70 protein-coding genes, 1 tRNA gene and 1 pseudogene (1 of these 72 only partly in view) are annotated in these 115,343 nt (G+C 66.4%); 29 read left to right on the top strand and 43 right to left on the bottom strand.

All coding sequences use genetic code 11. The annotated features are described in order from the left end of the window. Positions 1-58 precede the first annotated feature (58 nt). Positions 59-535 (top strand): DNA polymerase ligase N-terminal domain-containing protein, encoded by a 477-nt coding sequence (locus QXH22_RS00205; RefSeq protein WP_306274654.1) that lies wholly within the window; start codon positions 59-61, stop codon positions 533-535. A 20-nt stretch (positions 536-555) separates the two neighbouring features. Here the strand turns inward: QXH22_RS00205 and QXH22_RS00210 are convergent, their stop codons facing one another. The 4 genes from QXH22_RS00210 to dpgA are packed head-to-tail and all read right to left on the bottom strand — an operon-like array spanning position 556 to position 4,764. Beyond that, entirely contained in the window at positions 556-1,818 is a 1,263-nt protein-coding gene (locus QXH22_RS00210) for a PLP-dependent aminotransferase family protein (RefSeq protein ID WP_306274655.1), read from the bottom strand. Then, entirely contained in the window at positions 1,815-3,056 is a 1,242-nt protein-coding gene (locus QXH22_RS00215; RefSeq protein ID WP_306274656.1) for an enoyl-CoA hydratase/isomerase family protein, read from the bottom strand. Before QXH22_RS00215 ends, QXH22_RS00210 begins: the two co-directional genes overlap by 4 nt. Beyond that, the gene (gene dpgB / locus QXH22_RS00220; RefSeq protein ID WP_306274657.1) at positions 3,057-3,698 is read right to left on the bottom strand and encodes an enoyl-CoA-hydratase DpgB; all 642 of its coding nucleotides are present in this window, start codon (positions 3,696-3,698) and stop codon (positions 3,057-3,059) included. A 10-nt stretch (positions 3,699-3,708) separates the two neighbouring features. Continuing rightward, positions 3,709-4,764 (bottom strand): 3,5-dihydroxyphenylacetyl-CoA synthase DpgA, encoded by a 1,056-nt coding sequence (dpgA, locus tag QXH22_RS00225; protein ID WP_306274658.1) that lies wholly within the window; start codon positions 4,762-4,764, stop codon positions 3,709-3,711. A gap of 62 nt (positions 4,765-4,826) precedes the next feature. Between dpgA and dpgD the strand changes: the two genes are divergently transcribed. Together dpgD and QXH22_RS00235 are read left to right on the top strand one after the other, a co-directional pair. Next, positions 4,827-5,642 carry an enoyl-CoA-hydratase DpgD gene (gene dpgD / locus QXH22_RS00230; RefSeq protein ID WP_306274659.1) on the top strand — a complete coding sequence of 272 codons (816 nt, stop codon included), beginning with the start codon at positions 4,827-4,829 and terminating at the stop codon, positions 5,640-5,642. Between the two features lie 796 nt (positions 5,643-6,438). Next, positions 6,439-7,683, top strand: coding sequence for a cytochrome P450 (locus QXH22_RS00235; protein ID WP_306274660.1), 1,245 nt, complete (start codon positions 6,439-6,441; stop codon positions 7,681-7,683). A 215-nt stretch (positions 7,684-7,898) separates the two neighbouring features. Here the strand turns inward: QXH22_RS00235 and QXH22_RS00240 are convergent, their stop codons facing one another. After that, positions 7,899-9,668: an ABC transporter ATP-binding protein gene (locus QXH22_RS00240; protein WP_306274661.1), complete on the bottom strand. Its 1,770-nt coding sequence runs from the start codon at positions 9,666-9,668 to the stop codon at positions 7,899-7,901. A gap of 578 nt (positions 9,669-10,246) precedes the next feature. Between QXH22_RS00240 and QXH22_RS00245 the strand changes: the two genes are divergently transcribed. Next, entirely contained in the window at positions 10,247-11,212 is a 966-nt protein-coding gene (locus QXH22_RS00245) for a sulfotransferase family protein (RefSeq protein ID WP_306274662.1), read from the top strand. A 62-nt stretch (positions 11,213-11,274) separates the two neighbouring features. On the opposite strand, the gene QXH22_RS00250 is transcribed toward QXH22_RS00245, so the two are convergent. From QXH22_RS00250 to QXH22_RS00290, 9 genes are all read right to left on the bottom strand, one after another. Further along, the gene (locus tag QXH22_RS00250) at positions 11,275-37,269 is read right to left on the bottom strand and encodes a non-ribosomal peptide synthase/polyketide synthase (RefSeq protein WP_306274663.1); all 25,995 of its coding nucleotides are present in this window, start codon (positions 37,267-37,269) and stop codon (positions 11,275-11,277) included. Next, on the bottom strand, positions 37,256-49,165 hold the full coding sequence (locus tag QXH22_RS00255) for a non-ribosomal peptide synthetase/type I polyketide synthase (protein WP_306274664.1): 11,910 nt from the start codon (positions 49,163-49,165) through the stop codon (positions 37,256-37,258). The genes QXH22_RS00250 and QXH22_RS00255 overlap by 14 nt, the downstream gene beginning before the upstream one ends. A 481-nt stretch (positions 49,166-49,646) precedes the next feature. Then, the gene (locus QXH22_RS00260; RefSeq protein WP_306240773.1) at positions 49,647-49,877 is read right to left on the bottom strand and encodes an MbtH family protein; all 231 of its coding nucleotides are present in this window, start codon (positions 49,875-49,877) and stop codon (positions 49,647-49,649) included. Positions 49,878-49,998: 121 nt separating this feature from the next. Next, a complete protein-coding gene (locus tag QXH22_RS00265) occupies positions 49,999-50,988 on the bottom strand; it encodes a DUF2889 domain-containing protein (RefSeq protein WP_306240774.1) in 990 nt (329 codons plus the stop codon). A 35-nt stretch (positions 50,989-51,023) separates the two neighbouring features. After that, complete coding sequence (gene coaE / locus QXH22_RS00270) at positions 51,024-52,238, bottom strand: dephospho-CoA kinase (RefSeq protein WP_306274665.1); 1,215 nt, start codon at positions 52,236-52,238, stop codon at positions 51,024-51,026. Between the two features lie 9 nt (positions 52,239-52,247). Beyond that, entirely contained in the window at positions 52,248-53,693 is a 1,446-nt protein-coding gene (rpsA, locus tag QXH22_RS00275) for a 30S ribosomal protein S1 (RefSeq protein WP_306240776.1), read from the bottom strand. Positions 53,694-53,802: 109 nt separating this feature from the next. After that, positions 53,803-54,756 (bottom strand): lysophospholipid acyltransferase family protein, encoded by a 954-nt coding sequence (locus QXH22_RS00280; protein WP_306274666.1) that lies wholly within the window; start codon positions 54,754-54,756, stop codon positions 53,803-53,805. Between the two features lie 28 nt (positions 54,757-54,784). Further along, positions 54,785-57,451: a DNA polymerase I gene (gene polA, locus QXH22_RS00285; RefSeq protein WP_306275920.1), complete on the bottom strand. Its 2,667-nt coding sequence runs from the start codon at positions 57,449-57,451 to the stop codon at positions 54,785-54,787. 97 nt (positions 57,452-57,548) lie between these two features. Next, positions 57,549-57,836 (bottom strand): putative quinol monooxygenase, encoded by a 288-nt coding sequence (locus tag QXH22_RS00290; RefSeq protein WP_306274667.1) that lies wholly within the window; start codon positions 57,834-57,836, stop codon positions 57,549-57,551. 140 nt (positions 57,837-57,976) lie between these two features. Between QXH22_RS00290 and QXH22_RS00295 the strand changes: the two genes are divergently transcribed. Further along, positions 57,977-58,459, top strand: a complete 483-nt coding sequence (locus QXH22_RS00295; RefSeq protein WP_306274668.1) for a Zn-ribbon domain-containing OB-fold protein — start codon at positions 57,977-57,979, stop codon at positions 58,457-58,459. 10 nt (positions 58,460-58,469) lie between these two features. After that, positions 58,470-59,672: a lipid-transfer protein gene (locus tag QXH22_RS00300; RefSeq protein ID WP_306240780.1), complete on the top strand. Its 1,203-nt coding sequence runs from the start codon at positions 58,470-58,472 to the stop codon at positions 59,670-59,672. A 425-nt stretch (positions 59,673-60,097) separates the two neighbouring features. Here QXH22_RS00300 and QXH22_RS00305 read toward each other — a convergent pair whose 3' ends face one another. Beyond that, positions 60,098-60,718: an ANTAR domain-containing response regulator gene (locus tag QXH22_RS00305; RefSeq protein WP_306240781.1), complete on the bottom strand. Its 621-nt coding sequence runs from the start codon at positions 60,716-60,718 to the stop codon at positions 60,098-60,100. Positions 60,719-60,789: 71 nt separating this feature from the next. Here QXH22_RS00305 and QXH22_RS00310 point away from each other — a divergent pair. Beyond that, positions 60,790-60,866, top strand: a tRNA-Leu gene (locus QXH22_RS00310). A gap of 74 nt (positions 60,867-60,940) precedes the next feature. Here QXH22_RS00310 and QXH22_RS00315 read toward each other — a convergent pair. Next, positions 60,941-62,146 carry a site-specific integrase gene (locus QXH22_RS00315; protein ID WP_306274669.1) on the bottom strand — a complete coding sequence of 402 codons (1,206 nt, stop codon included), beginning with the start codon at positions 62,144-62,146 and terminating at the stop codon, positions 60,941-60,943. A gap of 2 nt (positions 62,147-62,148) precedes the next feature. Beyond that, positions 62,149-62,850, bottom strand: a complete 702-nt coding sequence (locus QXH22_RS00320) for a hypothetical protein (protein ID WP_306274670.1) — start codon at positions 62,848-62,850, stop codon at positions 62,149-62,151. 47 nt (positions 62,851-62,897) lie between these two features. Here QXH22_RS00320 and QXH22_RS00325 point away from each other — a divergent pair, with 47 nt between their 5' ends. The 7 genes and pseudogenes from QXH22_RS00325 (at position 62,898) to QXH22_RS00355 (ending at position 67,940) form a co-directional block, all read left to right on the top strand. Further along, positions 62,898-63,122, top strand: coding sequence for a DNA-binding protein (locus QXH22_RS00325; RefSeq protein WP_306274671.1), 225 nt, complete (start codon positions 62,898-62,900; stop codon positions 63,120-63,122). Positions 63,123-63,195: 73 nt separating this feature from the next. Then, on the top strand, positions 63,196-64,824 hold the full coding sequence (locus QXH22_RS00330; RefSeq protein WP_306274672.1) for a YfjI family protein: 1,629 nt from the start codon (positions 63,196-63,198) through the stop codon (positions 64,822-64,824). 553 nt (positions 64,825-65,377) lie between these two features. Further along, entirely contained in the window at positions 65,378-65,680 is a 303-nt protein-coding gene (locus tag QXH22_RS00335) for a hypothetical protein (protein ID WP_306274673.1), read from the top strand. Between the two features lie 60 nt (positions 65,681-65,740). Beyond that, complete coding sequence (locus QXH22_RS00340) at positions 65,741-66,508, top strand: hypothetical protein (RefSeq protein ID WP_306274674.1); 768 nt, start codon at positions 65,741-65,743, stop codon at positions 66,506-66,508. 183 nt (positions 66,509-66,691) lie between these two features. Then, a pseudogene (locus tag QXH22_RS00345) lies at positions 66,692-67,249 on the top strand (recombinase family protein); the annotation flags it as partial. A gap of 236 nt (positions 67,250-67,485) precedes the next feature. Beyond that, positions 67,486-67,632, top strand: coding sequence for a hypothetical protein (locus tag QXH22_RS00350; protein ID WP_306274675.1), 147 nt, complete (start codon positions 67,486-67,488; stop codon positions 67,630-67,632). 14 nt (positions 67,633-67,646) lie between these two features. Beyond that, positions 67,647-67,940 (top strand): hypothetical protein, encoded by a 294-nt coding sequence (locus tag QXH22_RS00355; protein WP_306274676.1) that lies wholly within the window; start codon positions 67,647-67,649, stop codon positions 67,938-67,940. Here the strand turns inward: QXH22_RS00355 and QXH22_RS00360 are convergent. Beyond that, positions 67,937-68,347, bottom strand: a complete 411-nt coding sequence (locus QXH22_RS00360) for a very short patch repair endonuclease (RefSeq protein WP_306274677.1) — start codon at positions 68,345-68,347, stop codon at positions 67,937-67,939. The genes QXH22_RS00355 and QXH22_RS00360 overlap by 4 nt on opposite strands. Before the next feature lie 124 nt (positions 68,348-68,471). Between QXH22_RS00360 and QXH22_RS00365 the strand changes: the two genes are divergently transcribed. From QXH22_RS00365 to QXH22_RS00390, 6 genes are all read left to right on the top strand, one after another. Then, positions 68,472-69,644, top strand: coding sequence for a DNA cytosine methyltransferase (locus tag QXH22_RS00365; RefSeq protein ID WP_306274678.1), 1,173 nt, complete (start codon positions 68,472-68,474; stop codon positions 69,642-69,644). Next, on the top strand, positions 69,634-70,461 hold the full coding sequence (locus QXH22_RS00370) for a GIY-YIG nuclease family protein (RefSeq protein WP_306274679.1): 828 nt from the start codon (positions 69,634-69,636) through the stop codon (positions 70,459-70,461). Before QXH22_RS00365 ends, QXH22_RS00370 begins: the two co-directional genes overlap by 11 nt. Before the next feature lie 107 nt (positions 70,462-70,568). Continuing rightward, positions 70,569-70,811 carry a hypothetical protein gene (locus tag QXH22_RS00375; RefSeq protein ID WP_306274680.1) on the top strand — a complete coding sequence of 81 codons (243 nt, stop codon included), beginning with the start codon at positions 70,569-70,571 and terminating at the stop codon, positions 70,809-70,811. Then, positions 70,808-71,476 (top strand): hypothetical protein, encoded by a 669-nt coding sequence (locus QXH22_RS00380; protein WP_306274681.1) that lies wholly within the window; start codon positions 70,808-70,810, stop codon positions 71,474-71,476. The genes QXH22_RS00375 and QXH22_RS00380 overlap by 4 nt, the downstream gene beginning before the upstream one ends. Next, positions 71,473-72,264: a hypothetical protein gene (locus QXH22_RS00385; protein ID WP_306274682.1), complete on the top strand. Its 792-nt coding sequence runs from the start codon at positions 71,473-71,475 to the stop codon at positions 72,262-72,264. Before QXH22_RS00380 ends, QXH22_RS00385 begins: the two co-directional genes overlap by 4 nt. Positions 72,265-72,586: 322 nt before the next feature. Beyond that, the gene (locus QXH22_RS00390) at positions 72,587-73,120 is read left to right on the top strand and encodes a M50 family metallopeptidase (protein ID WP_306274683.1); all 534 of its coding nucleotides are present in this window, start codon (positions 72,587-72,589) and stop codon (positions 73,118-73,120) included. A gap of 659 nt (positions 73,121-73,779) precedes the next feature. Here the strand turns inward: QXH22_RS00390 and QXH22_RS00395 are convergent. From QXH22_RS00395 to QXH22_RS00430, 8 genes are all read right to left on the bottom strand, one after another. Beyond that, entirely contained in the window at positions 73,780-74,076 is a 297-nt protein-coding gene (locus QXH22_RS00395; protein ID WP_306240782.1) for a WXG100 family type VII secretion target, read from the bottom strand. 3 nt (positions 74,077-74,079) lie between these two features. After that, a complete protein-coding gene (locus QXH22_RS00400; protein WP_306240783.1) occupies positions 74,080-74,385 on the bottom strand; it encodes a WXG100 family type VII secretion target in 306 nt (101 codons plus the stop codon). A gap of 134 nt (positions 74,386-74,519) precedes the next feature. Then, positions 74,520-74,969: a hypothetical protein gene (locus QXH22_RS00405; protein ID WP_306240784.1), complete on the bottom strand. Its 450-nt coding sequence runs from the start codon at positions 74,967-74,969 to the stop codon at positions 74,520-74,522. A gap of 91 nt (positions 74,970-75,060) precedes the next feature. Next, a complete protein-coding gene (locus QXH22_RS00410; RefSeq protein WP_306240785.1) occupies positions 75,061-75,234 on the bottom strand; it encodes a hypothetical protein in 174 nt (57 codons plus the stop codon). 1,479 nt (positions 75,235-76,713) lie between these two features. Next, on the bottom strand, positions 76,714-77,172 hold the full coding sequence (locus tag QXH22_RS00415) for a hypothetical protein (protein WP_306240786.1): 459 nt from the start codon (positions 77,170-77,172) through the stop codon (positions 76,714-76,716). A gap of 12 nt (positions 77,173-77,184) precedes the next feature. Beyond that, positions 77,185-78,852, bottom strand: coding sequence for an RHS repeat-associated core domain-containing protein (locus QXH22_RS00420; RefSeq protein ID WP_306274684.1), 1,668 nt, complete (start codon positions 78,850-78,852; stop codon positions 77,185-77,187). 710 nt (positions 78,853-79,562) lie between these two features. After that, positions 79,563-79,820 carry a hypothetical protein gene (locus QXH22_RS00425; protein WP_306240789.1) on the bottom strand — a complete coding sequence of 86 codons (258 nt, stop codon included), beginning with the start codon at positions 79,818-79,820 and terminating at the stop codon, positions 79,563-79,565. Next, positions 79,817-85,771, bottom strand: coding sequence for a DUF6531 domain-containing protein (locus tag QXH22_RS00430; protein WP_306274685.1), 5,955 nt, complete (start codon positions 85,769-85,771; stop codon positions 79,817-79,819). The genes QXH22_RS00425 and QXH22_RS00430 overlap by 4 nt, the downstream gene beginning before the upstream one ends. 165 nt (positions 85,772-85,936) lie before the next feature. Between QXH22_RS00430 and QXH22_RS00435 the strand changes: the two genes are divergently transcribed. The 6 genes from QXH22_RS00435 to cydC all read left to right on the top strand — a co-directional run bounded on the left by QXH22_RS00435 (position 85,937) and on the right by cydC (position 93,825). Continuing rightward, complete coding sequence (locus QXH22_RS00435; protein ID WP_306240791.1) at positions 85,937-87,268, top strand: adenylate/guanylate cyclase domain-containing protein; 1,332 nt, start codon at positions 85,937-85,939, stop codon at positions 87,266-87,268. A 49-nt stretch (positions 87,269-87,317) separates the two neighbouring features. Further along, positions 87,318-87,887, top strand: a complete 570-nt coding sequence (locus QXH22_RS00440) for an HdeD family acid-resistance protein (protein ID WP_306240792.1) — start codon at positions 87,318-87,320, stop codon at positions 87,885-87,887. An 83-nt stretch (positions 87,888-87,970) separates the two neighbouring features. Further along, positions 87,971-89,440: a cytochrome ubiquinol oxidase subunit I gene (locus tag QXH22_RS00445; protein ID WP_306240793.1), complete on the top strand. Its 1,470-nt coding sequence runs from the start codon at positions 87,971-87,973 to the stop codon at positions 89,438-89,440. Between the two features lie 23 nt (positions 89,441-89,463). Then, complete coding sequence (gene cydB / locus QXH22_RS00450; protein WP_306240794.1) at positions 89,464-90,504, top strand: cytochrome d ubiquinol oxidase subunit II; 1,041 nt, start codon at positions 89,464-89,466, stop codon at positions 90,502-90,504. A 56-nt stretch (positions 90,505-90,560) separates the two neighbouring features. After that, positions 90,561-92,174: a thiol reductant ABC exporter subunit CydD gene (gene cydD / locus QXH22_RS00455; protein ID WP_306244230.1), complete on the top strand. Its 1,614-nt coding sequence runs from the start codon at positions 90,561-90,563 to the stop codon at positions 92,172-92,174. Next, entirely contained in the window at positions 92,161-93,825 is a 1,665-nt protein-coding gene (gene cydC / locus QXH22_RS00460; protein ID WP_306240795.1) for a thiol reductant ABC exporter subunit CydC, read from the top strand. The genes cydD and cydC overlap by 14 nt, the downstream gene beginning before the upstream one ends. On the opposite strand, the gene QXH22_RS00465 is transcribed toward cydC, so the two are convergent. After that, positions 93,800-95,194 carry a bifunctional lysylphosphatidylglycerol flippase/synthetase MprF gene (locus QXH22_RS00465; protein WP_306240796.1) on the bottom strand — a complete coding sequence of 465 codons (1,395 nt, stop codon included), beginning with the start codon at positions 95,192-95,194 and terminating at the stop codon, positions 93,800-93,802. The two genes, cydC and QXH22_RS00465, sit on opposite strands and share 26 nt — an antisense overlap. A gap of 127 nt (positions 95,195-95,321) precedes the next feature. Here QXH22_RS00465 and QXH22_RS00470 point away from each other — a divergent pair, with 127 nt between their 5' ends. After that, entirely contained in the window at positions 95,322-95,759 is a 438-nt protein-coding gene (locus tag QXH22_RS00470; protein WP_306244231.1) for a hypothetical protein, read from the top strand. Here QXH22_RS00470 and QXH22_RS00475 read toward each other — a convergent pair. From QXH22_RS00475 to QXH22_RS00525, 11 genes are all read right to left on the bottom strand, one after another. After that, positions 95,756-98,545, bottom strand: coding sequence for a TIR domain-containing protein (locus QXH22_RS00475; RefSeq protein ID WP_306274686.1), 2,790 nt, complete (start codon positions 98,543-98,545; stop codon positions 95,756-95,758). The genes QXH22_RS00470 and QXH22_RS00475 overlap by 4 nt on opposite strands. A gap of 2 nt (positions 98,546-98,547) precedes the next feature. Further along, positions 98,548-99,414, bottom strand: coding sequence for an acyl-CoA thioesterase II (locus tag QXH22_RS00480; protein WP_306240798.1), 867 nt, complete (start codon positions 99,412-99,414; stop codon positions 98,548-98,550). A 4-nt stretch (positions 99,415-99,418) separates the two neighbouring features. Continuing rightward, positions 99,419-100,837: a pyruvate kinase gene (pyk, locus tag QXH22_RS00485; RefSeq protein WP_306240799.1), complete on the bottom strand. Its 1,419-nt coding sequence runs from the start codon at positions 100,835-100,837 to the stop codon at positions 99,419-99,421. Between the two features lie 164 nt (positions 100,838-101,001). Further along, positions 101,002-101,412, bottom strand: coding sequence for a DUF2752 domain-containing protein (locus QXH22_RS00490; RefSeq protein WP_306240800.1), 411 nt, complete (start codon positions 101,410-101,412; stop codon positions 101,002-101,004). Then, positions 101,402-101,830: an NINE protein gene (locus QXH22_RS00495; RefSeq protein ID WP_306240801.1), complete on the bottom strand. Its 429-nt coding sequence runs from the start codon at positions 101,828-101,830 to the stop codon at positions 101,402-101,404. Before QXH22_RS00495 ends, QXH22_RS00490 begins: the two co-directional genes overlap by 11 nt. Positions 101,831-101,930: 100 nt before the next feature. After that, positions 101,931-104,108, bottom strand: coding sequence for a prolipoprotein diacylglyceryl transferase (locus QXH22_RS00500; RefSeq protein ID WP_306240802.1), 2,178 nt, complete (start codon positions 104,106-104,108; stop codon positions 101,931-101,933). Then, positions 104,105-104,914: a tryptophan synthase subunit alpha gene (gene trpA / locus QXH22_RS00505; protein ID WP_306240803.1), complete on the bottom strand. Its 810-nt coding sequence runs from the start codon at positions 104,912-104,914 to the stop codon at positions 104,105-104,107. The genes QXH22_RS00500 and trpA overlap by 4 nt, the downstream gene beginning before the upstream one ends. Further along, positions 104,911-106,167: a tryptophan synthase subunit beta gene (gene trpB / locus QXH22_RS00510; protein ID WP_306240804.1), complete on the bottom strand. Its 1,257-nt coding sequence runs from the start codon at positions 106,165-106,167 to the stop codon at positions 104,911-104,913. The genes trpA and trpB overlap by 4 nt, the downstream gene beginning before the upstream one ends. Before the next feature lie 35 nt (positions 106,168-106,202). Beyond that, the gene (gene trpC / locus QXH22_RS00515; protein ID WP_306240805.1) at positions 106,203-107,021 is read right to left on the bottom strand and encodes an indole-3-glycerol phosphate synthase TrpC; all 819 of its coding nucleotides are present in this window, start codon (positions 107,019-107,021) and stop codon (positions 106,203-106,205) included. Positions 107,022-107,130: 109 nt separating this feature from the next. Beyond that, positions 107,131-107,781, bottom strand: coding sequence for a TIGR02234 family membrane protein (locus QXH22_RS00520; protein ID WP_306244233.1), 651 nt, complete (start codon positions 107,779-107,781; stop codon positions 107,131-107,133). Positions 107,782-107,803: 22 nt separating this feature from the next. Next, positions 107,804-109,351, bottom strand: a complete 1,548-nt coding sequence (locus QXH22_RS00525) for an anthranilate synthase component I (protein WP_306240806.1) — start codon at positions 109,349-109,351, stop codon at positions 107,804-107,806. A gap of 50 nt (positions 109,352-109,401) precedes the next feature. Between QXH22_RS00525 and QXH22_RS00530 the strand changes: the two genes are divergently transcribed. Beyond that, positions 109,402-109,857: a peroxiredoxin gene (locus QXH22_RS00530; protein ID WP_306240807.1), complete on the top strand. Its 456-nt coding sequence runs from the start codon at positions 109,402-109,404 to the stop codon at positions 109,855-109,857. Positions 109,858-109,938: 81 nt separating this feature from the next. Here the strand turns inward: QXH22_RS00530 and QXH22_RS00535 are convergent, their stop codons facing one another. Next, a complete protein-coding gene (locus tag QXH22_RS00535) occupies positions 109,939-111,021 on the bottom strand; it encodes a calcium:proton antiporter (protein WP_306240808.1) in 1,083 nt (360 codons plus the stop codon). A 303-nt stretch (positions 111,022-111,324) separates the two neighbouring features. Here QXH22_RS00535 and QXH22_RS00540 point away from each other — a divergent pair, with 303 nt between their 5' ends. Beyond that, positions 111,325-112,845 carry a serine/threonine-protein kinase gene (locus QXH22_RS00540; RefSeq protein WP_306240809.1) on the top strand — a complete coding sequence of 507 codons (1,521 nt, stop codon included), beginning with the start codon at positions 111,325-111,327 and terminating at the stop codon, positions 112,843-112,845. Here QXH22_RS00540 and hisI read toward each other — a convergent pair. The 4 genes in view from hisI to priA are tightly spaced (at most 4 nt apart) and all read right to left on the bottom strand, a layout consistent with a single transcriptional unit that may run on beyond the window. Next, positions 112,842-113,189 (bottom strand): phosphoribosyl-AMP cyclohydrolase, encoded by a 348-nt coding sequence (gene hisI / locus QXH22_RS00545; protein WP_306240810.1) that lies wholly within the window; start codon positions 113,187-113,189, stop codon positions 112,842-112,844. The genes QXH22_RS00540 and hisI overlap by 4 nt on opposite strands. Next, the gene (hisF, locus tag QXH22_RS00550; RefSeq protein ID WP_306240811.1) at positions 113,186-113,989 is read right to left on the bottom strand and encodes an imidazole glycerol phosphate synthase subunit HisF; all 804 of its coding nucleotides are present in this window, start codon (positions 113,987-113,989) and stop codon (positions 113,186-113,188) included. The genes hisI and hisF overlap by 4 nt, the downstream gene beginning before the upstream one ends. Before the next feature lies 1 nt (position 113,990). After that, positions 113,991-114,791 (bottom strand): inositol monophosphatase, encoded by an 801-nt coding sequence (locus tag QXH22_RS00555; protein ID WP_306240812.1) that lies wholly within the window; start codon positions 114,789-114,791, stop codon positions 113,991-113,993. A 4-nt stretch (positions 114,792-114,795) separates the two neighbouring features. Continuing rightward, positions 114,796-115,343: the 3' portion of a bifunctional 1-(5-phosphoribosyl)-5-((5-phosphoribosylamino)methylideneamino)imidazole-4-carboxamide isomerase/phosphoribosylanthranilate isomerase PriA gene (gene priA, locus QXH22_RS00560; RefSeq protein ID WP_306240813.1), read on the bottom strand. It continues 199 nt past the right edge of the window; only the last 548 of its 747 coding nucleotides appear in the window; its start codon lies beyond the right edge, outside the window; the stop codon is at positions 114,796-114,798.

The following is a 115,343-nucleotide window of genomic DNA, read 5'->3' on the forward strand; positions in this document are numbered from 1 at the left end:
GCTCGGAATGTAGTCGAATCCACAGTTTTCCCGGCTAACGGCCGGGTACCTAAATACCATGGCTGTAAGCAACTATGAGCAAGGTGGCCGGCATCGACGACAGCGCCGAACTCCGGTTGACGGACCGTGCTTCGTGGTTCAGCATCGTCTGGCACACAGCGATCACTATGACTTCCGCCTGGAAATCGACGGAGTGCTGGTGTCGTGGACGATAGCCGACGGCCCGTCGGTCAGCCCCGCCGAGCAGCGCATGGCCCGACGCGCCGAAGACCATCCGCTCGAGTATGCGACGTTTGAGGGCGTGATCCCCGAGGGCCGACACGGCCCCGCCGGAGTAGTCGTCTGGGACCATGGCACATACGCCAACGGAACTCGTCACGACATGGCCAAGGGCCTTGCCTGTGGCCATGTTTCGTTCCATCTGCGCGGCGACAGGCTGCGCGGGCGGTACGCCATGACCCGGATTCGAGAGGGTGACGAGGAAACCTGGCTGCTGGTCAAACGCCGTGACGAGAGTGCGCACAGCTTGTCATGACAGGTGCCGCACGAATTTCCTTAAGCCTCCGCATCGTGCGGGCTTTCGCGTAGGAAGCCGCCTAGCCGGCGAACCCCCTCCCTGATCTGCTCAGCCGGCACGTGGCTGCACGACAGCCTCAATGTCGTGTCCCCCTCATGGCCGGCGTAGAAGTCACGCATCGGGGTCCACAGCACGCGATGGTGCGCAGCGCAGCGTTGCAGGGTGGCGTGGTCCAAATCCCGTCGGGTCTGCATCATGACGAAAAAGCCGCCCGTGGGCCGGTTCCAGCTGAGCCCGAGTTCGCCTGCGTCGGGGAACTCGTCGTCCAATGCGGCCAACAGCAGGCTCCGCTTGTCGCGGTAGGACTGTCTCAGCACCCGCTCGCGCTCGGCCAGGGCAGCCGCATCTGACAGCACCAGGCCCGCGACCATGGCCTGGCTGATTGGAGAGGTGTTCACCGTGGTGGTGTTCTTCAGGGTGGCCAGCCAGCTGGCCAGGGTGGACCCGTCGTGCCAGGGCTGATCGGCGACCACATAGCCGACGCGGGCACCGGGGAAGCACACCTTGGAGAAGGTGCCCACCTGGATCACCATCCCGTCCTCGTCCAGAGCCTTCAGGCACGGCGGGACGTCAGGATCGGTGAAGCCGTAGGTCGTATCTTCGATCAAGAACACCTGCCGCTCCCGAGCGGTGCGCAGCAGTTCCAGCCGGGCCGGCCGAGGAATCACCGTCCCTGAGGGATTGGCGCAATCGGGTGCGACGTACAACGCTCGCAGCGGTTCTCCCAGGGCTTCGGCTTGCTCACACGCCGCCTCGAGGTCCGCCGCGGTGACGCCCTCGGGGCCCTCGAGAATGTCCATGGTCCGGGCACCCATGAAGGTCGCCGCACCTCGGATCCCGGCGAACGCGGGGGCAACGATGCCGAGAGTCCCGCGGCGATGCAGTTCCAGTGCACGAAGAATGAGGATGAACCCCTCCTGCGCGCCGACGGTGATGGTGATATCGGAGGCGCCCACCGCCAGGGCGGCGGTGGCGGAGAGCGCGCGGGCGAGGTCCGCGTTGACGATCCCCTGGCTGGGACCGTACTGAAACAGGGCGTCCCACCCCGGCGCTTCGCTGCCCAGCCGAGCGGCCACCTCGTCGACAGCCGCGATCAGGCGCTCGCGGGTGATGCCGTCCAGCAGCGGCGCTCCCGGGGCGAACGAGATTGCGCGCGGGTAGCGGCCCATCACCTCGTTGAGAAATCCGATGGCGCCCAGAATCTGGGCTTCGGCCCTGCCCGTCTCTGGCGTGCCTGTCACAGCCGGCTCGACAGCGTGTGACGCACATCGGGGGCGTGCATGCGATCCGCTTGGACGATGGCGAAGTCGGCCAGGTACGTCGCGAACTCGTCTTCGGGCTCGATGCCGTGGGCGAGCATCAGCTTGTTGGGCATCACGGCGGGCGCCGACAGCGCCGCGGCCACCGACGCCACTGTGGCATCCACATCGGCCGCCCGCACCACGGCGTCGACCAGGCCGGCCTGCATCGCCTCGGTACCGCTCAGACGCCTGCCACGCAGGATCAGCTCCCGGGCGAGCGGCACCCCAACCCGGCCGGGGAGCCGCAGGTTGGCTACGCCGGGAACGATGCCCTCGCTGGCGGCCGGCAAACTCATCCAGGCGTCATCGACGGCGATCACGTGGTCGGTCACCAGGGTGAGTTGCATGCCGCCGCCGATGGCGAAGGAATCGACCACGCAGATCCACGGCTGGGCGACGTCGCGCCCGGTCTCCGGATCGCGCACGCCGCGCGCCAACTTCGACAGCAGGCCCGCTTCGCGACCGATAAAGAAATCGAGGTACGAAATCTTGCCGGCGGCAAGGTGCTTGAGGTTGATCCCCGCGCAGAACACCCGCTTGCCGGCATACGACGCGTATTCCATTGGGGCGCCGCGGATCACGCCGACCGAGGAGGAGGGGTCCAGTGTCACCACGTCGACGGCCACCTCGAGATCGCGCATGAGCTGGTTCGTTTCCGCGTTCAGTGTCATGGTGTTGGCCAGGGTCACTTCGGTCAGCTCGGCAAAGCCGTCCGCGCGTCGTAGGGTGACGGTTTCCAGGACGACCTCACCGCTTTCCCGGAACTCGTCGGCGTGGGCCGACGACTCGGGAAGCGGCGTGCGCATGTCAACCAGTGCCGGAATGGCAGTGGCCGGGTTGCGCAACAAGGCCCGCAGAAACCGGCCTTGGTCGCGCTCCACCTGCAGCCGTTCGCTCGGGGCCAGCGCGTCGTCGTGACGTCTGGTCGCCCGGTCAGGCAGCAGATCGGGCAGCTGGTCACCGGCGGCGCGCACCAGGTCACCCAGCCTGGCTGGCCCGCGGTTATCGCCGTTAGCCGCCGTCAGCGTCCGGTAGACGTCGTCAATGTGCTCCTCAAACCAGGCCGCGGCTTCCCGAAGCTCTGCTTCTGTCGAGGGCCGGTCCCATGGCGTGGGCCGGCTGTGTCGGGCCGCGATGCCCGGGGAGGCGCCGTTCGCAGGGCGAATGCGGTCGGTCATCTAGTCTTTCCCGCGCCGCCGCAGATAGCGCTCACACGCAGCGAGGTGGGCCCCCACGGCTTCTTCGTAGCTGGTGTGGACGGCCTCGGCGATCAGCTGGCGGACGACCCGCAGGTCGTCGAGGCCGGCCACCCCGGCGCGCAGGGTCGCCACCTCGGCCTCGGGTTTGTCGGTGATGATGTCCACCAGGCCGCTGCCGAGTGCCGCGTCGGCGTGCACCGGTTCGCCGAGCAGTGCCAGCCGAATGGTCTGGGCGGGGCCGATCAGTTGGACCAGACGGAACAGCGCGGTGCCCGGCCAGACCGCGCCCTCGTTGCGCCAGATCACCTGGGAGTCGGGGGCGGCGAAGCGGAAGTCGCAGGTCAGCCCCACCTCCAGCGCGGATCCGCCGACCTGGCGCCCGAACAGTGCCACTGTGGCCGCCGGCGAACGCTCGACCAGACGCAGCGCACGCTCCCAACCGTTCACCTCGCCGATGCCGTCATCCGGCGACAGGTGCTCTGCTCCTGCGTCGCGCAGATCGATGACGGCCAAACCGCTGCCCACGGACCGGATGAAGTCGTTCAGCGCCCGCGTGCGGCAGGCAAGGTCGCCCGCCGGCAGAGTGAAGTAACCGGCATGCTCCCCGGGCGGCTCGATCATCGAGTCCTCGTCACGTCCACTGGACCAGGGCCATCTCGATGGTCGAGCCGGGGCCCATCGTCGTGATCACTCCGTAGTCCCCCGGCTGCACGACGTTCTCCCGGTTCAGTCGCTCGAGGCTGAACAGGAACGACCCGCTGGCCAGGTTGCCGTAGTCGCGCAGCACGCTGGTGGCGTGGCGGACGGCGTGGCGGCTCAGCCCCAGGTTCACCCGTAGCGCGTCGAGGACCTTCTTGCCTCCGGAGTGCACCACCCAATGGTCGATGTCGGTGATGTCCAGACCGGTGCCAGACAACAGGCGGCTCAGGGCGAACTCGGCGTTGGCCCCGATCACGTACGGAATCTGCGGGTCGAGGTAGAAACTGAACAGCCCCTGGCTGTCGTCCCAGTCATAGCGCATCGCCTCGAGCGCTTCCAGAATGATGTGGCTGCTGGTCTTGAGTACCAACGGGTGTGGCGTGGCGGCCAGCTTCGGGTCAGTGCTGACTGCCAGCGCGGCGGCGCCGTCGCCGAACAGGGAATTGACCACGGCGGTCCGCATGGTGCCATCGAAGACGTAGGCGGCCGAGCAGGTCTCGACGCAGATCATCACGGCGAGTTTGTCGGGATGCGCCTCGGCCCAGGCGGTTACCGGCGCCAACCCGTTGAGTCCGCCATTACAGCCCATGCCGACCACGTCGAGTCGCGCACAATCCGGCCGCATATCCCGATGCCTCATGAGCCACGCGGACAACCCGGGCGTCATGAATCCCGTGGAGGTCACACAGCACAGGTAGTCGACGTCGGCAGGGGTGCGGCCGATGTTCGCCAGGCACTTGCCCAGAGCTTCGGCGGCCATCTTGATGCCCCACTCGCGGTGTTTGACAAGCAGTTCGCCCTGGCTTTCGGGCCGGGGTCGGCCGTCGGCGTCGCGCGGCGGCAGGACCAGGTGCCGGGACGCGATCGCGCTGTTCTTGAACAGCGAGCGGATCTTGTCGTCCTCGATATCGAAGTGCTCGATGAGTTCGTCTTGGGTGTACCGAAACGGTGGGACGCTGGTACCGACCGCACAAAGACGCGCCTGCATCAGACGTCCCCGTCGCGCGGCGATAACGGTCGGGCCGGCACGGTCCGGCCTAATCTGGTGGCGTGCCCGCTGCGTTGGACCAGTTCGAGTTCGTCGAATACGAGAAGCGTGATCGCGTCGCCACGATCACCATGCGGCGCCCCGAGGTCCTTAACGCCATGAACGTGCGCATGCATGAGGAGCTCAGGCTGGTCTGGGAGGACTTTGAGAGCGATCCGCAGGTCTGGGTCGGCGTCCTGACGGGTTCGGGTGATCGCGCCTTCAGCGTCGGACAGGACCTCAAAGAACTCGCGGATCGCGACGCGCGCGGAGCCGCGGGGTTGTCGTCGTTCGGGAGCAAGGACAAGCCGGGTGCACCGCGGCTCACCGACCGGTTCGACATCACCAAACCCCTGGTCGCCAAGGTGCGCGGATACGCGTTGGGTGGCGGCTTCGAACTTGCGCTCGCCTGCGACCTGATCATCGCCGCCAGCGACGCGCAGTTCGGATTGCCCGAGGTCCGCTTGGGTTTGGTGGCCGGGGCCGGAGGCGTGTTCCGGCTGGGCCGTCAGCTGCCGGCGCGGGTGGCGGCCGGCTACCTGCTCACCGGCCGCCGCATGACCGCGCACGACGCGCTGCACCACGGCTTGGTCAACGAGGTGGTCGCGCCCGAGCGCCTCGACGACGCGACGCAGGCCTGGGTCGACGACCTGTTGCGCGGCGCTCCGCTGGCCGTGCGGGCGACCAAGGAGGCCCTGTGGCGCTCGCTGGACCTGCCGTTGCGAGACGCCTTCGACGAGGTCTATCCGTGTGAAGAACGGCGTAAGCGCAGCAGCGATGCCATGGAGGGTCCCCGCGCCTTCACCGAGGGCCGGCCGCCGTCGTGGACTGGGACGTGAAGGCTTGCGCAAGGTAGTCCTGGAACCCACCGGTGCGGGCGGAGTCGCACGAGAACCGGTGTAAGCCACCACCGAGCAGGTTGCAGCGGTAGTTAGCGGCCGAAACGTAGCCCCTGCCATATGATCTCGAATCCTACGTCCTACGTCGACGCGTTACAGATTATCCCCGTCCGGTCCTTCTCATCTGGCAAATCAGCGGAACAGTCGTGCCGCATCCTGTTCTTTACCTGCCGCCTGCCGATCCTTTCCCGCTCTTCGGGGCCGGCCTAGGGCCGTTTGTCCCCAATCTGCGCATCGTTGGTCCCTCCTGGATTGCTTGGTGAGCTTCCGTCGTCGCGCCGGCCACCGACGATCTCTTCTCACGGCGGCGTGAGCTGATCTTGTTGCGGTGGGTGCTATTCCGGCGTTCATCACCTGCTTGATAAACCACCAATTCGACTCAGCGCCTTCCTACCCGGTGGCCAGCGGTGACCGTGACCCTTGCCGCTTTGCCCGCCTGGCTGCACACTCACCTCGCGGCCGAGAGACCTCGACGGCCGGAACCCGCCGGCCGTATCCGATTCGCGTTGCGGAATCCAGCGCGCGCAAGGGTTTTCGGTGTCACATAGGCTACGAGCGCCCGGTAGAGGCGGTATTCATGCACGTGGGCCACGATTGTGCCCCACGCGTCAGGAATTGATGTGCGAATTCCAGTCCGATACTGACCCTGAGTCCTGGTCTGCTGGTTACGCTCTGCGATGAGTTCAATCGGTGCTCGTTGTGATCACTCGAGTCCACACGTGAAAACTGAGGGACGGTGTCCAGATACCTGAATCGCGGGCTGAACGGGCGCCAGCCCCTTTGGTCGCTTGACGGAACGGCTGCCGACCCGGCCGATCCGTCCTTCCACGCATCGCCGGACCGATTCAGCGCGTGGCAAGCGGCGCGCCGCGAGCATCCGCTTGCGTGGACTCATTCACCCACTTACGGAGAATTTTGGTCGGTCACCACCCACGACCTCGGGCGCCAAGTACTGCAGAACCCTTCTCATTTCACCTCGACCGCAGGCATGCGTCTGGGCGGCAACGCTCGCGCTGTCGCCCTGGCTTCCGGAAAAATGCTGGTCGTCACGGACGGTGGCGCTCATCGACGATTGCGGGCCGCCCATTCGGCGTGGCTCTCCAAATCGGCCGTTGATCGGATGTCTTTCGCTGTTGAACGCGATATCGAGAAGCTGCTCGCCGACCTGATCGCGCAGGGCGGCTCCTTTGACGCCGTAAGAGACTTCGGCACCGTGATCGCACGCCTGGTTCTAGGGCAGGTACTGGGGATACCGGACGCGGACTGGGCAGAACTGGGCAGACTGACCGACGCCGCTTACGCAACCAATGTTGAGCAGGAAGCCGCCCAGGCACACGGTGAATTGCTCATGTATCTCTTCGGCTTGCTCGAGCAGCGTCGAGCAGAGCCTCAGGACGACTTTGTGACGGCGCTGTCCAATACCGATGTAGACGGCCATCGCCTTACCGATGATGAGATCTTGCTCAATTGCGATGGCATGCTCAGCGGCGGGCTTGAAACGACACCGCTCGCGGTCGCCGGTGCCCTGGTGGCCTTCGCCGAAAATCCCGATGCCTGGCAACAGCTTCGTGGGTGCCCAGAGCTGTTCGACTCGGCTGTCGAAGAAATCTTGCGCTGGACTTGCCCTGCGGCACATCTGATGCGGACCGCCCTCGTCGACGTGTCGGTTGGGGAGGCCGAGATTCGATCGGGTGACCGAATCGTCGTATGGCTCCCTTCCGCTAACCGTGACGAAGCCGTGTTTCCCGATCAGGGTTTCGTCATCGGCCGTAATCCGAACCCGCACTTATCCTTTGGCTCCGGTCCGCACTCGTGTGTCGGTGCTGTCCTGGCTCGCCTGGAGTTGCGCTGCCTGTTAAAGGTCTTGGCTCGGCTCGTGTCGTCCATAGAGGTGACTGGGCGGGAAGAACGCCGGCATTCCAACTTCCTTCACGGTCACGAGGTGGCCGAAGTCACCACGCTGGCCGCGAGTGATTCTTGAACCCTTAAAGCACAAGCTAACTCGGCGGCAGCACTACCGGCCGTATTGCCAAGGATGACAGCTGCCAGGGATCACCCCTAATGCCGCCTGCGCCGACGGCGGCGCCACCAGGTCCACGTAAACAGGTCCGATATCGGCCGAGTTCTCCTGCCGCCGAACACGATCGGGTGTCGACTGCGCACTAGTGCGGTCACCACGAGCCGGCACGGTGTGCGCTAGTGGGAAGCGAGTTCGTGCTCGATGAGTTCGCGGTAGACGGGCATGCCCAACAGTTCAGCGTGCGTGCCCCTTGCATAGATCCGGCCGTGCCGAAGAACCAGGATCTGGTCGGCGTTGGTGACGGTGGAGAGTCTGTGAGCAACGACGAGGAGGCTGCGATGGCCGCGCGCTTGCAGCAGGTTGTTCATGACGTCGTATTCGTTGGCGCGGTCGAGGTGCGCAGTTGGCTCGTCCATGAGGATGAGCTGCGACCGGGACAGCAGGGCGCGGGCCAAGGCGAGTCGCTGGCGTTGGCCACCGGACAGACCGCGCCCGCGTTCAAGGACGGGGGTGTCGAGTTGTTCGGGAAGACGGGCGATTTCGTCGGCGATATTTGCCTGTTCGAGGACACGCCATAAGTCGGCGTCGCCGGCGTCCGGATCGGCAATGAGCAGGTTGTCGCGGACGGTGCCATGGAGCACGGGTGCGTCTTGTTCCAGAAGTCCGAGGCGGCCGCGGAGTTCCTTGAGTCCAATGCTGCGGAAGTCGCGGCCTTCCCAGCTCACGGTCCCGGAACTCGGGTCGTGGAAACGGCAGAGCAACGCCAGAATGGTTGACTTTCCCGCACCAGAAGGCCCGATCAGCGCGGTGGTCTGATCCCGCAGGAGCGTGAAGGAAACGTCGTCCAGGACGGGGTCGTTGCCGTAGGAGAACGACACATGGTCGAATTCGACCAGCGGAGCGCTGTTCTCGTCCTCGGCCGAGAACTCCGACGCGCTCGGCGCGTTCACACCGCCCGCGACGGCAAGCGAAGCCTGGTCGCCCTCCGGCAGTTCGTGCAGTGTGGCGATGAGATGTTGATGTGCGCCTGCTGCGATACGCACATTGGTGAATGCGACAAAGGCAGCGGTGACAGGAAAAATCGCGTACAGGGCGAAAGCAAACAGGCTGACGAATTGGCCAACGGCCAAGGTGCCGTCCGCGACGCGCTGCCCATCGATGATCATGATTGCCACAAATGAGCCGGTGACGCCCAACCGGAATACAAGAACACTCAAGGCGGTGGATGCCGCGATGCGGACGCCATACTCATAGGCGGCGTGTGCACTGCCGCCGATGGACTGCGCTTCGCGGTCTTCGGCGCCGTAGAGCTTGATGGTGCGTGCGGCGCCGAGGGCTCGCTCCAATCCGGCTGTGTAGTCGCCCAGCGCGGCCTGACAATTCAATGAAGCGCGTTGGATCCGGGAAAGAAATGGATTGCCGGCAGCGAACGCCAGCCCCATGGCCACCACCACGATACCCACGGTGAGCGCATCGATGGTCAGCATGAAGATGACGGCACCGAGCAAGGTCAACGCCCCAAAGAAGACGTCGCTGACGGCGCGTGGCATCTCACGCAACAGACTTGCGTCGCTTGTTGCGCGGGCCAGCAGGGTTCCGGTGCGAGTCCCGTCCAATAGTCCGATCGGCAGGCGGACAACGTGACTGGTGAAGACGGCTCGCACCTGCAACACGATTTTCGCGCCGATCCGGCCCAGCCGATAATGCCCTGACGCCTCCGCCAGCAGCTGCCCGACAAGCATGATCACCAGCAAGACTGCCAACGTGAAAATCGGTGTGCCGGCCGATGCCCGGTCGACGAGCCGGCCGATCAGCAGCGGCTGCAGCAGGCTGAGCGCGGTCGCAACGCCGAGTAGAAACAGGCTCACCGTCATCGAGACCCAATGGACGCGAAGCAGACTGATCATGCGAGGGTCGTCGGCTACGAAGCTTTTGGCTGGCGCCATTAACACTTATCCTTTCTGGCGCTGGTCAGCCTTTACCGAGTGTGTCCCGAGTGTCGCGGAACTTCGGTGGCCGTCCTTGGCGAATTCTAGACGATCGCCGACTCGGTGGGATAGCGTCGCGTCAGGAATCCCGAAGGCTTCTCATTTGACTCGATACCATGCAGGCCATTTTGCGGTGACCCGCTCAATATGTGGTCCAATCCCCTTTGCCGGCTTGATTTTGACGCTAAATAGGGTACCTGTTGAAATTCTTCTCGTTGGGGCGCCAAGCGACTACGATCCGATTCCCCGACGGCAAGAATTTCAGCTGCATCAATACGATGGGTGAACGCCTTCATGCGATTACACCGGTGGCAGGCCCGGTGCCCGCGACTGAGCAGATGCACGCCGCTTTCCTGACCGCCGCGGGGCCCTTGACAGCGCCCGAGCACTGGCTAGTCTGCCGCTATGCGCGAGAGGCGACGCACTACCGCGAAGCGCATCGCAACATTTCCCTCCTTCCGTCACACGGCAGCGCAGATCGATCATCTGATGGGCGCGCATGCGCGGCAGGCTCTCTCAGGCACGGAGGTGTGCTGGTGACCCCCACCTCGCAGAGTGGGGTTCCGGCCCGACCGGTTGTTCTGTTCGTCCTGGGCTCGGGCCGGTCCGGAACGTCGGCGCTGACGCGGGTTCTGTCGCTATGCGGCGGTACGCTCCCGCCCGGGATGTTGGGCGCCAATTCGGGCAATCCGCATGGCTTTTGGGAGCCTCGCAAAGCCATCGTTCTCAATGAGCGAATCCTGCGGCGCCTCGGCAGCGCGTCGGAAGACCCGACACTGCGACTGTACGAGGAAGTAGCGTTGGACGCCGAAGCCAGGACCGCTTGCATCACCAAAGTCAGGGCTTACCTCAGCACGCTGCCGGCCGCACCGCTCGTCGTCATTAAGGAACCGAAGATCACGCTGCTGTCCGGCGTGTGGTTCGAGGCGGCGCGTCTGGCCGGTTTCCACGTCGTCGCCGTGATTGCGATGCGCCACCCGCAGGAGGCCATCGCGTCGCTCAGGAAGATGGGAACCTCCTTTGAGCTCTCGAGTGCTTTGTGGCTGAAGGCCAACCTCCTGGCCGAGAGACATACGCGGGGCACGCCGCGAGTGTTTGTGGAGTACACCAACCTTCTGAATGACTGGCGCCGGGAAGTATTTCGCATTTCCGCTGGGCTCGCGATCGACCTTCACACCCGGGATGAGGGCGCGATCGAGGAGTTCCTCAATCTTGATCTCCGCCGTCAGCGCCGCCGCGGTCCGGTGACAGACCCCTTCGGCACAGACTGGATTTCTACCGTTTACGAAACGCTGCACTCAGCTTCGCAAGACGAGCCTTGGGATACGTCTGCGCTGGATCGAGTTTTCGAGGAGTATCGAGCGAGCGAACAAACATTCCGAACGGCGTTGGAGGAGTTCCGCCGGATTCGCCGGCTGAATGTGGGGATGCGGCCGTCCATGCTGACGCTGATCTACGAGGTCAGTGCGATCGCTCACCGGCGCAGCGGGACCTGGGCCTAGACTCGCCGGACTGCAGAAAATCGCACACGAATCGCTGCCTAAAAGTCACGGTGAGATAAGTTTCACTTTAGTGTCACTCTGAGCTGTTCGCCGAATGTTTTGAGCACGTCCCTTTGCAGCATTTCGTGATGATCGCAGTCCACAGGGCATTCGCTGATGTCGCCAGAAATGTATGGCCGCCAGCTTTGAACAAGCGACGAACCGTTCGGAGGCCGGCGGGCCGAGAAGATAACGACATCACCATCGAACATTTCCGGCGTATGCTCCAAAAGGAGACGCACGCCGACGTTCATGTTATTGACGATGATTTCCACGAGCTGTCTCGGTGGGAGAATAATGTCGGCCGTGGCATGTTGGCGAACCAACTCCTCGGCCTCTTGGTAAGTGAGCGTTCTGGACCCTTGTCCGTAGTCGAGGCCTTCAATCTCGATGCCGGCCGCCGTCAACATCATCTTGAGGGCATCGCTTTCCGACGCGAGATCTGGCACCTCTTGAACGTCACTCGGATCGTCGAGGTTAGCGTCGAAAATGATCAGACGCCCGACTACGCAGCCCCGTCGGCGCAGCTCAACGGCGAGCTGATGCGCGATGACGCCGCCAAGAGAGTAACCGAGAATGTTGTAGGGGCCGTCGGGGTGAACCGCCTGGAGCGTGTCGGCATATTTCTCGGCCATTTCCCGTATTGAACTCGGTCCATATCCCCCTGGTTGCGCTGCTTGTTGGATTCCAATGATCGGGCAGTCCAGATACGGACCTAGGTTTCGGTACGGCCAGGCGATACCTCCTAGAGGATGAATACAGAACAGCGGAACCCCTGCGCCATCCTTGAATATCTCGAAAGGAACAACCTCGACCGAACTATGCGGTGAGTCCAGCTCTCGGCTCAGGGCTTCAACCGTGGGAGCTTCAAACAAGGCGCGGACCGCTAGATCGGCGCCCAAGGTCTTGTTGATCGTCGCGATCACCCGTATCGCCAGCAGCGAATCCCCGCCGAGTTCGAAAAATGAATCGTCGACCCCGACGCGCTGCAAGCCCAGGACGCGGGCGTAGATGTCGGCCAGGATCTCTTCGGTGGCGGTGGCGGGGGCGCGATACTGGCCTGCGCCTTGGTATTCGGGGGTGGGCAGGGCGCGGGTGTCGAGTTTGCCGTTGGGTGTCAGTGGTAGCGCGTCGAGCACCACCACGGCCGCCGGCACCATGTATGCCGGCAGCCGCTCGGCCAGCGTGGCACGCAACGTCGTCGGGTCGGCGATCCCGGTGACGTATCCGATCAGACGCTTGTCGCCGGGGTGGTCCTCGCGGGCGATGACGACGGCCTGCTCCACCTCGTCCAGGGCGGCCAGGGCGGCGCGGACTTCGCCGAGTTCGATGCGGTAGCCGCGGATCTTGACTTGCTCATCGGCGCGCCCGTGATATTCCAGCTGTCCGTCCGGGCGCCAGCACACCAGATCCCCGGTGCGATACATGCGCGCCCCTGGCCCGCCGAACGGGCACGCCACAAACCGTGACGCCGTCAACTTGCGGCGGCGCCAATAGCCGACCCCGACTCCGGCGCCGGCGACATACAACTCCCCGACCACCCCGGCCGGCACCGGGCGCAACCACTCGTCCAGGACGAACAGCGCCGCCCCTGGTACCGGGGAACCGATCGGCGGCACCCCGGTCCCCGCGGTCAACGGGGCACTCCGGGACGCATACACGGTGGTCTCGGTCGGACCGTAGGCATTGATCATCACCCGCCCGGTCGCCCAGCGGTCTACTAGCTCCGCCGGGCAGGCCTCGGCGCCGATCAGCAACGCCGCCGACCCCAAACCCTCAGGGGAAAGCGCCGCCACCTCCGAAGGAGTCTGGGTTACGACGCTGACCTGTTCGGCGACCAGCAGGGAGTGCAAGTCCTCCGGTGAGCCGGCCAGTTCCTCGGGTATCACCACCAGCCGACCACCGTGGAGCAGTGCGGCCCAGATCTCCCACACCGAGAAGTCGAAGGCATACGAGTGCCACTGCGTCCACACCCCCGCCGCCGGCAGGTGTGCATGCTGCGACGCCAGCAGTTGGGTGAGGTTGTGGTGGGTGATGGCGACGGCTTTGGGTGTGCCCGTGGTGCCTGAGGTGTAGATCAGATATGCGATGTCGTCCGGTTCCGGCGGCGGCAAAGACGTCTCCGGATTGTCCTCGAGAGGGGCCTCGACATCAGCGATATCGAGGACGGTGAGGTCGTAGCTGTCGAGTCGGGGGGAGAGCGCGGTGGTGGTCAGCACGGCGGTTGGGGTGGTGTCGGTGAGCATGAAGTGGATCCGGGCATCGGGCAGGCTTGGATCAATAGGCAGGTAGGCCGCACCGGTTTTGAGGACCGCCAGGATCGCGATGATCGCCTCGGCCGAGCGCGACATCAGCAGCGCCACATACTGTCCCGGGCGCGCGGCCAGCAGGTGCGCCACCCGGTTCGCCGCCTCCTCGAGTTCGCGGTAGGTCATCGAGCGGCCCTGGCAGGTGACCGCGACCGAATCGGGGGTGCGTTGGGCTTGCGCGGTGAACAGCGCCGGGATCGAGGCCGGGGTGGGTGCGGGGTGGGTCAGCACGGCGCGGTGGCCGAGCTGATCGAGCCGGGTGTGCTCGTCATCATCGAGCAGATCGATCGCCGACAGCCGCGCGGTGGGGTCGGCGGTGATCGCGGTCAACACCCGCCGTAGGCGCTGGATCAGCGTGTCGATGCTGGCGGTGTCGTAGACGTCGGTGCGGAATTCGACCATGCCGCCGATCCCGGCGGGCTCCCCGGTCGGGGTCCAGCGTTCGGCCAGGGAGAACACCAAATCCATGCGGGCGGTGTGAGTCTCGACCGGCAGCGCGGTGACCGACAAATCGCCCAGAGCCAGCCCAGCCAGGTCGTCAGTGGGCCCGGCGAGGTTCTGCCAGGCCAGCATCACCTGGATCAGCGGGTGATGCGCCAGAGACCGGGTCGGGTTCAGCCGCTCCACCAGCAGTTCGAAGGGCACGTCCTGGTTGTCAAAGGCGCCCAGACTGCGCGCCCGGACCTGGCCCACCAGCTCGGCCACGGTGGGATCACCGCCCACATCGATCCGCAGCACCAGGGTGTTGACGAACAACCCGATCAGATCGTCGAGGGCCGGGTCGCGGCGCCCGGCGATCGGGAACCCCACCGCCACATCCGAACTGCCGCTCAGGGTGGCCAGCAGGACCGCCAACCCGGCCTGAATCACCATGAAACTGGTCGCATTGTGATCGCGCGCCAGCTGCGCCACCTGCTGCTGTAACTCAGCCGGCCAGTCCACCGCCACGCTGGCGCCGCGGTAATCGGCCACTGCCGGATACGGCCGATCGGTGGGCAACACCAGACGTTCCGGCAACCCGGCCAGCGCCTGCTGCCAGTAGCCCAGCTGGGTGGCGATGCGGCTGCCCGGATCGCCCAGGTCACCGAACTGGGCCCGCTGCCACAGCGTGTAATCGGCGTACTGCACCGCCAACGGCGCCCAACCCGGGGCTTGTCCCGCGCACCGGGCGCCGTACGCGGTACTCAGGTCGTAGAGCAGCGGGGCGATCGACAGGCCGTCCGCGGCGATGTGATGGGCCACCGCCACCAACACATACTCGTCCTCACCAACCCGGAGAAGCCTTGCCTGCAAGGGGATCTCGGATCCCAGATCGAACCGGTAAGCGGCCACCGCACCGATCGCTGCACCCAACCGCTCCGCCGGCCAGCCGCTGGCGTCGATCACGTCCCAGCCGACATCAGACACGTCAGGTGACACCACCTGCTGGCGCGGAATCCCCTCAGGCGCGGGAAACAGTGTGCGCAAACTTTCCTGCCGGTCCATCACATCGGCCAGCGCGGCACCGAGTGCCTCGGCATCTAGCGGGCCGCTCAGCCGCACGGCCACCGGCAGGTTGTAGACCGGCGAGGGCCCCTGCAACTGCGCCAAGAACCACAACCGCTGCTGGGCGAACGACAACGGCACCACCGCCGGGCGCTCGGTAGCCACCAGCGGCGCCAATCCAGCGCCGCCTTCGCCGATGCGGGCCGCCAACCCCGCGACCGTGGGAGTTTCAAAGACTGCACGCACCCCCAGATCGGTGTTCAAGGCCTTGTTGACCGCGACGATCAGCCGCATCGCCGACAGCGAATCCCCACCCAGGACCGTGAACGAGTCATCAACCCCAACCCGCTCCAGGCCCAGTACCCGCGCGTAGATGCCGGCCAGAATCTCCTCGGTGGGAGTGGCCGGAGCGCGGTAACGGTCGCTGTCGTGGTATTCGGGGGCGGGCAGGGCGTGGGTGTCGAGTTTGCCGCTCGCTGTCAGCGGCAGCGCCTCGAGCACCACCACCGCCGCCGGCACCATATAGGCGGGCAGCCGCTCGGCCGCCGCGGCGCGGATTGCGGACGGGTCCACGGTGCCGGTGACATAGCCGACCAGGCGCTTATCCCCCAGATGGTCCTCACGGGCGATCACCACCGCGCTCTGCACCCCATCCAGCCCGGACAGGGCGGCCCGGACTTCGCCGCACTCGATGCGGTAACCGCGGATCTTCACCTGCTCATCAGCGCGCCCCACAAACTGCAGCTGCCCGTCAGGACGCCAACACACCAGATCCCCGGTGCGATACATGCGTATGCCCGGCGCCCCGAATGGGCAGGCCACAAACCGCGACCCGGTCAACCCCGCCCGGCGCCAATACCCGACCCCCACCCCCGCACCAGCCACATACAACTCCCCCACCACCCCCGCCGGCACCGGACGCAACCACCCATCCAGCACAAACACCGCCACCCCCGAAATCGGGGCACCGATCGGCGGCGACCCCGACCCCACACTCAGCGGCGCACTGCGCGTGGCACACACCGTCGTCTCCGTCGGGCCGTAAGCATTGACCAGCACCCGCCCCGACGCCCACCGCTCCACCACCTCGGCCGGGCACGCCTCACCAGCCACCAACAACGCCGTCGACCCCAACCCCTGCGGGTCCAGCGCCGCCACCGCCGACGGAGTCTGACTCAACACCCCGACCTGCTCAGCCACCAGCAGGTCGTGCAAGTCCGCCGGGGAACGGCCCACCTCCTCAGGCACCACCACCAACCGACCCCCACCCAGCAGCGCGCCCCAAATCTCTTCCACCGACGCGTCGAAACTCAACGAATGCGACTGCGCCCACACCCGCCCCGACCCCAAACCCGCACCCTCAAGAGAGCCGATGAAACCGACCACATTGCGATGGGTGACCGCCACAGCCTTCGGCACCCCGGAACTGCCCGAGGTGTAGATCAGATACGCGACATCCTCAGCAGCCGGCCACGGCAAAGCGGTGTGCGGGTAGCCGTCGATGCGGGGATCAGCGACATCGATGACGGCTAGGTCCAACCCCGCCAGCCGCTCAGCCAACCCGGCGGTGGTGAGCGCGGCGACCGGCGCAGCATCGGCGAGCATCAACTCGACACGGGCGTCGGGCAGCGCCGGGTCGATCGGCAGGTAAGCGGCCCCGGTCTTCAGCACCGCCAACATCGCCACCACCGCCTGCGCAGAGCGCTCCACCAGCAGCGCCACCACATCCCCCGGCCCCACACCCCCGTCAAACAGCACGTGCGCCAACCGATTAGCCGCCTGCTCCAGCTCTTGATACGACATGCAGCGGTCCTCGAAGGACACCGCCACCGCGTCCGGCGTCCGCGCCACCTGCGCGGCAAACGCCGCCGGAATCGACACCAGCGCCGGCGCCGGCTGGGTCAACACCGCCCGATTGCCCCACCCATCCAGCCGGGCATGCTCGGCTTCGTCGAGGAGATCGATCGAGGACAGCCGTGCAGTGGAGTCGGCGGTGATCGCGACCAGTACCCGCTCCAAACGCTCGATCAGCCTTTCGATGCTTTCGGCGTCGAACACGTCGGTGCGAAACTCCACCGCCCCACCAATCCCAGCGGGCTCCCCAGCCTCATCCCAACGCTCAGCCAGGAAAAAATCCAGATCCGTGCGCGCAGTGTGAGCCTCCACCGCCACCGGTGTGACCTCCACCTCACCCAACCCCACCCCGGGCGTCTGAGCAGGCAGGTTCTGCCAGGACAACACCACCTGAACCAGCGGGTGATGCGCCAGAGACCGGGTCGGGTTCAGCCGCTCCACCAGCAGCTCAAAAGGCACATCCTGATGCTCAAAGGCACCCAGACTGCGCGCGCGCACCCGGCCCAACAGCTCGCCCACGCTGGGATCACCACCCAGATCGACCCGCAGTACCAAGGTGTTGATGAAAAGCCCGACCAGCTCATCGAGAGCGGGGTCACTTCGCCCGGCGATCGGGAACCCGACCGCCACATCCGCACTGCCACTGAGCGTGCCCAGCAACACCGCCAACCCGGCCTGCATCACCATGAAACTGGTCGCATTGCACTCACGGGCCAGTCGACGAACCTTCCGCTGCAGCTCCGGCGGCCAGTCGATCGGCACCCGGGCGCCCCGGTAATCGGCCACCGGCAGATAGGGCCGATCGGTGGGCAGCACCAGGCGCTCAGGCAGCCCGGCCAAAGCCTGTTCCCAGTACCCCAACTGGGCGGCGATGCGACTATCAGGATCATCCAGATCACCAAGCTGCGCGCGCTGCCACAACGTGTAATCGACGTACTGCACCGCCAACGGCGCCCAACCCGGAGCCTGCCCGGCACACCGGGCGACATAGGCGGCACTCAGATCGCGCAGCAACGGGGAGATCGACCAGCCATCAGCGGCAACATGGTGGACCACCACCACCAACACGTACTCATCCTCGGCAAGCCGGAAAAGCCGCGCCCGCAACGGGACCTCCGTCGCCAGATCGAACTGGTGACCCACCACCGAGGCAATAGCCTCACCCAGCAGTTCTCCAGACCAACCGACAGCATCGACAACCTGCCAGCCGAAATCAGCCGCTGCAGGCGCCACCACCTGCTGCTGCGGCATTCCCTCCGACGATGGGAACCGTGTGCGCAGACTCTCGTGACGGGCCACCACATCACCCAGCGCTGCGCCCAGCGCACCGTCCTCCACCCGGCCGCTCAGCCTTACCGCGACCGGGATGTTGTAGACCGGTGAAGGCCCATGCAACTGCTCCAAGAACCACAACCGGGACTGGGCGAACGACAACGGCACCACCGCGGGCCGCTTCATCGCCACCAACGGCGCGAGCCGACGACCACCCTCGCCGATCCGCGTCGCCAAACCCGCCACTGTGGGCGCCTCGAACACTGCACGCACCGATAGACCGCCATCCAGGCCGGTGTTGATCGCGGCGACCAGGCGCATCGCCGAAATGCTGTCCCCACCCAAATCGAAAAACGAATCGTCGACCCCAACCCGCTCCAGGCGCAGCACCTGGGCGTAGATGCCGGCCAGGATCTCCTCGACTGCGGTGGCCGGGGCGCGGTAACGGTAGCCGTCTTGGTAGTCGGGGGCGGGCAGGGCGTGGATGTCGAGTTTGCCGTTGGGTGTCAGCGGCAGCGCGTCAAGTGTCACCACAGCGGCGGGCACCATGTAGGCCGGCAGCCGCTCGGCCAGCGCAGCGCGGATAGCGGCCGGATCCGCGGTGCCAGTGACATAACCGACCAGGCGCTTATCCCCAGGACGGTCCTCACGGGCGATCACCACCGCGGTCGTGACCCCGGGCAGCCCGGCCAGCGCGGCCCTCACCTCACCCAACTCGATGCGGTAGCCGCGGATCTTGACCTGCTCATCGGCGCGCCCGAGATAATCCAACTGCCCGTCAGGACGCCAACACACCAGATCCCCAGTGCGATACATCCGTTGTCCCGGCGCCCCGAACGGGCACGCCACAAACCGCGACCCCGTCAACCCGGCCCGAGGCCAATACCCGACACCCACCCCCGCGCCGGCCACATACAACTCCCCGACCACGCCAACCGGCACCGGCCGCAACCAGCCGTCCAGCACGAACACCGCCGCACCCGAGATCGGCGAGCCGATGGGAGGCGGCCCCGACCCCGCCACCAGCGGTCCGCTGATCGAGGCATACACCGTGGTCTCGGTCGGGCCGTAGGCGTTGACCATCACCCGCCCTGGCGCCCACCGATCCACCACCTCGGCCGGACATTGCTCGGCGGCAATCACCAACGCCGTCGACTCCAACCCCTGCGGTGACAATGCCCCTACCGCCGACGGAGTTTGACTCAGCACGCCGATCCGCTCAGCCACCAGCAAAACGTGGAACTCTTCCGGTGCGCGGGCCACCTCCTCGGGTACCACCACGAGCCGACCGCCGTGCAGCAGCGCGGCCCAGATCTCCCACACCGAGTAGTCGAAGGCTAGGGAATGGCATTGCGTCCACACCTGTCCGGGCGCCAGCGGCAGGCCGACGTCTAGTGCGTCGAACAGCCGGGTGACGTTGTGGTGGGTGATGGCGACGCCTTTGGGTTTTCCGGTGGTTCCCGAGGTGTAGATGAGGTAGGCGACATCGTCAGGGCTCGGTACCGGTAGGGCGGCGTTGGGTTGGGTGTGCGCGGCGGGGGCGTTGATGTCGATGACCGGGCGGTCGCGCGTTTCGAGGCGGTGGGCCAGTGCGGTGGTGGTGATCGCGGCGATCGGGGTGGTGTCGGTGAGCATGAATTCGATGCGGGCGTCGGGCAGGCTCGGGTCGATGGGCAGGTAGGCGGCGCCGGTTTTGAGGACCGCGACGATCGCGACGATCGCCTCGGTCGACCGCGGCATCAGCAGCGCCACGTACCGTCCGGGGCGGGCGCCGTGGCTGGAGAGCAGGTGCGCCACCCGGTTAGCCGCCTCGTCGAGTTCGCGGTAGGTCATCGAGCGGCCTTCGCAGGTGACCGCGACCGAATCGGGGGTGCGTTGGGCTTGCGCGGTGAACAGCGCCGGGATCGAGGCCGGGGTGGGTGCGGGGTGGGTCAGCACGGCGCGGTGGCCGAGCTGATCGAGCCGGGTGTGCTCGTCATCATCGAGCAGATCGATCGCCGACAGCCGCGCGGTGGGGTCGGCGGTGATCGCGGTCAACACCCGCCGTAGGCGCTGGATCAGCGTGTCGATGCTGGTGGTGTCGTAGACGTCGGTGCGGAATTCGACCATGCCGCCGATCCCGGCGGGCTCCCCGGCTTCGCTCCATCGTTCGGCCAGGGAGAACACCAAATCCATGCGGGCGGTGTGGGTGTCGACCGGCAGCGGGGTGACCTGCAGATCCCCCAGGGGCAGCCCGGCAAGGGTATTGGTGGGCCCGGCGAGGTTCTGCCAGGCCAGCATCACCTGGATCAGCGGGTGATGAGCCAGGCTGCGGGCCGGGTTGAGCCGGTCGACGAGCAGTTCGAAGGGCACGTCCTGGTTGTCGTAGGCGGCCAGGCTGCGGGCCCGGACCCGGGCCAGCAACTCCGCCACGCGGGGGTCACCGCTGACATCCACGCGCAGTACCAGGGTGTTGACGAAAAACCCGACCAGCTCCTCGAGGGCCGGGTCGCGGCGCCCGGCGATCGGGAACCCCACCGCCACATCCGAACTGCCGCTCAGGGTGCCCAGCAGCACCGCCAACCCGGCCTGCACCACCATGAAACTGGTCGCGTTGTGTTCCCGGCCCAGGCGACGAACTTGCCGTTGCAGCTCGGACGGCCAGTTGACTTCCACACTGGCCCCGCGGTAGTCGGCCACCGGCGGATAGGGCCTATCGGTAGGCAACGCCAGGCGCTCAGGCATCCCGGCCAAAGCCTGTTCCCAGTATCCCAACTGAGCGGCGATGCGGCTACCAGGATCGTCCAGATCACCAAGCTGCGCGCGCTGCCACAACGTGTAATCGACATACTGCACCGGCAACGGCGCCCAACCCGGAGCTTGCCCGGCGCACCGGGCGGCATAGGCGGCGCTCAGATCACGGAGCAGCGGCGAGATCGACCACCCGTCAGCGGCGATATGGTGGACCACCACCACCAACACGTGCTCATCCTCGCCAATCTGAAAAAGTGTTGCCCGCAAAGGGATCTCGGCCGCCAAGTCAAACGCGTGGCCCGCCACCGCGCCGATAGCCGCAGCCAAGCGTTCCGCCGACCAACCCACCGCATCAATGACCTCCCAGTGAAAGTCGGCCTGCTCGGCGGGAATGATCAGCTGGCGCGGTATCCCGTCGACAGCCGGATACAAAGTCCGCAGACTCTCCTGCCGCCCCACCACATCAGCCAGCGCCGCACCGAGTGCCCCAGCATCGACCCGGCCGGTCAGACGCAGCGCCGCCGGCATGTTGTAGACCGGCGAAGGCCCATGCAACTGCTCCAAGAACCACAACCGGTTTTGGGCGAACGACAACGGCACCACCGCCGGGCGCTGTGTGGCCACCAGCGGCGCCAGCCCACCGCCACCCTCGCCGATGCGGGCCGCCAGTCCGCTAATCGTGGGCGCCTCAAACACCGCACGCACCGACAGACCGCCATCCAGGCCGGTGTTGATCGCGGCGACCAGGCGCATCGCCGAAATGCTGTCCCCACCCAAATCGAAAAACGAATCGTCGACCCCAACCCGCTCCAGGCCCAGCACCTGGGCGTAGATGCCGGCCAGGATCTCCTCGACTGCGGTGGCCGGGGCGCGGTAACGGTAGCCGTCGATGTAGTCGGGGGCGGGCAGGGCGCGGATGTCGAGTTTGCCGCTGGGTGTCAACGGCAGCGCATCGAGGACAACGACCGCCGCCGGAACCATGTAGGCCGCCAGCTGCTCGGCCACCGCAGCTCGGATAGCGGCCGGGTCTGCGGTGCCGGTGACATAACCGACCAGGCGCTTATCCCCAGGACGGTCCTCACGGGCGATGACCACCGCGGTCGTGACCCCGGGCAGCCCGGACAGAGCGGCCCTCACCTCACCCAACTCGATGCGGTAGCCGCGGATTTTCACCTGCTCATCAGCGCGACCCACGTACTGCAGCTGCCCGTCAGGACGCCAACACACCAGATCCCCAGTGCGATACATCCGTTGTCCCGGCGCTGCCGGGCCGGCGAAGGGGCAGGCCACAAACCGCGACCCGGTCAACCCCGCCCGCCGCCAATACCCAACCCCCACCCCCGCACCAGCCACATACAACTCCCCGACCACCCCCGCCGGCACCGGCCGCAACCACCCATCCAGCACAAACACCGCCGCACCCGAAATCGGGGCACCAATCGGCGGCGACCCCGACCCCACACTCAACGGCGCACTGCGCGTGGCACACACCGTCGTCTCCGTCGGGCCGTAAGCATTGACCAGCACCCGCCCCGACGCCCACCGCTCCACCACCCCGGCCGGACACGCCTCACCAGCCACCAACAACGCCGTCGACCCCAACCCCGCAGGGTCCAACGCCGCCACCGCCGAGGGGGTCTGACTGAGCACAACGACCTGCTCCGCCACCAGCAGGTCGTGCAAGTCCGCCGGCGAGCGGCCCACCTCCTCAGGCACCACCACCAACCGACCCCCACCCAGCAGCGCGCCCCAAATCTCTTCCACCGACGCGTCGAAACTCAACGAATGCGACTGCGCCCACACCCGCCCCGACCCCAAACCCGCACCCTCAAGAGAGCCGATGAAACCGACCACATTGCGATGGGTGATCGCCACAGCTTTAGGCACCCCGGAACTGCCCGAGGTGTAAATCAGATACGCGACATCCTCCGCAGCCGGCCACGGCAAAGCGGTGCGCGGGCAGCCGTCGATGCGGGGATCGGCGACATCGATCACCGCCAGGTCCAACCCCGCCAGCCGCTCAGCCAACCCGGCGGTGGTGAGCGCGGCGATCGGCGCGGCATCAGCGAGCATCAACTCGACACGGGCGTCGGGCAGCGCCGAGTCGATCGGCAGGTAGGCGGCCCCGGTCTTCAGCACCGCCAGCATCGCCACCACCGCCTGCGCAGAGCGCTCCACCAGCAGGGCCACCACATCCCCCGGCCCCACACCCCCGTCAAACAACAAGTGCGCCAACCGGTTAGCCGCCTCATCCACCTCCCGGTAAGTCAGGCCGCGACCCTGGAAGCTGACCGCCACCGCCTCCGGGGTGCGCGCACACTGCTCGGCGAACAACGCCGGAATCGACACCACCGGGGCCACCGGCCGGGTCAACACCGCCCCGTTGCCCCACCCGTCCAGCCGGGCATGCTCGGGCCCGTCCAGCACATCGATCGAGGACAGCCGTGCCATGGGGTCGGCGGCCATAGCCGTCAGCACCCGGTAGAGGCGTGCGACGAGGGTGGCGATGCTGGCCGAGTCGAACACGTCGGTGCGGAACTCGACCATGCCGCCGATGCCGGCGAGCTCACCGGTCGGGGTCCATCGTTCGGCCAGGGAGAACACCACGTCCATGCGGGCGGTGTGGGTGTCGACCGGCAGCGGGGTGACCTGCAGATCCCCCAGGGGCAGCCCGGCAAGGGTATTGGTGGGCCCGGCGAGGTTCTGCCATGCCAGCATCACCTGGATCAGCGGGTGATGAGCCAGGCTGCGGGCCGGGTTGAGCCGGTCGACGAGCAGTTCGAAGGGGACGTCCTGGTTGTCGTAGGCGGCCAGGCTGCGGGCCCGGACCCGGGCCAGCAACTCCGCCACGCGGGGGTCACCGCTGACATCCACGCGCAGTACCAGGGTGTTGACGAAAAACCCGACCAACTCCTCGAGGGCCGGATCGCGGCGTCCGGCGATCGGGAACCCGACCGCCACATCCGAACTGCCGCTCAGCCCCGCCAGCAGCACCGCCAACCCGGCCTGCACCACCATGAAACTGGTCGCATTGTGCTCGCGCGCCAGGTGCGCCACCTGCTGCTGCAACTCAGCCGGCCAGTCCACCGCCACGCTGGCACCGCGGTAATCCGCCACCGCCGGATACGGCCGGTCGGTGGGCAACGCCAGCCGCTCGGGCATCCCGGCCAGGGTCTGCCGCCAGTACTCCAGCTGGGTAGCGATGCGGCTGCCCGGATCGCCCAGGTCACCGAACTGCGCGCGCTGCCACAGCGTGTAATCGGCGTACTGCACCGCCAGCGGCGCCCAGCCCGGGGCTTGTCCCGCGCACCGGGCGCCATAGGCGGTGCTGAGATCGCGTAGCAGCGGGGAGATCGACAAGCCATCCGCGGCGATATGGTGCACCGCCACCGCCAACACGTGTTCATCCTCAGCAATCCGGAATAGGTGGGCGCGCAACGGGATCTCGGATGCCAAGTCAAACGCGTGGCCGGCCACCGCGCGGATCGCCGCACTCAACCGCTCCGCCGGCCAGCCGGCAGCATCGACGACCCGCCAACCGCAATCGGCCCGCGCTGCGGGAATGATCAGCTGACGCGGAATCCCCTCGACCGCGGGGAATTGTGTGCGCAGGCTTTCCTGGCGGTCCACCACATCGGCCAGCGCGGCACCGAGGGCCTCGGCATCCACCGGGCCGTTCAGCCGCACCGCCACCGGCAGGTTGTAGACCGGAGAAGGCCCCTGCAGCTGCGCCAAGAACCACAACCGGTTTTGGGCGAACGACAACGGCACCACCGCCGGGCGCTCGGTAGCCACCAGCGGCGCCAATCCAGCGCCACCCTCGCCGATCCGGGCCGCCAGCCCCGCGACCGTGGGCGCCTCGAACACCGTGCGCACCGACACGCCGCCATCCAGGCCAGTGTTGATCGCGGCCACCAAGCGCATCGCCGACAGCGAATCCCCACCCAGGTCGAAAAACGAGTCATCAACCCCAACCCGGCCCAGGCCCAGGCCCAAGACATGGGCGTAGGTGCCGGCCAGGATCTCCTCGACCGCAGTGGCCGGGGCCCGATAGTGATCACCATCGGCATAGTCAGGGGCGGGCAAGGCGCGGACGTCGAGCTTGCCGTTGACCGTCAACGGCAGCACCTCAAGCACCACCACCGCCGCGGGCACCATATAGGCGGGCAGCTGCTCGACCAGCGCGGCTCGGATTGCGGACGGGTCCACGGTGCCGGTGACATAGCCGACCAGGCGCTGATCCCCCGGATGGTCCTCACGCGCGATCACCACCGCGCTCTGCACCCCATCCAGCCCGGACAGCGCGGCCCGGACTTCTCCGCACTCGATGCGGTAACCGCGGATCTTCACCTGCTCATCGGCGCGCCCCACAAACTGCAGCTGCCCGTCAGGACGCCAGCACACCAGATCCCCGGTGCGATACATGCGTGTTCCTGGCCCGCCGAACGGACACGCCACAAACCGCGACCCGGTCAACCCCGCCCGACGCCAATACCCAACCCCCACCCCGGCGCCGGCCACATACAACTCCCCGACCACCCCCACCGGCACCGGCCGCAACCAGCCATCCAGCACAAACAACGCCGCCCCCGCCACCGGAAAACCGATCGGCGGCACCCCCGACCCCGCCACCAACGGGGCACTCCTGGCCGCCCACACCGTGACCTCGGTCGGACCGCAGGCGTTGATCATCACCCGCCCCGGCGCCCACCGATCCACCAACTCCGGCGGGCACGCCTCCCCGCCCACCAACAACGCCACCGACCCCAACCCCTCAGGGCAGAGCATCCCCAGCGCCGACGGGGTCTGACTCACCACGCTGACCCCTTCAGCGACCACCAAAGCCTGGAACTCAACCGGTGAGCGGGCCACCTCCTCAGGCACCACCACCAACCGCCCACCGCCCAGCAGCGCGCCCCAGATCTCCTGCACCGAAACGTCGAACACCAGCGAGTGCCACTGCGTCCACACCCCCGCACGCCCGACGTCAGCGTGCAACGACTCCAGCAATCGGGTCACATTGTGGTGAGTGATCGCCACACCCTTGGGCACTCCCGTGGTGCCCGAGGTGTAAATCAGATACGCCACATCCTCAGCGGCCGGGACCGGCAAGGCCGCGCTGGATTGAACAACCACAGCCGGGTCCTCGACATCGATCACGGCCACGTCCCAGCCGGTCATCCGGTCGGCCAACCCGGTGGCCGTGAGCACGGCGATCGGAGCCGCATCGGCGAGCATGAACCCGATCCGCGCCTGCGGGTACGCCGGATCAATGGCCAGGTAAGCCGCACCCGTCTTAAGCACCGCCAAAATCGCGACCACCGCCTCGATCGAGCGCTCCATCAGCAGCGCCACGTACCGTCCGGGGCCGGCGCCGTGGCCGGCGAGCAGGCGCGCCAACCGGTTAGCCGCCTCGTCCAGCTCTCGGTAGGTCATCGAGCGGCCTTCGCAGGTCACCGCCACCGCATCGGGCGTGCGTTGGGCTTGCGCGGTGAACAGCGCCGGGATCGAGGCCGGGGTGGGTGCGGGGTGGGTCAGCACCGCCCGATTGCCCAGCCGGTCCAGACGGATGTGCTCGATCTCCTCGAGCAGATCGATCGAGGACAGCCGTGCGGTGGGATCGGCGGCCATCGCGCTCAACACCCGGTAGAGGCGTGCGATCAGTGCCTCGATGCTGGCGACGTCGAACACGTCGGTGCGGAATTCGACCATGCCGGCGATCCCGGCGGACTCCCCGGCTTCGCTCCAGCGTTCGGCCAGGGAGAACACCACGTCCATGCGGGCGGTGTGGGTGTCGACCGGCAGCGGGGTGACCTGCAGATCCCCCAGGGGCAGCCTGGCAAGGGTATTGGTGGGCCCGGCGAGGTTCTGCCAGGCCAGCATCACCTGGATCAGCGGGTGATGAGCCAGGCTGCGGGCCGGGTTGACCCGGTCGACGAGCAGTTCGAAGGGCACGTCCTGGTTGTCGTAGGCGGCCAGGCTGCGGGCCCGGACATGGGCCAGCAGTTTGGCGACACTGGGGTCACCGCTGACGTCGACCCGTAACACCAGGGTGTTGACGAAAAACCCGACCAACTCATCGAGGGCCGGGGCGCGGCGCCCGGCGATCGGGAACCCCACCGCGACATCGGTGCTGGCGCTCAGGGTGGCCAGCAGCACCGCCAACCCGGCCTGCACCACCATGAAACTGGTCGCATTGTGCTCGCGCGCCAGGTGCGCCACCTGCTGCTGCAGCTCAGCCGGCCAGTTGACTTCCACACTGGCGCCGCGGTAATCAGCCACCGCCGGATACGGCCGATCGGTGGGCAACGCCAGCCGCTCAGGCAGCCCGGCCAGGGTCTGCTGCCAGTAGGCCAGCTGGGTGGCGATGCGGCTGCCGGGGTCATCCAGGTCACCGAACTGCGCGCGCTGCCACAGCGTGTAGTCGGCGTACTGCACCGGCAGCGGCGCCCAGCCCGGGGCGCGGCCCGCGCACCGGGCGGCATAGGCGGTGCTGAGGTCGTGTAGCAGCGGGGAGATCGACAAGCCATCCGCGGCGATATGGTGCACCGCCACCGCCAACACGTGCTCATCCTCGGCAATCCGGAAAAGCATTGCCCGCAAAGGGATCTCGGCCGCCAAGTCAAACTCGTGGCCCGCCACCGCGCCGATGGCCGCCGCCAAGCGTTCCGCCGACCAGCCGGCAGCATCGACGACCTGCCAACCGCATTCGGCCCGCTCGGCGGGAATGATCAGCTGACGCGGAATCCCCTCGACCGCGGGGAATCGTGTACGCAGGCTTTCCTGACGGGCCACGACGTCGGCCAGCGCCGCACCGAGGGCCTCGGCATCCACCGGGCCGTTCAGCCGCACCGCCACCGGCAGGTTGTAGACCGGAGAAGGCCCCTGCAACTGCGCCAAGAACCACAACCGCTGCTGGGCGAACGACAACGGCACCACCGCCGGGCGCTCGGTAGCCACCAGCGGCGCCAATCCAGCGCCACCCTCGCCGATCCGGGCCGCCAGCCCCGCGACCGTGGGCGCCTCGAACACCGTGCGCACCGACACGCCGCCATCCAGGCCAGTGTTGATCGCGGCCACCAAGCGCATCGCCGACAGCGAATCCCCACCCAGGTCGAAAAACGAGTCATCAACCCCAACCCGGCCCAGGCCCAGGCCCAAGACATGGGCGTAGGTGCCGGCCAGGATCTCCTCGACCGCAGTGGCCGGGGCCCGATAGTGATCACCATCGGCATAGTCAGGGGCGGGCAAGGCGCGGACGTCGAGTTTGCCGTTGACCGTCAACGGCAGCACCTCAAGCACCACCACCGCCGCGGGCACCATATAGGCGGGCAGCTGCTCGACCAGCGCGGCTCGGATTGCGGACGGGTCCACGGTGCCGGTGACATAGCCGACCAGGCGCTGATCCCCCGGATGGTCCTCACGCGCGATCACCACCGCGCTCTGCACCCCATCCAGCCCGGACAGCGCGGCCCGGACTTCTCCGCACTCGATGCGGTAACCGCGGATCTTCACCTGCTCATCGGCGCGCCCCACAAACTGCAGCTGCCCGTCAGGACGCCAGCACACCAGATCCCCGGTGCGATACATGCGTGTTCCTGGCCCGCCGAACGGACACGCCACAAACCGCGACCCGGTCAACCCCGCCCGACGCCAATACCCAACCCCCACCCCGGCGCCGGCCACATACAACTCCCCGACCACCCCCACCGGCACCGGCCGCAACCAGCCATCCAGCACAAACAACGCCGCCCCCGCCACCGGAAAACCGATCGGCGGCACCCCCGACCCCGCCACCAACGGGGCACTCCTGGCCGCCCACACCGTGACCTCGGTCGGACCGCAGGCGTTGATCATCACCCGCCCCGGCGCCCACCGATCCACCAACTCCGGCGGGCACGCCTCCCCGCCCACCAACAACGCCACCGACCCCAACCCCTCAGGGCAGAGCATCCCCAGCGCCGACGGGGTCTGACTCACCACGCTGACCCCTTCAGCGACCACCAAAGCCTGGAACTCAACCGGTGAGCGGGCCACCTCCTCAGGCACCACCACCAACCGCCCACCGCCCAGCAGCGCGCCCCAGATCTCCTGCACCGAAACGTCGAACACCAGCGAGTGCCACTGCGTCCACACCCCCGCACGCCCGACGTCAGCGTGCAACGACTCCAGCAGTCGGGTCACATTGTGGTGAGTGATCGCCACGCCTTTAGGCACCCCAGTGGTCCCCGAGGTGTAGATGAGGTAGGCGACATCGTCAGGGCTCGGTACGTGTAGGGCGGCGTTGGGTTGGGTGTGCACGGCGGGGGCGTTGATGTCGATGACCGGCAGGTCGCGCGTGTCGAGGCGGTGGGCCAGTGCGGTAGTGGTAATCGCGGCGATCGGGGCGACATCGGCGAGCATGAACCCGATCCGGGCGTCGGGCAGGTTCGGGTCGATGGGCAGGTAGGCCGCGCCGGTCTTAAGCACCGCCAAAATCGCGACGATCGCCTCGGTCGACCGCGGCATCAGCAGCGCCACGTACCGTCCGGGGCGCCCGCCATGACCGGCCAACAGGCGCGCCAACCGGTTCGCCGCATCATCCAACTCGCGGTAGGTCATCGAACGGCCTTCACAAGTCACCGCCACCGCATCGGGCGTGCGTTCGACCTGCGCGGCAAACAGCGCCGGGATCGACGCCCGGGTGGGTGCGGGGTGGGTCAGCACCGCCCGATTGCCCAGCCGGTCCAGACGGATGTGCTCGATCTCCTCGAGCAGATCGATCGACGACAGCCGTGCAGTGCAATCGGCGGTCATCGCGCTCAACACCCGGTAGAGGCGTGCGATCAGTGCCTCGATGCTGGCGGCGTCGAACACATCGGTGCGGAACTCCACCATGCCGCCGATCCCGGCGGACTCCCCGGCTTCGCTCCAGCGTTCGGTCAGCGAAACCGTCAGGTCCATGCGGGCGGTGTGAATGTCGACCGGCACCCGGCTGATCGCCAGTTCACCCAGGGCCAACCCGGCGTCGGGGTCGAAGTTTTGTCCGGCGAAGTTTTGCCAGGCCAGCATCACCTGGATCAGCGGATGATGAGCCAGGGACCTGGCCGGATGCAGTCGCTCCACCAGCAGCTCAAAGGGCACGTCCTGGTGTTCAAAGGCGGCCAGACTGCGGGCCCGGACCCGGGCCAGCAACTCCGCCACGGTGGGATTACCGCCCACGTCGACGCGCAGCACCAGCGTGTTGACGAAAAACCCGACCAACTCCTCGAGGGCCGGATCGCGGCGACCGGCGATCGGAAACCCCACCGCCACATCCACACTGCCGCTCAGGGCGCCCAACAGCACCGCCAACCCGGCCTGCACCACCATGAAACTGGTCGCATTGTGCTCGCGCGCCACCCGCGCCACCTGCTGCTGCAACTCAGCCGGCCAGTCCACCGCCACGCTGGCACCGCGGTAATCGGCCACCGCCGGATACGGCCGATCGGTGGGCAGCGCCAGGCGTTCGGGCATCCCGGCCAGGGCGTCCTCCCAGTAGGCCAACTCCGCCGCTATCCCACTGTCGGGGTCGGCCAGATTGCCGAACTGAGCCCGCTGCCACAACGTGTAATCGGCGTACTGCACCGGCAACGGCACCCAACCGGGGACTTGTCCCGCACAACGAGTGCTGTATGCGGTGCTCAGATCGCGTAGCAGCGGGGTCAGTGACCAACCGTCGGCGGCAATGTGGTGGACCACGGCCACCAGCACATGCTCGTCCCCGGCAATCCGGAAAAGCCTTACCTGCAAAGGGATCTCGGCCGCCAGATCGAAACGGTGAGCCGCCACCGCGCCAATGGCCGCGCCCAACCGGTCCGCCGGCCAACCGGCGGCATCAATGACCTGCCAATCACAGTCGGCCTGCTCGGCGGGGATGACCAGCTGGCACGGAACCCCGTCGGCCGCCGGGTAAAGCGTGCGCAGACTTTCCTGGCGGGCCACCACATCGGCTAGTGCCGCACCCAACGCCTGGGCATCCAGCCTTCCCCGCAGCCGCAGCGCGGCCGCCATGTTGTAGACCGGCGAAGGCCCGTGCAACTGGTCAAGGAACCACAACCGGGACTGCGCAAACGACAACGGCACCACCGAAGGCCGCTCCACCGCCACCAGCGGTGCCAGCCCGCCCCCACCCTCGCCGATCCGGGCTGCCAGCCCCGCGACCGTGGGCGCTTCGAAGACCGTGCGCACCGACAGGCCGGCGTCCAATGCGGTGTTGATCGCGGCGACCAGGCGCATCGCCGACAATGAATCCCCGCCCAGGTCGAAGAACGAGTCGTCGACCCCGACCCGCGCCACACCCAAAACGTGGGCGTAGATCCCAGCCAGGATCTCCTCGGTGGGCGTGGCCGGGGCGCGGTAGCGATCGACATCCTGGTATTCGGGGGCAGGCAGGGCGCGCGTGTCGAGTTTGCCGTTCGCTGTCAGCGGCAGCGCCTCAAGCACCACCACCGCCGCCGGAACCATGTAGGCCGGCAGCCGCTCAGCCAGCGCGGCACGCGCCGCGGCCGGCTCCACCGGCCCGGTGACGTACCCCACCAGGCGCTTATCGCCGAGGCGGTCCTCGCGGGCGATGACGACCGCTTGATCCACCCCGGCCACACCGGCCAGCGCCGCGCGCACCTCACCCAACTCGATCCGATACCCGCGGATCTTGACCTGCTCATCGGCACGCCCCACATACCGCAACTGCCCATCAGCACCCCAACACACCAAATCCCCGGTCCGATACATGCGTGTTCCGGGCGCTGCCGCGCCACCGAACGGACACGCCACAAACCGCGACCCGGTCAACCCCGCCCGACGCCAATACCCGGCACCCACCCCCACACCGGCCACATACAACTCCCCCACCACCCCCACCGGCACCGGCCGCAACCACCCATCCAGCACAAAAAACGCCGCCCCCGGGACGGGCGAGCCGATCGGCGGCACCCCCGAGCCCGCCACCAACGCCGGCGTGACCGACGCCCACATCGTCGTCTCGGTCGGACCGTAGGTGTTGACCACCACCCGCCCCGGAGCCCACCGATCCACCACCTCACCCGGACAGAACTCCGAACCCAACACCAACGCCACCGACCCCAACCCCTGCGGCGACAACCCCCCCACCGCAGACGGCGTCTGACTCAACACACTGACCCGCTCCGCGGCCAGCAAAGCGTGAAAATCCTGCGGTGAACGAGTCACCTCCTCGGGCACCACCACCAACCGCCCCCCACCCAACAACGCACCGAAGATCTCCCACACCGAGGCGTCAAAGGCATAGGAATGCCACTGCGACCACACCCCCGCCCGCTCCACATCCACCGGCAACGACCCCAACAACTGAGTCACATTGCGATGAGTCGTAGCCACCCCCTTAGGCACCCCCGTCGTGCCCGACGTGTAAATCAGGTAGGCGACATCGTCAGCGGCCGGGGCCGGTAGCCCCGTGCCCGGGTAGGTGCCGATGCGGGGTTCTTCAACGTCGATTACCAGCAGGCCGGACCCGTCCAGCCGCGACCGCAGGCCGGCCGAGGTGATCGCGGCCAGCGGAGCAGCATCAGCAAGCACAAACCCCACCCGCGCCGCCGGCCACCCCACATCAATCGGCACATACGCCGCCCCCGACTTCAGCACCCCCACCATCGCCACGACCGCCTGCGCCGAACGCTCCACCAACAGCCCCACCACATCCCCCGGCCCCACACCCTGGTCACACAGCAAGTGCGCCAACCGGTTCGCCGCCTCATCCAGCTCCCGGTAGGTCATCGAGCGGCCTTCGCAAGTCACCGCCACGGCCCCCGGGGTGCGCGCGGCCTGCGTGGCCAACAACGCTGGAATCGAGCCCGCCCCGGGGCCCGGCACACTCAACACCGCCCGATTGCCCAGCCGGTCCAGGCGGATGTGCTCGTTCTCGTCGAGCAGATCGATCCCGGACAGCCGGGTGGTGGTATTGGCGGTCATCGCCACCAGCACTCGTCGGAGGCGTTCGACGAGGATTTCGATGCTTCCGGCGTTGAACACATCGGTGCGAAACTCGACCGTTCCGCCGATGCCGGCGGGCTCACCGGCCTCGGTGAAACGCTCGGCCAGCGAAAACGCCAAATCCATACGGGCGGCTTGGGTATCCACGGGCAGGGCGGTGATGTTCAGTCCTGCGAGGTTGAGTTCGGCGGCGGGCTGGTTGGTGAGGTCGCCGAAGTTCTGCCAAGCCAGCATCACCTGGATCAGCGGGTGATGGGTCAGACTTCGGGTGGGGTTGAGCCGCTCGACGAGGACCTCGAAGGGCACGTCCTGGTTTTCGTAGGCGGCCAGGCTGCGCTGGCGCACTTGGGCCAGCAACTCGGCGACGGTGAGATCCGCGGCCAGATCAACACGAAGCACCAGGGTGTTGACGAAAAGCCCCACCAACCCGTCTAGCGCCTGATCGCCGCGCCCGGAGATCGGGAACCCGACCGCCACGTCGGTGCTGCCACTCAGTGACGCCAGCAGCACCGCTAACCCGGCCTGCACCACCATGAAACTGGTCGCATTGTGTTCCCGGGCCACCCCGGCCACCTGTTGCTGCAGTTCAGCCGGCCAGTCCACCTCGACGCTGGCGCCGCGATGGTCGGCCACCAGCGGATAGGGCCGATCGGTGGGCAGCTCCAGGCGTTCGGGCAGCTCGGCCAGGGCCTGCTCCCAGTACCCCAGCTGTGCGGCAATCGCGCTGTGGGGATCGGCGAGATCGCCCAATTGCGCCCGCTGCCACAGCGTGTAGTCGGCGTACTGCACCGGCAACGGCGCCCAGGTAGGCGCCTGTCCATTACATCGGCTGGCATACGCCACCCCCAGATCACCCACCAGCGGCCTCAGCGATCCGCCGTCCGCGGCGATGTGTTGTACCACCACCACCAGCACATGCTCGTCGTCGTTGATCCGGAAAAGCTCTGCGCGCAAAGGGATCTCGGTCGCAAGGTCGAACGCATAGCGTGTGGCTGCCTCGATGGCCGCTTCCAGCCGGCCCGCTGGCCAACCGGCGGCGTCGACGACATGCCAACCGAAATCCGCCCCTTCAGGCGACACCACCAACTGCTGGGGCACACCGCCAGGCGCCGGGTAAAGCGTGCGCAGGCTTTCATGACGCCCGAGCACATCGGCTAGTGCCGCACCCAGCGCCTGGGCATCCAGCCTTCCCCGTAGCCGCAGCGCGGCCGCCATGTTGTAGACCGGCGAAGGTCCCTGCAACTGTTCGAGGAACCACAGCCGCTGCTGGGCGAATGACAACGGCACCACGTCAGGGCGCACCGCGGCCACCAAGGGCTCACGCCGACCCGAACCCGCACTGACATGCCGCGCCAACTGGCCAACCGTGGGGGTTTCGAAGACCGCGCGCACCGACAGGCCGGTGTCCAATGCGGTGTTGATCGCGGCGACCAGGCGCATCGCCGACAGCGAGTCCCCGCCCAGGTCGAAAAACGAGTCATCCACCCCGACGCGCGCCACACCCAGCACCTGGGCGTAGATCCCAGCCAGGATCTCCTCGGAGGGCGTGGCCGGGGCGCGGTAGCGATCGACATCCTGGTATTCGGGGGCAGGCAGGGCGCGGGTGTCGAGTTTGCCGTTCGCTGTCAGCGGCAGCGCCTCGAGCACGACCACCGCTGCGGGCACCATGTAGGCCGGCAGCCGCTGGGCCAGCACCGCCCGCACCCCGGCCGACTCCACCGCACCGGTGACATAACCCACCAGGCGCCTGTGCCCGGGGCGGTCCTCGCGGGCGATGACGACCGCTTGATCCACCCCGGCCAGCCCGGCCAGCGCCGCGCGCACCTCACCCAACTCGATCCGATACCCGCGGATCTTGACCTGCTCATCAGCACGCCCCACATACCGCAGCTGCCCATCAGCACCCCAGCGCACCAGATCCCCGGTGCGATACATGCGCCTCCCGGAACCCCCGAACGGGCACGCCACAAACCGCGACCCGGTCAACCCCGCCCGCCGCCAATACCCGGCACCCACCCCCACACCGGCCACATACAACTCCCCCACCACCCCCACCGGCACCGGCCGCAACCACCCATCCAGCACAAAAAACGCCGCCCCCGGGACGGGCGAGCCGATCGGCGGCACCCCCGAGCCCGCCACCAACGCCGGCGTGACCGACGCCCACATCGTCGTCTCGGTCGGACCGTAGGTGTTGACCACCACCCGCCCCGGCGCCCACCGATCCACCACCTCACCCGGACAGAACTCCGAACCCAACACCAACGCCACCGACCCCAACCCCTGCGGCGACAACCCCCCCACCGCAGACGGCGTCTGACTCAACACACTGACCCGCTCCGCGGCCAGCAAAGCGTGAAAATCCTGCGGTGAACGAGTCACCTCCTCGGGCACCACCACCAACCGCCCCCCACCCAACAACGCACCGAAGATCTCCCACACCGAGGCGTCAAAGGCATAGGAATGCCACTGCGACCACACCCCCGCCCGCTCCACATCCACCGGCAACGACCCCAACAACTGAGTCACATTGCGATGAGTCGTAGCCACCCCCTTAGGCACCCCCGTCGTGCCCGACGTGTAAATCAAATACGCCACATCCTCAGGCGCAGGCCCCGACAAACCGATCCCCGCGCAGTCCCGGACGCGGGGATCGGCGATATCGATCACCGCCACGTCCGAGCCGGCCAGCCAATCAGCCAACCCCGCGCTGGTCAGCACCGCCACCGGAGCAGCATCAGCAAGCACAAACCCCACCCGCGCCGCCGGCCACCCCACATCAATCGGCACATACGCCGCCCCAGACTTCAGCACCCCCACCATCGCCACGACCGCCTGCGCCGAACGCTCCACCAACAGGCCCACCACATCCCCCGGGCCCACACCCTGGTCACACAGCAAGTGCGCCAACCGGTTCGCCGCCTCATCCAACTCCCGGTAGGACATACAGCCACCCCGGAAACTGACCGCCACCGCCTCCGGCGTCAACGCGGCCTGGGCGGTGAACAACGCTGGAATCGACACCGCCGCCGACGCCGACTCAGTCAGCACCGCCCGATTACCCCACCCATCCAGCCGGGCGTGCTCATCCACACCCAACAAATCAAGAGACGACACCCGCCGGGCCGGGTCAGCAGCCATCGCCACCAACACCCGCCCCAACCGCTCAACCAACGCCTCAACGCTCGCCGCATAGAAAACGTCGGTGTCGAATTCGACACGAAGGCCTAGCTCATTGCCCGGGGCGGCCAGCACGGTCAGCGGGTAGTGGTTGTGTTCGCGAATGGTGAAGTCAGCGACGGCCAACCCGTCGCTGCTCACCAATGCGCTGGTGTCGATCGGGAAGTTTTCGTAGACGAAGAATGTGTCGAAAAGTTGCTCGTGGCCGGTGATGCGGTGGATCTCGCTCAACGCCAGGTGCTGGTGCTCCACGGTGTGGGTGTGGGCGCGTTGCAGCTGATCGAGCAGGTCGGCGGTGGTGGTTTCCGGGGTGATGCGCCCCCGGACCGGCACCGTGTTGATGAGCAGACCCACAATCGATTCCGCGCCGGGCACCTCATCGGGCCGCCCGGAGACTGCGGTGCCGAACGCGACATCGTGCCGGCCGGTCAGCTGGCACAACAGTTGCGCGAAGGCGCCCTGCAGCACGATGTTGACGGTGGTGTGGTGCGAGCGCGCCAGTTCGGTAATGGCCCGCGTGGTTTGCTCAGCCACCCGATGCGATGCCATGCCGCGCCGCCCCGGCCCCAACCGGCGTGGCGGACCCACCAAGGTGGGGGCCTCGAAGCCGGCGAAGACGTCGCCCCAGGCCGCGCGAGCGGCATCGAGGTCCTGATTGGCCAGCCAGGTGACAAAGCTGCGATACGACCCGGCCGCGGGTAGCCACTGGCCGTAATAACTGGCGAATAGTTCCCGCAGCAGGATCGGCATCGACCAGCCATCCATCACGATGTGGTGATTCGTGAAAACCAGCCGGTGCCGATCGGGTGCGGTGCGGATCAATGCCACCCGAAGTGCCGGGTGGTCGGCCAGATCGCAGACCGCGGCGCGTTCGGCGGCACACACCCGCTGGACCTGCTCGTCGATGTCGATGTCGGGTTTTCCGGTGTCCAGGTCGACGTAACGCCACGGCGCCTCGGGATCGGCCGGAATGATCTGCACCGGCTTGTCGAACTGTGCGCTGAATCGAGCGGCCAGGTTCGGATGGCGGTTCATCACCGTGTGCACCGCGTCGCGCAGTCGGTGGGGGTCTAGAGGACCGGTCACGGTGACGTCGAGCTGCACCGCGTACACGTCCTCGCCGACCCGCGCAGTGTTCGCATGAAACAGCAACCCCTGCTGCAGCGGGGTCAACGGCAGAACGTCAGCTATCCGCATATTGCCGCTCAAGTTCGGCGATCTGCTGCTGGCTCAGCTGGGTAAGCGCGACATCCGACGGCGTCAACCCACCCCCACCGCCGCGCACGTGCGCGCAGATACCGGTCAGAGCCTCAAACCACAACCGGCCCAACCGGCTCACCTTGGCGTGATCGATTGCCGATGGCGCCCACGTCCAGTTGGCGTGCAGCTGCGGGCCGGCGTCGGTCTCCACGGTGGCGGCGTTGAGCTCCACGGTGTGCGCCAACGCCATGGGTATGGCCGCGGCCGCGCCGATCGAGGACAGGCCCTCCAAACTGATGTGCCACAAGTCGTCGGAAAGGCCGGTCGGCGCGCCCAGCCGGCCCAGGTAGTTGAACCCGATCCGCGGGTCAGGCCCGGCCAGCGCAACCTCGGCGTTCAGATAGCGCAACACCCCGTAGCTGAGGGGGTCGGGCAGGGCCCGCAGCTGCTCTTTGGCGTCCTTGACCACCGCCCCCAACGCAGCCTGCCCTGCGGTCACGTTCGCCCAGCCCAGCCCGCCGACGGCCAACGACACCGGGTATTTGGTGGTGAACCATCCCACCGTGCGTGACAGGTCCACATCGGGCGCCAATTCCTCGTGGCGCCCGTGTCCCTCGACGTCGATGCCGATCGGCGCGTCACCAGTACCCAAAAACTCCGCCAACGCCAAGCCGAACGCGATCAGCAAAATGTCTTGCACCCCGGCATGAAACGCCGCAGGAACCTCCCCGAGCAGCATCCGGGTGGTCTCGGCATCCAGCGACATGGACAAATGCCCGGCGGTGGCAAAGGTATCCACCGCAGGTTGCACCGCCGGCAGTGCGGCCGGGGTCGAGGCGACCGGCCGCCACGCCTCGGCCTGGGCAACCACCACCGGTGTGCGTGCGTATTCGGCCAGATGCGTCGCCCACCGGGCAAACGACGTTCCGCCTGCCGGCAGGACGATCGGCTGCCCGCTGTAGTGCTGGGCCCAGGCGATGTTGAGATCTTCGAGCAGGATGTGCCACGACACCGTGTCGACGGCCAGATGGTGAATGATCAGCGCCAGCTGACCACGGTCGGCCACCCACAGCGCGCTGAGCATCACCCCGGCCGCCGGGTCCAACCGCGACTGAGCCGTCACCAGCGCCGACTCGGACAACGCGTCCACTGTGTGGAGGCACCGCTGCGCTTGCACCGAGCCCGCCTCGGGCACCGTCAATGACCACTCGGTGGACCCGGCAACGCCCCAATTGTCGGCGCGCAGCCGCAACATGGCGTGCCGATCCAGCAAGGCCTGCAACACCACCACCACGTCGGTCTCGCTGACCCCATGGGGGGCCTGAACCACCATCGTCTGGTTGAACTGCTCCACCGGGCCCTGCATACCGCGCAGCCAACACATGATGGGGGTCGTCAACACCGGCCCAACGCCGTCATCCTCGGTACCCCGACCGTCGACGATCCCGGCCACGCGAGCCAGTCCCGCTACGGTCTGCTCCCCGAAAACATCCCGAGGCCTCAACGACAGGCCGGCATTGCGAGCCTGCGACACCACCTGCATGGACGAAATGCTGTCCCCGCCCAACTCAAAAAATGAGTCATCAACCCCAACCTGCTCGACTCCGAGGACCCGGGCGTAGATGCCGGCCAGGATCTCCTCGGTGGGGGTGGCCGGGGCGCGATACTGGCCTGCACCTTGGTATTCGGGGGCGGGCAGGGCGCGGGTGTCGAGCTTGCCGCTCGCTGTCAGCGGCAGGGCGTCGAGCACCACCACGGCGGAGGGCACCATGTAGGCCGGCAGCCGTTCGGCCAGCCCGGCGCGCAGCATGGCCGGCTCCCCCGTGCCGGTGACGTAGCCGACCAGGCGCTTGTGCCCGGGGTGGTCTTCGCGGGCGATGACGACGGCCTGCTCCACCTCGTTTAGGGCGGCCAGGGCGGCGCGGACCTCCCCGAGTTCGATGCGGTAACCGCGGATCTTGACCTGCTCATCCGCGCGCCCGAGATAGTCCAGCTGCCCGTCCGGGCGCCAGCACACCAAATCCCCAGTGCGATACATGCGTGTTCCTGGCCCGCCGAACGGACACGCCACAAACCGCGACCCGGTCAACCCCGCCCGCCGCCAATACCCGACCCCCACCCCCGCACCAGCCACATACAACTCCCCCACCACCCCCGCCGGCACCGGACGCAACCACCCATCCAGCACAAACACCGCCACCCCCGAAATCGGGGCACCAATCGGCGGTGACCCCGACCCCACACTCAGCGGCGCACTGCGCGTGGCACACACCGTCGTCTCCGTCGGGCCGTAGGCATTGACCAGCACCCGCCCCGGCGCCCACCGCTCCACCACCTCCGGCGGGCACGGCTCACCAGCCACCAACAACCCCGTCGACCCCAACCCCGCAGGGTCCAGCGCCGCCACCGCCGAGGGCGTCTGACTGAGCACATCGACCTGCTCAGCCACCAGCAGGTCGTGCAAGTCCGCCGGCGAGCGGCCCACCTCCTCAGGCACCACCACCAACCGACCCCCACCCAGCAGCGCACCCCAAATCTCTTCCACCGACGCGTCGAAACTCAACGAATGCGACTGCGCCCACACCCGCCCCGCACCCTCAAAAGAACCGACGAGTCCGACAACACTGCGATGGGTGATCGCCACAGCTTTCGGCACCCCGGTACTGCCCGAGGTGTACATCAGATAGGCGACATCGTCAGCAGCCGGTGACGGCAACGCGGTGCGCGGGTAGCCGTCGATGCGGGGGTCGGCGACATCGATGACGGCCAGGTCCAACCCCGCCAGCCGATCAGCCAACCCAGCGGTGGTGAGCACGGCCACCGGCGCGGCATCGGCGAGCATGAACTCGATCCGCGCCGCCGGCAGCCCCGGATCAATCGGCAAGTACGCCGCCCCGGTCTTGAGCACCGCCAGCATCGCCACCACCGCCTGCGCCGACCGTGACACCAGCAGCGCCACCACATCCCCCGCCCCCACACCCCGGTCAAACAGCAAGTGCGCCAACCGGTTAGCGGCTTCCGCCAGCTCCCGGTACGTCAGGCCGCGACCCTGGCAGCTGACCGCCACCGCCTCCGGGGTGCGCGCACATTGCTCGGCGAACAACGCTGGAATCGACACCGCCGGGGCAAGCCAATGGGTCAACACCGCCCGGTGACCCCACCCGTTCAGCCGGGCATGCTCAGACTCATCCAGCACATCGATCGACGACAACCGCCGAGCCGGGTCGGCGGCCATCGCCATCACCAGACTTTCCAGCTGTCTCGCCAACTCAGGGACGGTGAAGACCGACAATGGCCCGTGGCCTTCGGTGCTGAAGAAAAGCCGGCCGCCGGCCCTGGCAAAGACAAAGTTGAAACGCCCGGATACCGCACGGCTGCTGTACACCGCCGACACCGTCGCGTTGTGAAACGGCGCCGGAGTCGTGAATGGAATGAAATTGATCCACGCCCGATTCTGCGGCTGCGCGGTAGCGCGAAGACCGGCCCGTCCCTCCAGAGCGTGCACCGGAAATCTCTGGTGATATATCGCTTGCTGCAACCGTTGGTCGACGTGCTCCCAAAAGTCGGCAACGCTGAATTCCGGAGATGCCTGCAACACCAGCGGCACCCAGCCGGCGACCATTCCAGCAAACGTATGCGATTCCGGACTCACCCGCCTGCTGACCGGAAAGTCGATCACCATCTCCGAGCCGGCCGCGTACCAGCTATGAATCAGCAGGGCGCACGCCGCGGTGATCAGCGCCTGTTGGCTGATGTCCGACCGGCCGGCCACCTCTTGGATGCGCGCCACGACAACGGGATCCAGTTGCACCGGCAGCGCAGGCGTCCACACCTGTTGGGAGGAAGCCGGTGGCAACGTCAATGACGAGGTGGTTTCCCGGGGCAGGTTGTCTCTCCAGTAAGCCCGATCCCGCGCATAGTCGTCGGATGCTTCGTATTGCAGTTCACCGTCCACCATGTCCTGCAACGAACCAAACGGCGAGGGTGGGATAGAAGTGCCGCGAACAACAGCGGAATAGACGGTAGCAATCCGATTGATAAGAAGCCCCATGCTATATCCGTCCATCACGATGTGATGGCCGCAGAGGAATAGATAAAATTCATCGACCCGCGTCCGCATCAACGCGAATTTGAATAGTGGGCCTGTCAACGGCATCGGCGTCTTCTGTATTTCCGATGCCAGCCGATGGACTTCCCGCACCGGATGCTGTTCGTGGCGAAGGTCGTGAAATTCCGTTTCGACGGTCGAGTAGTCCATTACCTGCTGAACGACACGACCGTCTTCCTCGAAAACTGCGACTCGCACCGGTTCGGCATCGTGCACGGCCCGCCGGATCGCTACGTTGAGCACATCGGCATCGAGCAAGCCGTCAATGGCCACGAACATGCCGACCTGCCACTCGGCGTCCATAGTGCTCGTTTCGTCAGCAAACCAGACGTCGCGTTGCGGCCGCGTCAGCGGTAACGGTGGGGGCTGTGGGGAGCCCCCGGCTCCCTCGAGGGGTTGGTACTCGGGTCGTGTGGTCGCGGCGGTGAGCAGCCCGACCAGGTGGGTGGCCAGTGCGGCGGGGGTGGGCTGGTCCAGGACTAGGCCGGCCGGCAGGGCCAGCCCGGTTTGCGCCGACAAGGTGTTGCGCAGTTCCAGGGCGGTCAGCGAATCGATACCGAGGTCCTTGAACGGCCGCCCGGGATCAAGTGCAGCCGGATCGGGGTGCGCCAACACGATGGCGGTGGTGCTGGTCACCAGGGCGGTTAACGTGGCGAGTTGTTGGTCGGGCGTGGACCCGGCCAGCCGGGCGGTCAACGTGTCGGAGCCGACGCGCGCGGCCTGGCGCAAGGTGGTGGTCAATGCGGACAGGATTGCGGGCAACGCGTTGGTGCGTGCCAGGTGGTCTAACGCCGACGCGCTGATCGGAGCAGTGATCAAGGCGGGCTGACCACAGGCCAGCGCGGCATCGAAGAGGGCCAGGCCATCGCTGGTGCTGATCGGGGTCATACCGGTGCGGGTGAAACGGGCCCGCTCGATCAGGCCCACCTGCGCCGTCGCTGCCGAGGCGGTCTGCCAGTAACCCCAAGCCAAACTGGTGGCCGGAAGCCGGCGGTAATGACGCAGCAGAGCCAGCGCGTCGAGGAAAGCGTTGGCGGCGGCGTAGTTGGCTTGACCGGGGCCACCCAATACTCCTGCGGCCGACGAGAACACGACGAACGCATCCAGTTCCAGCTCAGCGGTCAGGCGGTGCAGATGCCAGGCACTGTCGGCCTTGGCGGCCAGAACCGCGTCCAGTTGCGCACTGGTCATGTCGCTGACCAGGGCATCATCGAGCACCGCGGCGGTATGGATCACCGCACGCAACCGATGCGCGGAAGGGATAGCCGCCAGCAACGCGCTGACCTCGGCGGGCTCGGTCACATCACAAGCAGCGATGGTGACCCGGGCGCCTAGTTGGGTCAGCCGCCGCTGCAGTTCGCCCGCACCCGATGCTGCCGGCCCCTGGCGTGAGACCAACAGCAGATGGCGCACGCCGTAATGGGTCACCAGATGCTCGGCGAAAAGCCCGCCCAACATTCCGGTGCCACCGGTGATCAACACCGTGCCATCGGGATCGAAGACCGTCGAATGACGTCTACCGGGGCTGTGCGGCGGTGCCGGCTGCGGGGTTCGGACCACACGAGCAACATGAACAACACCGCCGCGCACAGCCAGCTGCGGCTCAGCACCCGATCGCCGTGACAGGACGGTCATCAAGATCTCACCGGAGTCGGCGCTGTCGTCGATATCCACCAGCCTGATGCGGCCCGGATGCTCGTTTTGGGCGCTGTGGATCAAGGCCCACAACGCGGCTTGGGGCAGATCCGGGGGGTCGTCCTCGACGCTGACCCGCACCGCCCGACGGGTCACCACAACCAACGGAATATTCACGGTGTCCGGACGCGCCAGCCAAACCTGCAGTCCGGCAAGGGCTTTGCGGGTCAGCGCATGCACCTCAGGCAGCACATGGGCGTCACCGGATGGATCGGACAACCCCAACGCCCACACCACCCCGTCGGCCTGACCCAGATCGGGGTGGGTCACATCGGCATAGATCCGGTGCTGGTGCAATCCGGCCGGCAGTCGATCACACTGATGGCCGAGCACCATCCATCCCGACGCGGCGGCAGGCAGCGCGAAGGTGTTCTCCGGCACCGCCGGCCAGGACAGCTCCAACAAGCCGGGGACGTCCGCCGCGACGGGCTCGGCGATCGTGTCGGGCAGTTCACGAACACTCAGCGAGTCGATGCTGACCACCGCCGCTCCGGCGGGATCCACGGCCTGCAGACGGTACCGATCCGCGCCCGTGCGCACGAGTTGCACGTACAACCGGGTGGCCGCCGTCGCGAACAACCTCACTCCGGCAAACGCGAACGGCACCCGCAACACCGCAGGCTGGGCATCCAGACCGGTGCGGTCAAACACCGCCAGCGGTTGCAGCGCCGCATCCAGCAACGCCGGGTGGATGCCGTAGCCGTCGACGTCGGTGCCGGCGGGCAGTTCCACCTCGGCGCACACCACATCCGGGCAGGCCGGGTCGTGTCCGACACCGCGCACCGACCGAAACAACCCACCGCAATCCAGACCGTGACCAGCCAATCCCTCATAGAAGCCGTCGGAGTCGATAGCCTCCACGGCCGCCAACGACAGCGCGGCCGGCGCCACGGGCTGCTGCGGACTGAACACCCCGCCGGCATGCAACGTCCAAGTACCCCGCTGCCCACTGGCCCGGGAGTGCACGTCAAAAGCCCGCCGCCCGTCAGGATCAGCGGGCTGGACCAGGATCTGCACATCGGTGGGCCCACGCTCAGCAAGCCGCAGCGCGGTATGCACCACCAACTCCTCGATGACCGGGCACCCGGCCGTCACGCCGGCGGCCAACGCCAGATCGATCAATCCGGCCGCTGGGAACTCCACACCGTCGCCGACCCGATGACCGGCCAGCCAGCCCTGCGTGCCGCACCACAACCGTCCGCTGAGCATGACCTGGTCTTGACCGGCCAGCTCGCTGACAGCACCCAACAGCGGATGCTCAACAGCGCCCAGCCCCGCAGCGCCGACGTCGACGGCCGGGGTGGGGGTCAGCCAGTAACGACGACGCTCGAACGGATAAGTCGGCAACCCCACCGTGTTGGCATGCGGGTAAAGACGCCGCCAGGACGGGCTGTGCCCATGGATGTGCAATGCGGCCAACGCCGCGTTGAGGCTGTCCACATCGGGCCGGTCGCGACGCAGCGTGGTGATCACCGCCGAGCAGGTCCGTTCAGCGACACCGGCCAGGGTGTCGGTGATCCCTGGAGCCAACACGGGATGCGCCGACAGTTCGACAAACGTGCGCTCGCCGCCGCCGAGCAGCGCGAGCACGCCGTCATGGAAGCGGACCGGTTCCCGCAGGTTGGCATACCAGTAGTCGGCGTTCATGGTGGTGGTGTCCAAGGACTCACCCGACAGGACGCTCTGCACCGTGGAATACAGCGGTATGCGTGCAGGCTGTGGCGTCAAACCGGCCAGCTCGTGCAGGAGCTGTGGGCGCAGTGCTTCAACCTGAGCTGAGTGCGACGCGTAATCCACCGCGAGACGGCGGATCTGGATGCCGTCACCATCGCAGGCATCGATGAACCTGGTCACCGCGTCAACGTCACCGCTCACCACCGCGTGTGCGGGGCCGTTGACCGCGGCAATACTGACCGCGCCACCCCAACGGTGCAACCGCGACCGCAGTTGCTCGACGGGTAGCAGCACCGACGCCATCGCCCCGGCACCGGACAGCCGCGTGAGCGCGCGACTGCGCAGCGCCACCACCTGCGCAGCCTGTTCCAGCGGAAGCGCCCCGGCCACATACGCGGCGGCGATCTCTCCCTGGGAATGCCCAAGCACCGCGTCGGGCACGATCCCGTAGCTCTCCAGCACTTCGGCGAGCGCGACCATCACCGCAAACAGCACCGGCTGAATCACATCCACCCGCTCCAACGAGGCAGACTCGGGGCGCTGACAGATCACATCGCGCACCGACCAACCAGTCCACGGTTGCAGCGCCCGATCACACGCATCCACCGCACGCGCAAACACGTGGTGCTGCTGGTAGAGCCCCGCGGCCATGGCCGGATACTGAGCGCCCTGGCCAGGGAATACGAAGACGAGGCGGCCGCCCTGCGCGACCAGCTGATGACGACTCAAAGCGGGATGAGGCCGCTGCGCACGCAGCGCGGTCAAAGCCGCCAACACCTCCGCGCGCGGGTCAACGCCGGCGCCGGCCACGGTGATCGCGGCCCGATACGGATGGTGGGTGCGGGTGGTGGCCAAGCTGTAGGCCACGTCGGTGAGGTCCAGCTCCGGATTCGCGCTCACATGCTGGTAAAGCCGCTCGGCCTGATCGCTCAACGCGGCAGCGCTACGCGCCGAGACCGGCCAGAACCGCAGCACCTCTGGCGGACCTTCCGCGGCAGCCGTCGCTGACGCCGGCGGGGGTGCCTCCTGCAGAATCAGATGTGCGTTGGTGCCCGAGATACCGAAACTGGATACCCCTGCACGACGCACGGACGCCCGGTCCTGTGGCCAGGGCTGAGACTGCTGTAGGAGGGAAAGCCCACCTGCGTCCCAATCGATGTGCTCGCTGGGCTTGTGCGCATGCAGAGTTTTCGGCAAACACTCGTGTTGCAGAGCCAGCACCATCTTGATTACGCCCAGCACCCCGGCGGCGGCCTGCGCGTGACCGATGTTGGATTTCGACGAGCCCAACCACAACGGACGCTCAGCGTCGCGGGTCGGCCCGAACACCTGCGCGAGGGCGCCGGCCTCGACCGGGTCCCCTAACGCGGTACCGGTGCCATGGGCCTCGACCGCGTCGATATCGTCGGGGGTCAACCCGCTGGACTGCAGGGCTGCCCGGATGACGCGCTGCTGGCTGGATCCGTTGGGTGCAGTCAACCCCAGGCTGCGCCCGTCCTGGTTGACCGCCGATCCCCGGATCAACGCCAACACCCGGTCCCCGTCACGCTGGGCATCGCGGAGCCTTTTGAGTACCACCAACCCGGCGCCCTCTGACCAACCCGCGCCATCAGCAGCAGCCGAGAACGCTTTACACCGCCCGTCCGGGGCCACCGCGCGCAGCCGGCTGAACTCCACGAACATTGCCGGGGTGCACATCACCTGCACGCCGCCGGCCAGCGCGAGATCACACTCACCCTGACGCAACGCCGACGCCGCCAGATGCACGGCCACCAGCGACGACGAACACGCCGTATCCACGGTCATGGCCGGACCCTGCAAACCCAGTGCATACGACACCCGCCCCGAGACCGCGCTGATGGTCCGCCCGGTCAAGCGGTAGCCGTCCAGATCCCGCAACGAATACCCGTCCGAACCGTAATCGCTGGATTGAACGCCCAGATACACCCCGGTGACGGATCCCTCCAGCCCATCCGGGGGCAGGCCGGCACGTTCCAGTGCCTCCCAAGCCAGTTCCAGCACCAACCGTTGCTGGGGGTCCATCGCCGTAGCCTCACGCGCGGAGATGCCGAAAAACTGCGCGTCGAAAAACTCCACGTCAGACAAAAAACCGCCCTCGCGGGCGTAGGTCTTGCCCACCGCGTCGGGATCCGGATCGTAGAGGTCCCCGGCATCCCAACGCTCGGGCAACCCGCCGATAGCATCACGACCCTGATCGAGCAGGGCCCAATAACCCTCGGGATCTCTTACCCCGCCCGGCGTCCGACACGCCATTGAGACGATGGCGATCGGCTCCTCAGCATCCCCGGGTTCGGTACTGCGCGGGCCAACCCGCTCGGCAGCACTGACAGCGAGCATCCCGGCCAAGCCCGCGACGGTGGGATGGTCAAAAACCTCCACCGCGGACACCTCACGGCCCACCTCCCGGGTCAGCCGTGCGGCCAACTCGCTGACGCCGATCGAGCTGAGACCCTGATCCCCTAACGGTCGGTCGACCTCGACAAGGCCAACACTCACACCCAGGACCGCGGCCGCCTGTTGGCGCACCGTGTCAATCAACTGCCCGGCCCGGCGCGCCTCACCGCTGCCGGCAGCCACGTCCGTCCGGCCGGCCTGCGAATTCGCCTCGGGCACCGGCACGGCGCTGCTGACTTCTTCGCCCGTGTAGCGATCCACCAACAACGCTTGGGCCTGCAGGCTGCCGTCAAGGAATCGCGCGCGGCACCGGGACCGCTGCACCTTGCCGCTGGTGGTCTTGCTCACGCTGCCCGGCGGCCCCAAAATCACTACCGCACAACGCAATTGGTGCTCGCGCAACACCGCTGCCCGCACGGCCTCAACCACCCCTGACAGGAGCTCTGGTGAAGCATCTCGGCGTACCTCCACCAGGACCGCCACGGCTTCGCCGGCACCTTCCTCGACGGCGAAGGCCGCGATGCCACCGGGCCTGATCGCGCGATGGCAATCGCGCAGGCTGTCTTCGATATCTTGCGGATGGATGTTGCGACCGGCTGTGATCAGCAGATCCTTGATGCGTCCGCACACATACAGCTCGCCGTCGTAGCGGAATCCCATATCGCCGGTACGCAGATAGCCGCGGCCGCCGTCGGCGCCGGCCAAGCGAGCGTGGAAGGTAGCCCGGCTGGCCTCCGGGGCCCCCCAATAGCCGGCGGCCTTACTCGGCGAATCCACCCAGATCTCGCCGACCTGCCCATCGCCCAGTTCCGCACCGGACTCGCCGTCCACAATGCGCACATCGATGTCATCAGTGGGCTTGCCACATCCCATCAGCACGTGAGAATCGGAACCCTCGCCGACAGCAGCGATCCGCTGGTTTTCGAGCTGGTTGCGGTCCAGCTGCATACGCGAGCGCCCACAGACGGTCACTCCCACGGTGTGTTCGGCCAGACCATAAGCCGGGCAGAAGGCGTCCGGACGCAATCCGGTCACCGCGAATGCGTCCAGGAAGCGGTCGGTGGTGTCCGCGCGCACCGGTTCAGCAGCACTCATCACCACCTGCAGCGAGCTCAGGTCCCACGTAGCGCGCTGCTCAGCGGTGGTTCTGCGCACCGCCAACTCGTAGCCGAAGTTGGGGGCAGCGGTATGGGTCGCGCGCACCCGATCCATGGCCTCAAACCACAGCGCGGGGCGCTGCAGAAAACTCAGCGGCGACATCATCGTCAACTCCGCATTGCCTGCCAACGCGCTCAAGATGCCGCTGATAAGCCCGAAGTCGTGATAGGGCGGCACCCAGAACACGGCCCGGGCCTCGAGCCCCAATCCCAGCAGCCTGCGGTTGAAATCGAGCTGGTGGGCCAGGTTGCCATGGGTGATCACCACACCTTTGGGATCTGCGGTCGAACCCGAGGTGTACTGCAGTAGAGCCGGCGTATCCGGGCCGGGGACCCAATCCGGCACTGTTTCGGGGACGGAGCCCGAACGCACGCGGCCACCGACCCCTCGCGAGGTCACATGCCAGGAAAGGCCGGCGGGCCAGTCGACCGATTTCGCGGTCACCAACGATTTGGCCGCGCCCAACCGTCGGGCGCCGGCATAACGCCGACTGGTCAGCACCGTATTGGCGCCACAGTCAGCCGCCACCCGCCGAAAGCTATCGATGGACTTTCGCGGGTTGAACGGATCCGGCGGATACACCGGCACCGCAATCACTCCCGCCGCCATGCACCCCAGCACGCTGCGCACGAAGTCCAAACCAGGCGGATACACCAGCAACGCCCGATCACCGGGCGCCAGACCGCAACGCTCCCTGAGGAACTCGGCCACCTCATTCATCTCGGTCACCACACCCGCGCGAGTCACCGACTCACTGACCCGACCTTGACCATTCACGAAGGAGATGGCCGCGGCGTCGGGGATTTGCGCCCCCAGTTGCCGAACCCGGTCTAGCAGCGACATGACGCCCCCCGAGCCAGGCGTTTCTGACATAGCCGCGCACGAAGAGGAACGCATGGCATGTCCGCGGAATCGGCGAATATTGTTGCGCGGCGCCGAATCCGACACCGCGCGACGTCACGTGACAGATTTCTCACGCGGCGCCGCTCCGCATAGCTCCATGGGTCAGCTTCGAGACGGCCTCGGGTGCAACGAACTGCGCCGAGTGCTCAATGTTGGTCATCACGTATCGCGTTCTTCTGCCGCCCCGGCCCGATATAGACCGCGCCATTTCAGCACGTCACAGACCGCGCCAACAAGAGGCGAAAGTCCCAACATCACCGTCCCGGCCGGCCGGGATTCCGACCCTGAACAGCATGAACCTCGATGATCACGGGGGGCGCCGTCGCTGATGACGACGTGGCCGGCCTGATCGACTACCAATCAGGTGAGATCAAAGAGAACCCGGTACTTCGATTCTGGCGAAGCCGCGGTGAAACGACGTTCAGTTATCGCTCGGCCGTTGCTCGGCAAGCCGGTCCCGCAGACTCTTGGGCCGGATATCGGGCCAGTTTTGCTCGATGTAGTCCAGGCAGTCAGCTCGGGCCGCCTCGCCGTAGACCACCCGCCAGCCGTCGGGGACATCGGCAAAAGTCGGCCACAAGCTGTGTTGTTCTTCGTCGTTGATCAAGACAAAGAAGCTGCCATTCTCGTCGTCAAATGGATTGACGCTCACGGGTCAACTCCTGATCGTCGAGCTGAGGGTGCCGCTTCACGTCCGCCCGAGGTCCTCAGCATTGGGGTGCCTTGCGTGTCGACAAGATACCTGTGTCGATCGGATGAAGTCGACAGGCCCGTCAGGTCGGTTGACGAAGACCAGAGTCCCATGGTGACGGCTCGAGGAGCGCGTCCAGATCGGCGATCGCGCGCAGGGTGTCGTTGAGGTGGGTGCACGTGCTGGTGCCGACCAACTCACCACGGACGCGGTCACGAAGCTCGCGGAGCGTCATGCCTTCGATGCGGCCCGCACTACCGATCGCTCCCGGGCACTCCTGCCACGGCAGCACCCGCACCTGGGCATCGACCGAGGTGATAGAGCGCGACGAGGTGTCGACCGTGCCCGCCACCGTGTACTCGTGCACGATCGTCTCGTTGAGCTCGTCGTCCATGTGGGAATCACGGAAACGCGCGTCGAATGCCGCCGCACCCCCGTCGACCGGCCACAATTCCAGGCGACGGAATCTACGCATCCCGTGCGCTCGCAACGGTTCGACGTCGTGCAGCCCGTCCAGCGCCGGTGCCGCCGGCCCGCGGCCCGTCGGGATGACATCGTGGCGACGCGTGTACTGGATCAACGACGCCTGCGGCGCGAAACCCGCACAGATCCCGGCTATCCGATCGGCGACGCCGGGCGGCATCTTCTGCTCCGTGCCCGTGACGATCGCCGCGTGCTGGACGCCGTAGCCCGACACCAGTGCCGCACCAACCCAGTCGTCGAGCAGCAGATGAAACAGGCTCGACCGCGCGATCTCTTCCGGGAACAGCGTCGCAACCGTCGATCGGAAACCACGGCCGACCCGTTCACCCAGCAGCCGATCCACGCCGCTGACCTGCGGCGTTACCGAGATCTCCGCGATGACCTGATCAACCAGCCGGGCACCGAGGCGGACCTCTGCCCGTGTACCAATGCCGTCGGCGTCGCGGGCGCGCAGGTCGACGTGCGAGCCGCCCGTGTCATCCGGGTGGGTGTCGATGGTGCTGGTGCGACGTCGCCGCCCCGCCACCAAGGGCGCCGCCGCGTCGGCAACAGGGCGCCGCGGCCCGAGAATGTCCGTCACGAACGGCATGAAACGACGTTACCGGGCCGGTGACTGGGTCGGTGCTAGGGCTTCCAGCCGGTGGTGTCCGCCCACTCCCATGCGCGCCGGTACGCGTCGAGGAACCACGGTTCCTTGGCGGTCGCATAACGCGCCGTGTCGCCTGCACCGTGCGCTTCCGCCGCCCGCTTGATCGCCAGATAGTCTTCGCGCACCGCGGGATTGGCTTTCAACCAGTCGACGAACAACAGCGCGAACTGCTGATTGGGCCAGCCGGCCACCCGAATGTGCACATTGGTGGGCCGCCCAGGGTCAGCAGAAGCATGAATCCTCTTGTGCCACAATGCCGCATCGTCAGTGCGGTCGAAGCCGGGCACGGTACTGCGGGCATCGGCCTTCGCGGTGTCCTGCGTGATGTGCTCGAGACGCGGGTAACCGGCGGCCAACAGTGAATCAGCGAGTTCGTCGGCCATATCCAGGGATTCGACGGTCACCTGGATGTCGATGACATCCTTCGCGTCGTAGTCCGGCACCGCCGTCGAGCCGATGTGGTCGACCCGCACCACCCGATGGCCGCCCGCGGTCTTCAACCGGTTGACGATGCGGCGAGCCTGGTGCGGCCATGTCGAGTCGGCAGGAGCCAGGTGCGCCGGCGGGCGCGCAGGCCGGCGTTCGGTCAGGTTGTGCGCGAACGGCAGGACGCGGTTGTGCCATACGTCGCGGGCACGCAGCACCAGATCTTGCTGGGTGCCTGAGTTGTCCAGCCAGATGTCCGCGACGGCACGACGCTGATCGTCGTTGGCCTGTGCGGCAATCCGCGCGCGGGCGTCGCTCTCGGTCATGCCGCGTTGCTCCACCAGGCGCCGCACCCGCAGTTCCACGTCGGCGTGCACGATTACGACGAGCGGGAACAGCGGCGCCATACCCGATTCCACGAGCAGTGGAATGTCTTCCACGACAACGGAATCCTGAGCGACGGCGTCGATGATCTCCGCCCGGCGCTTGGCGACCAGAGGATGCACGATGCCGTTGAGCTTCTTGCGCTCTTCCTCATCGGCAAAAGCCTTGGCCGCCAACGCCGGCCGATCCAGGGCACCGTCGGGACGGAGAATGTCTTCGCCGAAGGCGTCTACCAGCGACGCCAGTCCTTCGGTCCCTGGTTCGACCACCTCGCGCGCGATGACATCCCCGTCCACGATGATTCCACCGCAGTCGGAGAAGGTCTTCGACAGCGCCGACTTCCCGGCGCCGATACCGCCGGTCAGCCCGATGCGCAGCATCTGCGCCGGTTACGCGCTGCCGGCGAGCTTTTCCCGCAGAGCCGCCAATTGGGCGTCGCTGGCCAGCGACCCACCCGCGGACTTCTCCGAGGAGCTGCTGCTGGACGACGACGAACCGCCGCTGGCGTGGTCCGCCGCCTCCGCAGCAGCGAACTTCTCCATCTGCGCGGTGTGCATCTTGTGCCGGCGCTCGGCCTCGGCGTAACGGGCCTCCCACTCGTTGCGCTGCGCGTCGAAACCTTCGATCCACTCGTTGGTCTCGGCGTCGAAGCCCTCGGGGAAGATGTAGTTGCCCTGCTCGTCGTAGCTGTCGGCCATGCCGTACTTCGCGGGGTCGAACTCTTCGGTGTAGTCCTCGTTGGCCTGCTTGAGCGACAACGAGATTCGGCGCCGCTCCAGGTCGATGTCGATGACCTTGACCATCGCGTCGTCGCCGACGGCAACCACCTGGTCGGGCACCTCGACGTGGCGCTCGGCCAGCTCGGAGATGTGCACCAGACCCTCGATGCCCTCCTCGACACGGACGAACGCACCGAAGGGCACCAGCTTGGTGACCTTGCCCGGCACGATCTGGCCGATGGCGTGGGTGCGGGCGAAGTGACGCCACGGGTCTTCCTGAGTCGCCTTGAGCGACAACGAAACCCGCTCGCGGTCCATGTCGACGTCGAGCACCTCGACGGTGACCTCGTCGCCCACCTGCACCACCTCGGACGGGTGGTCGATGTGCTTCCACGAGAGCTCGGAGACGTGCACCAGGCCGTCCACCCCGCCCAGATCGACGAAGGCGCCGAAGTTGACGATGGAGGAGACGACACCCTTGCGGATGGTGCCCTTCTGCAGCTGGTTGAGGAATTCGCTGCGCACCTCGGACTGGGTCTGCTCCAGCCACGCGCGGCGGGACAGGACCACGTTGTTGCGGTTCTTGTCCAGCTCGATGATCTTGGCTTCGATCTCCTTGCCGATGTACGGCTGCAGGTCGCGCACGCGGCGCATCTCGACGAGCGAGGCGGGCAGGAAGCCACGCAGCCCGATGTCGAGGATCAGGCCACCCTTGACGACCTCGATGACGGTGCCCTTGACGGCCTCGTCCTTCTCCTTGAGCTCCTCGATGGTGCCCCAGGCGCGCTCGTACTGCGCACGCTTCTTGGAGAGGATGAGCCGGCCCTCTTTGTCCTCTTTGGTGAGAACCAGGGCCTCGACCTCGTCGCCGACGGAAACGACCTCATTGGGGTCGACGTCGTGCTTGATGGAGAGCTCGCGGGCGGGGATGACCCCTTCGGTCTTGTAGCCGATGTCGAGGAGCACCTCGTCCCGGTCCACTTTGACGATGGTTCCCTCGACGATGTCGCCATCGTTGAAGTACTTGATCGTTTTGTCTATTGCGGCTAGAAAGTCCTCGCTGGTGCCAATGTCGTTGATGGCTACTTGCGGCGAGGTGACGGTGGGACTCGGCATATTGTTGGGTTGCTCCGGACAGGGTTCATCGAAGGGACATTTGGGTTTACCCGTTGAGGCTACTCGACGGGGCGCAAGCTGGACAAACTCGCCCCCCACCGAAGCGTGGTCAGCGGCCGCGCCCGATCGAATCGGACACCAGTCCCCCGGGCATCAGCCACTGCTGCGGCTCGCGCTCGATGAAGAGCGCGATTGCGTCCGCCACTCGCTGTGAGGTCTCCTGCACCGCGTCTCGCACGTTCTGATCGTCACCGCCGAGCGGGACTTCGGCAGGGATCGGCTGGCCGAAAACCGGCTCACGCTGGTGTTTGTGCTGGAAAACCGCGCCCGGCACGATCAGTGCGCCGGTGCGCAACGCCAGCAACGCCGGTCCCGGCCCTATCGAGCGTTTGATTCCGGCCAGGTCGACCTGGATTCCGCTGCCGCCTCCTTCGCGGGCCCGAAAGTAGTCGCCGGCGATCGCGACGATGCGACCGCGCTTGATGGCATCGGCCATGGCCGAGGTGATACTGACGCCGCCGGTGCGCTCGACGACGATGAGCTCCAAACCGGCCTTATGTGCACCGCGGGTGATCACCCACTGCATCAGCGCACGCTGCCGATTGGCGACCACCGTGGTGGGCAAACCGTTGAGCGCGAGCACGATCGGCAGCGCCGCGTAGGAACCCAGATGAGGGAAGGCGACGATGGCGCCAACTCCGGCGGGGCGGCCGGCATCGAGCGCGGCATGAATGGGTGACGGGTCGGCGATGTGGAAGCGCCGCCGCGCGGCGCTATGCGGGGCCGCGAGGAACCAGATGGCGTCGTTGGCGTTGCGGACCAGAGCGCGGTACATCGCGCGGACCGGCTGCCACTTGCGGGTCGAGAACTGGGCCGTCGGGTCAACGTTGTCGCGAAAATCCTGCAGGACGTTCAGATGCTGGGCGCGGCCGCGCCAGTACACGAGTCGGGCCACCACGGCCAGGAACGCGTCGGCCACCGGTGCCGGCAGCAGCGCGAACATCTTCGACGCCACCATCAGCGGGTAACGAAGGAGCGGGCGGCGCTCAGCGACCTCCGACATCTCAGCAGTCTAGATTCGCGAGCCACATTTAATGGGCGGCGGCGTCCCAGCTGCGGCCGTAGCCGACCGACACCTCGAGCGGCACGTCGAGCGGATAGGCCCCGCCCATTTTGTCGCGGACCAGCGCCTCGAGCTGGTCACGTTCCCCGGGTGCGATCTCGAACAGCAATTCGTCGTGGACTTGCAGCAACATGCGCGACGCCAGTCCGCTGGCCTTGATCGCCTTGTCCACCTCGATCATCGCCACCTTGATGATGTCGGCGGCACTGCCCTGGATCGGGGCGTTGAGCGCGGCCCGTTCGGCGGCCTCGCGCACCTGGCGGTTGCTGCTGTCCAACTCGGGCAGGTAGCGCCGCCGGCCCAGCACCGTCGAGGTGTAGCCGTCCTTGCGGGCTTGCTCGACGACGGCGAGCAGATAGTCGCGCACGCCGCCGAATCGGGCGAAGTACTGGTCCATCTGCTCTTTGGCCTCCTCGGTGGAGATCTTGAGCTGGGCGGACAGCCCGTAGGCGCTCAGCCCGTAGGCCAACCCGTAGGACATGGCCTTGACCCGGCGCCGCAGTTCACCGGTCACCTCGGTGATCGGCACCCCGAAGGCCCGCGAGGCGACGAAGGAGTGCAGGTCCTCGCCCGTGTTGAACGCCTCGATCAGCCCCTCGTCGCGCGACAGGTGCGCCATGATCCGCATTTCGATCTGGCTGTAGTCGGCGGTCATCAACTCGGTGTAGTCACCCTTACCGACGACAAAAGCGTCGCGGATCTGCCGTCCGGCGTCCGTGCGGATCGGAATGTTCTGCAGGTTGGGTTCGGTGGAGGACAGCCGGCCGGTCGCGGCGATGGTCTGGTTGAAGGTGGTGTGGATCCGCCCGTCGGCGGCCACCGAGTTCAGTAAACCGTCCACCGTGACCTTGAGCCGGGTGACGTCGCGGTGGGTCAGCAGGTGCTGCAGGAACGGGTGGCCGGTCTTGTCGAACAGTGATTGCAGGGCGTCGGCGTCGGTGGTGTAACCGGTCTTGGTGCGTTTGGTCTTGGGCATGCCGAGTTCGTCGAACAGCACCACCTGCAGCTGTTTGGGCGAGCCCAGGTTGATCTGCTTGCCGATCACTGCGTAGGCGGCTTCGGCAGCGTCGCGGATCTCGTCGGCGAACTGGCTCTGCAGCTCGGTGAGCATGGTCAGGTCGACGGCGATGCCGACGCCTTCCATATCCGCCAGCACCCGCTGCACCGGAAGCTCCATCTCGCCCAGCAGAGCGGTGGAATCGATCCGGTCCAACTCGGCGTCAAGCGCGTCAGCCAGGTCGATGACGGCACGCGCCCGCAGGATCGCGGTCTGCACGGCCTGGTCGTCGGTGCCGTCGGTGTCGTCGAGCAGCGAAAGTTGTTGTTGCTCAGCGGTTTCCGCGCGCAGTTCACGCCTGAGGTAGCGCAGCGAAAGGTCGTCGAGGGTGAAGCTGCGCTGGCCCGGCCGCACCAGGTAGGCGGCGAGCGCGGTGTCGGACGTGATCCCCTGCAGCGACCAACCGCGGCCGCGCAGGTCGTGGATCGCCAACTTGGCCTCGTGCAGGGCCTTGGGTTTGTCGGGGTCGGCCAGCCAGGCCGCCAGCGCCGCGTCGTCCTCGGGTGTCAGGGTGGCGGTGTCGATGTAGGCGCCGTCCCCATCGGCGGCGGCGATGGCCAGCGCGGTAGCGTCCCCGCCGTGCGGCAGGTGGGTGCCCACCACCGTCAGGCCGGATCGACGGCCGTCACTGGCGTGATCAGCCAGCCACTGCCCGACGGTGCCAGGTGCCAGGGCGCCCCCGCGCACGTCGAAGCCCTCGTCGACTTCGGGTTCGACGGCGGCCAGTGTGTCGAAAAGCCGGTCCCGCAGCACGCGGAATTCCAGATCGTCGAAGAGCCGGTGGATGTGGTCGCGGTCCCAGGGCTGCAGCCGCAACGTGTCCGGTGTCTGCGCCAGCGGCACATCCTTGACCAGTTCGGTGAGTTCCCGGTTGAGGACGACGTTGGCCACGTGCGCCCGCAGTGCGTCCCCGACCTTGCCGCGCACCGACTCCACGTTGTCGACCAGTCCCTGCAGCGAGCCGTACTCGATAATCCACTTCGAGGCCGTCTTCTCCCCCACCCCCGGGATGCCCGGCAAGTTGTCGGACGGGTCGCCGCGCAACGCGGCGAAATCCGGATACTGCCGCGGGGTCAGGCCGTATTTCTCGACGACGGCGTCGGGGGTGAAGCGGGTGAGCTCGCTGACGCCCTTGCGCGGGTAGAGCACCGTGACGTCCTCGCTGACCAGCTGCAGCGAATCCCGGTCGCCGGTGACCACCAGCACCCGGTAGCCCTCGTTCTCGGCCTGGGTAGCCAGCGTGGCGATGATGTCGTCGGCCTCGAAGCCGGGCTCGGCCAGGACCGTGATGCCCAGGGCGCCGAGCACCTCTTTGGTGATGTCGATCTGGCCGTGGAACTCGTCAGGGGTAGAGGACCGGTTCGCCTTGTACTCGGGGTAGCGCTCCGACCGGAACGTCTGCCGGGATACATCGAATGCCGCCGCGATGTGCGTCGGGCCCTCGTCGCGCAGCAGGTTGATCAGCATGGCGGTGAAGCCGTAGACCGCATTGGTGGTCAGGCCGCCCCGGGTTTTGAAGTTCTCGGCCGGCAGGGCGTAGAAGGCGCGGAATGCCAGCGAGTTGCCGTCCAGCAGCATCAGGGTGGGTTTGTCGTTGGCCGTGTCTGCGGGATTGGCCGCGGCGGCTGCGGTCCTTGCTGGGCTCACGGCCCCACTCTAGGCACCGCCGCCGACATCACAGCAGCCGACGCTGGGCAGCTATCTCGTACTCGCAGACACAGCCGGAAACTATGGCGTCTTGTTGATCGTCGCTCGGTCCGCTGCCGCGAAAGGTGTCGACGGCGGCCTGCGACTCCCACCGTTCGATGATGTTGACGCGACCAGGATTCAGCGGGTCGGCGCTGATGGCGAAATCCAGACAGCCCGGTGTGCGCCGGGCCTGTGCGACGACTTCTGTGCAAGTAGCCAGGTAGCTGTCGCGCTGCAGTGGGTCGACGACGATGTGGCCCGCGATGATCAACATGAAATGCTCCTTCGTGCGCGTGGTCAGTTTCCCGGTATGACCGCCTGCGCCCGCCGATCTCACCGGGTGACCGGCGAGTCGGCGACCCGGTGACTGGAACACGTTTCAGTTTTCCGGCCCTCGTTCAGTAATCTGGCCTGGTGCCAGAGGTCACCAGCCAAGAACCGGCCATCGACGGGTGGTTCGCCACCGATGACGCCGGACACCCCCATCTGATCGGCAGCAAGTGCCCCGCGTGCGGCACTTACGTCTTCCCGCCGCGCGAGAACAACTGCCCGAACCCGGGCTGCGCCAGCGACTCGTTGGAGTCGGTGGAGTTGTCGCGGCGCGGGAAGCTGTGGAGCTATACCGAGAACCGGTATCCGCCGCCGGCGCCCTACCCCGCCGCGGACCCGTTCGAGCCCTTCGCCATCGCCGCCGTCGAACTCGCCGACGAGGGAATCATCGTGCTGGGCAAGGTAATTGAGGGCACGCTCGCCGCGGATCTGAAAGTCGGCATGGAGATGGAGTTGACGACCATGACCCTGTTCACCGACAACGACGGAGTCGAACGCATCGTGCACGCGTGGAGGCCTGCCGGCGACGATGCAGAGCGAAGCGATGAGGAGGAGCGGCAGAAATGAGGATCGCATCATGAGTACTCCGGAGCCGCTGTACATCCTCGGCGCGGGCATGCACCCGTGGGGCAAGTGGGGCCGCGACTTCACCGAATACGGCGTGGTGGCCGCCCGGGCGGCGCTGGCCGAAGCCGGGCTGGATTGGCGCCAGATCCAGCTGGTCGCCGGGGCTGACACGATTCGGAACGGCTACCCAGGATTTATTGCCGGGTCGACGTTTGCGCAGAAGCTCGGCTGGAACGGTGTGCCGGTCAGCTCCAGCTACGCCGCGTGCGCCAGCGGCTCGCAGGCGCTACAGAGTGCCCGTGCGCACATCCTGGCCGGCTTCTGCGACGTGGCGCTGGTCATCGGCGCCGACACCACCCCCAAGGGCGCATTCGCCCCGGTCGGCGGTGAACGCAAAAACGACCCGGACTGGCAGCGGTTCCACCTGATCGGTGCGATGAACCCGGTGTACTTCGCGCTGCTGGCGCGGCGCCGGATGGACCTGTACGGGGCCACCTCCGAGGACTTCGCTCAGGTCAAGGTGAAGAACTCCCAGCACGGCCTGCAGAACCCGAATGCCCGCTACCGCAAGGAATCCTCGGTGGAGGACGTGCTGGCCAGCCCCGTCGTGTCCGACCCGTTGCGCCAGCTGGACATCTGCGCCACCTCTGACGGCGCGGCCGCGCTCATCGTGGCCAGCGCGGAGTTCGCCCGCAAGCATCTCGGTTCGCTGGAGGGTGTGCCGTCGGTGCGCGCGGTGAGTACGGTGACCCCGCAGTACCCGCAGCACCTCCCTGAATTGCCCGATATCGCAACGGATTCCACCGCTGTGGTGCCGGCGCCCGAGCGGGTGTTCAAAGACCAGATCCTCGATGCCGCCTATGCCGAGGCCGGTATCGGCCCCGAAGACGTCAGCCTGGCCGAGGTCTACGACCTGTCGACTGCGTTGGAGCTCGACTGGTATGAGCATTTGGGGCTGTGCCCCAAGGGCGAGGCCGAGGCGCTATTGCGTTCTGGCGACACCGCTTTGGGCGGCCGTGTTCCGGTCAACCCGTCGGGTGGGCTGGCGTGCTTCGGCGAGGCGATTCCGGCCCAGGCGATCGCTCAGGTCTGCGAGTTGACCTGGCAGCTGCGTGGCCAGGCGACGGGCCGGCAGGTAGAGGGTGCGCGCGTCGGCGTCACCGCGAACCAGGGGTTGTTCGGGCACGGGTCGTCGGTGATCGTCGCCCGCTAGCGCTTCTCCCTGTTTCGGGCTGCGCGAGCGTGCACAAAATGCCACCGCCAACGGCGTGTCGCTGTACATCTGCGCACGCTCGCGGTCAGGCGTCCTTGGCTTGGCTGCGCGAGCGTGCACAAAATGCCACCGCCAACGACGTGTCGCCGTACATCTGCGCACGCTCGCGGTCAGGCGTCCTTGGCTTGGCTGCGCGAGCGTGCACAAAATGCCACCGCCAACGACGTGTCGCCGTACATCTGCGCACGCTCGCGGTCAGGCGTCCTTGGCTTGGCTGCGCGAGCGTGCACAAAATGCCACCGCCAACGGCGTGTCGCTGTACATCTGCGCACGCTCGCGGTCAGGCGTCCTTGGCTTGGCTGCGCGAGCGTGCACAAAATGCCACCGCCAACGGCGTGTCGCTGTACGTCTGCGCACGCTCGCGGTCAGGCGTCCTTGGGCGTGTCGAGGGTTTCCAGCACCACCTCGGCGACCCGCTTCATCGACGTGCGCCGGTCCATGGCGGCGCGCTGAATCCACTTGAAGGCTTCCGGCTCGGTCATGCCCTGCTTGACCTGCAGCAGGCCCTTGGCGCGCTCGACCAGCTTGCGGGTCTCCAGCCGGTCCGACAGCGTCTCGACTTCCCGCTCGAGCGCAGTCAGCTCGCTAAATCGGCTGACCGCCAATTCGATGGCCGGAACCAGGTCGCTCGCGGTGAACGGCTTGACCAGATAGGCCATCGCCCCGGCATCGCGCGCCCGCTCGACCAGATCGCGCTGACTGAACGCGGTCAGCACCACGATCGGCGCGATGCGCTTACTGGCGATCTCGGCCGCCGCGTCGATGCCGTCACGACGTGGCATCTTCACGTCCATGATCACCAGGTCGGGCTTGTGCTGTTCGGCCAGTTCAACAGCTTCCTGCCCATCGCCGGCCTCGCCGACGATGTCATACCCCTCCTCTCGCAGCATCTCGGCCAGGTCCATACGGATGAGCGCTTCGTCTTCCGCAATGAGGACCCGGCGCGGCGGCGGAGCGGCGGCGGCATCGGTGGTGGGGCCGGTCATGACGGACATTGTGACGTGACGGCTGTGCGCGGTCACTCGGGGGGTTGCTCTAAGGTGGGAGACCGGCATCAGCCCTCGTATCCCAACTGGCAGAGGAAACGGATTCAAAACCCGTCCAGTGTGAGTTCGAATCTCACCGAGGGCACCAGGACGACAGCGAATGTTGTTGCAGGTCAGCGGCACACCGTCGCCGCGCCGAGGGCGTGACTACGGCCGGCGTGACTACATATTGACTACATTCGTCGGGAAAACGACCGCTCCGAGGCGCTGGTCATGGGCGTCGGCGACCGCCTCGGCGTCCCGGTCGAACAGGTCGGCGTAGGTGTCGAGCGTCATCACCGCCGACTTGTGCCCGAGCATCTTCTGTACCGCCTTGACGTTCGCGCCCGCCGACACGGCCAGCGAGGCGGCGGTGTGTCGAAGATCATGCGGCGTGACGCGCGGGAACACGGCGGAGACCGGCTCGCGGTCGGGCGCAGCCTCGCGCTCGACGGCGCGCGCTCGGCCGGCGGCGGCGACACAGCGAGTCACAGCTCCGTCAAACCACGTTTTCATGCCCGGCGACTTGGCGTAGCCACCGCTGCCGGCCGGGAACACGATGCCGTCGCGACTCTTGCCCTGGCAGGCCGCAGCCAGCGGGTCGACCAGGAATTTCGGGAACGGGATCGAGCGACGTTCGTGCGTCTTCGGGGTGCCGACCTCGACCGTGCCGCCCACGTCGACCGCGTTGCGCCTGACGTGGATGCGGCGGCGCAGCATGTCGATGTCGGCAACGTGCAAACCGGCCAGCTCGCCCCACCGCAGCCCGCAGTACGCGAGAAGCAGGACAACGACCCCCTTATCGGGACCGGCCTCGGTGGCCAGCGCCATTACCTGGTCATCGGTCAGGTAGCTGTGCTCTCGCTTCACCTTGCGGGGCAGCTTCACGCCACGTGCCGGGTTGCTGACCAGGCGGCGGTCCCGCACGGCGTCATCGAGAATGCCCGCGAGCACGTTGTACGCGCGGATGATGGTCACTGGCCCGCTGGCTGACTTGGTGACCTTGCCCTCGGCGTCGGTGACCTCGCGACCCATCGCCGCCACCCACGTCTGCACGGCGCTGTGCCGGACATCGGCGAGCTTCACCGAACCCCATTTCGGCGCGACGTGGACACGCCAGGCGACTTCCTCGACGCGCCGACTCGACGGTTTGAGGTGCGTCCTGCGTGCCAGCCATGCCGGCCCGAGGTCGCCCATCGTGACCCGCGCGTCGGCGGGGTCGATGTACTCGCCGCGCGCCTTGCTCACGGTGACGGTCGCGGCGTAGTTCTCGGCGTCGCGCTTGTTCTTGAAGCCTCGCGCGCCGGTTAGTTTGTTGTCCGGTGTCCGATATTGCACGCGCCACAGCTGCTCGCCGGCCTTTGTCTTGTACTTGGTAATGCTGGCCATCGCTAGCAGTCCTCTCCCTTGGCGGTGGTGCTGGGTGTTCGCGGCCGGCGCAATTCGTCGCGACCGAGTAGCGGCGGCTCGACCTGCTTGCATCGCCGTATCCACCCCTTCACGGTGTCGTCCGGCACGGCGTGGTCGATGCCGAGGTGGGCAGCAGCGCGTGCGCCCACAAAGGGATAAACGGCGGCATCGCGGTCACGGCCCTCGCGTGCCCAATCAGCGACCAACGCCAGGAACTCTCGCGTGATAGTCGGAGGACGACCGCCCCGGCGGCGCTTCGGGATCGGCACCTCCGCACCAGGCGGCGCGTTCCTGATCAGGGCATCGGCAAGACCGTCGGTGAACCGCAGTGCCTCGATACCGCTGGTGTCCACGTCGGTGCTCCCGAGCGCGGCGTCAAACGTCGCGCGCAGCTTGCGGCCGGCCTCGGCGGCGGTGGCGGTGTCGTACCTGCGCGCTGCCCGCAGCAGCTTGTCTGTCCTAATCCGCTTGAGGCTGTCGGTCTTGATGGGAGCGCCGTTGGCCGATGTGACGCGCAGATCAGTGATGACCGGACCATTGGCGGTGTCGTGCCAGGCGATTTCGTAGGTGTGCGCGTGGTCGTGGACCGTGATCCAGACGGGTCGAGGTTCGTCGGCGTGCACCGCGACATCGACCACCTCATTCGTTCGACGGGGTGAATATCCGCGCGGGGTCTCACTCACAGTTATTAACCGTAGACCGTTCTTCATTACGGTGCAATATAGATGATATGCCAACAACCACAGTCAGCCCCGCAATCCCTTTCGATGAACCCGAAGCCCTAGTGCCGCCGAGGAATGTCGCTCGGCACTTTCACACGACCGAGGCGGTGCTGGCGCAGGAACGTTATCGCGGCGTCGGTATCCCCTATGTGCGTCACGGTCGGCGAATCTTCTACCGCGTCAAGGACATTCGCGCGTATATCGACGCCAACACCGAGACGCCGCGCGCCTGACCGCAAACATGCGAGCGCCCCGCCGGTCACCGAGTCCGACGGGGCGCTATCACCGAGAAAGGCAGCCGAGCCATTGACCGCCAACAGGTCTCAGAATACCGCCGACGACGCCGCGAGGAAGGGTCCGTTCGGCAAACGCGATGCCGACGACTACGAGCAGCGCGAACGCGACATCGCGGCCCTGTTCGACGCCGACCCGGTGCCGCTGCGCGCTGGGAGCTTGCCGCCGTTTCCGGCCGACGCGCTGCCAGGACCGTATGCCGCGATGGTCGCGGCGACCGCCGCCGCGCTGCAGGTCGATACCGCGATGGTTGGCCCGATGGTGCTCGGTGCGTTGTCGGCGGCGTGCGGCGGCTGCGTCGAGGCCGAGGTGCAGCACGACTGGCGCGAGGTCGTCGTACTGCACCTGGCCATCGTCGCTGGGCCGAGCGAGCGCAAGAGTCCGGTACTGTCTCGCGCCGTCGAGCCGCTGCGGGCCGCTGAGCGGCAAATGGCCGAGGTCATCCAGCCGCGCCGGACCGAGGCGTTGGCACGACAGCGCATCGCCAAGCAGCGCGCCGAGAACGCCGAGCGCGAAGCGTCCAAGCTCGACGCGAGCAAGCGGAGCAGCGGTGAGGACAGCGGGTATGCCGGAGCCGGCCTCGACCCCGTGGAGCGTGCGGTCAGGCTGGCGGCTGCGGCTGCCGAAATCGTTGTGCCCGAGCTGCCGCGCCTGCTCGCCGACGATGCGACGCCCGAGGCGCTGACCGCGCGCCTGGCGGCGAACAGCGGTCGTTTGGCCGTGGTATCGGCCGAGGGCGGCGTGTTTGGCACGCTCGCGGGCCGGTACTCGCGCGGGATGGCGAATCTGGACACCTGGCTCAAGGGTTATGTCGGCGATCAGATCATCGTGGACCGTGCCGGCCGAACAGGTGAGGTGATCGACCGGCCGGCATTGACGGTCTGCGTGGCCCTGCAACCCGCCGTGCTGGCCGAGGTGCGCGCCGATCAGCGATTCGAGGGCTTCGGGTTGCTCTCGCGGCTGTCCGTCGCGCAACCGCGCTCGATGGCAGGCCACCGCGATCCCGACGCCGCTGTGCCGACGCCCGAGCATGTCAGTGCCGCATACGCCGCAGCTCTGACCGATCTGGCGCGGCGGCTGCACGAACGCGAAGCCGGGCCGGTCGCGGTCAAATTCAGCCCGGCAGCGCGTGAGCAGATCGCAGAATTACAGCGCCGCGTGGAACGGCGGCTGACCGGCGGCGGTGACCTGAGCGGCGACATGGAAGCGTGGGGTGGCAAGCACGTTGGCCGTGTGATCCGCGTGGCGCTGCTGCGGCACATGGCGGAGCACGGCGCTGACGGTGCCGACAAGCTGGTGTCAGCCGAGACGGTCGCCGCCGCGTGGCGCATCGGGGAGTTCTTCGCCGCCCACACACGTGCCGCATTCGGGATCGCCGACACGGGCATGGTGAAGCTGTCTGACCTCGCCGCCGCGCTCGACTACCTCCGCAAGCGACACCAGGTGATGCCAATGTATCCGATACGGCTGCGCGAGGTGAGTAAGAACGGACCGATTGTGTTGCGCCGCAAGAGCACTCGCGATCCGGTGCTAGACGTGCTTGGTGACTACAACATCGTTCGGCTCAAGATCGTTGACGGCGTGACGGTGGTCTACCTGCACCCGCTTGCTGCGCCGCCGCATGGTTCGGAGCTGTTGTGACGCCGCACGGTGCCGCACGATGCCGCATGGATGCCGCACGCAATGCCGCATTGACGCTAGGCATTCTGAGCTGGGAAAACGTCCCCGTGCCGCATATGCCGCACGATTTTAGGCAATATGCCGCAGCTACCGCAGCCCTCTTGAAATTAGGCAGAAGGACTTATTGTCTGTCTGCCCAGCGTGTTTGTGCGTCGCTGAGCAGCGAGGCGGCGGCGGATCGTACGAAATCGTGCGGCATATGCGGCATTTCACCGTTTCCGCAGGTGAGGCGGCGTCCAACCAATGCGGCATTGCGTGCGGCACCGATGCGGCATCATGCGGCACCTGCGAGAGCGGCGGGTCAGAGCGCGGGCGTTGCTGCTGGTCAGGACACGTTAGGTCGACGCCGCACAGTGCCGCACGGTGCCGCATTGGCTGTGAGAGGCGGCGAGCCTTGACCTAATGACCGCCGCGACGCCGCCGTTGGTTGACCTCGGGAGAGGCGGCGTCATCGACTCAATTCACCGACTGCCCGGCGACCGACGCCGAGCTAACTGCAACCGAGGAAACCGAGATGACCGTCAACAGCAACACCCAATCGACCCAACCGACCGATGACCAGCTAGACGCCGCGATCCTGGCCGCACTCACCGAAGCGCAGACCAGCAGCGGCGGCGAGGAATTGCACCCGTGGGCTGCGATCCGGCAGCGGCTGCCCGGCTCGCTGGACCGTGCGAACGAACGTCTGATCGCGCTGCACTTCGCGGGCCGCGTCTGGACGTGCAAGATCCGAGGCCGCAACTACGTCGCGTTGGGCGACGCCGACGACATGCGGCTCGCCGAGGCCAACCGTGCCCGTGCCCCCCTGGCGCTGTGAACCGGCCGAGCTGTCCGCTCTGGCCTGTCCGACCACCCGAATACCGAGAGGAACGAAACGATGAGCGATCCGACCCAGAACCGGCCCGACGCAGACGAGAGGCAGCGTGCCGCGCAAGCCCTTGAGCTGCGAACTTCGGGCTTGACCTATGCCGCCATCGCGGCCGAGCTGAAATACAGCGACGAGTCGGGACCGCGCAAGGCGGTCGACCGACTGCTGTCGCGGATCGAGTGCGAGGGTGCCGAGGAACTGCGACAGCTTGAAGGGCAGCGGCTCGATGCCATGCAGCGCGCCATCTGGCCGAAGGCGTGCAGCGGCGATATGGACGCGATCAGGACGGCGCTGTCGATCATGGGCCGGCGGGCCAAGCTGCTCGGACTGGACGCCCCGACTCGCGTCGCGGTGGGCACTTCACCCAGCGATGTCGAGTTCGCGAACGAAGCGGCCCGCCTGATCGAGCGCATTGCTGCGCACGGAGAGCTGGGCGAGTTCGTGGGCGGGCTGCGCGCGCAGGCGGTGGCTGACGCTTACGGCCAAACAGCGACGGCCGAGGGCAGTGACCCCGGCGCGCAGCCCGATTCGCTCAGCGAGGCATACAGCGGCGAAGTGCCGGACGATCTGGCCGGCTGGTCGAACATCGGCGACCCCGCGCCCGCGCCGGCCGATCCTGCGGCACCACCCGCGATAGCTTCGGTGCCCGAGCCGGAACCTGAGCCGCTGCCCGCCCCGCAGCCGATCCAGTCCGCGCAGTCCGCCGCACCGCCGGCGTGGATGCGGCGCAACATCGGCGGCAATGGCTACGACCCGACATCTGGTTGGCGTCCATAGCTGCGAGTCGCCGGCTTGAACGGGCGACCGCCACAACGGGTTTCGCCAGCCGTCTATCTGGACTGTAGCCATTCGAGACGGTCGCTCCGGCGGCATTCGCCGTCTAATTAGGGCCGGATTGCGGTCTGATTGACAGTGCTCTACTATGACTCTTGAGTCCATTTAGACAACTAAGGGGTACACGTGAGTAAGGGTCAAACCGTCGGCTACGTCCGCGTTAGCACTGCTGACCAGAATACCGAACGCCAACTAGACGGCCTCCAATTAGACAGAATCTTCACCGACCACGCCAGCGGCAAGAACACCGACCGGCCGGCGCTGACCGAGTGCCTCGGATATGTCCGTGACCGCGACGAATTGGTGGTTCACAGCATGGACCGGCTGGCCCGGTCGCTAGTCGACCTACGGCGCACGGTGGACGACCTGACCGCACGGGGCGTCAACGTCCGATTCGTCAAGGAAGGTCTGACTTTCACCAGCGACACCGCCGAACCGTGCGCCGTCCTAATGCTGTCAGTGATGGGAGCGGTCGCCGAGTTCGAGCGCGCGTTATTGCTTGAACGCCAACGCGAAGGCATCGCCATCGCCAAGGACAAAGGTGTCTACAAAGGCCGGATGCCGTCGCTGACCGAGGAACAGGCCGAGGCGGTGGCACAGCGGCTAGCCGAGGGTGAGTCCGCTTCGGCGTTGGCCCGAGAGTACGGCGTCAGCAGGGCGACGGTTTACAACACGCGGGAACGGGTGGTGGCACAGCCCTGGACCCTGGAACACGTCATCAGGGTGGACGACCTGTTTCGCCGGTGCGGAAAGCTCACCGCCCAGCACGCCGAGATAAGGGAGCTGGCCAAACAGCTTGGACGCACCCCGACGGCGGTGTCCGCAAGGATGCGCAATCTTCAAGCCGCCCACCAAGAGCCGGGCCAGTGGCCGGGCACTAGCTGGCACTTCACCCAGATGGACCGCCAGGTGGCCGACCGATGATCCCTGCCAACCTGGTCGAGCAGTTGTCCACCGCCCTAGCGCGGTGGGACGGTCGTGGCCCGACCGACGACGACATGCTGCACGCGGGCAAGGCCCTGGCCAGCGCCGCGATGGCGGTGCTCAGCTGGGACGCCGAGCAGTGAGAATAGGAACCACCATGAACGGCATCGACGGTATTGACTGGACGGGCGACAGCGTGCGGTCGGACATAGCGGGCGACCCCGACGCCTGGCTGCTCGCCGTGGGCTTTCTGGGCGGCGTCCCCGTTGTCACCGCCGAGGCGTTCCGCCGCTACGTCGAGCACTGGACGATGGGGCCGGACACGGTAATCGAGGGCGACGGGGCGTTGATCCACGATTCCTACACCGAGCGGTTCGTGTTCCCTGCCGTGGGCATGGTCGGTGGTGTGCCCGTCTACGCCATCGACGGTTACGGGCACTTCGAGCGTTAGCCGCTGACGGCGGCGCGGACGGCTTCGGCCACCTCGGCGGGCGGCTGGTGCGCCCAGAAGCGCAGCACGGTCCAGCCCGCCGCCGTCAGCGTCTGGTCCGTCGCGGCGTCGCGTGCTTGGTTGCGCGCCACCTTCGCTGACCAGTAGTCGGCGTTGGCGCGCGGCTGGCGGTGGTGTTCGGGGCATCCGTGCCAATAGCAGCCGTCGATGAACACCGCGATCCTGCGGCGGGTGAAGACAAGATCGGCAGTGCGGCGCAGCGCCGGCAGCGGCCGGGCGTTGACCCGGTAACGCAGGCCCATCGCATGGACCAACCGTCGCACCGCCATCTCCGGCGCGGTGTCGCGACTGCGGTTCCCTTGCATCGACCGGCGGGCGTGTTCGCTGCTCGCCCACGACTTGGCCACCTCGGTGACGCTACTCAGTGCGACCTGGTGCGACCTGGTGTGACCTGGTGTGACCTGGTGCAGTTTGGTGCGACTCGGTGCAGCCTCACGCGACTTGACGGGATCGGGCGATACTGTCTGTCCCGTGGGGAACGTCCGTTCGATTCGCGCTGCCCGGTCCAAGCCCAAGGCCATCGAATTCTTCGCAGGGATAGGGCTGGCCCGAATGGGGTTGGAGAAGGCCGGTTTTCGGGTTGCTTGGGCTAACGACTACGAGCGCGACAAACGCGACATGTACCTCGCCCAGTTCGGGGAGTCCGCCGGGCATGCCTTCGTCTTAGGGGACGTTGCGAAGGTTAAAGGGACTGATCTGCCGACCGACGCCGCGCTCGCGTGGGCGTCGTCGCCATGCACCGACTTGTCGTTGGCTGGTGGCCGCGCCGGTTTAGCCGGCCGCGAGTCGGGCGCTTTTTGGGGATTTGTCGAAGTGCTGCGACTGCTACGGCAAACATTGCCCGAGGTCGTCGTGTTGGAAAACGTCACCGGCTTGGCCACCTCGCACGGCGGCGATGACCTCGCCGCCGCTATAACCGCGTTCAACGAACTGGGTTATTCGGTCGATGTCCTGGCCCTCGACGCGCGCAGGTTTCTGCCGCAGTCGCGCCCGCGCATGTTCGTCGTCGGTGCGCTCAACCCGCCCGCTGATACGACTGAGCCGCACTCCGAATTGCGTCCCGACTACCTTCAATGGGTCTATGGCGATCCCAAGCTGCGCACTCACCGCGCCCACCTGCCAGCGCCGCCCGCGCCCCTGACTGACGGTCTGTCAGAACTGATCGAGGAAATGCCGGCCAGTGATGAGCGGTGGTGGGACGCCGAGCGCACGGCGGCGTTCGTGTCATCGCTGTCGCCGATGCAGCGTGACCGGGTAGCTCAACTCAAGCGCGAGGCCGGCACCAAGTACCGCACCGCCTACAGGCGCACCCGCGCCGGCGTGGCCGTTTGGGAAGTTCGGCCCGACGACATCTCTGGCTGCCTACGCACCGCACGCGGCGGGTCATCAAAGCAGGCCGTGGTCCGGCTCGGCAACAAGCGCCTGCAGGTGCGGTGGATGACCCCGCTGGAATACGCCCGGCTGATGGGCGCGCCTGCGTACAACTTGGCTGGCGCGCGCACTAACCAGGCGCTGTTCGGGTTCGGTGATGCCGTGGCCGTGCCGGTCGTCGCGTGGCTAGGCAAGCACTACCTGATGCCGCTGCTTCGGGGTGAGCTGGCGGCGTCAGTAGTTAACCTGGAAACAGCTGCATATGTCCAGTAAGGGCACCGCTTCCCCGAATCCAACCCCGTCGAGGCCCCGCAAGGGTTTACTTCCCGCAGATGATGTCCGCCGGTTTCGCGGCGAGTTGCGAAAGTTCGTCAACGCAACAGACGGCCAGGGCCGAAAGTGGGCCGGTGCTCAATGGGGCGTCTACGCCTTTTACGACTACGACGGCGAGCCGATCTATGTCGGCCAAACCAACGAGCGGCTGAGCGCCCGCATCGGCCGGCACCTCACTAACCAACGCACCGATGTCGTAGCGATGCGGATTCTCGACCCTTTCGAGGTAGCCGAAGTGGAGGTGTGGCCCCTCTGGGACCTGGAAGGCGTGAACAGCAAGAGCGCGAACTACGCCGACGCCAGGAAACGGCTCGACGCATGCGAATACACCGCCTACATCCTTGCTATCGGAGGCAGCCGCTTCAAAGCCATCCTCAACGAGAAAATTCCGCCAATTTCCGAGTCCGTCGAACTACCACAGTCGTTGCGCTGGAAGGTCGTTGACGACGAGGTTCGCAAAGAACGCGGTCATCCAGACATTCGCATCGCCCGGCGCGCTGAGACCATTTCGAGGCTAGCAGCGGTTGCGCGCGAGCGCGGTGAAGTCTCCGAAGGCCTTCGTCGTGTGCTGGTGATTCAGGCCGTCCGTTTGGCATACATTTCGGCAGAGCGGCTAGCGTTCGTTGAAGGCCGCCCGATGCCTGACCCGACGGCGATTGCGGTCGAACGACTGGTCGGTTCGGTGCTCTATGAGTTCACCGATCCGTATGGGGAAGACAACGCCGACGACCTATCAGACAGCGAGGCCGACGGGTAGAACGCACTTACCCGACTTGAACGGGTAACTGCCACAACGAGTTTGGCGACACGCCGACCGTCACAGCGTGGCAGCCCGGCTGCACGGCGCTGTGCTCTCATGGGGTTATGACCGCTGTTGTTCCGCACTCGCTGACCGACCCGGCCGCGCTCACGCCGAGTCAGTGGTCGGCTCGCCTGGCCGCGTATCTGAGCCGTGGCCGTGGCAACGACGACCCCGAGGTGGTCGCCTGCCGGCAGGCGTTGGCGTTCTGGCGCGCACGCCGTGCCATCGACGCCGAGGCCGGCCAGATCGCGCCCGACCACCTCGACGCCCTGACGGCCCGGTTGCGTGAGGCGGTGATCGCGTGATCCCCAACGCCCGCAACAGGACACCCGCGTTCCTTGCTTCTCAGCGTCCGCAGGCCGCGCCGGTCTATACCCAGACGGAGCTACGCGACCGGCGTCGGAAGGTGCTGCCGATCTATGCGTGGACGGCTGACTGGTCGCTGACCGACGAGGTGGCCGCGATCTGCTCGCAGCTGGCCGAGCGTGTCGCCGACGCGCCGAATCCGGTCGCCTATCTGCGCGCGGTCGTCGAGCTGGCCGACGCGGTGCACCAGGCCGTGCACGTCGTGGTCGGGTTGCTCGCGCAGGCCGACGCCGAGCGCCGGACCCGCCACCTCGGGACCGAGGACCGGGGGCGCAGCATTACCGCGTTGGTCGACCTGACCCCTCGCCCCGCAGCGCCCGAGGTCACCGCCGACATGCTGGTTTCCGGCACCTGGCCGGCCACCCTGGTCACGCTCGCCGAGCCGTACGACACCGCCCTGGCCGCGCTGTTGGGCAATGCGGGAACACCGAACGTCGCCGACCGGCTGCTCGCGGCATTGTCCGAGGTGGACCGCGCAGCACTCGCACTGACCCGCCGGCTCGACCGCGACCGGGTTTACCGAATGAACCGCCCCGACCACCACACCCTGTCGCCGGCCGACCGCGCCCGCGATGAGCTTCGAGAGCTGGGAGTCCTGCAGTGACCGCACCACCCGTCGAGACCTACGGCAGCTTGCTCCCGGCGATGTTCGACGCCCCGCCGGTCAACCCCTCGCCGCAAGGGTTGTACCAGGTCACAGCGTGGTCCGAGGTGACAGGCCCGACTCGCTTCCTGGCCGGCGTCGAGGTGCGCGGCCCCAACTTCGGCGGCGAAGACGCCTCGGGTGTGTGGGGCACCGACTGGTGCCCGGTCCCACCGTTGAACAACCCCGAGCGCAAGGAAGGCGACCGGCCCGACATCTTGGACCCGTTCGCGCCGATGACCGTGTGGGCCTACGACGAGTGCGACCTGACGGCCCCGAGCCGCGCCGAGGTCGAGCGCCGCGCTGCTCAGATTCTGCGCCTGCAGGAACAGACCGCCGTCGAGCATGAGTTCAGCAACCGGCTGCTGACCGACGCCGGCACGCCGGCATCGGCGGACGATCTGCAATGGGCCGTGGCCACCCTCGAAGCCCAGTTGGCCGAGGTCGGGGTGCTCGGAGTCATCCACGCCAGTCCGCATTTCGCGGTGTACGCAGCTCAGGCGCAATTGCTGATCCGTTCGGGCACCAAGCTGACGACTCCGCTCGGGCACACGTGGGTCTTCGGTGGCGGCTATGGCCCTGGTCTGCAGAGCACCATCGTGGCCACCAGTCAGCCCTACGGCTGGCGGAATGAAGCGCAGGTCAGAACCGCGATTGACCAGGAACACAACATCTTCGCCGCCGTCGCGGAGCGCACGGTAGCCATCGGCTACGAGGCCGTGATCGGCGCGGCGACGGTGACGCCGTGAGCACCGCGACCATCGGGAACGCCCGGCCCGACAATTACGCCGGTCCGCGCTGCCAGTCCTGCGGCGGGCCGTGCTGGCGGTGGAAGGGCAGCGTGTGGGGCTACACCTGCACGACCTGCCTAGATACCTACCTCGATGCCGGCGCTGCGAAGGCTGCCGAACGCGACCAGCGCGAGCGTGCCCAAACGCTGCGCAGACTGTTCGGCAACGACACCCCGACTCCGGTCACTGCGGAAGGCCGGCGTCGGGACGGTGCTGGCCCGAGTTATGTACCGCAGCACCGCCCGGCGTCGGTCACTAGATCGAAAGGACAAGCAGCGCAATGCCTTTAACCCTGGCCGACATTACAGCCGGCGAACGCGAACACCTCGAAACGTGCATCCACGAAGCCGGCCACGCCGTCGCTGGCGTAGTGCTCGGCGCGGAGCTGCGCAACGCCGTCGTCGTGTCGAGCAAGGTCACTGGCACCACCGAAGGGCTGACCACCTTCGCCGACCGGCCCCACGGAACCGATCCGCTGGTCGCCTACGCCGGGCCGTGGGCACAAGCGCGCTGGCGTGCCGGCCGGCGACCGACACAGCGGGAGTTCTACGCCGTCTTGGACACCACCGGTCATAAGGACAGCCGGGTGCTGACGGCCAGCGGCGGCATATATACCGGTGCCGATGTCGTGCCGCTGCTGACCTGGTGTTGGCCGGCGGTGGCGCGAACCGCGACGCATCTTCACCGAACCGGCGAAGTTGACCAACGCGCCGTGCTTGCCGCGCTGGGTGTCACTGACGGCGGCGGCATGACCTCCGTGCAGTTGGCCGGCATCCGGTCGCGCTGCCGCACGGTGCCGCCTATCGCCGCCTAGTCGACGTGGTGGTCTGGCTGACCCAACGGTGTCGGGGGTATCTGATCTAGGCCCGGCACGACAAAGCAATTTTGGACCGGCGGCACGTTGTAGGACCCCTTTGCGAACAGGCAGCGTTTCCACGATCCATCGGGCCGAATGGGGCCGTCGCAGTAGGTGGCGAACAACTGGGTTTCGCAGCCGGGCATCGGGTCACCGGGGTAAGCGGTGGCAGTCGGGCTGACTGGCAGCGCCATACCGGCTGCGGCAGCTAGAGCCGCCCACGCAAAAACAGCGGCGATCCTCATGGTGGTTTCCTCCCCGTTTCGGCCCCTCCCCTGGTTTGTGTATCAGACAGGATCAGCAACCGTCAGCGGTTTCGATTGACCTCTTACCGAACACCCGTTCGGCGTGACTACTCCGTGACTACATTCTCAGTTGCGGAGCGTTAATCGCGGTTGAAGTCAATTTAGGTCGAATCCGCTGGCAATCGGTTCGCTCGCTGCATTCGCCGAGGTCGCCCGCAAACCTGGTTTAGAGTTCGAATCTCACCGAGGGCACTACCTACCCGGGCCGCGAATGGTCTTTGTGGGAAGCAGCAGGATTGGTGGGCAACGCTGTGCGCGGGGCCCGTTTGGGGACGTTCAAGGCGTTTCCCGCCTGGCCACCGACGACGGCGCCTAATCGCCCCACATGGTGACGTTGGTGTTCGCCGCGCCGCTGTAGTTGGCGTGAGCGACCTGGGCGCCTTCGCGGATCTTCCGCAACCCCTCTTGGAGTTCGTCGACGCCCGAGCGCCACAGGGCGTGAAACTGCTTGTGGGCTTGTTCGGTGGCGCCCTCCCACGGCATCTGGGCCACAAATGCGTCGACGTGCTCCACAGCGGAATCGGTGGCGCTGGTGAAGCGGGCCAGGTGCTCGATCAGCGCGTCGAGCGCGTCGAGATCAACGGTGAATGTGTCGTCGTTGTTGGCCATCGCCTAGTTCGCCTCGTCGGATTGCTGAAACTGTTGGGCGGCTTGGGCCACCAGCCCGTTGACCTGGTCCAGGGCCCGGGTGATCTTTCCGGCACCGTCCTGCCATTCGCGCCAGCCGTCGTGCACCTTGTCCGCGGCAGTGCCGGTCCAACTGCCCTTGATGACGGCGTCCGCCTCGCGTTTGAGTTGGGCGAAGGCTTCCTTGATCTCGGTGTTCACGACATCGATCCCCTTGGCCGACGTGATTACGCCGGCAACATCAACGCTCAGTTGCGGCGCTGGCCGGGCGTTGCCGCTCTCCGTTGCCATCCTGCTTGACCTTTCTGGGGTCGGTGACGCCAGCCGCCAGTCGTACGGCGGCCGGCTTGAGGAAGTTTAGTGGGAGGACGAGGGTCGGATCGGGTTTGCGCCGACGCGGCCGGCTTCCCGGTCCCGCGTGGTGTTCATATTCCGCGTCGCAGCGGATCTCTTGCGGGATCCCATTCCGGCGGTTCCTCCCACCCGGACTCTGCGTGGGCGTGTTGCTGCCGGCGTTTCAGGATGGCCTTGAGGCCGGCCAGGTCGGTGTACTGGGCGCGAATTTGTTTGATCCGCGCGACCAGGTTCGCGTTGCTCTCGACGTCCTGGACGATCCGGTCCAGGATCTTTTCAACGTCGAGCAACGCGGCCTGGTAGGCCTGCACGTAGGCGCGCTCAATCGCTTGTCCGAGTTGTTCGGGCGTCAGCGTCATTGCCAAATCAGTGAGTTGGACGCGCTCGAGTTCACCCGAGACCGAGACGGTGAGCTGACCGGCCTCGGCTGGCGCTTCGATGGGAACCTTTCCGGCGACATCGCCGAGCCAGCCGCGAAGCCATCGGATCAACTCGTCGCCGGGCAGCTCTTCGAATCCCATGGAGCCTGGTGTAGCACGGGGCAACGTTGCATGTTTACTACGGCGGGGTCTCCTCTGGTCGCACCGGAAACTCCGCAGCCTTGAAACAAGGTCAATTTTGAATTTCGAGTTCCTCTAACGACGACCATAAAGGCGGGATTCCGCGATGCTTAAAAAATTCTGTTAATTGCTCGAATCCTGGCGCCATGAGGCCTGCGCCTGTCGGCCAAAGCGCCTCGCATTCGTCACAGAGCTGAATCTCTTCACCTGTGTCGATGACCCTCATCGCGAGCACTTCTCCTTGCTCGCAGCGTGGGCAAATAGCGGGATTATTCATGACTTGGGCACCGAGCCAGGGCTCCTTTCGAGGGCCTGAAGGCGTACGATTAGGTCAGGGATGGCACTTCTCGAATTATCGGAATCGCTCAGATCCCTCGGCCGCAACCACTTTATATGCGTCCTAGATTGAGCTTCAGCCTAATCTTCGCGCTTCCTAAGTTCATCCCACTGGTTAACCGTTGCGATTTCCTCAGGGGTCAGCGAGACAAAACATACGCCCACCAATTCGTCCATTCGAAGAAGAAATCGTACTCGATCTACGGCCAGGCACTTCGTCGCGGAGGCCCACTTGCCCCATACGGCACATACACCTCCGTTAGATCGCAGTAGTCGCACCCTGACGTGTTGCCTGAATACTTTTCCCTTAACAGCACTTGCGTTAGTAACCGGTATGCCAAACTCCTTATCAAACAAACCGCAGGGCAAATCCTTGACCTGATCGAACGGTTGCAACGAGGAAACCAGAGTTATTCCGTAGATTTCGCCTGTCTGACGATCGATTTGAAATTCAAAGATTCCCCCTGAATTATCGGCATAATGCCAAGTAATCGAATCTTGTACAGACGTGCCTTCCAGTAGGTGAAAACTGAATGGCACGACGGAGTCGACTACCAGCGTTCCAGTTGGCGGGCTGTGTGTTCCTATTACGGCCAGCAATTTTTAACCTCTCTCATCGCCTGGACTAGTCAAAGTCGGCTAGTACAGCATGGAAGACTGTGGGAAATCCGCTCGCTAATTGAGACTTACCTCTTACAATACTCCACTGGTCAATAATAAACTCATTACCGTAACTGATTCCCCTTTCTGCGATAGCCGCTAGCGCGCTGTGAAGGCTACTAGTGGTTGTTGTCGTCACGGCCCTTGATCACCCGACGCGAACCTATCTCAGCTTGAACAGCCACGTTCAGGTGCGCAATCAAGTAGCCGCCGTCGTGTATAAATTTCGCATACTCAAAAAGAGGCTTGGTCGCGTTTCCATGCAACCAAAATGATCCGCGATTGGTCTCGGATGATGAAGGACCTGGAAATGGGTGTGCCCGGATAATTCGGTTGGGTGGGCGTGATGTGGTCCCATACGGGTGCCAGTACGAGGGAAACTAGAACCAGGCATTTCCTCTCCGGGGCACGGCATCAGTCCCAACGGATCCGTCCCGACGGTCGGATTCCGCGGATAGCCATACGGATTCGCGCCGGAGCCAACCCCAACGGATCAGCCGTGCAGTACCGCCCAGTCGGCCGGCTGGTAGCGGTCCCGATTCTCTCACACCCTTGATTATCGCGAAACTCCACTGCCAATTGACCGATAAAATTGGCCAGGCTTGATTGATCGCCGACTTTTAGCGCCATATCATCGATGTTTGTCACGGCCTCCCCTTAATGGCCGGTGATCTCTAATTGGTCGCTCCGAACAAGCAGTTCCACATCATCAATATGACCGGAGCCTCTCAACTTGGTATTGATAGGATTGGCTGCTAGCCGGATTTATACGTATCATTGCGCTAAAAAACTGGATCCCAGCTATTATCAGAGCGCTTACCAATTCTGCTTCGCCCGCGACTGCCGTAGTAACGACGTCGCCGACATAGGACGTCACACGAACTTGGTTGTTGCGGGTTCTTTCAAAGGACAACTTTATCGGCTGATCTGGAAACAATGTTTGCGCTCGGCCGGATTTGCGCAGATCGTCGATCATGTTAGTGATATAAGCCCAGAGGTCATCGATAGTATCCCACATGGTCCTATCAACCACTGCTATTCCGTCGATGACGAGTTCGATTGCACCGTCAATATAACGATCATTTTGCACCATATAGTCGCTGTCGTTACAGATTTCACGAAACTCTTTACCATGGTGATCGCAGAGATAAGATGTAATCGAGATCATATGCCATAATCCTTACTGCTCCAACGGGAACAACTGCCGAATGTGTCCTTCACCTATTCCGACTGTATATTGCGTGCCATCGACCAAACCATTGATTTGATATCTATTAATCGATCCATGCTCAATAACAGCGGCACGATTCTCGCGTAGTACATCCGCTACGATACTCGCAAGTTCATCTGTCGTTGGACTTCCCGCAAAGAAAGTTTGGGTCCTTTTAACAGATCCATCCCAGTATTCCAGATGATGACGAGTGAGGATATGTTCGAGATCGCGCTGGTCCAGAATTAATCGAATATTGCCAATGGTGAAGGATCGGTTCACCCAGTCCCGCAGCGCATTCTGCAAGGCAATTGCTCTGCACGGCATCAGCCCCAACGGATCCGTCTCGACGGTCGGATTCCGCGGATAGCCATAGGGATTCGGCGCCGCAGCTAACCCCAAAGGATCAGCAGTGCAGTACCGCCCAGTCGCCGGCTGGTAGTACCGATGCCGGTTGTAATGCCACCCGGTCTCGGCATCAAAATATTGCCCGGGGAACCGCAGCGGCGTGGACACCTCCCCCGCCCAACTCGTCTGCCCCCACAGCCCACCACTGGCCCGCCCAGCCACCGTCGCCGCATCCGGATCCACCAGATGCGTCGGCGTACCCAGATGATCGGTCACCAACGCATAAAACGCACGATCGACCTCCGGTTGCGACCACACGCCACCACCACAGCCAACCCCCGCCGCAACCGGCGCACCGCCCAGACGCAACGGCACATCCACACTTGACTCAACAGCCGTATGAACCTGCGCCAACGGCGTCACCGCCCCCGGCAGATAACACCACGTAGTCGTCGCGCCACCCACCCCGCCGGTCGCAGTCTGCTCCACAAGCTGATCGCCGAGCCACGCAAACACCACCGACTCCCCGGTGCTCCCGTTGGTCTTACGGGTCCGCCGACTCGCCGGGTCGTACCCATAGGTCCAGGTCTGACCATCCGGAGTCGTGACACTGCGTAACCGGTCATAGGCATCCCACCGGTAATGCCACACCTGCGCCGTGCGGCTCAACCGCCGGCTCACCGTCCGCACCAGCCGCCCCGCCCGGTCATAGCTGTAACGCGAACGCCCATCATCAACCAACAGCGTGCCGCGATACTCCCAACGCCCAGCACCACCAGAAGACCCCGCCACCACCGCAGTGCGAATGTTGTCACTGGCGTCATAACCGAACCGCTCGGCCACCACACCACCCACCGCCACCGCATCCACCCGGCCCACCGCATCCAACCCGTACCGCATCTGCACCTGATCGACAATGCGCACACTCAACGCGCCATCAGGCCGATAACCAAACGACGACCCAGTCAACACACGACCAACCGGCGCCGAACCAGCCCCCAAAAACAGCCGCCCCTCAGCCGACGCGATCCACGACTGCGCCGACAACCGCCCCACCGGATCAAACTCACACTCAACACTGGTGCGGCCGACCTCCATACGAGTAATCCGCCCCGCCGCATCACTGCCCACATCAACGACCCGCCCCGCCACCCGAAGACCACTGAGCACACCACGGCTGTCATAGCCGTACTCCGTGCGCACACCACTGGGACTACCCACACCCACCAACTGCCCCGCAGCGTTAAACGACGCCGTCACCAACTGCTCATCCCACACCCCCACCCGCACCCGCGAACCCACATCAAACGAGTACGTTCCGGCACCGTGGACGTTGGCCGCCCCCAACAACTCCCCACCCACCCCATACCGATACCGGGTGACCTCACCGGCAAAATCCCCGGACTCGGCTTACCATTCGCACCAATCACGCAGCTCAGTCTTAGCAGTGGTGCGAGCGCCCTCAGCGCCGGCGCGATGGTGGATCAGTCCCCTGCGTCCGCCGGTAAACCTCCACCTGCTGTACGCCTTCGCCTCCGACAAGTTCTTCTCAATGGCCGAACAGTAAAGAAACAAGCTAATTTTGGATCTCAACGAATTCCAGTGACGACCACAAAGGCGGAATTCCGCGATCCTCTAGAAAGTCCGCTAACTGCTCGAAACCCGGGACAGCAAGAGGTGCCCCTGCCGGCCATACCGCCTCGCATTCGTCACAGACCCGGAGTTCCTCGCCCGTGTCGATTACCCGCATCTGCAAAACTTCACCTTGTTCGCAAGTTGGGCAGATAATGGAACTATTCATCGCATATGTACCGGGTAAGCAGTTATAATTTAATTTGTTCCTTCTTCTATAACGATTCGCACTTCGGTCTCGCCATCGGTTGCTACGCTCCAAATTGACTTCAAAACTATCTGGATCTCCCCGGCACAGGTGTTCCTCTCTTGGACCAGGCCTCATCCACCGTGCGCCGCTGACGCTCGAAGATAATTTCTATTTCCTTTTATTCGTAAATCTTGGCCGCTAGCATCATTTCAGCAAAAAACGACCACGTTGCTTGTTGCGATAACTCGCGGCCTGTATTTATGTACAATTGTTCCACGGATCCGAGCCAGGCCGACAGAGCATCTAGGAACGAAAAGATGTCTCTATTTTCCCACGACTCTTGATCATCGAGAAAATCGTAAGCCAATTGTTCTATGAATTGTGCTAAACTTGATCGGTCGATGACCTTCAATGCCATATCATCGATACTTGTCATGGCCTCCCTCTCACTCTCACAGACACTCCATCATTTTTTGTACCGAACTTGCGACCCCATTCGACCAGGTTGTCTTCAATGGGGACTCGCTTAAACGGTATCTCCATTACGCCTGCCTGTTGATATGCCCACAGCCTCCGATTATCAAAGCTGTAGATCTTTTCGTTATATTCAACAATCCTGATCGGAGGCACATCGGTAGGATGGAGGCGGCCACTTTCTAACATACCGATGAATTCTTGGACACTGGCGCCGTTACTGAATTTAGAGCCAATTGAGTCCTGGGTGAACCTTACATGGTGGGGATTGATGAACCCAGAAGTAGGGACGCTGCCGGTCTCACCTGTCGGACACGGCATCAACCCCAACGGATCCGTCTCGACGGTCGGATTCCGCGGATAGCCATAGGGATTCGGCGCCGGAGCCAACCCCAAAGGATCAGCAGTGCAGTACCGCCCAGTCGCCGGCTGGTAGTACCGATGCCGGTTGTAATGCCACCCGGTCTCGGCATCAAAATATTGCCCGGGGAACCGCAGCGGCGTGGACACCTCCCCCGCCCAACTCGTCTGCCCCCACAGCCCACCACTGGCCCGCCCAGCCACCGTCGCCGCATCCGGATCCACCAGATGCGTCGGCGTACCCAGATGATCGGTCACCAACGCATAAAACGCACGATCCACCTCCGGTTGCGACCACACGCCACCACCAGAACCAACCCCCGCCGCAACCGGCGCACCGCCCAGACGCAACGGCACATCCACACTTGACTCAACAGCCGTATGAACCTGCGCCAACGGCGTCACCGCCCCCGGCAAATAACACCACGTAGTCGTCGCGCCACCCACCCCGCCGGTCGCAGTCTGCTCCACAAGCTGATCGCCCAGCCACGCAAACACCACCGACTCCCCGGTGCTCCCGTTGGTCTTACGGGTCCGCCGACTCGCCGGGTCATACCCATACGTCCAGGTCTGACCATCCGGAGTCGTGACACTACGCAACCGGTCATAGGCATCCCACCGGTAATGCCACACCTGCGCCGTGCGGCTCAACCGCCGGCTCACCGTCCGCACCAACCGCCCCGCCCGGTCATAGCTGTAACGCGAACGCCCATCATCAACCAACAGCGTGCCGCGATACTCCCAACGCCCAGCACCACCAGAAGACCCCGCCACCACCGCAGTGCGAATGTTGTCACTGGCGTCATAACCGAACCGCTCGGCCACCACACCACCCACCGCCACCGCATCCACCCGGCCCACCGCATCCAACCCGTACCGCATCTGCACCTGATCGACAATGCGCACACTCAACGCGCCATCAGGCCGATAACCAAACGACGACCCAGTCAACACACGACCAACCGGCGCCGAACCAGCCCCCAAAAACAGCCGCCCCTCAGCCGACGCGATCCACGACTGCGCCGACAACCGCCCCACCGGATCAAACTCACACTCAACACTGGTGCGGCCGACCTCCATACGAGTAATCCGCCCCGCCGCATCACTGCCCACATCAACGACCCGCCCCGCCACCCGAAGACCACTGAGCACACCACGGCTGTCATAGCCGTACTCCGTGCGCACACCACTGGGACTACCCACACCCACCAACTGACCCGCAGCGTTAAACGACGCCGTCACCAACTGCTCATCCCACACCCCCACCCGCACCCGCGAACCCACATCAAACGAGTACGTTCCGGCACCGTGGACGTTGGCCGCCCCCAACAACTCCCCACCCACCCCATACCGATACCGGGTGACCTCACCGGCAAAATCCCCGGACTCACCGAAACCGGCTGCCGCACCGGTGATTTCCTCGACCGGCCTACCAAGCGCATCGTAGGAGTAGCTGATCGACTGGCCCGCGGCGTTGGTTTTCTCGGCCAGACGGCCCGCGTCGTCGTAACGGTACGTCGTGGTCGCGCCATTGAAGTCGGTCTCCGACTGCAGGCGACCGTCGGCGTAATACGTGTAGCGCCAAATCAATCCGTCGGGATTGACGACCTCGATGAGTCGACGCGCGCGGTCGTATCGGTATTCGGTGCGCGCACCGTCTGGCGCAATCTGGGCGGTCACCTTGTCGTAGAAGCCGTACTCGAACCTGGTAGTGGCGCCCAACTCATCGGTCTGCGCGACGCAGTTACCCTCGCCGTCGTATGTCCAGGAACGAACGGTTCCGTCGCCGGCAACGCGCTGCAGCACACGACCTTCGGCATCCCTGGTGACAGCGGTGCGGTATCCGCGCGGGTCGGTCGCTGACACCGCCCGACCGAACCCGTCGTATTGGATGACCGTCGTGTTGCCGTCCGCGTCGGTGAGCCTCGTGGGTAACCCGGCGGCGTTGACGACGATGTCGGTGCGTCGCCCTTCTTCGTCGACCGTCGCAACAACAGCGCCGGTCCGGTTGTACTCGAACCGCTTACTCGCTCCCTGGGATGTCGCCTCCACCACGTTCCCGAAGGCGTCGTAGGTCAACAGCACCGGTGAGTGGCCTTCGCGCAGAATCCGATTGGGGTGACGCGGACTGGCGTATTCGTAGCGTGTCACCGCGCCGAGCGCATCGGTGATCGTAGCGATGTCACCGTGCTCGGTGTACTCATAGCGTGTCACCGCACCGGACGGGTCGGTTACCACCAGCGGATCACGCCATCGGTTGAATTCCGTTGTGGTGAGCCGTCCGTCGGGATCCATCACCCGCCGGGGCCGTAGGTCGGCGTCGAACTCGTACGCCGTCTGTGCGCCGTAGGCGTCGGTGAAGGTCGACACCAGCCCGTCGGCGGTGGACAGGAAATCGAAGGTACCGGCCCACACCCCGTCGGTGCCCTGCTGGCTGGCGATCCGTCCTTCGGCGTCGTAGACGTTGTCGTAGTGCGAGCCCACCGAATCCGTCCAGGCGGTCATCTGATGGTCACCGTCATAGACGAAAGTTGTTGTCGCACCGCATCCGTCGGTGACCGTAGCCAGATCACCGCCGGCGTAACCGAAGCGGCGGATCGCAACACCTGCGCCGTCGACGGGACCGGCCAGGTCGTAGCCGGTTATCCGGGCGCCGTCCGAATGCACGTCGATGCGGTAGCCGCCCGAATGCGTGACAGCCCTCGGTATGCCGTTGTCGGTGTAATCGAACAGGATTCGGTTCTGGTGACGGTCGGTGATCGCCGAGATCAACAGCACTCCGACGCCCAGATCGGTTCCGTTGAGCCCAAGCTTGGGTTCGAAGTGATAACTGTGTTCGGTGTCCTGGCTGAACAACCGGTATCCACCGCCAGTTGTCCTGAACAACAACCAGTTCCGGCCGTGTCTCGGTTGCTGTGGCGCATCGATGCTCGGATGGGCGAATGCCAGCATCGTTCCGTCGGCGTCGACCGTGGTGACGCCGTCGTCGCTGACCACCACCCGCGCATCGAACGTCGAGGTCCACGACGGCCCGAACCAGATGCCGCGGCGATACTGCGACCGGTGCTGGCGCCGCAATACCAGTGGCAGGACCCCGGGCAATTCGATATCGGTCATCGGCAGGAAGTACTCGCCGGTCGCCATGTCCACCGGCTCACCGTTCGCGCAGCGATCAGACGGTTGGTTGGAACTGCCCGGCTCCCGGGCATCGTCGGCGATGTCACGATCCCGCTCGGCCTGCGTCAGCGGATCGTGTTCGTTGTCGGGAAGGTGCGGGTCCCCCGGTCGCCCCTCGTGTGGGCCCGCAGCAGCCGGCGCTCTCTCACCCGCGAGTGCAGTTCTGTCCCCGACGCCGACCGGGGTGTCGGTCGGGCCATGCGCACCGCCGTCGGTCAGCGGACTCTTGACATGCGAGGGCGCACTGCGGGCGCCCGCAGCGTCGCTCGGCGCCACCGGTGCAGCCTTGGCGGCTTCGGCCGCCTGACCCGCCGTATGCGCTGCTCCCCCAGCTGCCGCGCCCGGCTTGGTTGGCACATCGGATAGGGCGTGAGGCGCGGGATCGGGCGGACGAACCGGCACTCCCGACGGCTCGACCGGGTGCACCTGGACAGGCGGGATCGGTGCATGCTCGGGCGGATGCGCGCCCGGCGCCGACTCGGAATGCGGCGTCACCACGGGATCCGAGGCCACCGGAGGCTCGTCATGGGGTGGTTTCACCAGTTCGGATGGCGCCGGCTCGGCAGTGCGCGGGATCGCCTCGGTGCGCGGTGACTCCACCGGCTCGACGGGGACATGCGCGGCGGGACGCTCGCTCAGCGGCGCCTCATGAGGCTGGGCCGGTGCGTGAACCTGCGCCGGCGGTTCGCTCCGTGGTACCTCCGACGCCACCGGATGCACCGGCTCGGCGGGCGCCGGCTCCGCCCGCGGTACCGGGCTCGGTTCAGCAGGGCGCTCAACCGGCGGATGCGGCGCCGGCTCCGCCGCCGTCGGCTTGACCTCCGCGGCCGGTATCCCAGGCTGCGACGGCGGCGCGGGCCCGTCCGGATGCTCGGCCGGCAACGCGCTCCGCGACGGCGGTTCCGGGCCGGGCGGGGGCTTGGGCGGCTCGATGATCGGAGCTTTCATCTGATCCAGGTCGTGAGCGACCTGGCCGGCCCGCGAACCGATGTCTCCGCCAACCTCTCCGGCGCGCCCAAGCAGACCGACACCGTCGTGGGTGGTCGCTCCCAACTTCGACTCCAACCCCACTCCGGCTTCCCCGGCGCGCGCTGAGGTCTCGGCAGCGGTCACCGCGGGCTTGGCCTCACCCACGCCCGGGATGAAGAACTGCGCGATATCACCAACGTTGTGGCCCAAGCCACGCAACGGGTGATCGGAATTCCAGTCGTTGTAGTCGATCAACGCTTTAACCCGATCCAGCACACCCTGCGGGTTGGTAGCCAGCTGGGAGGCGAGGATTGGCGGGACGGCCATACCCAACGTGTCCGACATGCCTTTCCAGCTGTCCAGCGCGCCACTGAAGTCATAGAGGAAGCGACTCGGGTCCAGCGCCTCAATGCCCTGCACCGCCCCGGCGACGCTGTGGATCACGCCGTTCTCGATGTCGATGTAGCCGTTGACCACCGGTGCTACCACGGGGAACTCTTTGCTGACCCACCGCTCCAGGTCGTCGGTGACCCCGTCGACACCGCTCATGACCTGCTGAAACGCCCACGCAGCGGCGTCCGCTTCATCTTTCATGTGGCTCAGCACCACTTTGATGTCGTTGGCTATCGCTTTGACGGTCGCCAGTGGATCGCCGTCCTGGAAAAGGGATACCGCCAGACCGACCAGGCCCCCGCTCATCGGGTTCAACCGGTTGAGTAGGTCCCGAATCGCGTTCTGGGTGGCCTCGACCTTGTCGGCAAACGCCGTCAGCGAGTCCGCGACCTTGCGACACTGGTCCGCAACGGCGCCTACCTTGTGGCCGAGATCGTCAATGGCCGAGGACATGAGGTCGGCCTCGGGCAGCTGCTGAGCAGCGAAAAGAGCCTTCCTGCCGCCCACATCTGCGGAGGTGTGGCTCAATGCGTCGGCGTAGGAGGTCCAGGCCCGGGCCGCCGCCCGCATCGAAGCTGGATCGCCGTCCGGCCACAGGTCCCCGACGAAAGCCTCCACCACCGCCCACAACGCCGGAGCCGCGATGCCCGGACCGAACGGACTCGGCATTGCGGGTGCCTGCGCTGGGGCAGGACACGGAGGAATCGGCAGTGACGGCTGGCCTCCACCCGGCACGGACATCGCGTTGCTCAGCGCATAGTTGTACGCCGACATCTTGACGCCGTAGCCCATCCGCTGACACGCGCTGATCGCCGCAGCTCCGGCGGCGAGCACCTTCGTACCGGAGTTGAGGTACTGCGTCCCGAACTTGACCCCGGCTCCATCGTGACCCGAATTCACCCGCGAAAAGCCGCCGGTCAGGGCCGATAGCGCGGCGGCCAGCGCGCCGGCGTCGCCGGACAGCTTGTCCCCGACGGCCGACAACTCACCCGGGTTCACCTCCAGCGGCGCCACCGATCACCTCCCTTCGCGGCGTCAGCAACAGTATGGCGATTTGTGCAGGCAGGCCGTCCCCGCACGGACAAGCCGGAATGCGGACGCCGGTCGTGATGTTGCTCACTGAGCAGAACGCGGCGGCAAGACCGCTCGTCTGGCCAGGTCAACAGTTAGGCTTTATCCGTGGCCGCTAAAAAATGCGGAGCCCGATCGGTCGGCGCGGACGGCGTAGAACGCCGGCCGAACTGTGTGGCCGCCGTCCGCTCGCCGGCTCGCGACCTGCGGCAGCACTACGCCGCCAGCGCCGCTCGCCGGGCACGCATTCTCAATATCGCTGCCTGGATGTCGGTCGTGGTCAGCGCCAGCTTCATCGGCGTGCAGTTCTTCATGGGTTCGTGGCTGTGGGAAGTCCTCTGGATCAACATCGCCGCCATGGTGATTTTTGCGATCGTTCCGTTGCTGCACCGCTTCGGGGAACTGGTGGCGCCGCTGACGTTCATCTTCACGGCGTACACCACGGTCTTCGCCAGTTGCTGGGAAGTCGGCACCGGCTCGGGCGCCAAACTGTTCTTCCTGGTCGGTGCCTGCCTGGTGGTGCTCGTGCTGGGCATCGAGCACATCGTGCTGGCCGGCTTCCTGGCCGCGCTCGCCGCCGCTCTGGTCATCACCGCCGAGCTGGTGATACCCCGAGACACCGGCCTGCAGCCGCCCTGGGCGCAGACAACAGGCTTCGTCATCACCACGCTGTCGGCATGTGTCGTGGTGGTGGTGACCGTCTGGTTCGCCCTGCGTGACACCGCACGCGCCGAGGCGGCGATGGAAGACCAGTACGAACGCTCGGAAGCGCTCCTGGCCAACATGCTGCCCGCCAGCATCGCCGAACGCCTCAAGGAACCGGAGCGGCGCGTTATCGCCGACAAGTACGACGAAGCCTCGGTCCTTTTCGCCGACATCGTGGGCTTCACCGAACGCGCCAGCAGCACCCCGCCCGCCGAGCTGGTCAAATTTCTCGACCGCCTGTACAGCGCCTTCGACGAACTGGTGGACAAGCATGGCCTGGAGAAGATCAAGGTCAGCGGCGACTCCTACATGGTGGTCAGCGGCGTCCCCCGGCCCCGGCCGGACCACGTCCAAGCTCTGGCCGACTTCGCCCTCGACATGGCCGACGTCGCAGCCGCGCTGAAAGACCCGCACGGCCGCGCGGTGCCGCTGCGGGTCGGCCTGGCGACCGGACCCGTGGTGGCCGGCGTAGTCGGATCGCGCCGCTTCTTCTACGACGTCTGGGGTGACGCGGTCAACGTCGCATCCAGGATGGAGTCCACCGATTCGGTCGGCCAGATTCAGGTTCCCGACGAGGTCTATGAGCGCCTCAAGGACGATTTCGTACTGCGCGAGCGCGGGCACATCGACGTCAAGGGCAAGGGTGTGATGCGCACCTGGTATCTGGTCGGCCGCAAGACGCCCGAGGAGACCGCCGACCTGCGGACCGAGGACGCCGAAGCCGCGCACGTCTGAGGTCAAAAGCCCCTACCCCGGAACCACCACATGCGCCACACTGGTGCTCATGGAAAACAGTTCCGCAACGTTGCCTCCTCCGAGTTTGCTGCCACATCTCTGGAAGACCACGCTGATTTCGGGCGTTTTGTCACTGGTCGTCGGCGTAGTGATCGTGGCGTGGCCAGGTATGTCCGTGCTGGTCGCCGCCATTGCGTTCGGCGTATACCTGCTGATCACCGGCGCCGCGCAAGTCGCCTTCGCCTTCGCGCTGCATGTGTCCGCGGGCAGCCGCATCCTGCTATTCATCAGCGGCGCAGCGTCACTGATTCTGGCCGTGCTGGCCTTCCGGCACTTCGGTAATGCCGTTCTGCTGCTTGCCATTTGGATCGGTGTCGGCTTCATTTTCCGCGGTGTCGCGACGACGGTCTCGGCCATCAGCGATCCGGCTCTGCCCGGTCGTGGCTGGCAGATTTTCATCGGCGTCATCAGCCTGCTTGCCGGAATCGTGGTAATGGCCTCACCGTTCGACTCGATCCTCACCCTGGCTCTGGTCGTCGGCGTCTGGTGCATCGTCATCGGCGTGTTCGAGATCGTGTCGGCATTCGGCATCCGCAAGGCGTCCCAGAACCTCAGGTAACCAGTCCCCCAATTCACAGACGTTAGCGATGGCCAACCACAACTACTACACTCTGTCGTAGATGCAGCCTGGGGAGTAAACAGATGAACGTCGTCGATATTTCGCGGTGGCAGTTCGGTATCACGACCGTCTACCACTTCCTTTTCGTGCCGCTGACCATCGGCCTGGCCCCGCTGCTCGCGATCATGCAGACCGCATGGGTGGCGACCGGCAACGTCGCCTGGTATCGCTTGACGAAGTTCTTCGGCAAGTTGTTCCTGATCAACTTCGCGATCGGGGTGGCAACCGGGATTGTGCAGGAATTCCAGTTCGGCATGAATTGGAGCGAGTACTCGCGGTTCGTCGGCGACGTCTTCGGCGCGCCGCTGGCCATGGAGGGCCTGCTCGCGTTCTTCTTCGAATCGACGTTCCTGGGCTTGTGGATCTTCGGCTGGAGCCGGTTGCCGCGCCTGGTGCATCTGGCCTGCATCTGGATCGTCGCGATCTCGGTGAACGTGTCCGCGTTCTTCATCATCTCGGCGAACTCGTTCATGCAGCACCCGGTGGGCGTGCACTACAACCCGCAGACCAAGCGCGCCGAGCTCAACAGCATCGTGGCGCTGCTGACCAACAACACCGGTCTAACCGCGTTCAGCCACACCGTCACCGGCGCGTTGCTGACGGCCGGTACGTTCGTCGCCGCCGTCAGCGCGTGGTGGCTGGTCCGGTCACAAACCACCACCGTCGACCCGGGGACCCGGGCCATGTACCGGCCTGCCACCGCATTAGGCTGCTGGGTCGTCCTCGTGGCGACCGTCGGCCTGTTCTTCACCGGCGACCACCAGGGCAAGCTGATGTTTCAACAGCAGCCGATGAAGATGGCGTCCGCAGAGTCGTTGTGCGACACGCAAACTGATCCGGACTTCTCGATTCTGACGGTCGGCCGGCAGAACAACTGCGACTCCCTGACCCGGGTCATCGAGGTGCCTTACGTTCTGCCCTTCCTCGCCGAAGGCAAGACCGAGGGCGTCACGCTCCGGGGCGTGCGCGACATCCAACAGGACTATGTCCAGCGATTCGGGCCAAATGACTACCGGCCCAACCTCTTTGTCACCTACTGGTCGTTCCGCGCGATGATCGGGTTCCTGGCCATCCCGGTGTTGTTCGCCCTGCTGGCGCTGTGGCTCACCCGGGGTGGGCGGATCCCCAGCCAGCGGTGGTTCGCCCGGTTCGCGCTGCTCACCATCCCGACGCCGTTCCTGGCCAACATCGCCGGCTGGGTGTTCACCGAAATGGGCCGACAACCATGGATTGTGGCGCCGAACCCCACCGGAGACCAGAACGTGCACCTCACCGTCGCCGCCGGCGTCTCACACAACACCTTCGCCATGGTCGTCACCTCGCTGGCCACCTTCACGCTGGTTTACGCCGTCCTGGCGGTCATCTGGTTCTGGCTGCTTAAGCGCTACATCGTCGAAGGACCGCAGGAGCACGACGCCGAACCGGCCGCGCCGCCGCCCGAGGACCAGGACTCCGACCAAGAGCACGTGAAAACCCTGTCCTTCGCCTACTGACTGAGCCCGAAAGGAGCTGACACATGAACCTGCAACAGTTGTGGTTCGGCCTGATCGCGGCGCTGTTCCTCGGCTTTTTCGTCCTCGAAGGCTTCGACTTCGGCGTGGGCATGCTGATGGAGCCTTTTGCCCGGGTCAGCAAGGGTGACCGAGAAGCACACCGGCGCGCCGCCCTGAACACCATCGGCCCGGTGTGGGACGGCAACGAGGTCTGGCTGATCACCGGCGGCGCCGCGATGTTCGCGGCGTTTCCGGGTTGGTACGCCACCGTGTTCTCGACGCTGTACCTGCCGCTGCTGGCGATCCTGTTCGGCATGATCCTGCGGGTCGTGGCGATCGAGTGGCGTGGCAAAGTCGACGACACCAGGTGGCGCGGCTGGGCCGACTTCGGCATCGCCGTCGGATCATGGCTGCCCGCAATCCTGTGGGGCACGGCCTTCGCGATCCTGGTGCGCGGCTTGCCCGTGGACGCCGACGGTCAGGTCAACCTGTCGATCACCGATGTGCTCAACCCCTACACGCTGCTCGGTGGCGTGGCCACCGCCGCGTTGTTCCTGTTCTACGGCGCGTTGTTCGTGGCGTTGAAGACGGCGGGCGACATCCGTGACGACGCACACCGATTCGCGCGCTGGTTCGCACTGCCGGCCACCGTTTTCGTTGCGGGTTTCGGGGTCTGGACGCAGCTGAGCTACGGCAAGGACTGGACCTGGGCCGTGCTGGGAGTCGCTGTTCTCGCGCAACTGGTGGCCGTGTTGCTGGCGTGGCGGCAGGCCTCCGACGGGTGGGCCTTCGTATGTGCCTTGCTGGTCGTGGCGAGCGTGGTGGTGCTGCTGTTCGGCGCGCTGTTCCCGAACCTGGTGCCGTCAACCCTCAACAGCCAGTGGAACGTCACGATCTACAACGCATCGTCGACGCCCTACACGCTCAAGATCATGACCTGGGTGGCCGCGATCATGACACCCTTGACGGTGGCCTATCAGGGATGGACGTATTGGGTTTTCCGGCAACGTATCTCGGCTGACGGCATCCCTCCGTCGATCGGCCTGACCAGGCGCCCGTCCTGAGCGACAGAGGCTCTCGGGCACCGCTGGACCCACGACTGTGGCGGGCATCGGGCGCGCTGCGTCGGTTTCTGGCCGCCGAGGTGGCCTGTGGGGTAATTATCAGCGGCTGCGCGATAGGGTCGGCGATCGTCCTGGGCAGCATCGTCGCCCGGGTGGCGATGGATCCGTCGGCACGTAACCTGCGCAGCTGGCTCGGACCGCTGTCAATCCTGGCCGCGTTCTGGTCTTTCCGCGCGATCACGCACTGGCTGCAGGCGCGGCTAGGGCAACGGGGGGCCAGTGCCGTGATCGCCGACCTGAGCGGTCAGGTGTTGACCGCAGTCACCGCACGTCAGCCCGGCGAACTGGCGGCCCAGCGTGACGACGCAGCGGTCGTGGTCACCCGGGGACTGGATGGTCTGCGCCCCTACTTCACCGGCTACCTGCCCAACCTGCTGCTGGCCGCGATCCTGACACCGGCCACCGTGGCCGTGATCGCCCTCTACGACCTGAAATCGACGCTGATCGTGGTGATCACGTTGCCCCTCATCCCGATCTTCATGGTGCTCATCGGATTGGCCACCGCGCAGCGATCGGCGTCCTCGCTGGCCGCCATGACCACGCTGCAATCACGCCTACTGGATCTGGTCGCCGGCATTCCGACGCTGCGTGCCCTGGGCCGCGCGTCAGGCCCCGAGCAGCGCATCGCCGAACTCAGTGCCGCCCATCGCCGTTCGGCGATGGCCACCCTGAGAATCGCGTTTCTGTCGGCACTCGTGCTGGAATTGCTGGCCACCCTGGGTGTTGCGCTGGTCGCGGTCAGCATCGGCCTCCGCCTGGTTTTCGGTGAGATGAGCCTGACCGTTGGCCTCACCGTGCTTCTGCTGGCACCTGACGTCTACTGGCCGCTGCGACGCATCGGAGTGGAATACCATGCGGCCCAGGACGGCAGGGCAGCCGCGGACAAAGCTTTCGCGCTCATCGGCGAACAGGTGCCGGTCGGACCGAACCAGGGGTCGGTGGTCGCTCGCGGGGCACAGATCCGCGTCGAGAATATGAGCGTGGCCGGACGCGACGGTTACGCGCCGCGGCAGCTGAATGCGGTCATCGAACCGGGTGAGGTGACCGTGCTGACCGGACGCAACGGCGCCGGGAAAAGCACCACCCTTCAGGTGATCGCCGCCCTCACCACGCCGTCTTCGGGCCGGGTCACCGTGGCCGGAATCGACCTCGCCGCACTGGAACCCACGCGATGGTGGCCCCAGATCTCGTGGCTACCTCAACGCCCGGTGCTGATACCGGGCACCGTCCGGGCCAACCTCGAGCTGTTCAGCCCGCTGGTCAATCTCGAGGATGCTTGCCGTGCAGCCGGATTCGACGCGGTGCTGGCTGAATTGCCGGCTGGGCTGGATACCGTACTGGGCCGCGGCGGCGTCGGACTGTCGCTCGGGCAGCGGCAACGGTTGGGCCTGGCGCGGGCCCTGGGCTCGCCGGCGCCGGTGCTGCTGCTCGACGAGCCGACCGCACACCTGGACGCCGACACCGAACAACGGGTGCTGACCGCCGTCGTTGCGCGCGCCCGCGCCGGCGCGACGGTGGTGGTGGTCGGGCACCGTGGCCCGGTGGTCGCGATCGGCGACCGGGTCGTGGACGTGACCGCCGGGCGTGAGGTGCGCTATGCGCCGGTCTGATTCTGCAGAGGGTCGCCGCCAGAATCTACTGAGCACCGCAGATCTGTTGCGGCCCCGACTCCCCCGCCTCCTGGCCGCCATCGCACTGGGCGTGCTGGCGCTGGGCAGCGCGCTTGCGCTGGCCGGGGTGTCGGCATGGCTGATCACGCGCGCCTCGCAGATGCCGCCCGTTCTCGACCTGTCCATCGCAGTGGTCGCCGTCCGCACCTTCGCCATCTCCCGTGGCGTGCTGCGCTACTGCGAACGACTGGTCACCCACGACGTCGCCTTGAGGGCTGCGGGCACGGCCCGCGAACAGATCTATCACCGTCTCGCTAATGGTCCGGCGGCGGCGGCCGTCCGGCTGCACAGCGGAGAGTTGGTCGCGCGAGTCGGATCCGACGTCGACACGCTTGCCGATGTGCTGGTGCGGGCCCTGGTGCCTATCGGTGTCGCGGCGGTGCTGTCGGTGGCGGCCGTGGCGGTCGTCGGGATCATCTCGTTGCCGGCAGCGGTGGTCTTGGCGCTATGTCTGGCCTTGGCCGGTGTGGTGGCACCCCGGCTGGCGGGACGCGCCGCCGCCACGCAGGAAGCGATTGCCCGTCAACATCATTCGCAGCGCGATACCGCGGCCATGCTCGCCCTCGACCATGCGCCCGAACTCCGCGTCGCGGGTGCACTGCCGAATGTCATCACCGAATCACAACGGCAACAACGGGCTTGGGGCGCAGCGTTGGATGCCGCCGCCAAACCGGCCGCCTTCGCCGAGGCCGTACCGACCGCCGCCATCGGGGTCAGCGTGATCGGCGCGGTGGTGGCCGCACTGGGCATGGCACCCACCACGGCCCCGACGACGCTGGCCGTCTTGATGTTGTTGCCGCTGTCGGCCTTCGAAGCCACCAGCGTCCTGCCGGCCGCCGCGATCCAATTGACGCGGTCACGAATTGCGGCACGTCGCCTGCTGGAGCTGGCGCCGCCGGTCGCCGAACCCGACATGGAAAAAGTATCCCCAGCCAGGCCGCTGGGACGGCTGTGCGCGCGGATGACGGCGGGCCACGAGGCAACACGCACCCTCGACGCCACGATCGATCTGCCGCCGGGTGCGAGGCTGGCCGTGACTGGTCCCAGCGGCTCAGGCAAGACGACCCTGCTGATGACACTGGCCGGGCTCATCCCGCCGGTGCAGGGACAGGTGACCCTGGACGGAATCGACCTGCAGCGCATCCGGGAGGACGAGTTGCGGCGCGCAGTCAGCTTCTTCGCCGAAGATGCGCATCTGTTCGCGACCACCGTCCGGGACAACCTGCTGGTGGCCCGCGGCGACTGCGATGACGAAGAGCTGACGAAGGCCCTGACGGCGGTCGGCCTGGGTGACTGGCTGTCCGGACTACCGGAGGGTCTGTCCACCGTGTTGACTGCGGGCGCGCAGGCGGTGTCGGCCGGTCAGCGCCGGCGGCTGTTGCTGGCCCGCGCGCTACTCTCCCCCGCGTCCATCGTGCTGCTCGACGAACCCACCGAACACCTCGATGCGGCGGATGCTGACCGGATCCTGCACGAGTTGCTCGACCCTGGCCGCGATCTGATGCCCGCCACCAGAACCGTGGTGGTGGCGACTCATCACCTGCCCGGTGATCTCGATTGCGCGGTCACAGCTGTCGCCGGCGCGGCATGAATTCCAGAGAGAGCAACACGAAGGCCAACGGCACGATCTGCGTCAACGACAGCAGCGCATAGCGCCGGGCGTCCTCGGCGTGGAACTTGTGCAGGTACCGGGCAAGTGACTCAAGAGCGATCAACGGGTCCAGCACATGGATCAGGACGTAGCAGCACCGCTTGAACCAGCCTTGCCTGTCGTCACCGAACAGCTCCGGAAAAGCCGCAAAGGCCAGCGACACTCGTTGGGCTCCTTGCTCTTTAGCGGCGTTGATCATATCGACGCTGAGCCGCTCGTCGATTCCGTTCGGCGACCCGCGACGCCGCCACGGCACGTCCAGGGTGACATCGGCGCCGGCGCCGGCGGTCGCGTATCGGTGGAAGCCCTGCACGATTCCGTCGGCGTCCCTGGCGATGATCAACTTCGTCCCGGGATAGCGACCCTCCAGCACCCCGTCGAGATTCATGCAGAAGCCGCGGTCGGTATGGGCGCCTTTGGCCGAAGCCAGCAGCACCGCCGTCAGCTCGGCACGCAGCTGCGCATCGAGGTCCTGCTCGGCCACGATCTCGGTGGTGATGCCGGCATTGTGCGTCCGGTTCACCGCCTGCCGCAAGTTGCGGAACCTGCGGCCCACGAGCTCGAAACTGGTGGCGTCGACGACCACGTCCCGGCCAATCGGTATGGGGCGCAACGACTGTCCGACCGCTGAGGGGGTCCACAGCGCGAGCCGGCGCTCGCTGCATCCCAATACCACCATCCGCCAGCCCCGGGAATGACACACGGCGGCGAAATCGGCGACCAGAGCCGGGAATCGCTTTTCATCACCGATCGGGTCCCCGCTGACCACCGCGAACCCGAACCTGGTCCGGTATGCGAGCGCCGCGGTGGCGTCGTCGTTGAAGTGATAGCACTTGCCGGTCTGCATCACAAAGGGCGCCAACGGGTCCTGTTGGGTGGCATCGACCAATGCCCACACCCGGGGCAGGTCCTCCGGCCGGGCACGTGCGGGCATCGGCCACATCAGTGCCAGCCCCGAACCGGCAATCAGCAGTTGGCCCAGCAGGTTCATCGCCAGCACGTGGGCGCCCAGGCCGACCACAAGAAGCGATCCGGCGGACATCGCGTGCACCGCCGTCACCGGACGTCCCAGGTAAATGCCGCGCGCGATCAACGCCACCGCGGCCAGCATGGTCAGCGACCACACCAGACCTCCGCCGTCCTGCCAGTCCTCGTGCCGACGGTCGCGGGCGAATATCGCGATCAGCCAGCAGGCCGCGACGAGCACCCCCAGCGCGCCGACACAGCGGGCTGCAAGGGAATCGACCTGAACCACAACGCGTTCGTGCCGGTGGATGCGGGGCACCAGACCAATTGACGGTTGTTTCATTCGCACCTCCCGACTCTCGAGCTGCGCTTACCAAAAACGTTACGCCTGATCACGTCGGGTTTAGTATCGGAGCGTGCCAGCAAAACGTTTCGCCGCAGGCGTCGCGGTGATCGCGGCGGCAACCGTCATGACTGCCATGTGGCCTGCGGACGTGATCACAACCCGGGTCCAGCCCGTCGCCTTCGGGGCGCCGCTCCCGCTCGACCCGGCAACCGGATTGCCCACTGCCGGACAGTTATTCGACCTTCTCAACGCCCTGCAGGACCCGAACGTCCCGTTTTCCGACAAGAGCCATCTCGTCGAGGGTGGCATCAGCCCCATGGAGGCTCACCTGGCCGACGCCCGGCTCAAACAAGCTGTCGCGCATGGCGAGTTGCCGCTGAAGGCCACGGTGAGCAACATCCAGCCCGCCGGCGCCGACACGGTTTCGGCTGACGTCACGATCTCGGGCCCCAAGCTGAACCCGGTGACACAGAATCTGACGTTCGTCGACCAGGGTGGCTGGAAGATCTCTCGCGCGTCTGCGGTGACGCTGCTGGAGGAAACGGGCGCCGTCAGAAGCTAATCGGGTGCGATCGGCAGGCGCGGGCACACCGTGCGGTAGCCGATGTCCGGCGATACCCAGTCCCGCCAATGCCGGTGACTCATGTTGGCAGTTATCTTGTCGCACAACAACTCTGACCATGCGGTGGGCCCCGGCCATACCCGCAGCGTCTGGTCCTGGCTGCCGGACGCCAACTGGCGGCTGTCCGGACTGAACGCCACACTGGTCACCACCCCGGTGTGACCGGTCAGTGGCGCACCAACCGCCGCGCCGGTGCCCGCGTCCCACAAGCGAACGGTGCGGTCGGCGCTGGCCGAGACGATGTGCCGCCCGTCGGAGCTGTAGGCCACCGCACGCACCACCTCGGTGTGACCCGTCAGCGGCGCACCGATCGAAGCGCCGGTGACCGCGTCCCACCGTCGCAGCGTCTTGTCCCAACTTGCGCTCACGATGCGTGTCCCGTCCGGGCTGAACGCCACGCCACGCACGGGTGCGGTATGCCCGGTCAGTGGTGACCCGACGGGTGCCCGGGTGACGGCGTCCCACAGGCGCAGCGTCTTGTCCCAGCTCGCGGAGACGATCCGCCGCCCGTCCGGACTGAACGCGACAGCTTCCACAAAGCCGCTGTGACCGGTCAGTGGCGCACCGACCGGGGCGCCGGTGGCGACGTCCCACAACCGCAGTGTCTTGTCGGTGCTGCCGGATGCAATACGTCGGCCGTCTGGGCTGAAGGCCACGCTGGTCACGGCGCTGGTGTGCCCGGTCAGCGGGGCGCCGATTGCCGCCCCGGTGGCCGCGTCCCACTGTCGCAGCGTGCTGTCGTCTCCGCCGGATGCGATGCGCGTGCCGTCCGGGCTGAACGCCACGCTATTCACCTTGTTCGTGTGCCCGACGAGCGGGGCGCCGATCGGCGCGCCGCTGCCCGCATCCCACAACCGCAGCGTCCCGTCGGTACTGCCGGAGGCGATGCGCCGGCCGTCCGGACTGAACGCCACACTCTCGACGCCGTTGCTGTGCCCGGTAAGCGCGAGACCGAGCGGCGCGTCGACGACGGCGTCCCACCACCGCACGGTGTCGTCGGTGCTGCCCGAGACGATGCGCCGTCCGTCGGGGCTGAATTCGACGTCGAACACCGGGTTGCTGTGCCCGGTCAGCGGCGCACCCAGCGCGGCCCCGGTGGCGGAGTCCCACAACCGCACGGTGTCGTCGGCACTGGCTGAGGCGAGACGTCGCCCGTCCGGGCTGAACGCCACGCTCAGCACCTGATCGGTGTGCCCGACCAGCGGCGCGCCCACCGGGGCGCCGGTGCCGACGTCCCACAACCGCACGGTGCCGTCCCAGCTCGCCGACGCGAGGCGGCGGCCGTCGGCGCCGAACGCGACGTCAACGACGTCGTCGGTGTGGCCGGCCAATATCGGTGCCGCCTCAGCACCGGTGTCGGCGTCCCAGAGTCGTGCCGTGTTGTCAGCGCTTCCCGAGGCGACTCGGCGCCCGTCCGGGCTGAACGCCACAGAAGTGACCTGGTCGGCGTGCCCGCGCAGCGGTCCGCCGATCGGCGCGCCGGTGCCGGCATCCCAGAGCCGGACGGTCTTGTCCCAGCTGCCGGACACGATGCGCCGGCCGTCCGGGCTGACGGCAACTCCCGACACGGCATCGGTATGCCCGGTCATCGGCGCACCGATCGCCGCTCCGGTCGCGGCATCCCAGATCCGCACGGTGTCGTCGCGTCCGCCCGAGACGATCCGGGTTCCGTCGGGAGTGAAGGCGACACTCGACACGGCTTCGGTATGCCCGATCAGGGGCGCTCCGATCGGCGCACCGCTGCTGGCGTCCCACAAGCGCAGCGCGTTGTCGCTGGCCGAGACGATGCGCCGGCCGTCCGGGCTGAGCGCCATCACCCCGGACGATGGAGCCAGCGGAAAAATCTTGAGGGTGCTGCGCCGCGCGACCAGTGTGTCCAGCAGGGCACCGAGTTCGGTGGCGGGCGCGATCACCGGGGCGGCGAGAATCTGCTGGATCGCCCGCACGTCGCCGCCGGGCGCGATACCGGCCAGCATCGTCTGCGCCTGCGAGGTCAACTTCAGCGCCACCGCCTGGTCGCGTTGCCGTAACGCCTGCTGGCGCTGGTGAACCGCTTCGCGCTGCTGGACGACCGCGAAGACCGCTGCGACCACGGCCACCACTGTCAGCACGGCCATCCCGGCGATTGCAGCGGCCCGCAGGCGCCGAAACCGTTGTCGCTCGCGCAGGTCGTCGCTGGCCAGTTGATCTTTGGGCACGCCGTGGATCGGCGCCGCGAGGGCGGTGATCTTCTCCCGCAGCGTTCCGGCGTGCGGATTCCAGGGAGCGTTGTCGCTGACGTCGATGAAGAACGGCTCGGCGGGCAACACACCCGGCTCGGTCAGCACCGGCAGCGCGGCGTTCGACACCTCAGGGTCGAAACGTTGATGCTCGGCATCCCAGTGCAGCCGGCCACCGGCGAGCACCAACAGCAGCCGCTCCCGGCCGCCCCGCTCCAGCCAGTAGCTGACTTCCCGGTTCACCCAATAGGATTCGGCCGCTTTTGGCGATAGCACCGCCACCAGGAATCGGGACCGGTCCAGCGCGTCGGTGATCTTGCCCCACAGATCCGGACTGACCGTGAGATCCGTATCGTCGCGGAACACCCGCAGAGCGCGAAGCTGGCCCAGCCGCCGCCCGATGCGGTGCATGCCCTGCTGGATGCCGGCGGCGGCGGCGCGGTCGGGGCGGGTGTAGGACAGGAACGCGTCGTAGTCGCGGGTGCGCGATGTGGCGGCCGCAGGCACGGCTATCTGCTCGGTGCGGGAAAGTACTTCAACACGCCCTCCTGCACGACGGTGGCGACGGCCAGCCCGGAGCGATCGAAAAAGTGGCCAGTACCCAGACCGCGGGAGTCGGCGGCGACCGGCGACGACGTCGAGTACAACACCCAGTCGTCGAAATCGACCTGGCGGTGAAACCACACCGAGTGATTCGCCGAGGCCGCGAAGATGCGGTCGTATCCCCAGGACAGGCCGTGCCGGGTGATCACCGAGTCCAGCACGGTGGTGTCCGACGAGTACAGCATGGTCGCGGTGTGCAGTACCGGATCGTCGGGCAGACGGCCCGATGCTTTGAGCCAAACCCGGTTGTAGGCAAGGCTTTCGCCCTTGTCCCGCATCACCCAGGACGGGTCGTTCGTGTAGCGCCAGTCGACCGGCTGTAGCGCGTTGACGAAATGCGGCAGCGTCTTCTCATAGCCACGCAGGAGTTCGCTCAGCGGCGGCACCGATTCCGGCTCGGCGACCTGCGGCGGTTCGAGGCTGTGCTCCAGGCCGCGGCCCCCCGCCATGTAGGAGATCATCGCCGTCGACAGCAACGTACCGTCCTGGACGGCGTCCACGCGCCGGTTGGCGAAGCGCCGTTCGTCGCGTAGCCGCACGACGTGGAATTCGATGTCCTTGTGGGTGTCGCCACCGTTGATGAAATGCACCGACAGCGCACTGGGCGGCAGGTTTCCGCGGATCAGCGTGCGGGTGCTCGCCACGAACGACTGCGCCACCAGCTGACCGCCGAACGTGCGCATCGGGTTCTTGGTGGGATGAGATCCGACGAAGCGGTCGTCGGCGACACAGTCGAGATCCAGTACCGCCAGCAATTCGTCGAAGTCGGACACGCTGCTAGACGTCGTCCTCACCGATGCGGTGCACGTGGATCAGGTTGGTCGAGCCGACCGTGCCGGGAGGCGCGCCCGCGACGATGACCACGAGATCCCCGCGCTTGTAGCGGCCCAGTTCGAGCAGCGACTTGTCCACCTCGCGGATCATGCCGTCGGTGGACTTCATGTGCGGGACGATGAAGGTCTCGGTGCCCCATGTCATGGCCAGCTGGCTGCGCACCTCGGGCAGGTCGGTGAACGCCAGCAACGGAAGTGGGGTGTGCAGGCGGGCGAGTCGCCGGACGGTGTCTCCGGACTGGGTGAAGGCCACCAGGGCCTTGGCGTCCAGCCGCTCGCCGATGTCACGCGCGGCATAGGAGATCACTCCCCGCTTGGTGCGCGGTACGTGCGTCAGTGGCGGCGCAGCCGTCGAATTCTCCTCGACCGCACACACGATGCGTGACATGGTCTTGACCGCCAGAAGCGGGTACTTGCCGACGGAGGTTTCGCCGGACAACATCAGCGCGTCGGCGCCGTCGAGCACCGCGTTGGCGACGTCGGAAGCCTCGGCCCGGGTGGGCCGGGAATTCTCGATCATCGAGTCGAGCATCTGGGTGGCCACGATGACGGGCTTGGCGTTCTCGCGAGCCATCTGGATGGCCCGCTTTTGCACCAGCGGCACTTCCTCCAGTGGCAGCTCGACGCCGAGGTCACCGCGCGCCACCATCACCGCGTCGAACGCCAGCACGATGGCCTCGAGATTGTCGATGGCTTCGGGCTTCTCCAGCTTGGCGATCACCGGTACCCGCCGCCCGACGCGGTCCATCACTTCGTGGACCAGTTCGACGTCGGAGGGTGAGCGCACGAACGACAGGGCCACCATGTCGACGCCCAACTCGAGCGCGAACGTCAGATCCTGGATGTCCTTTTCGGACAGCGCCGGGGCGGACACGTTCATCCCCGGCAGCGAGATTCCCTTGTTGTTGCTGACCGGTCCGCCCTCGACGACCTTGCACACCACGTCGTCACCCTCGACGCGGTCAACGACGAGTCCGACCTTGCCGTCGTCGACCAGCACCCGGTCACCAGCTGTCGCATCTTGCGCCAGCCGCTTGTAGGTGGTGGAAACCCGGTCATGGCTTCCTTCGCAGTCGGCGACGGTGATGCGCACCGTCTCACCGTCGGCCCAGTAGGTGGGCCCGTCAGCGAAACGTCCGAGCCTGAGTTTGGGGCCTTGCAGGTCGCACAGGATGCCGACGGCCCGGCCGGTGGCGTTGGACGCGCGGCGGACGCGGTTGTAAGCGGCTTCGTGATCCACGTAATCGCCGTGGCTGAAGTTCATTCGGGCGACGTCCATTCCGGCTTCAACCAGTTCACGGACTAAGTCGTCGGTGGGGGTGGCCGGCCCGAGGGTGCAGACGATCTTTCCGCGTCTAGTCACGACGACAAAGCATAGTCGCGCCGGCTGGCATCACGGCGACTGGAAGGTACGGCGCGCGTCGCGGTCATGGGTGCCGAGCGTGAATCTGGTTTCACGTTCGGCGCCGAACGTGAAACCAGCGTCACGTTCGCGGTGGTCGAAACGAAGGGCGCGGTGTGCGCCGATCAGCCGCTCAGGACGGTCGGCATCAGCGGGAAACCGGGCAGATTGCGCACTACCGTCCACGCCGTGGCGGCGACGACCAGCGTGACCACGGTCGGAATCGGCAACCAGGATCGGCCGCTGAACCGGCGCAGCAGAATCCAGGCCGCCAGCAGAGGCAGCAGGACGAGCAGGAACACGTTGTCGTAGACGCTGGCCATCAGGTGACCGTGGAGCAGGTCGTGGGTCATCCGGAGGCCACCGCAGGCCGGACAATTCCAACCGGTGAGAAATTTGAACGGACACTGCGGATAAACCGAATCCGGGTTGTGCGGATCGGCGAGCCCCACGTATGCCAGCGCACCGGCCAACAGGACAGCAGATCCTGCGGCGATGATCTTCGGCGCTGCCGGGGCCCGGTGCTCAGGTTCCATCGCGCAACGGCCGACCCTGAGGGTCGGTGACTTTGTCGGTCAGGATCAGCACTGCGTCGACGATGCCCCATATCCAGGCGCCGAGCCCGCAGGTCACCCAGCCGACCACCAGTTGTGCGATACCCAGCCCCACGTACCCCGCATAGATCCGCCCGATTCCGACAAGACCGAACAGCCCACAGAGCTGCAGCAGGCCCGCGACGGTCTTCGACTTGTCCGAATACGGTTGCCCGGTCACGGGATGCCGGCCGTACGGCGCCGACGGGTCGTATCCGGCCCCGTATTGCGGATACGACGGGTAGGGCGGAGGAAAGGGCGGCGGCGGATATCCCGGGTCCTGCGGCCCAGAGCCCGGCTCGCTCGCGCCGGCCCACGGCTGGTCAGTCACGGTTTCAGCATGCCAGATACCGCGGGCCATCGCTGCGTGCTCACTTCAGCCACCCGGGCAACGACCAATCAGCTGCTCACCCGCCACGATGTTGAAGTCGTTGCAGCGCAATGAATTAGACGTGCGGGCGTCAGGACCGCTGCCGTCTCAGCCGCAATCGCCAGCGCTGCCGGGCTGCGCCGTCGGGTAGCGGAGTCTCCGGCGATGACTCGTCGCCCTCGGATTCGTCCGCGCCTTCCTCGACCGCCTCAGCGGGTGCGGCCTCGGACTCGACGGCGCGGGGCGCGACGACCTCCGGCTCGGTCGAGTCGGGTTCGTCGGACTGTTCCTGGTCGGCAGGCTCGTCGGGCTCTTCGATCTCGTCAGGCTTTTCGGCCTCGGCGGGCTTTTCCGCCTCATCAGGCTCTTCAAGTGCGTTGCCTTCAGCGACTTCAGCCTCAGTCGCCGCGGCCGATTCCTCGGCTTCATCGACGTCCTCGGACGCCGCCGGGCCGGCACCGAGCAATGGGTGGCCACCGGACTTGGCGACGGGCACCTCCCCGGACGGTTCAGCGTCTACCGGCTCTGCTTCAGCCGGTTCAGCCGGCGTTGCCCCCGCGCTTTCGGACTCAGCGTCCGGCTGCTCGGACTCATCGATCACCGCTTCGGCCGCGTCCTGCGGTACGGCTGCAGGCTCGTCCCGCTCGACCTCGTCCGCCTCGGCCCCGACGGCTCCTGCCGCCTCATGACCGGCGGGCTCAGCGTCCGCCGGCTCTTCAGCCTCGGCGGCGTCGGTCTCCCCGACCTCACCCACGGCCTCGGCTTCCTCCGCCACGACAGCGTCAGCATGCTCTGGTGCCTCAGCCTGCGCCTCGGCAACCTCCGACTCCTCGTCGGCCTCGACGCTTTCGGCCTCAACAACCTCGTCGGCGCCCTCCGGCTCGCCCGCTACATCCGCGGCCTCGACAGCCTCATCGGACTCGGCGGTAGCCTCTTCGACGCCCTCTTCGGCGTCCTCATCGATCGCGCCTTCTGCCACCTCAGCCTGCGCCTCGGCAACCTCCGACTCCTCGCCCGCCTCGCCACTTTCCGCCTCGGCCACCTCGGGCTCGTCGGCGCTCCCGGGCTCGCCCGCTACCTCTGGGGCCTCGACAGCCTCATCGGTCTCGGCAAAATCCCCTTCGACGCCCTCGTCGCCGTCCTCGACGACCGCGCCCTCTGCCACCTCGGCCTGCGCCTCGGCGACCGCGCCCTCTGCCACCTCAGCCTCCGCCTCGGCAATCTCCGGCTCCTCGCCACCCTCGGACGTCTCACCGTCGGCAGCCGCTACATCCGGACCATCGGCTCCGCCGACGCCGCCTGCCGCCGCCCCCGCGGCAGATGCCGCACCGACCGCGGCCAATTCCTGGTCGGGCTCTGCGACTTCCTCGGCCTCTGCGACTTCCTCGGCCTCTTCGGCCCCGCGGCCGCGCAGCAACGCCGGATCCTCCCGGCCCTTCGGCGCCAGGATGATGTAGACGACCGCGCCGATGAAGACGAACGTCGACGTGAACGTGTTGATCCGAATCCCGGCGATGTGTGTCGCGGTGTCGTCGCGAAGCAGCTCGACACCGAATCGCCCGACGCAGTACAGCGCGACATACGAGGCGAACAGACGCCCATGCCCAAGGGTGAAACGCCGGTCCAGCATCAGCAGAATGCCGAAAACCAGCAGATTCCACAGCAATTCGTAGAGGAACGTGGGCTGTACGACGAGTGCCACCTGGCCCGTCGACACGCCGTCGAGCGAGTGGACGTCGACATACCCGGCAGGGTCGCGCCGATAGAAGATCTCCAGCCCCCACGGCATCGTTGTTTCGCGCCCGTAGAGCTCCTGATTGAAATAGTTCCCGAGCCGTCCGATGGCCTGCGCCAACACAACTCCCGGAGCCACCGCGTCGACGAAGGCGGGCAACGGAACCCCATGCCGCCGGCAGCCGATCCACGCACCGACGACACCGAGCGCCACCGCACCCCAGATGCCCAGGCCGCCGTCCCAGATCCGAAGCGCCGCAGCCAGACCGGCACCACCGGGGCCCCAATATGTCTGCCAGTCGGTGGCCAGGTGATAGAGACGGCCACCGACCAATCCGAACGGCACCATCCACAGCGCAATGTCGTAGACCACGCCCCGCTGACCGCCGCGGGCCGCCCAGCGCCGGTCCCCGATCAGCAGGGCCACCAATATGCCGGTGATGATGAAGAACGCGTAAGCACGAATGGGCAGCGGCCCCAGATGCCAGACGCCGCGCGGCGGACTGGGTATGTAGGCGAGGTAGCTGATTGTCATGCCGAATCCCTCTGGCGTACGCCGGCGGCGAGCTCCTCGGTGAGCGCCCGCAGGGCGGGCAATCCCTCACCCAGCGCCGAAACCAGGGCCGATCCGACGATCACTCCGTCGGCGTAGCTGCCGATCTGCGCCGCCTGCGCTCCCGACCGCACGCCCAGGCCGACGCCGACCGGTATGTCAGCCACCGCCTTGACCCTTCTGACAAGTTCGGGCGCGGCCGACGAAACCGCATCGCGCGCGCCCGTCACACCCATCGTCGAAGCCGCGTAGACGAATCCGCGCGAGGCTTCGACAGTGGTCACCAACCGTTCCGGCGTCGACGACGGCGCAACCAGGAAGATGCGATCCAATCCGTGCTCGTCCGACGCCGCAATCCACTGCGTCGCCTCGTCGGGAATGAGGTCGGGCGTGATCAGGCCCTTACCTCCCGCCGCGGCGAGATCGCGGGCGAACGCCTCGATCCCGTACCGCAACACCGGATTCCAGTAGGTCATCACCACGGCATGGCCACCGGCGGCGCTGATCGCCTCGACCGCTGCCAGTGTGTCGCGTACCCGGACTCCCCCGCTCAACGCCCGCTCGGTCGCCCGCTGAATAGTGGGGCCGTCCATCCCCGGATCGGAGTACGGCACACCCACTTCGATGATGTCGCAACCGGATTCGACCAGTGCGGTCATCGCCTGCAGCGATGTCGGCACGTCCGGGTAGCCGGTGGGCAGGTAACCGATCAACGCGGCCCGACTTTCGGCGCGGCACGTATCGAACAGCGGGCCCAGCTTGCTGGCCGCACCCTGTTGTAGTGTCACGACTCGTCCATCAGCCCGAACCACTTTGCAGCGGTCTCCACGTCCTTGTCGCCGCGGCCCGAGAGGTTCACCACAATGACCGCGCCCCTTCCCAATTCGGCACCCAATTTGAGGGCGCCGGCCACCGCGTGCGCGGATTCGATCGCCGGGATGATCCCCTCCGTGCGGGACAGCAGTCCGAACGCATCCATCGCCTCGGTGTCGGTGATGGGCTCGTACTGAACGCGGCCCGCCTCCTTGAGCCAGGCGTGTTCGGGACCCACGCCGGGGTAGTCCAAACCTGCTGAGATGGAATGCGATTCGATGGTCTGCCCGTCCGCGTCCTGCAGCAGGTAGGAGAACGAACCCTGGAAAGCGCCGGGCGAGCCGCCAGTGAACGTCGCCGCATGCCGACCGGTCTCGACGCCATCGCCGGCGGCCTCGTAACCCACCAACCGCACACCGGGATCGTCGAGGAAGGCGTGGAAGATACCGATCGCGTTGGAACCGCCACCGACACAGGCGACCACCGCGTCGGGCAACCTGCCCGCCTGCTGCTGGATCTGTACCCGTGCCTCCATGCCGATGATGCGCTGGAAGTCACGCACCATCGTCGGGAAGGGATGCGGTCCGGCGGCCGTGCCGAAGCAGTAGTAGGTGTTGTCGGCGTTGGTGACCCAGTCCCGAAATGCCTCGTTGATGGCGTCTTTCAGGGTTCGCGAACCGGTCTCCACCGAAACGACCTGCGCGCCCAGCAGGCGCATGCGGGCCACGTTCAATGCCTGGCGTGCAGTGTCGACCGCACCCATGTAGATGATGCAGTCCAGGCCCATCAGGGCGCAGGCGGTGGCGGTGGCGACGCCGTGCTGGCCGGCGCCCGTCTCGGCGATGACTCGCGTCTTGCCCATCCGGCGAGCCAGCAACGCCTGACCCAGCACGTTGTTGATCTTGTGAGAACCTGTGTGGTTCAAGTCTTCTCGCTTGAGAAAGATCCGTGCCGACCCGGCGTGCTCGCCCAATCTGGTCGTCTCGTACAGCGGCGACGGACGCCCGGCGTAGTGCGTCTGCAACTTGTCCAGGGTGTCCAGGAAATCCTGGTTGACGCGTTCCTTCTCGTAGGCGACGGTGACTTCCTCGATGACGGCCATCAGCGCCTCAGGCACGTAACGTCCGCCGTACACACCGAAATGACCGCCCGCGTCGGGGTCGTAGTGGGTGCGTTCGACGATGGCGGCGCTGGTGCGCGGAATATCCGGATTCGACAGGTCGGCCATCACAAAGACTCAGAACGTGCGCGGTACATCAACGGCTAGCGAGCCGGTTTCGGACAGGACGGATGGGTTCCGGCGGTGACCAGGTCGGCGACCGCCGCACGGGGGTCTCCGCTCTTCACCAGGCCTTCGCCGACGAGCACGGCGTCGGCGCCCGCGCCGGCGTACGCCAGCAGGTCACCGGTGTGCCGTACACCGGATTCGGCGATCCTGATCACCTTGCTGGGCAGCCCGGGAGCGATCCGCGCGAAGCAGTCGCGGTCGACCTCCAGCGTGGTGAGATCGCGGGCGTTGACCCCGATCACGTTGGCGCCCGCCTTCAATGCCCGGTCGGCTTCCTCTTCGGTGTGAACCTCGACGAGCGCCGTCATGCCGAGCGACTCGGTGCGGTCAAGCATCGAAACCAGCGCCGACTGGTCCAGCGCGGCGACGATGAGCAACAACATGTCGGCGCCGTGCGCACGGGCCTCGTGGATCTGGTAGGGCTGCACCACAAAGTCTTTGCGCAACACCGGAATCGACACCGCGGCACGCACCGCGTCGAGGTCGTCGAGCGAACCGTGAAAACGCCGTTCCTCGGTCAGCACGCTGATGATCCGAGCGCCGCCGTCCTCATAGGCACGGGCCAGCTTCGCCGGGTCCGCGATGGTCGCCAGCGGACCCTTGGACGGGCTGGCGCGCTTGACCTCGGCGATGACGCCGATACCGGGCTCGCGCAGCGCGGCCATCACGTCTCGTGGCGGCGGGGCGGCTGCGGCGGCGGCCTTGATTTCAGAAAGACTCACGCGGGCTTCGCGCGCGGCAACATCGGCCCGGACTCCCTCAAGAATGGAGTCAAGCACGTTGGCCGGACTCATACCTGCGGTTCCTTCCTCCTGTAACCCACTGTGACTCTGGATCACCCCACGCTCGCCAACCGATTTCGACGGCGTGCAAGAAGGGTAGCGACTGTCACGATGGGGTCCGTCACCGCCCCTCGGTGTCCGGGTCGCGCGGCCGATCGGTAAGGTCGCGGCCCTCGTCGAGAGCGTCCCAAATCATGCGTTCGGAGAGCTGCGACTGCCCGTCCCGCTCCTGCGAGGGTTCCTCCGTCGGTGTCCCCTCGATGTCCCGCGCGGCCGATCGACGCGCCCCGGGTGCCAGGTACTTCGTGCTGGTCGACCGGGTGGACCCGGCAACCGACGCCGAGCGCATCAGCAGCGCCGCGGCGATCAGGGTGCACGTCGCGGCCGCCACCGTCGCCACCGCTCCGGTGTACTGGCGGGCACTGCCCACCAGGGTCGCAACAGGAACGTGCGCCAGATCGGCACCGCGCGCCGCAACATCCGGGAGGGCCCACAGGCCGAAGCCGAGATAGCCGATCGCGAAACTCGCAACCGCCAGCAGCGCCGCCAGCGCACGCAGCTGCCAGCCGCGCACCGCCAACGCCGCGACCGCGGCGGCCAGGTTCACGATCGCCAGGGGCAGCAGCGCGGTCGACCAGGAGGCACCCGACAGCGCGATCTCCTTGGGCGGCCCCAACCCGTCGAACGATCGGATGACGACCCAGGTGAACCGAGAGGCCCCCCACAGCGCACCGGCCGCCACCACGAGCAACACCTGGGCGACGCCGATGATCAGCCGGCCACGGCGAGCCGTGTCAGCCACCGGGCATACCGGGCACGGTCAGCGTCTCGGCCGCGGCGATCGCATTGAGCACCGCCCGCGCCTTGTTTCGTGACTCGTTGTACTCGTAGGGCCCGTTGGAGTCGGCCACCACGCCTCCCCCGGCCTGCACGTACGCAATGCCGTCGCGCATCAACGCGGTACGGATGGCGATCGCGAAGTCGGCGTTACCGGCGAAGTCGAGGTAGCCCACCACGCCGCCATACAGGCCGCGGCGGGTCTTCTCGACCTCCTCGATCAGTTCCATCGCCCGCACCTTCGGAGCACCGGACAGGGTCCCGGCCGGAAAACAGGCCGTCACCGCGTCCAGGGCAGTCCTACCCTCCGCCAACACCCCCGTCACGGTGGACACCAGGTGCATCACATGGCTGTAGCGCTCGATGTGGCTGTAGTCCTCCACACGGACGGTGCCCGGCGTGCACACCCGGCCCAGGTCGTTGCGGCCCAGGTCCACCAGCATCAGGTGCTCGGCGAGCTCCTTCTGGTCGGCCAGCAACTCCTTTTCCAGCAGCACGTCTTCTTCTTCGGTCTCGCCGCGCCACCGCGTCCCGGCGATCGGGTGCGTCGTGGCCCGTCCGTCCTGCACCGTGACCAGCGCCTCGGGACTCGACCCGACGATCGAGAAATCCACTGCGCCTTCACTATCGGGAATCTGCAGCAGGTACATGTACGGGCTCGGGTTACTCACCCGCAGCATCCGGTAGACGTCGATCGGGTCGACGTCGGTGTCCATCTCGAAACGCTGCGACGGCACGACCTGAAAGGCTTCACCGGCGGCGATCTGTTCCACCAGATGGTCGACGATGGCGCCGTACTCTTCAACCGTCCGTTGCGAGCGGTACACCGGCTCCGGCTTGCTGAATGTGGAGACCGTCGAGGGCAGCGGCTGCCCTAGTGCCACGGTCATCACGTCGAGTCGCGCGACCGCGTCGTCGTAGGCCCAGTCCACCCGCTCGTCGGTGCCGTTCCAGTTGACCGCATTGGCGATCAGGGTGATGGTGCCCTCGTGGTGGTCCACCGCGGCCACGTCGGTGGCCAGCAGCAACAGCATGTCCGGCAGCCGGAGGTCGTCGACGGCAAGCTCGGGCAGCCGCTCCAGGCGCCGCACCATGTCATAGGCGAAGTAGCCGACCATGCCACCGGACAGCGGCGGCAACCCCGGCCTCGAATCCTGGGGCGCGGCGGTCGCCAGCACCTCCAGGGTGGCGCGCAGCGCCTCCAGCGGGTCGCCGCCGGCCGGAGCGTCCTGGGGCACCGCGCCCAGCCACACTGCCTGGCCGTCTCGCACGCTCAACGCCGTCGGCGCCCCGGCCCCGATAAACGACCAGCGCGACCACGACCGGCCGTTCTCCGCCGATTCGAGCAGAAAAGTCCCGGGACGGCTGGCGGCGAGCTTGCGATACGCCGACAGCGGAGTTTCGCTGTCGGCCAGTACCTTGCGAGTCACCGGAACTACCCGGTGCTCGGCCGCCAGCACGCGGAAATCCTCCCGCGTTGTCGTGGCTGCGAGGTTGGCTTGCACCGGACCATCCAATCAGATTGCGGGGCGGCCGCCCGCGTAGCGTGGCGCCCATGAAAATTGGTGACACCGTGGCCGACTTCGAGCTTCCCGACCAGACGGGCACGCCGCGCAGACTCAGCGAGCTGCTGAGCAACGGGCCCGTGGTGCTGTTCTTCTATCCGGCGGCGATGACGCCGGGCTGCACCAAAGAAGCCTGCCACTTCCGGGATCTGGCTGCCGAATTCGCGGCCGTGGGCGCCAACCGGGTCGGTATCAGCACCGATCCCGTGCAGAAGCAGGCCAAGTTCTCCGATACGCAGAACTTCGACTATCCGCTGCTGTCGGACAACGACGGCACGGTGGCCACTCAATTCGGCGTCAAGCGCGGTCTGCTCGGCAAGCTGATGCCCGTCAAGCGCACCACGTTCGTCATCGACACCGACCGCACGGTTCTCAACGTGATTTCCAGCGAGATCAGCATGGACACTCACGCGGACAAGGCACTGGAGACGCTGCGCGGCCGGTGAGCCGCCGTCCCGCATCCCCGGCGGTCTCGTGGTCCCCTGCCCGCACGGACTCGGGCCGCAGCGACGCGACCCGCACCGCGTCTAGGGGCTGATCGCCAGGAACAACCAGGCGGCCAGCACCACCAGATGCACCTCGCCCTCCAGCCGGGTCGCCCGGCCGGGCACCACCGTCAGCACGCTGACCACCATGGTCAGCGCCAGCAGCACCAGCTGGGTGGGCCCGAGCCCCAGGTGCAGCGGTCCACGGATCCAGAGGGACGCCAGGGCGATCGCCGGGATGGTGAGCCCGATACTGGCCATCGCGGAGCCGTAAGCGAGGTTGAGGCTGATCTGCATGCGGCCCTGCCGTGCCGCACGCCCGGCCGCGAGTGTTTCCGGCAGCAAGACGACGAGAGCGATCACCACACCGACGAACGAGTGCGGAAAACCGGCGGCGGCCACCATCCGCTCGATGATCGGCGATTCCACCTTGGCCAGGCCCACCACCGCCACCAGGGCGACCAGCAGCACTCCGAGGCTCAGCAGCGCCGACTTCGTACTCGGCGGCTCGGCGTGGTGGTTTTCGTCGACCGCCCCCTTCTGCGCCACCGGCAGGAAAAAGTCGCGATGCCGGACGGTCTGGGTGAAGACGAACATCAGATACAGGGCCAGGGAGGCGACGGCCGCGAACGCGAGCTGCCCGGGCGAGAACTCGGGGCCGGGATGACTCGTGGTGAACGTCGGCAGCACCAGGCCCAGCGTCGCCAGAGTGGCGACGGTGGCCAGCGCCGAGCCGCTGCCGTGGGCGTTGAACTGCGTCACGCCGTAGCGGCGGGAGCCGAGCAGCAGCGACAGCCCGACGATCCCGTTCGTGGTGATCATGACCGCGGCGAACACGGTGTCACGGGCAAGGGTCGCCGCCTTGTCACCGCCGGAGGTCATCAGCGTGACGATCAGCGCGACTTCGATGACGGTCACGGCGACGGCCAGCACCAGCGATCCGAACGGCTCCCCGACCCGGTGCGCCACCACCTCGGCGTGATGCACCGCGGCCAGCACGGCACCGCCGAGCAGCACCGCCGCCAGCGCGCCCACCACCGGGCCGATCTCCTGCCCCCAGGTGAACGCCAGCGCGACCAGAGCGATCAGCGGCGCCAGCACGTTCCAGGACATGCGTTTGACCATCGATCGCCCCTTTCCTCATCAGGTCGCCAAAATATTTGCCGCACAGGCAAATTGCGGACCACTTCATCGCGTTCGGCCGGCGAGACGCATGCCGCGAATCAGGTTGCCGTGCAACGCCTGAGCGGCCATACCCGACTCGGCGCTGCCGAAACACGTTCACACGCAACCGATTAGGATTATCCGACCGCCGGCCACCGCTTCAGCGGATCGCAACCGGACCGGTCCCTGTCAGCGAAAACTCCCGGCGCCTCGATTGTACCAGTGCGTTAATTCCGCCTAACTGCGCCTCAGTAACATGCTCCCATGCCGACCAGCGCAGACCGTGACCCCGCGAAGGGCCTACAGGAAGGCGAGCTCTTCGCCGGGTACACCATCGTGCGGCGGCTCGGTGCCGGTGGAATGGGCGAGGTGTACCTGGCGCAGCATCCACGGCTGCCCCGCCGGGATGCCCTGAAGATCCTGCCCGCGGAGTTCACCTCGAACCAGGAGTTCCGGCAGCGGTTCAACCGCGAAGCCGACCTGGCCGGCAGCCTGTACAACGAACACATCGTCGGCATTCACGACCGCGGTGAGTACCAGGGTCAGCTGTGGCTGTCGATGGACTACGTGGAAGGAACCGACGCTGCCAGGTTGCTCCGCGACCGATATCCGTCCGGAATGCCCCTGCCGGATGTCGTGGAGATCGTCTCGGCCGTGGCCGAGGCGCTCGACTACGCGCACTCCCGGGGCTTGCTGCACCGCGACGTCAAACCGGCCAACATCCTGTTGGGCGACACCGCGCCGCGACGGCGGATCCTGCTCGCCGACTTCGGCATCGCGCGTGAACTCGGCGAGATCAGCGGGCTGACCGCGACCAACATGATGATGGGCACCACCGCCTACTGCCCGCCGGAGCAGCTGCAAGGTTCCGACCTCGACGGGCGCTCCGACCAGTACGCGCTGGGGTGCACCGCGTACCAGTTGCTCACGGGCATGGCCCCGTTCCAGAATTCCAATCCCGCCGTGGTGATCAGTCAGCATCTGTCGGCGCCGCCACCACTGCTGAGCGAGCGTCGGCCTGAGCTGGCCTACCTGGATCCCATCGTCACCCGGGTACTCGCGAAGGACCGGTCCGCGCGCTTCGCGTCCTGCTCGGATTTCGCCGCGGCGCTGGCCGCCCCGGCGGGCACGGTCGCCGCCGCAGCCGAAACGGCGGACGCCGCACAGCCGACGGTCGCCGTCGAAGTGCCGACCCAGGCGATCGCGACATCATCGGCCGCCGCTGGCCGCCGTCGGGGCGCGATGATCGCCACGCTGGTGGCCGTTGCGCTGGTGGTGGTGGCCGCGGTTCTCGCGGTGGTCGTGATGCGCGGCCATTCGGGCGGGCAGCCGTCCGCGGGCTCCGCGTCCTCATCGGCCGGCGCGGCGCCGACGAGCGGCAACCCGGCTCCCCCGGCGCTCACACTGGCCGACCAGATCACCGATCAGGCCCACGTACTCGGGCCCGGCGAACGCCTCGTGATCGAGCGCGCCGTCAATAAGCTCTATCAGCAGCAGGGGACTCGGCTCTGGGTGGTCTACGTCAACGATTTCGGTGGCGCGAAATCTGCGAAGTGGGCCGAAAACGTGATCCGCGCCAACGGTTTGAGCGACAGCGACGTCCTGCTGGCCATCACCATCGACAAGCCGTCTTTCGTCTTCCACGTGCCGGCGGCCGTCACCGCGGGTCGGCCCATCGACCTGGAGGCACTCCGCAGAGACCGCATCAAGCCGGACGTCGACCGTCGCGAATGGACCCGCGCCGCGCTGGCCGCCGCCACCGGCTTGGACGTGCCGGCGGGCTAACCCTCGGGTTCGAGCAATACCGCGGCGTCGAAGCAGCTGTGGTCGCCGGTGTGGCAGGCCGCACCGACCTGATCGACCGTCAACAGCACGGTGTCGCCATCGCAGTCCAACCGCACCGAGTGCACGTACTGGGTGTGTCCGGAGGTCGCTCCCTTGATCCACTGCTCGCCGCGCGAGCGCGAAAAGTAGGTCGCTTCCCGGGTTTCCAGGGTCCGGGCCAGCGCGTCGTCGTCCATCCAGGCGACCATCAGCACATCACCGCTGCCACGCTCCTGCACCACCGCGGCGAACAATCCGTCCGCGTTGCGTTTCAACCGTGCGGCGATTGCCGGGTCGAGGGTCATGATGTCGTGATCCGAACCGTGATGTCGTGCGCGGCCATGGCGGATTTGACCTGTCCGATGGTCAGCTCGCGGAAGTGAAACACGCTGGCCGCCAACACCGCATCCGCCCCGGCGTCGACCGCGGGCGCGAAATGTTCTGCCGCCCCCGCCCCGCCGCTGGCAATCACCGGCACGGTGACCGCCGCCCGCACCGCCCGCAGCATGGCCAGATCGAATCCGGCCTTCGTGCCGTCGGCATCCATGGAGTTCAACAGGATCTCGCCCACGCCCAACTCGGCGCCGCGGGCCGCCCACTGCACCGCGTCGATGCCGGTGCCCTGCCGGCCACCGTGGGTGGTGACTTCCCACCCCGATGGCGTCGGTGCCGCGCCCTCGGGCACCGTGCGCGCGTCGACGGACAGCACGATGCACTGCGAGCCGAACTGCCGCGCCATTTCCGCCAGCAGGTCAGGCCGGGCGATGGCGGCGGTGTTGACCGACACCTTGTCGGCTCCGGCACGCAACAAGGTGTCCACGTCGGCCACGGTGCGCACCCCGCCACCGACGGTGAGCGGGATGAACACCTGCTCGGCGGTGCGGCGCACCACATCCAGCATGGTGGCCCGGCCCGAGGAAGATGCGGTCACGTCGAGGAAGGTGAGTTCATCGGCACCCTCGGCGTCATATGCTGCTGCCAGTTCGACGGGATCACCGGCGTCCCGGAGGTTTTCGAAGTTGACACCCTTGACGACGCGGCCCGCGTCGACGTCCAGGCATGGGATCACGCGCACCGCGAGTCCGTCACCGGAGTGATGCTGCATCTCAGTAATCCTCCGGTTGTCCCGTGCTGCGCAGGATTTCAAGTATCTCCGCATGCACCCCGGGCGCGGCTGCGAGCGCCGAGCGGGAGGCCGGGGTCCACTGCTCGCCCGCCAGGTCGGTGACGATGCCGCCCGCGGATCGCACCAGCGCCACTCCTGCGGCATGGTCCCACACATGACTGCCGAAACTTATTGCTCCACCCAGGATTCCGTCAGCGACGTAGGCCAGGTCCAGTCCGGTGGAGCCGTGCATGCGCAGTCGCGAGGACAGCCGGCTGAGGTTCTCCAGCACCGCCACCCGGTAGCGCCCCGGGAACCGGCCCCGCGAGTCCGCGCTGAACGACCCGGCTCCGACCAGTGCGTCAGCCAACTCGGCAGGTGCCAACTTCGGTTGCGGCTCACCGTTCTTCACCAGCGGACCACCGGCCACCGCGGTGTAGCGCTGGCCGGTGAAGGGCAGCCAGGTCAGCCCGGCCACGGGTTCGCCGTCACGCAGCAGCCCAAGCAGAATGCCCGCCATCGGAGACCCGGCGGCGTAGTTGAAGGTCCCGTCCACCGGGTCGAGCACCCACACCCACGGCGAGTCGACGTCGGCACCGCCGAATTCTTCGCCGTGCACCTCGATCCCCGTCTCGGTCACCAGGGCGTCGACGACCTGGCGCTCGATGGCCAGGTCGACCTCGGTGGCGAAGTCGTTGCCCTTCTTGCTGACCGCGGACTCTGCGCGGTGGCCCGCGAGGAACGGCTCAACGGCGTCGTCCAGGATGTCCGATGCTTGTTGGACAAGCACATCCAGATCCATGGCGCTACTCCCGCACCGCGTCCAGCGCCTGCGGCAGCGTGAACCGGCCGGCATAGAGCGCCTTGCCCACGATGGCCCCTTCAATCCCCCGGTCGGTCAGCGTCGCAATGGCGCGCAGGTCGTCCAGGCTGGACACCCCACCGGAGGCGATCACCGGCGCATCGGTGCGTTCAGCGACCCTGGCCAGCAGGTCGAGGTTGGGCCCGCCCAGCGTGCCGTCCTTGGTGACGTCGGTGACGACGTAGCGCGAACAGCCCTCGGAGTTCAGGCGGTCCAGCACCTCCCAGAGGTCGCCGCCGTCAGTTTCCCAGCCACGGCCGCGCAATCGGTGTGCGCCGCCCGAAACTCCCTGCAGAATCTGGACGTCCAGCCCCACGGCGACCTTGTCGCCGTGCTCGGCGATGGCCCGGGCACACCACTCGGGGTTTTCCAGCGCGGCCGTGCCCACGTTGACCCGGGCACACCCGGTGGCCAACGCGGCGGCCAGCGAATCGTCATCGCGGATGCCTCCGGACAGTTCGACCTGCACGTCGAGCTTGCCCACCACCTCGG

The organism is Mycobacterium sp. TY814 (genome assembly GCF_030755175.1).
Lineage (GTDB): Bacteria > Actinomycetota > Actinomycetes > Mycobacteriales > Mycobacteriaceae > Mycobacterium.

Bases quoted from the DNA above. Each gene is read 5' to 3' on its own strand.
- QXH22_RS00535 (WP_306240808.1), bottom strand. From the start codon at position 111,021: ATGGTCAAACGCATGTCCTGGAACGTGCTGGCGCCGCTGATCGCTCTG.
- polA (WP_306275920.1), bottom strand. From the start codon at position 57,451: ATGCTGCTGGACGGCAACTCGCTGGCATTCCGCGCCTTCTACGCCCTG.
- dpgB (WP_306274657.1), bottom strand. From the start codon at position 3,698: ATGATCGAGCCGCCCGGGGAGCATGCCGGTTACTTCACTCTGCCGGCG.
- QXH22_RS00255 (WP_306274664.1), bottom strand. From the start codon at position 49,165: ATGTCGCTGCTAGACCGGGTTCGGCAACTGGGGGCGCAAATCCCCGAC.
- QXH22_RS00355 (WP_306274676.1), top strand. From the start codon at position 67,647: ATGAACGGCATCGACGGTATTGACTGGACGGGCGACAGCGTGCGGTCG.
- QXH22_RS00470 (WP_306244231.1), top strand. From the start codon at position 95,322: ATGACTGCCATGTGGCCTGCGGACGTGATCACAACCCGGGTCCAGCCC.
- QXH22_RS00335 (WP_306274673.1), top strand. From the start codon at position 65,378: ATGACCGTCAACAGCAACACCCAATCGACCCAACCGACCGATGACCAG.
- QXH22_RS00500 (WP_306240802.1), bottom strand. From the start codon at position 104,108: ATGACAATCAGCTACCTCGCCTACATACCCAGTCCGCCGCGCGGCGTC.
- hisI (WP_306240810.1), bottom strand. From the start codon at position 113,189: ATGACCCTCGACCCGGCAATCGCCGCACGGTTGAAACGCAACGCGGAC.
- QXH22_RS00445 (WP_306240793.1), top strand. From the start codon at position 87,971: ATGAACGTCGTCGATATTTCGCGGTGGCAGTTCGGTATCACGACCGTC.
- QXH22_RS00490 (WP_306240800.1), bottom strand. From the start codon at position 101,412: ATGGAACCTGAGCACCGGGCCCCGGCAGCGCCGAAGATCATCGCCGCA.
- QXH22_RS00415 (WP_306240786.1), bottom strand. From the start codon at position 77,172: ATGATCTCGATTACATCTTATCTCTGCGATCACCATGGTAAAGAGTTT.
- QXH22_RS00425 (WP_306240789.1), bottom strand. From the start codon at position 79,820: ATGACAAGTATCGATGATATGGCATTGAAGGTCATCGACCGATCAAGT.
- rpsA (WP_306240776.1), bottom strand. From the start codon at position 53,693: ATGCCGAGTCCCACCGTCACCTCGCCGCAAGTAGCCATCAACGACATT.
- QXH22_RS00290 (WP_306274667.1), bottom strand. From the start codon at position 57,836: ATGTTGATCATCGCGGGCCACATCGTCGTCGACCCACTGCAGCGCGAC.
- QXH22_RS00305 (WP_306240781.1), bottom strand. From the start codon at position 60,718: ATGACCGGCCCCACCACCGATGCCGCCGCCGCTCCGCCGCCGCGCCGG.
- QXH22_RS00240 (WP_306274661.1), bottom strand. From the start codon at position 9,668: ATGGCGCCAGCCAAAAGCTTCGTAGCCGACGACCCTCGCATGATCAGT.
- QXH22_RS00540 (WP_306240809.1), top strand. From the start codon at position 111,325: ATGCCGACCAGCGCAGACCGTGACCCCGCGAAGGGCCTACAGGAAGGC.
- QXH22_RS00395 (WP_306240782.1), bottom strand. From the start codon at position 74,076: ATGGCCAACAACGACGACACATTCACCGTTGATCTCGACGCGCTCGAC.
- QXH22_RS00375 (WP_306274680.1), top strand. From the start codon at position 70,569: ATGACCGCTGTTGTTCCGCACTCGCTGACCGACCCGGCCGCGCTCACG.
- dpgA (WP_306274658.1), bottom strand. From the start codon at position 4,764: ATGCAGGCGCGTCTTTGTGCGGTCGGTACCAGCGTCCCACCGTTTCGG.
- coaE (WP_306274665.1), bottom strand. From the start codon at position 52,238: ATGCTGCGCATCGGGCTGACCGGCGGTATCGGCGCCGGGAAGTCGGCG.
- trpB (WP_306240804.1), bottom strand. From the start codon at position 106,167: ATGGCCGACCTGTCGAATCCGGATATTCCGCGCACCAGCGCCGCCATC.
- QXH22_RS00215 (WP_306274656.1), bottom strand. From the start codon at position 3,056: ATGACCGACCGCATTCGCCCTGCGAACGGCGCCTCCCCGGGCATCGCG.
- QXH22_RS00340 (WP_306274674.1), top strand. From the start codon at position 65,741: ATGAGCGATCCGACCCAGAACCGGCCCGACGCAGACGAGAGGCAGCGT.
- QXH22_RS00465 (WP_306240796.1), bottom strand. From the start codon at position 95,194: ATGAAACAACCGTCAATTGGTCTGGTGCCCCGCATCCACCGGCACGAA.
- hisF (WP_306240811.1), bottom strand. From the start codon at position 113,989: ATGCAGCATCACTCCGGTGACGGACTCGCGGTGCGCGTGATCCCATGC.
- QXH22_RS00265 (WP_306240774.1), bottom strand. From the start codon at position 50,988: ATGCCGTTCGTGACGGACATTCTCGGGCCGCGGCGCCCTGTTGCCGAC.
- QXH22_RS00325 (WP_306274671.1), top strand. From the start codon at position 62,898: ATGCCAACAACCACAGTCAGCCCCGCAATCCCTTTCGATGAACCCGAA.
- QXH22_RS00530 (WP_306240807.1), top strand. From the start codon at position 109,402: ATGAAAATTGGTGACACCGTGGCCGACTTCGAGCTTCCCGACCAGACG.
- QXH22_RS00495 (WP_306240801.1), bottom strand. From the start codon at position 101,830: ATGGCCCGCGGTATCTGGCATGCTGAAACCGTGACTGACCAGCCGTGG.
- QXH22_RS00400 (WP_306240783.1), bottom strand. From the start codon at position 74,385: ATGGCAACGGAGAGCGGCAACGCCCGGCCAGCGCCGCAACTGAGCGTT.
- QXH22_RS00370 (WP_306274679.1), top strand. From the start codon at position 69,634: ATGTCCAGTAAGGGCACCGCTTCCCCGAATCCAACCCCGTCGAGGCCC.
- cydC (WP_306240795.1), top strand. From the start codon at position 92,161: ATGCGCCGGTCTGATTCTGCAGAGGGTCGCCGCCAGAATCTACTGAGC.
- QXH22_RS00250 (WP_306274663.1), bottom strand. From the start codon at position 37,269: ATGCGGATAGCTGACGTTCTGCCGTTGACCCCGCTGCAGCAGGGGTTG.
- QXH22_RS00440 (WP_306240792.1), top strand. From the start codon at position 87,318: ATGGAAAACAGTTCCGCAACGTTGCCTCCTCCGAGTTTGCTGCCACAT.
- trpC (WP_306240805.1), bottom strand. From the start codon at position 107,021: ATGAGTCCGGCCAACGTGCTTGACTCCATTCTTGAGGGAGTCCGGGCC.
- QXH22_RS00555 (WP_306240812.1), bottom strand. From the start codon at position 114,791: ATGGATCTGGATGTGCTTGTCCAACAAGCATCGGACATCCTGGACGAC.
- QXH22_RS00205 (WP_306274654.1), top strand. From the start codon at position 59: ATGGCTGTAAGCAACTATGAGCAAGGTGGCCGGCATCGACGACAGCGC.
- cydB (WP_306240794.1), top strand. From the start codon at position 89,464: ATGAACCTGCAACAGTTGTGGTTCGGCCTGATCGCGGCGCTGTTCCTC.
- QXH22_RS00280 (WP_306274666.1), bottom strand. From the start codon at position 54,756: ATGTCGGAGGTCGCTGAGCGCCGCCCGCTCCTTCGTTACCCGCTGATG.
- QXH22_RS00300 (WP_306240780.1), top strand. From the start codon at position 58,470: ATGAGTACTCCGGAGCCGCTGTACATCCTCGGCGCGGGCATGCACCCG.
- QXH22_RS00350 (WP_306274675.1), top strand. From the start codon at position 67,486: ATGATCCCTGCCAACCTGGTCGAGCAGTTGTCCACCGCCCTAGCGCGG.
- QXH22_RS00410 (WP_306240785.1), bottom strand. From the start codon at position 75,234: ATGAGGGTCATCGACACAGGTGAAGAGATTCAGCTCTGTGACGAATGC.
- QXH22_RS00315 (WP_306274669.1), bottom strand. From the start codon at position 62,146: ATGGCCAGCATTACCAAGTACAAGACAAAGGCCGGCGAGCAGCTGTGG.
- QXH22_RS00405 (WP_306240784.1), bottom strand. From the start codon at position 74,969: ATGGGATTCGAAGAGCTGCCCGGCGACGAGTTGATCCGATGGCTTCGC.
- QXH22_RS00390 (WP_306274683.1), top strand. From the start codon at position 72,587: ATGCCTTTAACCCTGGCCGACATTACAGCCGGCGAACGCGAACACCTC.